Source organism: Ectorhizobium quercum, assembly GCF_026552795.1.
Taxonomy (GTDB): Bacteria; Pseudomonadota; Alphaproteobacteria; order Rhizobiales; family Rhizobiaceae; genus Ectorhizobium; species Ectorhizobium quercum.
Genome location: NZ_JANFPI010000010.1, coordinates 1 through 114,571, shown reverse-complemented (window position 1 = coordinate 114,571; position 114,571 = coordinate 1). Strand labels below are relative to the sequence as shown.

98 protein-coding genes and 1 pseudogene (1 of these 99 cut by a window edge) are annotated in these 114,571 nt (G+C 65.4%); 40 read left to right on the top strand and 59 right to left on the bottom strand.

All coding sequences use genetic code 11. The annotated features are described in order from the left end of the window. From allB to NOF55_RS21615, 5 genes are all read right to left on the bottom strand, one after another. On the bottom strand, positions 1-584 hold the start of the coding sequence (gene allB, locus NOF55_RS21635) for an allantoinase AllB (RefSeq protein WP_306413205.1). 793 nt of this gene lie to the left of the window's left edge; 584 of the gene's 1,377 nt are visible here — the first part of the coding sequence; it begins with the start codon at positions 582-584; its stop codon lies off the left edge, out of view. 17 nt (positions 585-601) lie between these two features. Then, a complete protein-coding gene (locus NOF55_RS21630; protein ID WP_306413204.1) occupies positions 602-1,525 on the bottom strand; it encodes an ABC transporter substrate-binding protein in 924 nt (307 codons plus the stop codon). Then, complete coding sequence (locus NOF55_RS21625) at positions 1,518-2,597, bottom strand: alpha-hydroxy acid oxidase (protein ID WP_306413203.1); 1,080 nt, start codon at positions 2,595-2,597, stop codon at positions 1,518-1,520. Before NOF55_RS21625 ends, NOF55_RS21630 begins: the two co-directional genes overlap by 8 nt. Further along, positions 2,594-4,159: an amino acid ABC transporter permease/ATP-binding protein gene (locus NOF55_RS21620; RefSeq protein ID WP_306413202.1), complete on the bottom strand. Its 1,566-nt coding sequence runs from the start codon at positions 4,157-4,159 to the stop codon at positions 2,594-2,596. Before NOF55_RS21620 ends, NOF55_RS21625 begins: the two co-directional genes overlap by 4 nt. A 214-nt stretch (positions 4,160-4,373) precedes the next feature. After that, positions 4,374-5,249 (bottom strand): transporter substrate-binding domain-containing protein, encoded by an 876-nt coding sequence (locus tag NOF55_RS21615; RefSeq protein ID WP_306413201.1) that lies wholly within the window; start codon positions 5,247-5,249, stop codon positions 4,374-4,376. 268 nt (positions 5,250-5,517) lie between these two features. Here NOF55_RS21615 and NOF55_RS21610 point away from each other — a divergent pair, with 268 nt between their 5' ends. Beyond that, entirely contained in the window at positions 5,518-6,237 is a 720-nt protein-coding gene (locus NOF55_RS21610; RefSeq protein ID WP_306413200.1) for a GntR family transcriptional regulator, read from the top strand. Positions 6,238-6,325: 88 nt separating this feature from the next. Further along, a complete protein-coding gene (locus tag NOF55_RS21605) occupies positions 6,326-7,438 on the top strand; it encodes a mandelate racemase/muconate lactonizing enzyme family protein (RefSeq protein WP_306413199.1) in 1,113 nt (370 codons plus the stop codon). 38 nt (positions 7,439-7,476) lie between these two features. On the opposite strand, the gene NOF55_RS21600 is transcribed toward NOF55_RS21605, so the two are convergent. The 3 genes from NOF55_RS21600 to NOF55_RS21590 all read right to left on the bottom strand — a co-directional run bounded on the left by NOF55_RS21600 (position 7,477) and on the right by NOF55_RS21590 (position 10,040). Further along, a complete protein-coding gene (locus tag NOF55_RS21600; protein ID WP_306413198.1) occupies positions 7,477-8,457 on the bottom strand; it encodes a D-2-hydroxyacid dehydrogenase in 981 nt (326 codons plus the stop codon). Between the two features lie 8 nt (positions 8,458-8,465). Continuing rightward, entirely contained in the window at positions 8,466-8,867 is a 402-nt protein-coding gene (locus NOF55_RS21595) for a RidA family protein (RefSeq protein WP_306413197.1), read from the bottom strand. 159 nt (positions 8,868-9,026) lie between these two features. Further along, the gene (locus tag NOF55_RS21590; RefSeq protein WP_306413196.1) at positions 9,027-10,040 is read right to left on the bottom strand and encodes a zinc-binding alcohol dehydrogenase family protein; all 1,014 of its coding nucleotides are present in this window, start codon (positions 10,038-10,040) and stop codon (positions 9,027-9,029) included. A gap of 104 nt (positions 10,041-10,144) precedes the next feature. On the opposite strand from NOF55_RS21590, the gene NOF55_RS21585 reads away from it, so the two are divergent. From NOF55_RS21585 to NOF55_RS21570, 4 genes are all read left to right on the top strand, one after another. Further along, on the top strand, positions 10,145-10,549 hold the full coding sequence (locus NOF55_RS21585) for a winged helix-turn-helix transcriptional regulator (protein ID WP_306413195.1): 405 nt from the start codon (positions 10,145-10,147) through the stop codon (positions 10,547-10,549). A 311-nt stretch (positions 10,550-10,860) separates the two neighbouring features. Beyond that, complete coding sequence (locus NOF55_RS21580; protein WP_306413194.1) at positions 10,861-11,625, top strand: ImuA family protein; 765 nt, start codon at positions 10,861-10,863, stop codon at positions 11,623-11,625. After that, positions 11,537-13,057, top strand: a complete 1,521-nt coding sequence (locus NOF55_RS21575; protein ID WP_306413193.1) for a Y-family DNA polymerase — start codon at positions 11,537-11,539, stop codon at positions 13,055-13,057. The genes NOF55_RS21580 and NOF55_RS21575 overlap by 89 nt, the downstream gene beginning before the upstream one ends. Next, positions 13,054-16,251, top strand: a complete 3,198-nt coding sequence (locus tag NOF55_RS21570) for an error-prone DNA polymerase (RefSeq protein ID WP_306413192.1) — start codon at positions 13,054-13,056, stop codon at positions 16,249-16,251. Before NOF55_RS21575 ends, NOF55_RS21570 begins: the two co-directional genes overlap by 4 nt. Here the strand turns inward: NOF55_RS21570 and NOF55_RS21565 are convergent. The 4 genes from NOF55_RS21565 to NOF55_RS21550 all read right to left on the bottom strand — a co-directional run bounded on the left by NOF55_RS21565 (position 16,223) and on the right by NOF55_RS21550 (position 19,517). After that, the gene (locus NOF55_RS21565) at positions 16,223-17,218 is read right to left on the bottom strand and encodes an arsenic resistance protein (RefSeq protein ID WP_306413191.1); all 996 of its coding nucleotides are present in this window, start codon (positions 17,216-17,218) and stop codon (positions 16,223-16,225) included. The genes NOF55_RS21570 and NOF55_RS21565 overlap by 29 nt on opposite strands. Continuing rightward, positions 17,215-17,595 carry an ArsR/SmtB family transcription factor gene (locus tag NOF55_RS21560; RefSeq protein WP_306413246.1) on the bottom strand — a complete coding sequence of 127 codons (381 nt, stop codon included), beginning with the start codon at positions 17,593-17,595 and terminating at the stop codon, positions 17,215-17,217. Before NOF55_RS21560 ends, NOF55_RS21565 begins: the two co-directional genes overlap by 4 nt. Before the next feature lie 132 nt (positions 17,596-17,727). Beyond that, on the bottom strand, positions 17,728-18,276 hold the full coding sequence (locus NOF55_RS21555) for a hypothetical protein (RefSeq protein WP_306413190.1): 549 nt from the start codon (positions 18,274-18,276) through the stop codon (positions 17,728-17,730). Further along, the gene (locus tag NOF55_RS21550) at positions 18,273-19,517 is read right to left on the bottom strand and encodes a DUF3500 domain-containing protein (protein WP_306413189.1); all 1,245 of its coding nucleotides are present in this window, start codon (positions 19,515-19,517) and stop codon (positions 18,273-18,275) included. The genes NOF55_RS21555 and NOF55_RS21550 overlap by 4 nt, the downstream gene beginning before the upstream one ends. A 282-nt stretch (positions 19,518-19,799) precedes the next feature. Between NOF55_RS21550 and NOF55_RS21545 the strand changes: the two genes are divergently transcribed. Then, positions 19,800-20,414 (top strand): O-methyltransferase, encoded by a 615-nt coding sequence (locus NOF55_RS21545; protein ID WP_306413245.1) that lies wholly within the window; start codon positions 19,800-19,802, stop codon positions 20,412-20,414. Positions 20,415-20,499: 85 nt separating this feature from the next. Next, positions 20,500-21,303 carry a formate dehydrogenase accessory sulfurtransferase FdhD gene (gene fdhD / locus NOF55_RS21540; protein ID WP_306413188.1) on the top strand — a complete coding sequence of 268 codons (804 nt, stop codon included), beginning with the start codon at positions 20,500-20,502 and terminating at the stop codon, positions 21,301-21,303. A 9-nt stretch (positions 21,304-21,312) separates the two neighbouring features. On the opposite strand, the gene fdhE is transcribed toward fdhD, so the two are convergent. Genes fdhE through fdnG form a run of 4 tightly spaced genes read right to left on the bottom strand, consistent with a single transcriptional unit; the run spans position 21,313 to position 26,847 of the window. After that, complete coding sequence (gene fdhE / locus NOF55_RS21535) at positions 21,313-22,221, bottom strand: formate dehydrogenase accessory protein FdhE (RefSeq protein WP_306413187.1); 909 nt, start codon at positions 22,219-22,221, stop codon at positions 21,313-21,315. Further along, complete coding sequence (locus NOF55_RS21530; RefSeq protein ID WP_306413186.1) at positions 22,218-22,874, bottom strand: formate dehydrogenase subunit gamma; 657 nt, start codon at positions 22,872-22,874, stop codon at positions 22,218-22,220. Before NOF55_RS21530 ends, fdhE begins: the two co-directional genes overlap by 4 nt. An 11-nt stretch (positions 22,875-22,885) precedes the next feature. After that, positions 22,886-23,770, bottom strand: coding sequence for a formate dehydrogenase subunit beta (gene fdxH, locus NOF55_RS21525; protein ID WP_306413185.1), 885 nt, complete (start codon positions 23,768-23,770; stop codon positions 22,886-22,888). Next, entirely contained in the window at positions 23,767-26,847 is a 3,081-nt protein-coding gene (gene fdnG / locus NOF55_RS21520) for a formate dehydrogenase-N subunit alpha (protein ID WP_503128514.1), read from the bottom strand. The genes fdxH and fdnG overlap by 4 nt, the downstream gene beginning before the upstream one ends. A gap of 564 nt (positions 26,848-27,411) precedes the next feature. Here fdnG and NOF55_RS21515 point away from each other — a divergent pair. From NOF55_RS21515 to NOF55_RS21485, 7 genes are read left to right on the top strand one after another with little or no spacing between them, the layout of a single operon-like run. Next, complete coding sequence (locus tag NOF55_RS21515) at positions 27,412-29,040, top strand: TIGR04028 family ABC transporter substrate-binding protein (RefSeq protein WP_306413184.1); 1,629 nt, start codon at positions 27,412-27,414, stop codon at positions 29,038-29,040. Positions 29,041-29,097: 57 nt separating this feature from the next. Next, on the top strand, positions 29,098-30,042 hold the full coding sequence (locus NOF55_RS21510; RefSeq protein WP_306413183.1) for an ABC transporter permease: 945 nt from the start codon (positions 29,098-29,100) through the stop codon (positions 30,040-30,042). Then, positions 30,039-30,923, top strand: coding sequence for an ABC transporter permease (locus NOF55_RS21505; protein WP_306413182.1), 885 nt, complete (start codon positions 30,039-30,041; stop codon positions 30,921-30,923). Before NOF55_RS21510 ends, NOF55_RS21505 begins: the two co-directional genes overlap by 4 nt. Next, the gene (locus NOF55_RS21500) at positions 30,920-32,560 is read left to right on the top strand and encodes a dipeptide ABC transporter ATP-binding protein (RefSeq protein ID WP_306413181.1); all 1,641 of its coding nucleotides are present in this window, start codon (positions 30,920-30,922) and stop codon (positions 32,558-32,560) included. The genes NOF55_RS21505 and NOF55_RS21500 overlap by 4 nt, the downstream gene beginning before the upstream one ends. Then, positions 32,557-33,594, top strand: coding sequence for a putative FMN-dependent luciferase-like monooxygenase (locus NOF55_RS21495; protein ID WP_306413180.1), 1,038 nt, complete (start codon positions 32,557-32,559; stop codon positions 33,592-33,594). The genes NOF55_RS21500 and NOF55_RS21495 overlap by 4 nt, the downstream gene beginning before the upstream one ends. Before the next feature lie 32 nt (positions 33,595-33,626). After that, positions 33,627-34,226 carry a CMD domain protein gene (locus NOF55_RS21490; RefSeq protein WP_306413179.1) on the top strand — a complete coding sequence of 200 codons (600 nt, stop codon included), beginning with the start codon at positions 33,627-33,629 and terminating at the stop codon, positions 34,224-34,226. Positions 34,227-34,236: 10 nt separating this feature from the next. Next, positions 34,237-34,839, top strand: coding sequence for an alkylhydroperoxidase domain protein (locus NOF55_RS21485; RefSeq protein ID WP_306413178.1), 603 nt, complete (start codon positions 34,237-34,239; stop codon positions 34,837-34,839). An 82-nt stretch (positions 34,840-34,921) separates the two neighbouring features. Here the strand turns inward: NOF55_RS21485 and NOF55_RS21480 are convergent, their stop codons facing one another. The 6 genes and pseudogenes from NOF55_RS21480 to NOF55_RS21455 form a co-directional block, all read right to left on the bottom strand. Continuing rightward, positions 34,922-36,106, bottom strand: coding sequence for a YeeE/YedE family protein (locus NOF55_RS21480; protein ID WP_306413177.1), 1,185 nt, complete (start codon positions 36,104-36,106; stop codon positions 34,922-34,924). Positions 36,107-36,213: 107 nt separating this feature from the next. After that, positions 36,214-37,143, bottom strand: a complete 930-nt coding sequence (locus tag NOF55_RS21475; RefSeq protein WP_306413176.1) for a sulfurtransferase — start codon at positions 37,141-37,143, stop codon at positions 36,214-36,216. A 255-nt stretch (positions 37,144-37,398) separates the two neighbouring features. Further along, on the bottom strand, positions 37,399-38,706 hold the full coding sequence (locus tag NOF55_RS21470) for an NtaA/DmoA family FMN-dependent monooxygenase (protein WP_306413175.1): 1,308 nt from the start codon (positions 38,704-38,706) through the stop codon (positions 37,399-37,401). After that, the gene (locus NOF55_RS21465) at positions 38,703-39,962 is read right to left on the bottom strand and encodes an acyl-CoA dehydrogenase family protein (protein ID WP_306413174.1); all 1,260 of its coding nucleotides are present in this window, start codon (positions 39,960-39,962) and stop codon (positions 38,703-38,705) included. Before NOF55_RS21465 ends, NOF55_RS21470 begins: the two co-directional genes overlap by 4 nt. Before the next feature lie 151 nt (positions 39,963-40,113). Next, positions 40,114-41,199: pseudogene (locus NOF55_RS21460) on the bottom strand (rhodanese-like domain-containing protein). A 16-nt stretch (positions 41,200-41,215) separates the two neighbouring features. Further along, positions 41,216-42,820, bottom strand: a complete 1,605-nt coding sequence (locus NOF55_RS21455; RefSeq protein WP_306413173.1) for an ABC transporter substrate-binding protein — start codon at positions 42,818-42,820, stop codon at positions 41,216-41,218. Positions 42,821-43,218: 398 nt separating this feature from the next. Between NOF55_RS21455 and NOF55_RS21450 the strand changes: the two genes are divergently transcribed. From NOF55_RS21450 to NOF55_RS21425, 6 genes are all read left to right on the top strand, one after another. Continuing rightward, positions 43,219-44,064, top strand: coding sequence for an NADPH-dependent oxidoreductase (locus tag NOF55_RS21450; RefSeq protein WP_306413172.1), 846 nt, complete (start codon positions 43,219-43,221; stop codon positions 44,062-44,064). A 238-nt stretch (positions 44,065-44,302) separates the two neighbouring features. Then, a complete protein-coding gene (locus NOF55_RS21445; RefSeq protein WP_306413171.1) occupies positions 44,303-45,358 on the top strand; it encodes an ABC transporter substrate-binding protein in 1,056 nt (351 codons plus the stop codon). A gap of 9 nt (positions 45,359-45,367) precedes the next feature. Further along, the gene (locus tag NOF55_RS21440) at positions 45,368-46,261 is read left to right on the top strand and encodes an NmrA family NAD(P)-binding protein (protein ID WP_306413170.1); all 894 of its coding nucleotides are present in this window, start codon (positions 45,368-45,370) and stop codon (positions 46,259-46,261) included. Then, the gene (locus NOF55_RS21435; protein ID WP_306413169.1) at positions 46,252-47,421 is read left to right on the top strand and encodes an LLM class flavin-dependent oxidoreductase; all 1,170 of its coding nucleotides are present in this window, start codon (positions 46,252-46,254) and stop codon (positions 47,419-47,421) included. The genes NOF55_RS21440 and NOF55_RS21435 overlap by 10 nt, the downstream gene beginning before the upstream one ends. Positions 47,422-47,561: 140 nt before the next feature. Then, positions 47,562-49,151 carry an ABC transporter substrate-binding protein gene (locus tag NOF55_RS21430; protein ID WP_306413168.1) on the top strand — a complete coding sequence of 530 codons (1,590 nt, stop codon included), beginning with the start codon at positions 47,562-47,564 and terminating at the stop codon, positions 49,149-49,151. 193 nt (positions 49,152-49,344) lie between these two features. Next, complete coding sequence (locus NOF55_RS21425) at positions 49,345-49,683, top strand: DUF3088 domain-containing protein (RefSeq protein ID WP_306413167.1); 339 nt, start codon at positions 49,345-49,347, stop codon at positions 49,681-49,683. 151 nt (positions 49,684-49,834) lie between these two features. Here the strand turns inward: NOF55_RS21425 and NOF55_RS21420 are convergent, their stop codons facing one another. From NOF55_RS21420 to NOF55_RS21390, 7 genes are all read right to left on the bottom strand, one after another. Further along, complete coding sequence (locus NOF55_RS21420; RefSeq protein ID WP_306413166.1) at positions 49,835-50,806, bottom strand: LysR substrate-binding domain-containing protein; 972 nt, start codon at positions 50,804-50,806, stop codon at positions 49,835-49,837. Between the two features lie 19 nt (positions 50,807-50,825). Continuing rightward, a complete protein-coding gene (locus tag NOF55_RS21415) occupies positions 50,826-52,064 on the bottom strand; it encodes an acyl-CoA dehydrogenase family protein (RefSeq protein WP_306413165.1) in 1,239 nt (412 codons plus the stop codon). Positions 52,065-52,140: 76 nt separating this feature from the next. Then, positions 52,141-53,196 carry an aldo/keto reductase gene (locus NOF55_RS21410; protein WP_306413164.1) on the bottom strand — a complete coding sequence of 352 codons (1,056 nt, stop codon included), beginning with the start codon at positions 53,194-53,196 and terminating at the stop codon, positions 52,141-52,143. 22 nt (positions 53,197-53,218) lie between these two features. Continuing rightward, positions 53,219-54,154, bottom strand: a complete 936-nt coding sequence (locus tag NOF55_RS21405; RefSeq protein ID WP_306413163.1) for an ABC transporter ATP-binding protein — start codon at positions 54,152-54,154, stop codon at positions 53,219-53,221. Next, positions 54,132-55,130: an ABC transporter ATP-binding protein gene (locus NOF55_RS21400; RefSeq protein ID WP_306413162.1), complete on the bottom strand. Its 999-nt coding sequence runs from the start codon at positions 55,128-55,130 to the stop codon at positions 54,132-54,134. Before NOF55_RS21400 ends, NOF55_RS21405 begins: the two co-directional genes overlap by 23 nt. After that, complete coding sequence (locus NOF55_RS21395; protein WP_306413161.1) at positions 55,127-56,140, bottom strand: ABC transporter permease; 1,014 nt, start codon at positions 56,138-56,140, stop codon at positions 55,127-55,129. Before NOF55_RS21395 ends, NOF55_RS21400 begins: the two co-directional genes overlap by 4 nt. Further along, positions 56,137-57,126: an ABC transporter permease gene (locus tag NOF55_RS21390; protein WP_306413160.1), complete on the bottom strand. Its 990-nt coding sequence runs from the start codon at positions 57,124-57,126 to the stop codon at positions 56,137-56,139. The genes NOF55_RS21395 and NOF55_RS21390 overlap by 4 nt, the downstream gene beginning before the upstream one ends. Before the next feature lie 273 nt (positions 57,127-57,399). On the opposite strand from NOF55_RS21390, the gene NOF55_RS21385 reads away from it, so the two are divergent. From NOF55_RS21385 to NOF55_RS21375, 3 genes are all read left to right on the top strand, one after another. Then, on the top strand, positions 57,400-59,004 hold the full coding sequence (locus tag NOF55_RS21385) for an ABC transporter substrate-binding protein (protein ID WP_306413159.1): 1,605 nt from the start codon (positions 57,400-57,402) through the stop codon (positions 59,002-59,004). A 125-nt stretch (positions 59,005-59,129) separates the two neighbouring features. Continuing rightward, the gene (locus tag NOF55_RS21380; protein ID WP_306413158.1) at positions 59,130-60,164 is read left to right on the top strand and encodes an ABC transporter substrate-binding protein; all 1,035 of its coding nucleotides are present in this window, start codon (positions 59,130-59,132) and stop codon (positions 60,162-60,164) included. Next, positions 60,161-61,351 (top strand): acyl-CoA dehydrogenase family protein, encoded by a 1,191-nt coding sequence (locus tag NOF55_RS21375; RefSeq protein ID WP_306413157.1) that lies wholly within the window; start codon positions 60,161-60,163, stop codon positions 61,349-61,351. The genes NOF55_RS21380 and NOF55_RS21375 overlap by 4 nt, the downstream gene beginning before the upstream one ends. 30 nt (positions 61,352-61,381) lie before the next feature. Here the strand turns inward: NOF55_RS21375 and NOF55_RS21370 are convergent, their stop codons facing one another. The 9 genes from NOF55_RS21370 to NOF55_RS21330 form a co-directional block, all read right to left on the bottom strand. After that, positions 61,382-62,398, bottom strand: coding sequence for an LLM class flavin-dependent oxidoreductase (locus tag NOF55_RS21370; RefSeq protein WP_306413156.1), 1,017 nt, complete (start codon positions 62,396-62,398; stop codon positions 61,382-61,384). Between the two features lie 22 nt (positions 62,399-62,420). Beyond that, on the bottom strand, positions 62,421-63,047 hold the full coding sequence (locus NOF55_RS21365; protein WP_306413155.1) for a GNAT family N-acetyltransferase: 627 nt from the start codon (positions 63,045-63,047) through the stop codon (positions 62,421-62,423). Between the two features lie 140 nt (positions 63,048-63,187). Further along, a complete protein-coding gene (locus NOF55_RS21360) occupies positions 63,188-64,129 on the bottom strand; it encodes an ABC transporter substrate-binding protein (RefSeq protein ID WP_306413154.1) in 942 nt (313 codons plus the stop codon). Positions 64,130-64,191: 62 nt separating this feature from the next. Continuing rightward, entirely contained in the window at positions 64,192-65,133 is a 942-nt protein-coding gene (locus NOF55_RS21355) for an ABC transporter substrate-binding protein (RefSeq protein WP_370869033.1), read from the bottom strand. A gap of 24 nt (positions 65,134-65,157) precedes the next feature. Further along, the gene (locus tag NOF55_RS21350; protein WP_306413153.1) at positions 65,158-66,960 is read right to left on the bottom strand and encodes an amino acid ABC transporter permease/ATP-binding protein; all 1,803 of its coding nucleotides are present in this window, start codon (positions 66,958-66,960) and stop codon (positions 65,158-65,160) included. Beyond that, the gene (locus tag NOF55_RS21345; RefSeq protein WP_306413152.1) at positions 66,957-67,502 is read right to left on the bottom strand and encodes a GNAT family N-acetyltransferase; all 546 of its coding nucleotides are present in this window, start codon (positions 67,500-67,502) and stop codon (positions 66,957-66,959) included. Before NOF55_RS21345 ends, NOF55_RS21350 begins: the two co-directional genes overlap by 4 nt. Before the next feature lie 43 nt (positions 67,503-67,545). Further along, positions 67,546-68,733 (bottom strand): M20 aminoacylase family protein, encoded by a 1,188-nt coding sequence (locus NOF55_RS21340; protein ID WP_306413151.1) that lies wholly within the window; start codon positions 68,731-68,733, stop codon positions 67,546-67,548. A gap of 60 nt (positions 68,734-68,793) precedes the next feature. Next, the gene (locus NOF55_RS21335) at positions 68,794-70,137 is read right to left on the bottom strand and encodes an LLM class flavin-dependent oxidoreductase (RefSeq protein WP_306413150.1); all 1,344 of its coding nucleotides are present in this window, start codon (positions 70,135-70,137) and stop codon (positions 68,794-68,796) included. A gap of 25 nt (positions 70,138-70,162) precedes the next feature. Continuing rightward, entirely contained in the window at positions 70,163-71,164 is a 1,002-nt protein-coding gene (locus NOF55_RS21330; protein WP_306413149.1) for an MsnO8 family LLM class oxidoreductase, read from the bottom strand. 339 nt (positions 71,165-71,503) lie between these two features. On the opposite strand from NOF55_RS21330, the gene ssuD reads away from it, so the two are divergent. The 5 genes from ssuD to NOF55_RS21305 all read left to right on the top strand — a co-directional run bounded on the left by ssuD (position 71,504) and on the right by NOF55_RS21305 (position 76,540). After that, entirely contained in the window at positions 71,504-72,676 is a 1,173-nt protein-coding gene (gene ssuD / locus NOF55_RS21325) for an FMNH2-dependent alkanesulfonate monooxygenase (protein ID WP_306413148.1), read from the top strand. 48 nt (positions 72,677-72,724) lie between these two features. Further along, a complete protein-coding gene (locus tag NOF55_RS21320; RefSeq protein ID WP_306413147.1) occupies positions 72,725-73,729 on the top strand; it encodes an ABC transporter substrate-binding protein in 1,005 nt (334 codons plus the stop codon). 3 nt (positions 73,730-73,732) lie between these two features. Then, entirely contained in the window at positions 73,733-74,572 is an 840-nt protein-coding gene (locus NOF55_RS21315) for an ABC transporter ATP-binding protein (protein ID WP_306413146.1), read from the top strand. Then, entirely contained in the window at positions 74,532-75,368 is an 837-nt protein-coding gene (locus NOF55_RS21310) for an ABC transporter permease (RefSeq protein WP_306413145.1), read from the top strand. The genes NOF55_RS21315 and NOF55_RS21310 overlap by 41 nt, the downstream gene beginning before the upstream one ends. Positions 75,369-75,466: 98 nt before the next feature. Further along, positions 75,467-76,540: an LLM class flavin-dependent oxidoreductase gene (locus tag NOF55_RS21305; RefSeq protein ID WP_306413144.1), complete on the top strand. Its 1,074-nt coding sequence runs from the start codon at positions 75,467-75,469 to the stop codon at positions 76,538-76,540. Positions 76,541-76,788: 248 nt separating this feature from the next. Here NOF55_RS21305 and NOF55_RS21300 read toward each other — a convergent pair whose 3' ends face one another. Both NOF55_RS21300 and NOF55_RS21295 read right to left on the bottom strand, forming a co-directional pair. Then, positions 76,789-77,448 (bottom strand): peroxiredoxin, encoded by a 660-nt coding sequence (locus tag NOF55_RS21300; protein ID WP_306413143.1) that lies wholly within the window; start codon positions 77,446-77,448, stop codon positions 76,789-76,791. A 238-nt stretch (positions 77,449-77,686) separates the two neighbouring features. Then, positions 77,687-79,126, bottom strand: a complete 1,440-nt coding sequence (locus NOF55_RS21295; RefSeq protein ID WP_306413142.1) for an FAD/NAD(P)-binding protein — start codon at positions 79,124-79,126, stop codon at positions 77,687-77,689. Positions 79,127-79,289: 163 nt separating this feature from the next. On the opposite strand from NOF55_RS21295, the gene NOF55_RS21290 reads away from it, so the two are divergent. Both NOF55_RS21290 and NOF55_RS21285 read left to right on the top strand, forming a co-directional pair. Further along, on the top strand, positions 79,290-79,832 hold the full coding sequence (locus NOF55_RS21290) for a flavin reductase family protein (protein ID WP_306413141.1): 543 nt from the start codon (positions 79,290-79,292) through the stop codon (positions 79,830-79,832). A gap of 73 nt (positions 79,833-79,905) precedes the next feature. Further along, on the top strand, positions 79,906-80,769 hold the full coding sequence (locus NOF55_RS21285) for an acyl-CoA dehydrogenase family protein (RefSeq protein WP_306413140.1): 864 nt from the start codon (positions 79,906-79,908) through the stop codon (positions 80,767-80,769). An 89-nt stretch (positions 80,770-80,858) separates the two neighbouring features. Here the strand turns inward: NOF55_RS21285 and amaB are convergent, their stop codons facing one another. After that, on the bottom strand, positions 80,859-82,400 hold the full coding sequence (gene amaB, locus NOF55_RS21280; RefSeq protein WP_306413139.1) for an L-piperidine-6-carboxylate dehydrogenase: 1,542 nt from the start codon (positions 82,398-82,400) through the stop codon (positions 80,859-80,861). A gap of 70 nt (positions 82,401-82,470) precedes the next feature. Beyond that, entirely contained in the window at positions 82,471-83,754 is a 1,284-nt protein-coding gene (locus NOF55_RS21275; RefSeq protein ID WP_306413138.1) for an NAD(P)/FAD-dependent oxidoreductase, read from the bottom strand. Between the two features lie 123 nt (positions 83,755-83,877). On the opposite strand from NOF55_RS21275, the gene NOF55_RS21270 reads away from it, so the two are divergent. Together NOF55_RS21270 and NOF55_RS21265 are read left to right on the top strand one after the other, a co-directional pair. Beyond that, positions 83,878-84,792 (top strand): LysR family transcriptional regulator, encoded by a 915-nt coding sequence (locus NOF55_RS21270; RefSeq protein WP_306413137.1) that lies wholly within the window; start codon positions 83,878-83,880, stop codon positions 84,790-84,792. A 59-nt stretch (positions 84,793-84,851) separates the two neighbouring features. Next, a complete protein-coding gene (locus tag NOF55_RS21265; RefSeq protein ID WP_306413136.1) occupies positions 84,852-85,088 on the top strand; it encodes an Lrp/AsnC ligand binding domain-containing protein in 237 nt (78 codons plus the stop codon). Between the two features lie 118 nt (positions 85,089-85,206). On the opposite strand, the gene purU is transcribed toward NOF55_RS21265, so the two are convergent. The 5 genes from purU to NOF55_RS21240 all read right to left on the bottom strand — a co-directional run bounded on the left by purU (position 85,207) and on the right by NOF55_RS21240 (position 90,564). Next, the gene (gene purU, locus NOF55_RS21260; RefSeq protein WP_306413135.1) at positions 85,207-86,091 is read right to left on the bottom strand and encodes a formyltetrahydrofolate deformylase; all 885 of its coding nucleotides are present in this window, start codon (positions 86,089-86,091) and stop codon (positions 85,207-85,209) included. Between the two features lie 107 nt (positions 86,092-86,198). Next, positions 86,199-87,506 carry a type III glutamate--ammonia ligase gene (glnT, locus tag NOF55_RS21255; RefSeq protein WP_306413134.1) on the bottom strand — a complete coding sequence of 436 codons (1,308 nt, stop codon included), beginning with the start codon at positions 87,504-87,506 and terminating at the stop codon, positions 86,199-86,201. An 89-nt stretch (positions 87,507-87,595) separates the two neighbouring features. After that, positions 87,596-88,924 carry an FMN-binding glutamate synthase family protein gene (locus tag NOF55_RS21250; protein WP_306413133.1) on the bottom strand — a complete coding sequence of 443 codons (1,329 nt, stop codon included), beginning with the start codon at positions 88,922-88,924 and terminating at the stop codon, positions 87,596-87,598. A 22-nt stretch (positions 88,925-88,946) separates the two neighbouring features. Further along, on the bottom strand, positions 88,947-89,633 hold the full coding sequence (locus tag NOF55_RS21245) for a GXGXG domain-containing protein (protein WP_306413132.1): 687 nt from the start codon (positions 89,631-89,633) through the stop codon (positions 88,947-88,949). 22 nt (positions 89,634-89,655) lie between these two features. Next, on the bottom strand, positions 89,656-90,564 hold the full coding sequence (locus NOF55_RS21240) for a class II glutamine amidotransferase (RefSeq protein WP_306413131.1): 909 nt from the start codon (positions 90,562-90,564) through the stop codon (positions 89,656-89,658). 305 nt (positions 90,565-90,869) lie between these two features. On the opposite strand from NOF55_RS21240, the gene NOF55_RS21235 reads away from it, so the two are divergent. Next, the gene (locus tag NOF55_RS21235; RefSeq protein ID WP_306413130.1) at positions 90,870-91,961 is read left to right on the top strand and encodes a glycoside hydrolase family 5 protein; all 1,092 of its coding nucleotides are present in this window, start codon (positions 90,870-90,872) and stop codon (positions 91,959-91,961) included. Here the strand turns inward: NOF55_RS21235 and NOF55_RS21230 are convergent. Both NOF55_RS21230 and NOF55_RS21225 read right to left on the bottom strand, forming a co-directional pair. Then, complete coding sequence (locus NOF55_RS21230) at positions 91,900-93,309, bottom strand: hypothetical protein (protein WP_306413129.1); 1,410 nt, start codon at positions 93,307-93,309, stop codon at positions 91,900-91,902. The two genes, NOF55_RS21235 and NOF55_RS21230, sit on opposite strands and share 62 nt — an antisense overlap. After that, complete coding sequence (locus NOF55_RS21225) at positions 93,309-95,336, bottom strand: GumC family protein (protein WP_306413128.1); 2,028 nt, start codon at positions 95,334-95,336, stop codon at positions 93,309-93,311. Before NOF55_RS21225 ends, NOF55_RS21230 begins: the two co-directional genes overlap by 1 nt. A gap of 267 nt (positions 95,337-95,603) precedes the next feature. Between NOF55_RS21225 and NOF55_RS21220 the strand changes: the two genes are divergently transcribed. The 4 genes from NOF55_RS21220 (at position 95,604) to NOF55_RS21205 (ending at position 101,335) form a co-directional block, all read left to right on the top strand. Further along, positions 95,604-96,809, top strand: a complete 1,206-nt coding sequence (locus NOF55_RS21220) for a glycosyltransferase family 4 protein (protein ID WP_370869032.1) — start codon at positions 95,604-95,606, stop codon at positions 96,807-96,809. Positions 96,810-96,814: 5 nt separating this feature from the next. Beyond that, the gene (locus NOF55_RS21215) at positions 96,815-97,903 is read left to right on the top strand and encodes a GumK N-terminal domain-containing glycosyltransferase (protein WP_306413241.1); all 1,089 of its coding nucleotides are present in this window, start codon (positions 96,815-96,817) and stop codon (positions 97,901-97,903) included. Between the two features lie 109 nt (positions 97,904-98,012). Next, a complete protein-coding gene (locus NOF55_RS21210) occupies positions 98,013-99,533 on the top strand; it encodes a lipopolysaccharide biosynthesis protein (protein ID WP_306413127.1) in 1,521 nt (506 codons plus the stop codon). Next, positions 99,533-101,335 carry an alpha/beta fold hydrolase gene (locus tag NOF55_RS21205; RefSeq protein WP_306413126.1) on the top strand — a complete coding sequence of 601 codons (1,803 nt, stop codon included), beginning with the start codon at positions 99,533-99,535 and terminating at the stop codon, positions 101,333-101,335. Before NOF55_RS21210 ends, NOF55_RS21205 begins: the two co-directional genes overlap by 1 nt. 9 nt (positions 101,336-101,344) lie before the next feature. Here NOF55_RS21205 and NOF55_RS21200 read toward each other — a convergent pair whose 3' ends face one another. The 7 genes from NOF55_RS21200 to epmA all read right to left on the bottom strand — a co-directional run bounded on the left by NOF55_RS21200 (position 101,345) and on the right by epmA (position 109,667). After that, positions 101,345-103,807 (bottom strand): glycoside hydrolase family 2 protein, encoded by a 2,463-nt coding sequence (locus tag NOF55_RS21200; protein ID WP_306413125.1) that lies wholly within the window; start codon positions 103,805-103,807, stop codon positions 101,345-101,347. 247 nt (positions 103,808-104,054) lie between these two features. Beyond that, positions 104,055-105,035, bottom strand: a complete 981-nt coding sequence (locus NOF55_RS21195) for a DUF1839 family protein (RefSeq protein WP_306413124.1) — start codon at positions 105,033-105,035, stop codon at positions 104,055-104,057. 4 nt (positions 105,036-105,039) lie between these two features. Then, a complete protein-coding gene (locus tag NOF55_RS21190; RefSeq protein WP_306413123.1) occupies positions 105,040-105,948 on the bottom strand; it encodes an amino acid--[acyl-carrier-protein] ligase in 909 nt (302 codons plus the stop codon). Between the two features lie 5 nt (positions 105,949-105,953). Further along, entirely contained in the window at positions 105,954-107,132 is a 1,179-nt protein-coding gene (locus NOF55_RS21185) for an acyl-CoA dehydrogenase family protein (protein WP_306413240.1), read from the bottom strand. Beyond that, complete coding sequence (locus NOF55_RS21180; RefSeq protein WP_306413122.1) at positions 107,132-107,383, bottom strand: acyl carrier protein; 252 nt, start codon at positions 107,381-107,383, stop codon at positions 107,132-107,134. The genes NOF55_RS21185 and NOF55_RS21180 overlap by 1 nt, the downstream gene beginning before the upstream one ends. A gap of 170 nt (positions 107,384-107,553) precedes the next feature. After that, complete coding sequence (locus NOF55_RS21175) at positions 107,554-108,606, bottom strand: lysine-2,3-aminomutase-like protein (protein ID WP_306413121.1); 1,053 nt, start codon at positions 108,604-108,606, stop codon at positions 107,554-107,556. Beyond that, positions 108,603-109,667, bottom strand: a complete 1,065-nt coding sequence (epmA, locus tag NOF55_RS21170; RefSeq protein WP_306413120.1) for an EF-P lysine aminoacylase EpmA — start codon at positions 109,665-109,667, stop codon at positions 108,603-108,605. The genes NOF55_RS21175 and epmA overlap by 4 nt, the downstream gene beginning before the upstream one ends. A gap of 192 nt (positions 109,668-109,859) precedes the next feature. On the opposite strand from epmA, the gene efp reads away from it, so the two are divergent. Then, the gene (gene efp, locus NOF55_RS21165) at positions 109,860-110,429 is read left to right on the top strand and encodes an elongation factor P (protein ID WP_306413119.1); all 570 of its coding nucleotides are present in this window, start codon (positions 109,860-109,862) and stop codon (positions 110,427-110,429) included. Positions 110,430-110,514: 85 nt separating this feature from the next. Here the strand turns inward: efp and NOF55_RS21160 are convergent, their stop codons facing one another. The 3 genes from NOF55_RS21160 to NOF55_RS21150 all read right to left on the bottom strand — a co-directional run bounded on the left by NOF55_RS21160 (position 110,515) and on the right by NOF55_RS21150 (position 113,865). Next, positions 110,515-111,936, bottom strand: a complete 1,422-nt coding sequence (locus NOF55_RS21160; protein ID WP_306413118.1) for an efflux transporter outer membrane subunit — start codon at positions 111,934-111,936, stop codon at positions 110,515-110,517. Positions 111,937-112,199: 263 nt separating this feature from the next. Next, complete coding sequence (locus tag NOF55_RS21155) at positions 112,200-112,805, bottom strand: TetR/AcrR family transcriptional regulator (protein ID WP_306413117.1); 606 nt, start codon at positions 112,803-112,805, stop codon at positions 112,200-112,202. Between the two features lie 94 nt (positions 112,806-112,899). After that, positions 112,900-113,865: a phosphoribosylaminoimidazolesuccinocarboxamide synthase gene (locus NOF55_RS21150; protein WP_306413116.1), complete on the bottom strand. Its 966-nt coding sequence runs from the start codon at positions 113,863-113,865 to the stop codon at positions 112,900-112,902. 198 nt (positions 113,866-114,063) lie between these two features. On the opposite strand from NOF55_RS21150, the gene NOF55_RS21145 reads away from it, so the two are divergent. Then, entirely contained in the window at positions 114,064-114,282 is a 219-nt protein-coding gene (locus NOF55_RS21145; protein ID WP_306413115.1) for a hypothetical protein, read from the top strand. The last annotated feature ends 289 nt before the right edge of the window (positions 114,283-114,571 follow it).

Genomic DNA, 114,571 nt, shown 5'->3' with positions numbered 1-114,571 from the left:
AGCAGGTCGTGGTTCTCCGCGTGCAGGCCGATCAGCCCGCCGAATTTTCCGACCACGCGCATGGCCTCGACCAATTCGGCATCGGTCAGGGCGGGGAGACCGGATGGATCGCTGGCGGCCCGGTCGCGTTGCGAACTGCACAGGAACCCCTTGAACGCCAGCGCTCCCGCTTCGCGCAGGCGCGGCAGTTCGTTGCAGTTCCTGCCGTCGAGCCCGCCCCACAGGCCGAAATCGACGACCGCCTGTCGCATCGCCATCGCCTTCTTCGCCTCGAACGCCTCGAGGGTGGTGGCGGGCGGATTGGAGTGCGGCATCTCGATGATCGTGGTCACGCCCCCCATTGCCGCGGAGCAGGTTCCGTCGAAGAGTTCCTCCTCGGGATAGGGGTTGGAACCGGTGAAGTGAACATGCGCGTCTATGGCCCCCGCCACGACGAGAAGCCCGGTCGCGTCGACGATCCGGCCCGCGTCCACGGCTTCGCCGGGAGACAGAAGTGCAGCGACCCGGCCACCGGCAATCCCGATGTCGAGCGGAGCGACGCCGTGTTCGGTGACGACCGTGCCGCCTTTGATGAGGGTGTCCATGTCATTCTCCATCGATGTCAGTCGAGAGGCCGGACAAGCTTCTCATAATCCGCCGGTGCGGACAGCCAGCCGGCCTCGACCAGCAATCGGCTGAACCGTTCGAAATCCTGCTGCGGAATGAATTGGTTCGGTGGCCAGAGACCGGCCTTCCGGTAAAGATCGATGGCCATCGCCATCGCGCCGCGCGGAAAAAATGGAAAACGGTGGCCGATCAGGGCGGCGATTTCCGTGCCGTCATGTTCGCAAATCCATGCGAAGGCGCGGTCCATCGCTTCGGCGAATGCCTTGAAATCGGCCCGGCGCCGGTCCACGACCTCCGGCAGGGCGATGTAGGCGCTCCACGGAACGCCGCCCGTCGCGGTGGCAAGGTCCTGAACGGCGAAAACCTCGCCCTTTGCCAGGGCGGGACCGGCCGCGTGCAGGTGCTGGATCGCGAAATCACCGTCGCCGGCCACGAATGCGGCCAGAGCTTCGCTTTCGGTCAGAGGTGCGGGTGACAGTCCGACCTTGCCGGCAAGCCCCTTTTCCTTCAGCAGCGACGAGAAGGTGAAGGTCGCGGTGCCGATATTGGCGATATCGACCACGGTGCGCCCGCGCAGGTCGTCCCAGGAGAATTCAGGCATCGGCTGGCGCGACAGGAGATACCAGGGATGGGTCCGCACGGCGGCACAGATGTTGACGAGATGGGCCGTTCCCTCTTCCAGCATCTTCATCGTCACCATCGGCCCGCCGATGGTGAGATCGGCTTCGCCCGACAGGACGGCCGGGATCTGGCCCCCGCGCACCGTATGTCCGCCGGTCGCCGTGCGAGTGAACAGAACCTCGAGGTTGGCTCCGGCGAAGAAGCCCTTGTCGGCGGCCACATAGTGGGGAAGGTAGTAGAGACGCTGTTCGCTCGGATCGCCTTCGTTGAGCTTCAGCAGGGCGCGAGCCTCAGACATCGCTTTTTCCATAGGGAAGGGGGGTGCCATCGGCGCGCGCCAACTGGTCCGGGCGCAGGTCTTCGATCCTGCCGGCGCCCATCCAGAGCGTCATGGCGGTCAATGAATCGATCAGGCCGGACAAGTACGACTCGACGCCCTTTTCCCCGGCGCCGGCCAGTGCCGTGAGAACCGGCCGCGAAACCACCGCCGCATCCGCGCCCAGAAGCCGGGCGATCAGCACATCGCTGCCATGCCGGATACCGCCATCGGCCAGCACCGCCGTGCCCTTCGAGGCGGCAGCCCTCATGCCAGGCAGGGCAAGCGGCGCCGGCAACCAGCGCGACGATTGCCGCAGGCCGATATTGGAAACCATGAGCGTACCGGCTCCGGCCTGTTCGCAAGCCGCGACATCGCCGGGATGGAGGACGCCCTTGACGACGAGGTGCAGGCCGCGCGCTTTCGCGCTGTCGGCGACCTCGGAAATGTCCCGGGCGGTCCAGTTGGGAAATGCCGGCAGCGGCATCGGGCCGGGGCGGTCGGAACCGATCGTCGTCCATCCCCTGTCCCGCAGCGCCTGACCGACATCGAAGCCGCCCGGCCGTAGGCCCTCGATGGGGTGCGCCGGCGCAAGCACCGTCAGCACGATGCCGACGGCCCCGGCATCGGCGGCATGTTCGACGAGGGAGCGCGCGCGTTCCACGGGGCCGGCAGCGCGCAATTGCAGGAGGACCCGGTCGTGCAAGGCGGTTATCCGGGCGAGAGGCGTAACGGTTTCTTCCGAAACGACGAGGGGCAGGCGCAGGCGCTTGCAGACCCGGGCGACGGGCGCAAGCCCCTCCGCATGGAACAGGCGGTCGCCGGCAAAGGCACCGACCACGACCGGAGCGGCAATCTCGACGCCGAAAAGCGTCGTCGCGAGGTCGACGCCACGGATATCCGACAGGACCCGTGGCACAAGGCAGAAGCGTCTGAAAGCGGCCTCGTTGGCATCCTCCGCGCCGCCGTCCACGGCGCGGCCGACAAGATAACGATAGAGGTCTTTGCCGATCGCGGCTTCCGCCTCGGCCTGATAGGGAAGCATGGACGTCATCTTTCCGTGTGGATCAGCTTTGCAGCCGGTTTGGGAGCGGTGGGCTCGGGCTCGATCTCCGGCCCGATCTCGCCGGCGGCCTCCTGGCGCAGATAGGCGGCGAAGGTCTGCGTTTGCGGGTTGTCGATGATCGAAGGCGGCCCCTGTTCGACGAGAACGCCGTGCTGGAGGAAGACGATCTGATCGGCGACGCTGCGTGCAAAGTCGACGTCATGGGTGCTGATGACCAGCGTCATGCCCATGTCCGCCAGTTTGCGGATGGTCGAATGCACCTCGCGCACCAGTTCCGGGTCGAGCGCCGAGGTCGGCTCGTCGAACAGGATGAGCTGCGGATTGCTGGCCAGCGCGCGGGCGATGGCGACGCGCTGCTGCTGGCCGCCGGAAAGCTCGTGCGGGAGCGAATGGTAGAACGCGGACAGGCCGACCTGATCGAGGGCGCGGCGCGCCTTGGCGCGGGCGACCGGCTTTGCGTCCTTCTGCACGATCACGGGAATGCTCATCACGTTCTCTTCCGCCGTCAGATGGTCGAAGAGCGCGAAATTCTGGAAGACGATGCCGATGCGGGCCGCCGCACGGTTGGCCGGCAACGCCCGGGCCGGCAGGGGGGCTCCGCTCGGCCCGCGCCCCATCCGCTCCCCGCCGACGCGGATATCGCCGCCGCTGACGGGCGCCAGCGCAAGGATGGATTTCAGGAGCGTGCTCTTGCCCGATCCGGACCGGCCGAGCAGCACCACGACCTCGCCGCGCCGCACCGTCAGCGAAAGACCTTTCAGGACTTCCTTGCCGTGATAGGCAACCCTGAGATCGATCACTTCCAGAAGCTTTTCGCGGGAATCGACGGTCGTCGGGGAAGCCGCGGATGCCGGCAGTTCGGCCACCGGACGCGGCTTGCGGTGCCGGGCGCGCCTGGCGCGGAAGTCCAGACCGACGCGCGTTTCCAGCCACCATTGGCCGACCGCCAGTACGCTCGCCAGGATGACATAGATGCCGCCGGACGCCATGAGCACCGGGATGAAAAGGAAGTTCTCCGAAACGATCGTCTGGCTGCGCATCGTCAGTTCGCTCACTCCGACCACCGAGGCAAGCGATGTCGACTTGAGCAGGCCGACCGATTCATTGCCGAGGGTCGGCATGATGGCGCGCAGCGCCTGCGGGATCACCACATGGATCATCTCGGCCGTGCGGGTGAAGCCGAAGGCCTGCGCGGCCGTGCGCTGGTCCCGGTTTGCGGAGATGATGCCGCCGCGTATGATCTCGGCGCAATAGGCGGTCTCGTTGATCGTCAGTGCGAGAAGCGCGCTGGCGAATGCCGACAGCATGATGCCGAACTGGGGCAGGACGTTGTAGAGCAGGATGAGCTGGAGCAGGACCGGCGTGCCGCGCAGCAGGTAGATGTATGCCTTGACCGGATAGCTGATGAGCCGGTGTTTGGACATGCTGGCGAGCGCGAGGAAAAACCCGATCACAATGCCTCCGAAGAGAGCCCCGACCATGAGCTGCACCGCGATGACCGCTCCCTGCCAGAGATAGGGAAGCGTCAGATAGTGGAGGAAGATGTCCATCGGAAAAGCCTGCGACTGTGAAAGACCCCGCGGCGCATTGTGAAAACCGGAGAATGCCCGGACCTTCCCGCAGCGACGCCACGCCGATTATGAAGCAAACGGCGGCCGTAATATACGGAAGCCGCCTACGGACCGTTCTGCAAATCGCAAGCGATCCGAAGAAGGGACAGTGCGTTCGGGCCGCGCCGGGAAATCCCGCGCGGCCCGTTCCCGGTCAGCCCAGGTTTTCGACGGGCCGCTCGGCGTCGCCGCCCTGGCCCCACTTTTCGAGCAGCTTCTTCTGCACGCCCGTGCCCTGGATGATCGCGATGCCCTCGGTAACGGCCGAGCGCAGTTCCGTATTGTCCTTGGCGATCGGATAGCCGTTACGGATCGGCAGGTCGACATCGAACGCGCGCTCGAGGCGCGGGTCGGCGGCGACCAGGCCCCTGGCGACCGCGGCCGACGTCAGGTGGATGTCGGCCCGGCCGGACTGGACGGCGAGGATCGCGTTGTCGGTGTTCTGGACGAGCAGCACATCGACCGCCGGCTTGTCGGCCTCCAGGCATTTCTTGGTCTGTTCCGGCGCGAGCGTCGTCGCTTCGAACGTGCCGGCGGCCGCCGAGATGGTCATGCCGCACAGATCGTCGAGCGATTGCAGGTTCTTCGGATTGCCCTTCGGCACGACGGAGCCGTCGATGACCTGATAGGACGACACGAAGGCGACCTGTTCAAGGCGGGCCGGGGTGACGTAGAGCGACGGACCCATGTCGATACGGCCGGACGTCAGCGAGGTGATCAGGACATTGAAGGCGCCGAGCTGAAACTTGTAGGTGAAGCCGAGACATGCGCCCAGACGGTCGAACATGTCCGGATCGAGACCTTCGAGCGTGTCCGGATCGTCGGCCTTCGGAGACTGGAAGCCCTTGTTGTAGCCACCGAGACCGATGGTGAGTTCCTTGCCGGTGAGCGACGGATACTTGGAGCGAAGCGCCTCGCAGGCCGGCATGGAGGCGAATTCGGCCGGAGTCGGGCTCGGCGTGTCCTCGGCGGAGGCCAAGGACGCGCCTGCGAGCAGCGCGGCCACGAATGTCGAGGTTAAGCGTTTCATCACGATGGATCCCCTGATCGCGCTGATTATCCATTTGTCTCGGCGGCGCAATGCGCGTCCGGTTGCGTCCCGACAGAGCATTCGATTTGCTCATCGTCATTTTGTATACTATTATACGAATGTCAAGCGTGATTGCCTGTCTATTGGACGAAATGCAGAAGTGCCGCTTAATTCAGCGAAATTTTTGTCCGATATCCGGTCGTCACTTGTATTTTTGGATATGATTTCAGGATATGTCCTGATGATGGAAGTGATGCGGAGATTGAAAGTGGCGGACCAACCCCTGAACGTGGAGCAGTGGCAACCGGAACGGCCGAGGACGCTGGTCGATCACGCCCTTGACGTGATCATGTCGGCGGCGGCGAGAGGCCTCATCCTGCCCGGCGAGCGTCTGACCGAAAAGGAACTGAGCGAATTGCTCAACATGAGCCGCGTGCCGATCCGCGAGGCGTTGCGGGTTCTGGAGAGCCAGGGGGTCGTCACCAACGAACCCTACAAGGGCATACGCCTGATGCAGATAGACAAGGCCACGCTCGACAATGTCCTCGACGTCCGGGCAACCCTGGAAAGCCACGCAGCCCGGCGCGCCATTGAAAAAGGCCACTATAAAGGGCGCCATCTCGCCCGGCTGGAAGCCGCGCTCAACGAACTGACCCTGATGCGCGACCGCAACGACGCCTACGGTTTTGCCAGTGCCGACACCCAGTTCCACCGGATCCTCTGCGAGCTTTCCGACAATCCCGTCCTGCTGACCCTCTGGCAGTCGATCGCGCGGCAGCTCACCGTCATCTTCGGTCTCTCCACCTTCGGCAAGAGCATGGACGAGATCATCGAGGAGCACCGCACACTTCTCACGATCTTTTCGAGCGGCCACATCGCGGCCACCGAGGCGGCGGTGCGCGAACATGCGCTGGACCAGCCGGCCGGGCTCGATTTCGCGGCGATCATCGAAGAACGGCGGGCCCGAAAGGCGGCCATGACCGGTTGATCCTGCGGCGAGTAAAATTTTTCTGCGCATAGATTGTATATAATAATACGATATGCGAATGTCGGGATCCGAATATGAGGGTACCCGCATGAAAATCACCGATGTTGAAACATTCTATCTGAAACTGCCGAACATCGAGAACCGGACGGACAGTTCGCAGGATACGCTTCTGATCCGCATCAGCACGGATGCCGGCATCGTCGGCTGGGGGGAGGTCGACGGATGCCCGTCCGTCGTGCAAGCGATCGTCGACGCGCCCTATTCGCATACGATGGTGACGGGCCTGAAGCGTTTGCTGATCGGCGAGAATCCTCTCGATACGGGCCGGTTGTGGTCTCTGATGCATCGGGCGACGATTTTCTACGGCCGCGCCGGTGCCACGCTCCAGGCGATGGCGGGGATCGACATCGCCCTTTGGGACATCAAGGGCAAGGCGCTCGGGCAGCCGATTTCGACCCTGCTCGGCGGCGCGTTCCGCGACAGGATGCGGGTCTACTCCTCGAACATGTTCCAGTTCACGATCGAGGCGACGGTGGAGCGCGCCAGGGTGGCAATCGACACCGGCCATACGGGCGTCAAGTTCGGTTGGGAACCGTTCGGCCGCGACGAGCGCACGGATATCGCCTATGTCGAGGCCGTCCGCAAGGCGATCGGCGACGACAACGACTTCATGCTCGATGTGGGCCATGCCTGGGACGCCAAGACCACGATCCGCCGTGCGTCGCTGTTCGAACCCTACCGCCTGTTCTGGATAGAGGAACCGCTGCATCCCGACAATTATGCCGGCTACGGACAGGTTTCGAAGGCCTGCTCGCAATATATCGCAGCCGGTGAGGAGGAGTGCAGCGTTGCCGGGTTCGAGCGCCTGATCGACGAAGGCGGCGTCGATGTCGTGCAGATCGACCTGACGCGCACCGGTTTCACCCAGGCCGTCCGGATTGCGGATTATGCCATGAGCCGTGGCCGCAAGGTCTGCAACCACAATTTCACCACCGACATCAATACGGCGGCCTCCCTGCACTTCCTCTGCGCGACCGAAAACGCGCTCGTCATGGAATATTGTGTGGAGCCGAACGAAATCGCCCGCAAGTTGGCGCGCAACCCGGTTCTGATCAGGGACGGCTACGCCCACCTGCCGACCGAGCCCGGCCTCGGCGTGGAACCGGACCCGGCGATCATCGAGAAATATCTCGTTCGCTGACCGGCGAAAGCGGCCGGCGGAACCCGCCGGCCGCCCGTTCAATATCCCCGGTCCGGCGACACGACGTTGAGCAGCGGATCGCCCGCCTGGAAACGGCGCAGGTTCTCCCCGAAAATGTCGAGGCATCTGTCGATATAGCCCGCATGGTCGTCCACGCTGCAATGGGGCGTCATGACAAGGTTCGGCATCGACCAGATCGCATCGCTTTCGGCCACCGGTTCCTCCGGAAACACGTCGAGCACCGCTCCGCCGAGGTGGCCGCTTTCGAGACGTGCCGCCAGCGCCCCGTAATCCAGCACCTTCGCCCTTCCGACGACGACGACACCGGCGCCCCGCGGCATGAGGTCGAACTGCTCGGCGCCGATACGGCCTTCCGTCGCCGGGGTCAGCGGCAGGGTCGAGACGAGGAAATCCGTTCCCGGCAGGACTGTGTCGAGGGCGTCGAGGGCGATGCATTCATCGACCGGAGCGTCCGTCTCGCCCCGGCTGGTGACGCCGATCACCCTGATGCCGCGCGCCCGCAGCAGGGGAACCGCCGCGCCGCCAATGGCGCCGACGCCGAGGATGGTCGCGACCTTGCCGTGCGCGACGGATTCGAACACCGGCTGCCATGTGCGCTGCACCTTGCGCGAGGTGAAGAAGGGAATGCGGTAATTCAGCATCAGAACCGACGTCAGAATGAATTCGGCGCCTTTTTCCGCGTGAACGCCCGATGCGTTGGTCAGGATCACACCTTCCGGCAAGGTCTTCAGATAGGCTTCCACGCCGGCGGATATGACCTGGACCCACTTCAGGCGGGGGGATGCCTTCCTGACGCGGCCGATATCGAATTTGTGATTGGTGAAGATGACGTCGGCGGCTCCGGCGAACCGTTCGAGCGCAAGAGGATCGTCGCAGACGGTGATTTCGGCTTCGACGCCGAGCGCCTTGCACCGGGTGGCCACGGCATCGCCGTCGATCCGAAGGGCAGGCTCCTGGGAGGGGGCGTTCGTGACGAGAACGCGAAGATTGGTGGACATGCCGATCCTCATGCCCCGCGCCGGATGGCGACGCCTTCGATCTCGATCAGCAGCGACGAAGGCTGAAGCGAGACGCCGACCGTCGAGCGGGTCGGATAGGGCTCGGAGAAATATTCCCGGTAGATGGCATTGAGTTCGGCAAAATCCTCCAGCCGGGTCAGGAAGACGGTGATCTTGATCACATCCCCCATCGAAAAGCCGGCATTCTCGACCAGGGAACGGACATTCCTCAGAGCCTGATGCGCCTGTTCGGCAAATCCCGGCCCGACGATCCGGGCCGTGTCGGGATTGATTCCGACCTGACCGGAAAGATAAAGGACGTTACCGCTCCTCAGGGCCGGGCTTAAAGGGGCCGGACCCAGAGGCTTCGATTCCGGAGGATGACCGGGGTAGTTGACGATCTGATGCATGCGGCTCTCCATTTTTGTATACGAAAATACAATTCATGGGCCACAGGGTCTTGAGATTGTCAAGTGAATTGGCCGCGCCGCACGCCCCGCCTGCCATCACTGGAGGCAGGCATGGGCAGAGACCGGATTGCCGACACCGGCCCGGTGCCGGCGGGGGCTTTAAAACGTCTCGAGCACGATCTTGCCCCTCGTTTTCCCGCTTTCCAGAAGGGCATGGGCCTTTTTGAGATTGGCCGCGTTGATCGGGCTGAGGGTGTCGGTCAGCGTCGTGCGGATTTTTCCCGTATCGATCAGGCGGGACAGTTCGTCGAGCAGCTTGCCCTGCTCGTCCATGTCCGGCGTCTGGAAGATCGGCCGCGTGAACATCAGCTCCCAGTGCGTGGAAACGGCCTTGCGCTTGAAAGGCATGACATCGAGGCTGTCGGGGTCGTCGATCAGGCCGAAGCGCCCCTGCGGCGCGATCAGCTCGACGATCTCCGTCAGATGGCGATGGGTCTCGGTGGTGGAGAAGACGAAGGCCGGTGCGCCGATGCCGAGGGCGGTGATCTGTTCGGCGATCGGCTTGCTGTGATCGACCACATGATGCGCGCCGAGGTCCTGCACCCAGGCCTGCGTTTCCGGCCGCGACGCGGTGGCGATGACCGTCACGTCCGTCAGGGCGCGGGCGAGCTGGATGGCGATCGAACCGACGCCGCCCGCGCCGCCGACGATGAGAACGGCATTGGCTGCGCCGGGCACGGGCCTGCGGATGTCGAGCCGGTCGAACAGCATTTCCCAGGCCGTGATCGCCGTGAGCGGCAGCGCCGCCGCCTCGGCGTTCGAGAGCGATTTCGGCTTGTGGCCGACGATGCGCTCGTCGACGAGATGGAACTGACTGTTGGCGCCGGGACGGGTGATCGAGCCGGCGTAGAACACCTCGTCGCCCGGCCTGAAGCCGCTGACGTCGGGGCCGGTTTCGACGACCGTGCCGACGGCATCCCAGCCGAGGATCTTCCATTCCCCCGCCGGCGGCGAGGCGCTGCGGCGAACCTTGGTGTCGACGGGATTGACGGAGATGGCCTTCACTTCGACCAGAATGTCCCGCCCCGTCGGGGCCGGCCGGCCCACGTCTATGTCGACCAGCGCATCGTCCCTGTCGATTGCGCCCGCCTGCCTGTATCCGATCGCTTTCATGTCTTCGCTCCCTGTTCTACGTTGATATGGGTGAAGGATCGTCTTATGCTTCCAAAAGTGCAATACGTACAATGAAAGCATATAGTATCAAAAAGGATACTGTCATGGCGAAGGCTCGTCACTCCCGTTTCGACTGTAGCCCCGGATGTTCGGTGGAGGCGGCGATCGGTCTCATCGACGGAAAATGGAAATCGGTGATCCTGTTCCATCTCCTGTCCGGCACGCTGCGGTTCAACGAAATTCGCCGCCATATCGCCAATGTCACGCCACGCATGCTCACCAACCAGTTGCGCGAGCTGGAGGCGGATGGGCTGATCGAGCGCAAGGTTTATGCGCAGGTGCCGCCGAAGGTGGAATACAGCCTTTCGCCGCTCGGGCGCAGCATGGAGCCGATCCTTCTGGCCCTGAAAACCTGGGGCGACACCAACATCGGATTGTACGGGAAACCGGAGGGCTTCGATCCGCGTGTGCCGGAACCTGCCGGGGCGGCCGGGCAGGCGGGCGCCTGACGGGAGGGGGCTGGGGTTTGTCCTTCGGGCACCGCGCCATCACAAACGCTTGGGGCGGATGATCGTTACGCTGTTCCAGACCGGCTGCGGCCACCCGTTTCCTGTGCGCGCCAAGAAAAAATCCCCGCTTTTTGACGCTGCCGCATCCCGTTGATCGGATTATTGGAATCGTCTCAATGCCTTGGCCCGTTCCGCTGCTCGCCGGCCTTCCCGGCGTGGCACCCCGATTGACTCTTTGGTGTGATAGGAACAAAAAGGGAACATAAAAGTGTAAATCCCACCGCAAACCCCGAAAGGGAACCGTTTTCCGAATGTCCGAGACTGCCGCCATGCCCGTCATCGCCGCGCTTCGGGAGCGCATCGGGCGCCTCGAAAACGGACCGGTGCGCGCCCGCCAGGTCCTGCCCTTCGGTATTCCCGAGATCGACAGAAAGCTTCCGGGGGGAGGGCTGGCGCTCGGCGCGCTGCACGAGGTGGCCGGCGGCGGCAATGCGGCCGTCGACGGGGCGGCGGCTGCGGTCTTCGCAGCCGGCATTGCTGCCCGCACCCGCGGCAAGGTGCTGTGGTGCGTGACCCGGCCGGATCTTTTCGCCCCGGCGCTGGCCCAGGCCGGTCTCGATGCCGGCCGGGTCATCCATGTGGAAGCCGGCGACGAAAAGATGCTTCTTGCCTGTTTCGAGGAAGGCTTGCGTCACGGCGGCATCGGCGCGGCTGTCGCCGAGGTCGCGCGCCTGTCGATGACGGCCTCGCGCCGGCTGCAACTCGCCGCCGAACGATCCGGCGCGGTCGGCATCGTCATCCGCCGATGGCGATGCCGGAGCGAGGCGGCGGCCTTCGGCCAGCCGACGGCCAGCTCGACGCGCTGGCGCATCTCGGTGCTGCCCTCGTCGCCGCTTCCCGTGCCGGGCATCGGGCGGGCACGCTGGCTGCTGGAACTGGTGCGGGCGCGGGCAGGGGAAAGTTTCGATCTGGAAGTGGAGGCATGTGATGATGAGGGTCGTATCGCTTTACCTGCCCCGATGGCCGACCGACCGCCTGCGACGGCAATCGGGCGACGCCATGCTGCCGGCCGATAAACCGCTGGTGCTCATCGGTCGCGATGGCCGCCGCCGTGCCGTGACGGCCATCGACGCCCAAGCGCAGGCCCTCGGCCTGTCGGTCGGCATGGCGCTCGCCAAGGCGCAGGCGCTGGTTCCCGGCCTTGTCGTCATGGACGCGGATAAACGGGGCGATGAGGCGGCGCTGGAACGGCTGGCGCTGTGGGCGCTGCGTTTCTCTCCCATCGTCATGGCCGATCCGCCGGACGGTCTGGTGATCGACACGACGGGCGCCGACCATCTGCATGGCGGAGAGGCCGTCATGCTCACCGCGATGGTCCAGCGGTTCGCCGCGGCCGGCATCGAGGCGAGGGCGGCGATTGCCGATACGCGCGGTGCGGCCCATGCCTTCGCCCGGTTCATCGACAAGGCCACGGTGGTCGTCCCCAGTGGCCAGACCGTGCCCCTGCTCCGGCGTTTGCCGCTTGCCGCGCTGCGCCTCGATGCGCGGACGGTCGCGGGTTTGCGGACGCTCGGCTTCGAGCGGATCGGCGACCTGCTCGACCAGCCCCGCGCGCCGCTCACGCTTCGTTTCGGCCCGGATATCGGCCGCCGGATCGATGAGGCGCTCGGCCAGTCGGCGGAACCGATCGAACCTGTCCGCTCCCCGGAGCTGCCGCAGGCGCGGCGCGTGTTCGGGGAGCCGATCGGGGCGCCGGAGACCATCGGCCGCTTTATCGGCAGGCTCGTCGCCGCGCTTTGTGCCGATCTGGAAACCAGGGGCCTCGGCGCGCGGCGGCTCGACCTCCTGTTCACGCGGGTTGACGCTTCCATGCAGGCCATGCGTGTCGGCCTGGCGCAACCGGTTCGCGACGCGCGGCGGCTGAACCGGCTTCTCTGCGACCGGATCGAAAAGGTGGATCCCGGTTTCGGGATCGAGACCATGACCCTCGTGGCGTCGGCCACGGAAGCCTTGGAACACCGGCAGACGATCTCCTCGCTGATCGAGGAGGCGGAGCCGGATGTTTCCGATCTGGTCGATGTGCTGGCCAACCGCGTCGGAGAGTGCCGCATTTATCGTTACGCGCCGGTCGCCAGCGATGTGCCGGAGCGCTCCGCCGTCCGCGTTCCGGCCCTGTCGCCGCAAACGGGGTCAGGCTGGAGCGGCGCATGGCCGCGGCCGCCGCGGCTTCTGCCCAGACCCGAACCCATCGAGACGATGGCGCTTCTGCCCGACCATCCGCCGGTGTTTTTCGTCTGGCGCGGGGTGCGCCGGCGCGTGCGCCATGCCGATGGTCCCGAACGCATCTTCGGCGAATGGTGGAAACGCGATGGGGAAAGGAACGCCGTTCGCGACTATTTCCGGGTCGAGGACGAAACCGGCGAGCGCTACTGGATCTTCCGCGCCGGCGACGGCGAGGATACGGCAACCGGTTCGCATGACTGGTTCCTGCACGGGGTCTTCGGATGAGCGATCCACGGTATGCCGAATTGCAGGTGACGAGCCATTTTTCCTTCCTGCGCGGCGCGTCGTCCTGCGAGGAACTGTTCGAGAAGGCGAAAGAACTGGGCATCGAGGCGCTGGCCGTCGTCGACAGGAATTCCCTGGCGGGCATCGTGCGGGCGCATCAGGCGGCAAAGGAGACCGGCGTCCGGCTGATCGTCGGCTGCCGGCTCGATCTCGCCGACGGCGCATCCGTTCTCGTCTATCCGGCCGACCGGCCCGCCTATGGCCGGCTCTGCCGTCTTCTTTCGCTCGGCAAGCGGCGGGGCGGCAAGGCGAAGTGCCATCTCGAATGGCCGGATCTCATGGCCTATGGTGAGGGACTGATCGCCGTCCTCGTGCCGGACGTGGCCGACGACATCTGCGCGCTTCGTCTCCGGCGGCTGCGCGCGTGTTTCGGCGACCGCGCCTACATGGCGCTGACGCTCCGCCGCCGTCCGAACGACCAGCTTCGCCTGCATGAACTGGCGGGCATGGCGGCGGCGGCGCAGGTTCCCGCCATCGTCACCAACGACGTTCTGTTTCATGCGCCGGAGCGGCGCATCCTTCAGGATGTCGTCACCGCCATTCGCCACAATGTTACCATCGACGCGCTTGGCCATCGCCGCGAACGCTTCGCCGACCGCTATCTGAAGCCGCCTGAAGAAATGCACCGGCTCTTCCTTCGCTACCCGGAAGCGCTGGCCCGCACCGTCGAGATCATGGACCGCTGCACTTTCAGTCTCGACGATCTGGCCTACCAGTATCCGGAGGAACGGCTCTATCCCGACCTGACCCCGCAACAAACGCTGGAAAAGCTGACCTGGGAGGGGGCGGCGAAACGTTACCCGCACGGTCTGCCGGATAAGGTGCGCACCAATCTCGAACATGAGCTGCGGCTGATCGAGAAGCTCGACTACGCGCCCTACTTCCTCACGGTGAACGCGATCGTCGCCTTTGCCCGGTCGGAACGGATTCTTTGCCAGGGCCGGGGATCGTCCGCCAATTCGGCCGTCTGCTATATGCTCGGGATCACCGCCATCGATCCCGAACACAACGACTTGCTGTTCGAGCGCTTCGTCTCCGAGGAGCGGCGCGAGCCGCCGGACATCGACGTGGATTTCGAGCACGAGCGGCGCGAGGAGGTGATCCAGTGGGTCTACGACACCTATGGCCGCGACCGCGCAGCGCTCTGCTCCACGGTGATCCGCTATCGCGCCCGGGGGGCGCTACGCGACGTCGGCAAGGCAATGGGCCTGCCCGAGGACCTGACCAGATCGCTGTCCTCGCAGGTCTGGGGCTGGTCCGAAAGCGTGGAGGCGCGGCATACCGAGGGCCTTGGCCTCAACATGGACGACCGCCGCCTGCGGCTGACGCTGGAGCTTGCCGGCCAACTCGTCGGCACGCCGAGGCATTTGAGCCAGCATCCGGGCGGCTTCGTGCTGACCCGGGACCGCCTGGATGAACTGGTGCCGATCGAGCCTGCGGCGATGGCCGACCGTCAGGTCATCGAGTGGGACAAGGACGACATCGACATCCTGAAATTCATGAAGGTCGACGTCCTGGCGCTCGGCATGCTGACCTGCATGCGGCGCGCCTTCGATCTGCTGTCGGAGCACAAGGGGGAGGATCTGGACCTTTTCGGCATCCCGCCGGACGATCCATCCACCTATGCGATGATAAAGCGGGCCGATACGCTCGGCACTTTCCAGATCGAGAGCCGCGCGCAGATGAGCATGTTGCCGCGACTGAAGCCGGAGACCTTATACGATCTGGTCATTCAGGTTGCCATCGTCCGGCCTGGGCCTATTCAGGGCGACATGGTGCATCCCTATCTCCGCCGGCGCGAAGGCAAGGAGAAGGTCGATTATCCGACGCCGGAGCTTGCAGCGATCCTTCGAAAGACGCTCGGCGTGCCGCTGTTTCAGGAACAGGCGATGAAGGTCGCGATCACCTGTGCCGGCTTCACTCCCGGCGAGGCCGACCAGCTTCGCCGGGCGATGGCGACGTTCAAGCATACCGGCACCATCTCGTCGTTCGGCCGGAAGCTGATCGACGGAATGGTCGGCAATGGCTACGAAGCGGAGTTCGCCGAGAAGATATTCAAGCAATTGGAGGGGTTTGGAAGCTACGGCTTCCCGGAAAGCCATGCCGCCAGCTTCGCCCTGGTCGCCTATGCTTCCTCCTGGGTGAAATGCTGGCATCCGGACGTCTTCTGCGCCGCATTGCTCAACAGCCAGCCGATGGGCTTCTATGCGCCGGCGCAAATCGTCCGCGATGCGCAGCAGCATGGCGTCGAGGTCCGGCCCGTCTGCGTCAATGCCTCCCGGTGGGATTGCACGCTGGAGCCCTGCGACGGCAAGGATGGCCGCCATGCCGTGCGGCTCGGGCTGCGCATGGTCAGGGGACTGGCGAACGGCGATGCGGCCCGGCTGGTCGCGGCCCGGGCCGATCATCCTTATGCGTGCGTCGACGATCTCTGGCAGCGGGCGGCTCTCCCGGTCGGGGCGCTGGTCGCGCTGGCCAGGGCGGATGCCTTCTTTCCTTCGCTCCGTCTGGCGCGGCGCGAGGCCCTCTGGGCGATCAAGGCGCTGCGCGACGAACCCCTGCCGCTCTTCGCCGCCGCGGCGGCGCGGGAGACCGGGCCGATTGCCGAGCAGGCCGAGCCTGCCGTCGCTCTCCGGTCGATGCCGGCCGGAGGCGAGGTGGTCGAGGATTACGGCCATGTCGGGCTGACGCTGCGCCAGCATCCCCTTTCCTTCCTGCGGGCGGATCTTGCCCGCCGGCGCATCGTGACCTGTGCCGAGGCCGTTGCCGCGCGCGACCGGCGGTGGGTCGAGACCGCCGGTCTCGTTCTCGTGCGCCAGCGTCCCGGTTCGGCCAAAGGTGTCGTCTTCCTGACCGTCGAGGACGAGACCGGCATTGCCAATATCGTCGTCTGGCCGCGAATGCTGGAGCGATATCGCCGCACCGTGCTTGGCGCGGGCATGATCGGCGTCAAGGGTCGTATCCAGCGGGAAGGCGATGTCGTTCATATCGTGGCCCGCGAGCTTGTCGACCTGACGCACGAACTTGCCAGCGTGGGTGCGCGCGAGGCCGGCCTTGCCGGTTCGCAGGAAAGGAGCGGGGAGGTTCCTCTCCCCCTCGACAGGATCAGGGTGAAAGCCCGGGAGTTCCGCTGACGTTCGATCGGGATGCCGGCAGCAGCTTTCGGGGGACGAGCCAGAGGAGCGCCAGCATTCCGAAGAGTTCGATCAGCGACTGGAAGACGATGACGATGGCCGCCATTTCCCAGGTGGCGGGCAGGGCGAGGGCGAAGGGCAGGACGACGAAGGAGTTGCGGGTCGTCAGCGTGAACACGAGCGTTCGCGCCTGCGGAACCGGCAGTTTGAACGCCTTGCCGATCAGCAGGCCGCAGATCACGCCTCCGATCAGGAAGGCGACGCAGGCGATGAAGATCTTGCCCATCACCGGCAGCGACTCCGCCACCGCCTCGACCTGCGAGGCGGCGATCAGGAACAGCACGACCGCCAGAAGCGGAACCGGAAACCAGCCGATCCTTTCGACCAGCGCGGCGCGGGCCGGCCTTTCCCCGGCCCATCGCTCGGTCAGCCACGCGAGGGCGAGCGGCAGGACGATGACCACGGCGAACACCGTGACCATGCGACCGGCCGAGACGATCTCGGCGAAGCCCTCGCCCATGAACAGCCAGAGATAGACCGGCAGGAGCAGCATCTGGACGACCAGCAGCGCCGGCGTGATGGCGATGGCGCGGCGAAGATCGCCGCCGGCCTGATGGGCGAAGGTGATGAACCAGTCGGTGCAAGGCACGAGCAGGACCAGCAGCAGCCCCAGCCGGATCGCCGGATCATCCGGGACAAGCATCAGGACGCCCCATACCAGCACCGGCAGCACGACGAAATTTCCGATCAGGGCGGCGAAGATGAACGATCCGTCCCTGAATGCGGCTGGAAGCTGGTCGAGCCGGACCTGCGTGAAGGTCGCATAGAGCAGCAGCGCCAGCCCCGGCCAGAGCAGCAGTTCGAACACCGGCGCCAGACCGGGCACGGCGCTGCCGGTCGCCAGACCGAGGAGAATGGCGGCGAGATAGACCCATACCTGATTGCGTTCCAGATTGTCTCTTGTCATCGGTCCTGTCCGCCGGCTGCGGTGTGAATGTCGGTCGGACGCCCCTCGCATCTGGCGAACAGGGCGATGGCCTGATCGCACCAAGCGCAATGGCCCTGACAGCAGTCGTGCATCAGGAAGGCGACGAGGTCGGACAGCGCCGGGAAAAGGGCGCTGTAGATGATCGACCGCCCCGCGCGGCGGCTTTCGACCAGGCCGGCATGTTCGAGGTGGCTGAGGTGAAACGACACGCGCGAAGGCGGCGCTCCGCCGAGCGCCTCGGCAATGACGCCGGCAGCCATGCCGTCCGCCCCGGCAACCACGAGCAGCCGGACGATCCGGAGCCGGGTTTCCTGAGAGATCGCCGCGAAGGCGGCAAGAGCCGATTTTTCGTCCATCATGTTTCAATACTTCAATGAATATTGAAATTTGATAACCGGAAAACCGGCTGCCTTCAAGTCCCGGGAAACCGTCGCGTCCGCTCCGGGGTGAGTTCCGGGTGAATGCTCGGCGGCGGCGAGGGGCCGCCTTCAATGCACCGGGCGTTCCGTCACGAAATCCAGCCGCCAGGAAGACTGGTCCGGGCTGCGATGCTGGCGAAGGATGCGGATGCCGGGATCGCGCGGGGCAAGCGCATTGACCATGTAGACGGCGATGCCGCCCTGATGCCGGTTTTCGAAGGTCAGGCTGCGGGGGCCGCTGGCGGGCGGCAGATCCGCCGCGAAATCCAGCAGGATGGCGGCCTCGCCTTCCTTCACCTGGCCGATATCGGCGAATTGGGCGCGGGTCAGCCGCAGAGGCAGGGTGCTGCCGTCGGCTTCCAGCGACAGGTCCGTCTGGATGGCGGCGGCATATCCGTCCCATTCCGCCTGCGACAGGGTTCCGTCGCTGTCGCGGTCGATGCGTGCGATGACGGCATCGGCCACCTCGGCGCCGGGCGTCAGACGCAGATGCAGTTCCACCCGCTCCCGCGCCACGGCGACCGTCGCGGCCTGGAGATATTCGTCCAGCCGGTGCGCCCGAGCGGGAACGGCCAGCGCAAGCAGGACCGCGGCAAGCAGGAGCCGCTGCGCGGTCATGGTGCGGTGAACCCCTGTCCGTAATCGTTCGTCGGGTCGCGATAGACGGTGTGGACGTGCATGGTCGGATCGCCTCCGACACCCTGCGGCGAGAATTCGATGATCAGCTTCGGCCCCTGAATGCGGTAGTAGGACGAGCCGTTCCGTCCCGGTTCATGCGTGGTCGGGCCGCTCCAGGCGAACCACGTCTCGGCGAGCCCCGCCTCGATTTCGGCCATGCGCGGTGCGGCATAATCCGCATTGACGATCCCCGCCCATTCGCGGATCAGGTCCAGCAGCATGGCTTGCTGTTGAGCCGTCATTTCCGAGGCCTGCAATCCCTCGGGCACGATCGTCTCGCCGCTGTGGCCGGGGCCGAAGACCAGATCGCGAACGGCATAGTCGAGGATCGCCTTGCCGCGCTGCTCCCCGTCGAGTGCGCCGAGCAGCGCGAAGGCCTTGTCGTTCTCTCCCGCCAGAGCCCGCACGGTTTTGCCGTCCGGATCGGTATAGACGGCGGGTTGCGCGCCGGTCAGCGTCGGCGTGATCACGCCTTGCGCACCCTTGACGACCACGTTCAGGCCGAGGTGATGCGCGCCGAATTGCAGCATCCACGCCTCGGTCGTGCCCGGGGTGCCGAACAGGCCGAGCGTATAGTGGTCGGTTCCCGAGGCGTAATTGGTGCCGCCTTCGTGCAGGACCTGGTCGGAGCCCATGATCTCGATGACCTTCCGGTAGCCCTCGGGGCTGAGCACCGTTTCCAGAAGGTGCAGCGCTGCGGCGCGCTGTTCCCCGGTCATCTCGCCGAGAGGAAGGCCGGGACGGGGGACGTCGCTGGCCGGATAGTTGGACCAGACCGCCGCGCCGTATTGCTCGCCCACGAAGCCGGGCATGGGCCTGCCGCCGCCCGGCCTGTTGCCTTGCCGGTCGCCGGTTCCCCGCTCGCCGCGGGCGCTTTCGGAGCGTTCTCCGCGGGGCGGCCGTCCGCCGGGCGCATCCGGCCCGCCGGGGCCGCCCAGACCGCCCTGCCGCGCGAATTGTGCGGCGGCCGGTCTGGTCGTCGGGTCGAAGGGGAACTGCACCCTGGCGCGCTGCGCCTCCTCCAGCGTTGCGAGAAAGGCGTCCGCGGCCTCGACGATTGCATGTGTCCGGCCTGCGGCCATCTGCTGCTCCACCGCATCAGCGGGCGTTTGCGCCACGGCAGGCGCAAGGCCTGCCAGCGTCAGGAATAGCACCGAGGCGAAAAGCGCGCTGCGACCCATGATCTTCATTCTCCCCGACGGTGCGAGTCCGCCTTGCTGCGTCAGCGGCAGGCCTTTTCCGCTGTCTTCGGCCAGAGAGGACTGGCCGGAACGCGAGGTCGGCAGGCTTCGGCGGATCGGGCGGCATCCTCTTGATTTCGATATATCGAGACATATCTTTTGCCGGATCAAATTTCAACGGATACAGATCTCTTTCGCATGGAGCGTGGAGCGCAGCCGATGACCGATCAAAGCCCTGTAAGCGCCACTGCCGGAGCAGCGGGTCCGGTCGGGGAGCACGCTCTGGACGAGAAGGTCCGTGCCGTGCTGAACCTTTACCATGCCCGGATGGAGGAAGAGTGGGGCATGCCGCGGGAAGCGCCGGGCGGGCGCGACGGCGGGCAGGATATGCGCATGCGCGCCATCGGCCCGGATACGGGACGGTTCCTCAATACGCTGGCGCGCGGGTTGCGCGCGCCGACCATTCTGGAGATCGGCACGTCCTTCGGCTATTCCAGCATCTGGCTGGCAGAGGCGGCGCGCGCTGCGGGCGGACGGCTGGTCAGCATGGAACTGCATGGCTACAAATCCGCCCATGCGCGGGAGATGGCCGGGCGGGCGGGTCTGGCCGGTCAGGTGGCGTTCCGGGTCGGCAATGCGCTTGAACTGATCGGCAGCATGGAAGAGAGGCCCGATCTGGTGTTTCTGGATTGCTGGAAAGACCTCTATGCGCCCTGCCTCGAAGTCCTGCTGCCGAAGCTTCGCCCGGGCGCGGTGATCGTCGCCGACAACATCCTGCGCCCCGGGGGCCCGGAGATACAGCGCTACGTGCAGGCCGTTCGCGCGGTGCCGGGCATGGCCAGCGTGCTTCTGCCCATCGGCACGGGAATGGAGATCAGCAGGCTGCCGGCGGAATGATGCCTCCGCGCTGCGGCTTCATTGCGGGCAAAGGCTGAAATGCGATATTATCGGCGCGAAGAGTGCGGCGGAACACGGACGGGCAATGACACAACGAACGGGAAGTGAGGCGGGCCTCGTCTATGTTCAGGCGGCCGACAGCCGGTCTGTCTGTCTCGCCGACGAGGTCCCGGTCGCCCTGACCTATAACGGCACGACGCAGGCCGTGATGATGGCGAGCCCGCTCGACCTCGAGGATTTCCTGATCGGCTTTTCCATCACCGAGGGCCTGATCGCTCAGCCGGCTGAAATCGAATCGCTCGAGATCGTCGAGCATGACGACGGTTACGAAGCCCGGGCGTGGCTGGCTACCCAGACGGCGGCCCGCTTCACGGCGCGACGGCGGGCCATGCTCGGGCCGGTCGGATGCGGGTTGTGCGGCATCGATTCGATCGAGCAGGCGGTGCGCGCCGTGCCTGCGGCTTCCGCCTCGCAGACGATCAGGATCGCCGTGTCGACGCCGGCACGGGCGCTGGAGGAGATGCGCGGGCATCAGGTCCTGCACGGTAAGACCCGCGCGACCCATGCGGCCGGCTTCTGGCGCGAAGGGCAGGGCATCGTCTGCATTCGCGAGGATGTCGGGCGTCACAACGCGCTCGACAAGCTGGTCGGGGCATTGCTGCGAAGCGGTACGGAGATTGGCGGCGGCGCCATCGTGATGACCTCGCGGCTGTCGGTGGATCTGGTCCAGAAAGCGGCGATGGTCGGCGCTCCCGTGATCGTCGCTCCATCCGCGCCCACCGCGCTTGCGGTCCGGCAGGCGGAACAGGCCGGCATCACGCTCGTCGCGCGTCAGGGCGACCGGGTCGGCGTCTATACCCACCCGCAGCGTGTCGCCGACGAAGGCTGAGCCGGGCGCTCAGCCTGGCAGGGCAAAGGGATTGAAGCCGGTGCGCCGGTAGCCTTCCTCCTCGACGGCTGCGTCGAGGGGGAGGGTCGCCAGATCGTCGGCAACCACGTCGGCGGCGTGGTCGCGGTCGAGCGAAACCACTTTCAGATAGCCCTTGCAATGGCCGCAGCATTCGGCGCGGACTGATGCTTCCGCCGTCTCGAAGCTCAGATATTCCAGCTTGCCGGCGTCGCCGCAATTGGAGCACTTGGCCCGCACCATGTGCCAGTCCGTCTCGCAGAGCGCGCAATGCAGATAGCGCAGGCCCTGCCGTGCGCCTGTCAGGATGACGCTTGCCACCGGCGCGATGCCGCAGACCGGGCATTGCGCATGCTCGGCCGCGGCGTCATCGCCGGTCGAGGGCAGTATGGCTCCTGCCGCGAGCGCGCGGAGCCAGATCGAGAACGCGGCCCAGACGAAGGGCGCCACCTCTGCGGGTACCTCCGCGAAGCGGCCGCCGGCCAGCGCCGCGGCCGCCTGCCGGCGGGCTTCGCCGCTCATCTCCGCAACGTGGTCGAGATGCGGGCGAACCGTTTCGGTGACGCGGGCGCGCAGACCGTCCACGAGGGCATCGAGCAGCGGCAGCCACAGGCCGCCTTCGGCCTCGGCAACCGGATCGATTGGAAGGGCCCGCGCCTCGTGCGCCGGCACCAGCGCCGATGCCGCGTCCTGCACGTCCGTGATATCCGCCGCGAAGCCGAGATAGGCGGCCAGTTCGCTCGTCTCACCAAGCTGGCGGAGGCGCGCGGCGCGGCGGGCATAATAGGCTTGGGCGAGATCCGGCAGGATCACGGGATCGAAATGCACGGCCGGCGGCAGCGTGGAGAAATCCCCCCTTTGGCGCGGATCGGCGCCGGCGGCCTGTCCTTTGCGGCTCATGGCTTCGGGTCCGTTTTCGCCGCAGCTTCCCGGGCCGCCAGTTCGTCATACCAGCGGTCGTGATGCTGGCGCACCCAGGCGCGCGAGACATAGCCCGTCACCATGCCGGTGATCGAGCCGCGCACCCACAGCGCCAGGTAGATATGGCCGAGGATGAGCAGGATGAGGCCGATGCCGGAGACCGAATGCGCGAGGATGGCCAGCCGCAGGACCCAGATGGGGAACAGATGGGCGAAATAGGCCCGCCACATGATGAGGCCGGAGACCAGGAGCACGAGGATCGAGGCCATGATCAGCCAGAACAGCACCTTCTGGCCGGCATTGTATTTGCCGATCTGCAATTTCTGGCCGTGGCGGTTCAGGATGACGTCCTTGACGTTGCGGAACCAGATCAGGTCCGTTTTGGCGAAGAGATTATATTTGGCGAAGCGCACCAGCATGAAGCAGAGCGCCAGAAATACGATGATGCCGAGGAAGGGATGCAGGATGCGCGCAAGCTGCGGCGATCCGAGCAGGTTGCTCAGCCAGCTCAGCGACGGATAGAACCAGGACAATCCCGACATCGCCGTGAAGAAGAAGCAGATGACGAGGAACCAGTGGCAGAGCCGCTCGGGGAACTTCGTGCGCAGGATCGTGTCGTTCTTCTTAGCCATGCGCGCCTCCCTCACGATGCCGTTTCATTGTCGGACACCTCTTCTTCGGTGCTGTTCGGGCCGACGCCGACGAAGTGGGCGACCATGCCGGCCACCGCTGCCGCCGTCGCCACCGCCGCGGCGGGCTTCAGCACGTCCTTCCATCCCTCGACGACCGGGCTGATGGTCGGCTCCTTGGGCAGGCCGGCATAGCGTTCCGGATCGTCGAGATGGTGGAGAACGTACATCACATGCGTGCCGCCGACGCCCTGGGGATCGTACAGGCCGGCATTTTCGAAGCCGCGCTCGTTCAGTTCCGCGACCCGTTCGGCGGCCAGCGTCTTCATGGTCTCCTTGGAGCCGAAGCTGATCGCGCCCGTCGGACAGGTCTTGACGCAGGCGGGCTCCTGACCGACCGCGACGCGATCCGAACAGAGCGTGCATTTGTAGGCGCGATTGTCCTTCTTGGAGATGCGCGGCACGTTGAACGGACAGCCGGCCACGCAGTAGCCGCAGCCGATGCAATGGTCGGACTGGAAATCGACGATGCCGTTCTCGTACTGCACGATGGCGCCGGGCGCCGGGCAGGCCTTGAGACAGCCCGGATCCTCGCAATGCATGCAGCCGTCCTTGCGGATCAGCCATTCCAGCTTGCCGGCCTCGTCCTCATGCTCGGTGAAACGCATCAGCGTCCAGCTTTCCGGCGCGAGGTCGCGCGGATTGTCGTAGACGCCGACATTGTCCTCGACTTCGCCGCGCAGGTCGTTCCATTCGTTGCAGGCGACCTGGCAGGCCTTGCAGCCGATGCAGGTGGTGACGTCGATCAGCTTGGCGACCTCGACCTGATGGCTGCGGATCTGCGGCGCGGGCGTCAGGTCGCTGGTGGCGGAGCGGCGGATGATGTTCTGAAGATTCATGACAGGGCGGCCTCCAGCTTTTCGACATTGACGAGGAAGGCCTTGAATTCCGGCGTCTGCGAATTGGCGTCCCCCACGCCGGGCGAGAGCGTGTTGGCCAGATAGCCCTTGCGGGTTTCGCCTTCGAAGCCCCAGTGGCAGGGAATGCCGATCTGGTCGACGTCCTGGCCGGCGACCCTGAGAGGCCGCATGCGCTTGGTCACGACTGCCTTGGCGGTGATGTAGCCGCGCTTGGTCGTCACCTTGACCGTGTCGCCGTGGCCGATGCCCTTCGAGGCGGCCAGCTTCTCGCCGATCTCGATGAACTGTTCCGGCTGGAGCATGGCGTTGAGGTGCGAGTGCTTGGTCCAGTGGCGGAACAGCTCGGTCACGGAATAGGTCGTCGCGACATAGGGATATTCGGTGCGGTTGCCCATGCGCTGCGCATCGTTCTGGAAGATGCGGGCGGTCGGGTTGTGCGTGACCGTGCTGTGCAGCGGGTTCTTGGCGATCGGGCTTTCCACCGGCTCGTAATGCTCGGGGAACGGGCCGTCATTCATGCCGTTGACCGAAAACAGCCGGCCGAGACCTTCCGGCAGCATGATGAAGGGTGCGGCCGGCGCGCCGGGCGGAATATTGGCCGGGAAATCCGGCACGTCGGCGCCGGTCCACTTGGCGCCGTCCCAGTGGAGGATGCGGCGATGGGGGTCCCAGGGCTCGCCCATCTCGTCCATCGAGGCGCGGTTGTAGAGGATGCGCCGGTTCGCGGGCCATGCCCATGCCCATCCGGGCGTGTTGCCGAGGCCCGTATCGGTATTGTCGCGGTTGGCCATCTGGTTGCCGGCCTCGGTCCAGGAGCCGGCGAAGATCCAGCAATAGCTCGCCGTCGAGCCGTCGTCGCGCAATTGCGCGAAGGACGAAAGCAGCTCGCCCTTGCGCGCGACCACATTGCCCGCATCGTCGTGGAGGTCTTCCAGCGCGTAGCCGTTGGCTTCGCGGGCCATCTCCTCGGGATGCGGATTGTAGGGGTCGTGATAGGTATGCTCGTCCCAGCTCATGTGCAGGACCTGCTCGGGACAGGCGCCGCCCTCTTCCGCGTAGAGCCGGCGAAGCTCCATCATGATGCCGCCGAGGATCGACGGATCGTGGCGGGCCTCGCCCGGAGGCTCCTGCCCGGCGAAATGCCATTGCAGCCAGCGGCCGGAATTGACGATGGCGCCGTTTTCCTCGGCGAAGCAGTTCGAGGGCAGACGGAAGACCTCCGTCATGATCTCCTCGGTCTTGACGTCGTTGAAGAGTCCCTCGTTGCGCCAGAAGTTGGAGGTCTCCGTGACGAGGGGATCGATGATCACGAGGAACTTGAGTTTGGAAAGCGAAGCCGAGGTCTTGTTCTTGTCCGGCATGGCGGCCAGCGGGTTGAAGCCCTGGGCGATATAGCCGTTGACCTTGCCCTCGTACATCATGTCGAAATAGGCCAGCATGTCATAGCTGCGGTCCCATTTCGGCAGCAGGTCGAAGGCGAAATCGTTCTCCTTCGTGGCATGCGGGCCGTAGAGGTTCTTCATCAGGGAGACGAAGAACTTCGGCGTGTTCTTCCAGTAGTTGACCTGGCCGGGCAGGACGTCGCCGGGGGTGGTTTCCGCCAGATATTGCTGTATCGTCTGCTGGCGGTCGCTCGGCAGGTTCAGGTAGCCGGGAAGGCGCAGCGACAGGAGGCCGAGGTCGGTATAGCCCTGAATGTTGGAATGGCCACGCAAGGCGTTCACGCCGCCGCCGGCCATGCCGATATTGCCGAGCAGGAGCTGGATCATCGCCGAGCCGCGGATGATCTGCGCGCCGCCGGTGTGGTGGGTCCAGCCCAGCGCGTAAAGCCAGGTCAGCGTCTTGTCCTTCGCCGAGCAGGAGCCGATGATGTCCGCGATCTGGAGGAAATCGGCCTGCCTGACGCCGGTGATTTCCTCGACCATCTCGGGCGTGTAGCGCTCGACGTGTTTCCTGAGGAGGTTGAGGACGCAGCGCGGATGGGTCATGGTCGGGTCGCGCAGCGCATTGCCGCTTTCGTCCAGCTCGTAGGCCCACGAGCTTTTGTCGTAGCTCAGCGTGTCCGCATCGAAGCCGGAGAACAGCCCGTCGTCGAAACCGTAGTCCGCCCGCACGATCAGCGGGGCGTTGGTATAGGCCCGCACATAGTCGTGCTGGATCCTGTCGTTCTGTAACAGCCAGTTGACGACGCCCATCAGGAAGGCGGTGTCCGAACCGGCGCGGATCGGCGAGAAGATATCCGCCACCGAGGCCGTGCGGTTGAAGCGCGGATCGATGACGATCACCTTGGCCTTGTTCTTGATCTTGGCCTCGATGACCCATTTGAAGCCGACGGGGTGGGCCTCCGCCGGATTGCCGCCCATGACGATGACGACATTGGCGTTCTTGATGTCGACCCAATGGTTGGTCATGGCGCCTCGGCCGAAGCTCGGCGCCAGCGCCGAGACGGTCGGCGCGTGACAGAGGCGGGCCTGACAGTCGAGGCCGAGCATGCCGAGCGAGCGCGCGAACTTGAAGTCGAGGACGCCGGTTTCGTTCGACGCCGCCGAGGAGGCGAGCATGCCGGACGTCAGCCAGCGGTTGACCAGTTCGCCCTTTTCGTTGCGCTCGATGAAATTGGCGTCGCGGTCGTCCTTGAGAAGACGCGCGATCCGCTTCGTGGCCTCGTCCCAGCCGATGCGCACCCATTCCTTCGATCCGGGAGCGCGGTACTCTGGGTAAAGGAGGCGGTTCTTCGAGTGGATCATGTCCAGAAGCCCCGCCCCCTTGGGACAGAGCGATCCCCGGCTGACGGGGTGGTCGGGATCCCCCTCGATATGGAAGATCGTGGGCTTGGCATTTTTGGCGCCGTCGCCGAGCGAATACATCAGGATCCCGCAACCGACCGAGCAATAGGTGCAGTTGTTGCGCGTTTCCCTGGCACGCAGCAGTTTGTAGGGCCGTGGACCGTCGGCCAGGGCCGGTGTCGGGGCCAATCCCATCGCCGTTGCCGTCAGCCCGGCTCCTCCGGCGCCCAGAAGTTTGAGAAACTGCCGCCGGCCGATCTGCATCGTCATGTCGTTCATATTGCCCGTCTGTTCACCAGAAGTCTTTTGCGTTCAACCGCCAGGCTGAGCTCGTCATCGTTCGCCATACAGGCGGGACGGGTTTCCTGCAATCGGCAGGGCCCTGAATCCGTTCAATTTCGTGCGAGACCTTTGCGTGTTTGTGCGGCGCAACATATGATCGGAACTTGGTAAAAATCAATCCCGGTTCCGCCGTTCCATTCTTCGGCATTCCTTGGGAAAAGGCGTCATCTTGACCGGCGGGCGGGCCTGCATCCTGCAAGTGCGGGACAGGCTCGTCCCTGCCGGGATGGCGGGATCGCCTCCGGAAAGGCTTTTCCAAATCATTCCAACGATTTGTCGATTATCAATTCGTGCCGCCGCGGCGGGACTGCCCCGGCGGGGCCGCCCGGAACCGCCGGGGGATGACTTTTTGCATTGCAACCGCGAATGAGATGGAAGTTTTTCGATTGGATCGTAAAATAGAATACTAAATCAATATGAAATATTGCCTGTATCGCGCAAAACGATACCCTTTCCCGAGATCGCGCCACATGAACATCCAGGGAAAATGAAATGACGTTTCACCGCAAACTTCTCGGTATCGGCTTCGCGCTCGCTGCCGCCGTCAGCCTGCCGGCCATCGGCGCGGCGGTCGACACGCCCGTCAAGGGGGGCACGCTGGTCTATCTGGAGCAGCAGGCCCACACCAATCTCTATCCCCCGGCGGGCGGTTTCTATCCGAACGGCGGCGTGCTGAACCAGATCACCGACAAGCTGACCTACCAGAATCCTGAAACGCTCGAAATCGAGCCGTGGATCGCCGAATCCTGGACGGTCAACGACGACGCGACGGAATACACCTTCAAGATCCGCCCGGGCGTGACCTTCTCCGACGGCACGCCGCTCGATGCCGATGCCGTGGCGAAGAACTTCGACACCTACGGCCTCGGCAACAAGGAGCTGAGGCAGCCGGTTTCCGAGGTGGTGAACAATTATGACCGCAGCGAGGTCATCGACCCGCTGACCGTGAAGTTCTATTTTAAAAAGCCTTCGCCGGGCTTCCTTCAGGGCACGTCGGTGATCGGCTCCGGCCTCGTTTCGCTGAAGACGCTGGAACTGCCCTTCGACCAGCTCGGCGACGCCACCAAGATCATCGGGTCCGGCCCGTTCGTCGTCGAGGCCGAAACGCTCGGCAAGACGCTCGATCTGAAGGCCCGCGAGGATTATGACTGGGGTCCGGCAAAGCTGGAGCATCAGGGCCGTCCGCATCTCGATGGCATCAAGTACATCATCACCGGCGAGGATTCGGTGCGCATCGGCGCACTGCTCGCCGGACAGGCCGATTTCATCCGCCAGATCCAGGCCTATGACGAGCCGCAGGTCGAGACGCAGGGCTTCACCATCTATGCGCCGGGCACGCGCGGCGTGAACAACTCGGTCGTCTTCCGCCCGGACAACCCGCTCGTTGCCGACGTTCGCGTCCGCAAGGCCCTGTCGCTCGCCGTGAACCGCGACGAGATCGTCTCGACGCTGTTTTCGAAGAACTATCCGCCGGCGACCTCGATCATCGCTTCCACAGCCATCGGCTATGTCGACCAGTCCGACAAGCTCGCCTTCGATCTCGATAAGGCCAAGGCGCTGCTCGACGAGGCGGGCTTCACGCCCGGCGCCGACGGCCTTCGCGAGAAGGACGGCCAGAAGCTGATCCTAACGGCTTACGAATCGCTGCCGCAGCCGCAGAACCGCGCCACGCTCCAGCTCGTTGCCCAGCAATGGGAGAAGGTCGGCGTGAAGCTCAACGTTCTGGCCGGCGATGCCGGCAGCCGCGCGGTCGACGATCTCGACCCGCTGAAGACGCCGGTCGCGCCGGCGATGGTCGGCCGTGCCGATCCGGACGTAATCAAGAGCCAGTACTATCCGCAGAACCGTGACGTGCTGCGCCAGAAGGGCGGTGCCAGCGACAAGGTGCAGACTTTCGTCGACGAGAAGCTCAACGCCATCCTCGACGAGATCGCCTCGCAGCCCGACCCCGAGAAGCGTCTCGCCGCCGTCGCCGAATCCCAGGCCTACGTCCTCGATCAGGCCTATGCGATCCCGATCTTCGAGGAGCCACAGGCCTTCGCCGGCGCGCCTTACGTGAAGGGTGTCGCCTTCGAGGCGGTCGGCCGCCCGAGCTTCTACGGTGTCTGGCTCGACAAGTAGGACCGCGACACGGGTGGCGGGGTCCGCTCCGCCACCGTTCCCGACGGAGATTGAACGATGACGCGATATGTCTTCAGCCGCATCGGGCAGGCCCTTCTGGTGCTGTGGGCGGCGTTCACGCTGTCCTTCGTGCTTTTGCAGGCCATGCCGGGCGATGCGGTGCTGATCAAGTTCCTCAATCCGGAATACGGGCTGAGCCCCGAGCAGATTGCGGAAATCCGTGCGGCCTACGCCGTCGATTCCTCCATCTTCGTGCAGTATTTGCAGACGCTGGTGAACTTCCTCAAGGGCGATTTCGGCTATTCGGTGCAGGCTGGCGTGCCGGTGTCCGCGCAGCTTGCCGCCAACCTGCCGGCAACGCTGAAGCTTGCTTCGCTGGCCTTCCTGGCGGCGGTGGCGCTCGCGGTGCTGATCGCCTTCCTCTCGTCGCTGTCGCCGTTCGCGTGGCTGCGCAACGCCATCCAGTCGATTCCGTCCCTGCTTATCTCGATCCCGGTCTTCTGGCTGGGGATCATGCTGATCCAGCTTTTCTCCTTCCGGCTGAAGCTCGTGTCCGTCATCAATCCGGGGCCGTGGGAAAGCCTGGTCCTGCCGGTCGCGACGCTTGCCGTGCCGATCGCAGCACCGCTGGCGCAGATCCTCATCCGCAACATCGACGAAATCCGCACGCGTCCCTTCGTCTCCGTCGCCATCGCCAAGGGCGCGACGCAGGCGCGGGTGCTCTGGCGGCACGTGGCGCGCAATGCCATGCTGCCGGCGCTGACCATCGCCGGCGTGCTGTTCGGCGAATTGCTGGCGGGCGCGGTCGTCACCGAAACGGTCTTCGGGCTGAACGGCATCGGCGGACTGACGGAAAGGGCGGTCGGCAATCAGGATCTCGCCGTGCTTCAGGCCATCGTGGTGATTTCCGCCGCAGCCTTTGTCATCATCAACCTCGCCGTCGATCTCGCCTATCCGCTTCTCGACCCGCGTCTGAGAGCAGGAAACGGAGCCAAGTCATGACCAGCGTCGAAACGCTTTCCTCCCTTTCCACGGACGACGCGGCGGATGTCGAGGCCACCCGCCGCTCCGGTCCGGCCCGCCGGCTGAGACGCGTTCCGCCCGGTCTGGTTCTAGCCTGGATCGTGATCGCGACGGCGCTTCTGTGGGCCGTCGCGCCGGGGCTGTTCACGGGTCACGATCCGCTTCAGGGTGTGCCCGGCGGCCAGCTCAAGGCCCCCTCGGCGCTCAACCTGCTCGGCACGGATTCGCTCGGGCGCGATCTCTATGCGCGTATCGTCTACGGCTCCGTCCATTCCCTTTCCGGCGCGCTCGCCGCCGTCGGCGTCGGCCTCGTCGTCGGCACGTCGCTCGGTCTTTTCGCCGGCGCCATCGGCGGGCGCACCGATGCCGTGATCATGCGCTTCGTGGACGTGCTTCTTTCCATTCCGACGCTGCTTCTGTCGCTTTCGATCATCATCCTGCTCGGCTTCGGCACGGTGAATGCAGCGATCGCGGTCGGCGCGACGGCGATTGCCGGTTTCGCCCGGCTGATGCGCTCCGAAGTGGTGCGCGTGCGCCGCGCCGAATTCGTGGAAGCGGCCTTCGGCAGCGGCGGCACCTTTCTCAAGGTGCTGTGGCGGCACATCCTGCCCAATTCGCTGACCTCGGTCGTCGCCTATACCGCGGTGCAGTTCGGCTGGGCGATCCTGCAAATCTCCACGCTCGGCTTCCTCGGCTACGGCGCGCCGCCACCGACGCCGGAATGGGGCCTGCTGATCGCCGAAGGCCGCAATTATCTCGCCACCGCCTGGTGGCTCACCGCCGCCCCCGGCTTCGTGGTCGTCGCCGTGGTGCTTTCCGCCAACCGCATCAGCCAGTCGATCGGGAGACCCGGACGATGACCGACACGCCCGTTCTCGATATCCGCGACCTCAAGGTCTCCTACGGCGACGGCGAAAGCCGCACCCGCGTCGTCCACGACGTCTCCTTCTCGGTCCGGCCGGGCGAGGTCGTGGCGCTGGTCGGCGAAAGCGGCTCGGGCAAGACCTCGACCGCGCAGGCCGTCATCGGCCTTCTCTCCGGCAACGGCCGCATCGACGGCGGTTCGATCAAGCTCAACGGCGAGGAAATCTCGCGCTGGAACGAGAGGCGCCTGCGGGCGATCCGCGGCGCGGTGGTCAGCCTCATTCCGCAGGACCCGTCCAGCTCGCTCAACCCGGTGCTGAGCATCGGCGCACAGGTGCGCGAGATCCTCGAAATCCACGGCCGCCTGAGCCGGGCGGAGGCCGACCGGCGCGTCGTCGAGCTGCTCACCCATGTCGGGCTTTCGCAGCCGGAACTGCGGGCGCGGCAATATCCGCATGAACTTTCCGGCGGCATGAAGCAGCGCGTGCTGATCGCCATCGCCATTGCCTTGAAGCCGGCGCTGATCATCGCCGACGAGCCGACCTCGGCGCTCGACGTGACGGTGCAGCGCCGCATCCTCGACCTGATCGACGACCTGCGCCGCGAATACGGCACTTCGGTCCTGCTCGTCACCCACGATCTCGGCGTCGCCGCCGACCGGGCCGACAGGCTGGTCGTGTTGCAGGGCGGGCGCATTCAGGAACAGGGGGCGACGGCGGAGGTCCTTGCCCACCCGAAGAGCGCCTATACGCGCAAGCTGCTGTCCGATGCGCCGTCGCTGGGTCCGGCGGCTTCCCGTCCGCCGGTCGAGGCGGGGCGCCCGGCACTCGTCACGGTCGGCGCGCTGGCCCAGGATTTCTCCCTGCCGGGCGGCGGTAGCTTTCGGGCGGTGGACGGCGTTTCCTTCACCGTCGCGCGCGGCACGACGCATGCCATCGTCGGCGAAAGCGGTTCCGGCAAGACGACGACCATCCGCATCATCGCCGGTTTCCAGAAGCCGACGGGCGGGGAGATCCGCGTCGGCGGGTTCGACGTGACGGCGCTGAAATCCGCTTCGCTTCGCCAGTTCCGGCGCAAGGTGCAGCTCGTCTACCAGAACCCGTGGGGCTCGCTCGATCCGAAGCAGACGATCTTCTCCATCGTCGAGGAACCGCTGTTGAACTTCGATCCGCTGCCGAAGGAAGAGCGTGCCGCGCGCGTGCGCGCCATCGTCGAGCGCGTCGGCCTGCCGGCCTCGATGCTGGGGCGGCGTCCGCATGCGCTTTCGGGCGGCCAGCGGCAGCGCGTTGCGATCGCCCGCGCGCTGGTGCTGGAGCCGGAGGTCGTGGTGCTGGACGAAGCCGTCTCCGCCCTCGACGTGACGGTTCAGGCGCAGATCCTGGCGCTGCTCGCGCAATTGCAGCGCGATCTCGGCCTCACCTATCTTTTCGTTTCGCACGATCTCGCCGTCGTCCGGCAGATCGCCGATACCGTCTCAGTCCTGCACAACGGCCGCCAGGTCGATTACGGCCCGGTCGAGCAGGTCTTCACCCATCCCGCCAGCGACTACACGAGGGAACTTATAGAAGCCATTCCCGGCCGCAAGTTCCCGCACAGCACACTCCAACGACAAGCAGCAGGATCATTGACATGACCGAGCAGACCACACCCAAACGGCTGGGCTTCTTCACCCGGCTTCTCGACGAGGCGGACGCTGGCGGGCGTTACCGTCTGGCCGAGGAACAGATCGTCCATGCCGAAGCCAACGGCTTCGACAGCGCCTGGATCGCCCAGCACCACTTCCACGCCGACGAGGGAGGCCTGCCGTCCCCGGCCGTCTTCCTGGCCCATGTCGCGGCCCGCACCTCGACCATCCGCCTCGGCACCGGCGTCATCACGCTGCCGATGGAAAATCCGCTGCGCGTGGCCGAGGACACGGCCGTCGCCGATCTTCTCTCCGATGGCCGTCTCGAAGTCGGCTTCGGCACCGGCGGCACGCGCGAGAGCTTCGAGGCCTTCGGCATCGCCGCCGACAAGCGCGGCGAGGTTTACGGACAATATCTGGATATCGTCCGCAAGGCGTGGCGCGGCGACGATCTCGGCGCGGGCAACCGGCTCTATCCGGACGCACCGCATCTGCTCGACCGTGTATGGCTCGCCACTTTCTCGGTCTTCGGCGCGAAGCTGGCCGGCGAGACCGGCGACGGGCTGATGCTGTCGCGCACCCAGCCGCGCCCCGCCGACCGGCCGGATGCGACGCTGGACGAGATCCAGAACCCGCTGATCGACGCCTATCTGGCTGCCCTGCCGAAGGGCCGGGCGCCGCGCATCCTCGGCTCGCGCACGCTCTTCGTTGCCGAGGACCGCAAGGAAGCCCTGCGGCTTGCCGAAATCGGCCTCAACCGCGTGGCGAAACGCTTCGCCGCCGCCGGCCACCGCTTCGCCAGCGACAGGCTGGAAGACCGGATCCGCGCGCTGGATACCCATGTCGGCACGCCGGACGACGTGATCGCCTCGCTGAAGGCCGATACGGCGCTCGCCCGCTCCACCGACATCGTGTTCCAGGTCCATTCGGTCGATCCGCCGCACGACGCCATCCTGCGCTCCATCGAGCTGATCGCGGCGGAAGTCGCCCCGGCGCTCGGCTGGTCGCGCAAGACCGAACCCAGGCTTGCCGCCGCCCAGTAAGGGCGGCGTGCATTTCCCATGAAAGCACGTAAATGACAGAGACTCCTCCCGATATCATCGATCATCTGGCGGGAATCGTTCCGGGTTCGAAAGGCGAGCGCCTGCGCGCCCGCCGCCCGGTGACGAAGGAAGGGGCGCAGGCCAGCTGGCTTGCGCTCTTCGCCCCGGCGGATAGCAGCCAGTTCCCGCTCGCCGAACGCTTCGCCGTCGCCGCTTTCGTCGCGGCGCTGCACGGCCAGCCTGAGATCGCCGCTTTCTATGCCGGCAGGCTTGCGGGCGAGGACAACGGCGCGGCGCTTGCCGAGGCCGTGAAGGCCGCCGCCATTGCCGGCGCGGGCAGGGGGCCTTACGGCCGCTATCCCGCCGGTCCCCTGTCCGCCGAGGACGAGGACGGCCCGGTTTTCACCGTCGGGGAAGCCGAAAGGGCCGTGCTCGGCACCCGCCTTGCGGCGGCGCTGGAACACGCGCATCTGCTGGTCTTCCACCTGCGCGATGCGAAACCGCAGGCGCTCGGCCGGCTGATCGGGGCGGGCTGGTCCACGACCGGCATCGTCTCCCTCTCCCAGCTCGTCGCCTTTCTCGCTTTCCAGATCCGCATCGTCGCGGGCCTGAAGGTTCTGAACGCGGCGTGAGGAGGAAACCATGACCGACACGATCATCGAACCCAAGGTGGAAAACGCCCCCGACGTCTTCACGCAGGACCAGATCGGCTGGACGCCCTGGCTGACGCCGCTGGCCGAAAGCGAGCTGACGGAGCGGCATTACGAGGCGCTGGTCGACAAGGCGCGTGCCAAATCGCCCTACTTCGCCCTGCTGGTGCGCGATCCGGACATTCTCGAAGCGCGCACGAGGACCGACAAGGACATCTTCTACAACACGGCGGACGGCCTGCTGCGCGCCGAGCGCGAACTGGCCGCCACCGCGACCTCGCGCTACAACGGCTGCATCTTCTGCGCCTCCGTCCATGCCCGTTTCGCCTCGCACCATTCGCCGCACAAGGCCGAGGTGCAGAAGCTGCTGGACGAGGGCGTTTCCGTCGATCTCGGCGAACGCTGGAACGCCATCGTCGCGGCCTCGGTGGCGCTGACGGCGACGCCGCCCGCCTTCGGGCCGGAGCATGTGGAGCGCCTGAAGGCTGCGGGCCTTTCCGACGACGAGATCTACGACGTCGTTCACGGCGCGTCCTTCTTCAACTGGGCGAACCGGCTGATGCTGACGCTCGGCGAGCCGACGCCGGCCGGTTGAAGCTTGTTGCGAACGGGATAGGCCCGGGCGCCGGTATTTCGGTGCCCGGGCCTTTTCTTTTGCGCGGCAAAGGTGCTGCCGCTCAGAGCCAGCCGCGACGCAACAGGGCCAGGCCGGCAAAGGCACCGAGCGACGAGAAGACCAGGAACACCCAGCCGGAAACGGCGCCGGCGTGAATGCCGGACAGGAGGACGCCGACCGTGCAGCCAAGCGCCGTCATGGCGCCCCAGCCCATCAGGATGCCGCCGGCCAGCCGGCGCGCCAACCCCTTCGCATCGGGCCAGACCGGCCGGAATTGTCCGGCGGAAAGCGCGCTGGCGAAGCTGCCGGCAATCAGGCCGATGACGAAAAGACCGTTGGGAGACAGGATGGTGGTCTTCACGGCGGATACGCAGCCGCGCAGCGTGTCGAGACCGCCGAGCGTCTCCGGAATGATGCCGGCCGGCGTCGCGGCGGTGCGCACGAGACTGCCGAGTTCCGCCGTCACGCCGATCGGCGCTATCCGCAGATAGGCGAAGGCGCCGATGGCCGCGACGAGAATGCCGGTGAGCACCGGCGGCCAGCGGTGGACGAAGAGCGCCTGCAATGCGCCAGCGAGCGGCGTCGGCTGAGCGCCGGTCTCCGGCCCGGTCGCGGGGCGCCGGCCGAGCCACAAGGTGGCGACCGTCAGGGCCGCGACGGCGGCAAGACCGGCAAGGAGGGCGCCGCCATGTCCGAGAAAGCGCGGCAGCCACAGTGGCGGATCGTCGAACACGGTCAGTGTGAACAGGCCGTTCCAGGTCACGAATCCGGCGAGAAAGCCGAGCGCGGCGCCGAGAAGGGCGACGATGGAGCCGAAGGCGCCTTCGCCGATCCGGTAGAAGTGCCCGGACAGGCACGATCCCGAAAGCGCCATGCCGAAGCCGAAGGCCGCGGATGCGGCCGCCAGCACGAACCCGACGGGGCCGACATGGGCATTGGGCGGCAACCGGTCCGGCTGCGGCACGGGCACCCATGCCATGACGATCACGGTATAGAAAATGATGCCGAACCCGAGCGCGGCAAGAATGGACAGCACGCCGTCCGGCTTGCGCTGTTCCACGAGGTCCCTGAAATTGCACAGGAAGCAGAACCGCCCCCTTTGCAGGACGATGCCGAAAGCCGTACCGAGAAGGAGGGAGAGGGAGAGCGCCCGCCCGGCGCTGTCTGAGGAAAGCGCTGCGGACCACGCCGCAAGCGATGCGATCAAAACCAGTGAAATGGCCGAACGGCCGAAGGAAAAGGCCATGCAACAGTCTCGTCTTGCCCTGGAAATGCCGACGAGCGGGCCAGGGAGAAAGGCCCGCTCGTCATTGTCCGGCGCCGCACCCCGCGCGCCGGGTGGCTCGTCGTCTTCTACTTGCCGGTCCAGATCGTGCCCGACGGGTTGCTGACCGGAACGCCGACCGCATTGCCGTATTCGGTCCAGGAACCGTCATAGTTGCGGACGTCGTAGCCGAGGATCTTCTTCAGCGCGAACCAGGTGTGGCTGGAGCGTTCGCCGATGCGGCAATAGGTGATGATCGGTTCGCTGCCGTCGACGCCCTTGTCGGCGTAGATCTTCCTGATGTCCTCGGCGCTCTTGAAGGTGCCGTCCTCATTGACGATGGTGCCCCAGGGAACGTTCACCGCGCCGGGAATGTGGCCGGCGCGCACCGCCAGTTCCTTCACACCGTCCGGCGCGAAGATCTTGCCGGAATATTCGTCGGCGGAGCGGATGTCGACCAGCTTGATGTCGTGCTTGCCTTCGGCGACAGCCAGAACGTCGGTGAAGCGGGCGCGGATCGTGGTGTCGCGCTCCGGCAGGGTCAGGGCCGTTTCCGCCTGTTCCCTGGCCGTCGTGTCGAGCGGCAGGCCCTGGGCCTCCCAAAGCTTGCGGCCGCCATCCAGAAGCTTCACCTGGTCGCCGAGGCCGTAGGTCTCGAAAATCCAGGCGCCCCATGCGGCAAACCAGTTGTTGTTGTCGCCGTAGAGAACGATGGTCGTGTCATCGTCCACGCCGGCGCCGCGCAGCAGTTTTTCGAAATCGTCCTTCGTGGCGATGTCGCGGCGTTCCCTGTCCACCAGGTCGGTGTGCCAGTTGATGTTGACGGCGCCCGGAATGTGGCCGCGCTCGTAAACGCCGGTATCGACGCTCACCTCGAACACGCGAACCTTCGGATTGTCCAGGTTCTGCTGGAGCCAGTCGGCATCGACGAGCGCTTCGGATGCGGATGCCTGTCCGGCAAGCAGCAGCGCGGCGACCGCGGTCGTGGAGAACGCAGCGATTTTCTTCAGTCCCGGCATGTGAAACCTCCTCGTGGAATTCATTCTCTGATCTTTGACGCTCAGAGCATGACCAATCGAGGCAGGCGGATGAAGCGATATTATTCTATAGTTCCGGTCTATTCGGCATATTGCTGGCGGAAAGCGGTCGTTCCGGGCAAAACACGCATTGCGGGTGAAAATAGCCGCAAAACGGTATCACGTGGCCGATTCATCGGTGCGAAACAACTCTCACGGGAACGTGAGCGGCCGTGATCGAAGAACCGTTCGCTCCCGTCACACGGGATAGGGCAGGCCATACCGATCGCGGATCGTCCTGCCGTCGTATTCGCGGGGATAGACGCCGCGGTCCTGAAGGATCGGGACGACCTTTTCCACGAATTCGACGATGTCGTCCGGCGCCCGCGGCGGCTGGAGCGTGTAGCCATCCACGGTTCCGTCCTGCCAGAGGTCGATGATGCCGTCGGCGACCTCTTCCGGCGTGCCGAGAAGCAGGCGGTGATGGCCTTCCGAGCGGCGGACGACCTGCCGGGCGGTCAGCGTCTCGTGCGCCAGCAGTTCGGAAAGGCCAAGCCCCATGCCGACCGCCCATTGCCGGTTCTGGTCGGGAACGAAGCGTTCGGCGTCGAGCACGGCATCCGGGTCGAAGGTCGCCGGATCGAGGCCGTTCTCGCGGATGAACCGGGCGATCAGCCCGTCCTCAGAACCGGTGCCGGAGAAAAGCTCGTGCTTGCGCAGCGCCTCCTCGCGCGTTTCCCCGAGGATGACGACGAGGCCCGGTACGATGCGGATGCCGGATGGATCGCGGCCGAAGGAGACGGCGCGGTCGCGCACCTTCCGTCCGAAGGCGCGGCCGGCGGGGCGCGAGAGGATGTTGCAGTAGATGATCTCGCCATGCCGGGCGGCAAGGTCGATGCCGCCTTCCGAAGCGCCGGCCTGGGCGATGACCGGATGGCCCTGTGGGCCACGCGGCACGTTGAGCGGGCCGCGAACGTGGAAATAGGTGCCGTCATGGTCAATGGAATGCGCGGAGGAGGCGTCCCAGAACTGGTCTTCGGGCACGTCGCCCTCGCGGCGCGGGTCCCAGCTTGCCCAGAGCTTCTTGGCGACGTCGAGGAACTCGGTCGCCCGGGCGTAGCGCTCGCTGCGCGGGGGCAGCGGATCGTTGCCGAAGTTCGCCGCCACGTTCGGATTGAACGACGACACGACGTTGACGATCAGGCGGCCGCCCGAGACGATATCGATCGACTGCGTGCGGCGCGCCAGATTGTAGGGCGAGTTATAGGTCGACGAGATGGTGGCGACGACGCCGATATCGGGCACCTGCGCGGTCAGGCTGGCCGCGAGGATCAGCGGGTCGATCGTGTGGAAAGGCCGGCTGTGCGGGTCTGTGAGCAGGGCGGGATGATCGGAGAAGAAGACGGCATCGAAACGGCCCCTGTGCGCAAGTTCGCTCAGGCGCCGGTAATAGGCCGGATCGTTGATGTCGTGACGGGTGCCGCTGCGGTATTTCCAGGCATGCGGAAGATAGCCCGTGGTGTTGAGACCCACGTTCAGGTTCAGCCGTCTTTTCGTCTCGGTCATGAGGAGGTCGTTTCCTTTTGCGGAACGGGCACGATGCCCACTCCGCCCTGCTGCGATGGCGCGGTGCCGTTGACCGCGAAGTCGCCGACGATGCGGTCATGGTAGATTCGCGGGTTGTGGGAGGAGATGGTGCGGGCGTTGCGCCAGTGCCGGTCGAGCCCGTTGACGCGCCGGGCAGCGGATGCGCCGAGCGCGTCGAAGAGGACGGTGGTGGCGTCGAGAACCAGCGACGTCACTACGGTAACGGCCTGGCTGATCTCCAGTTCCGCATTGCGGGTGGCGAAGGCGATGACCTCCTCGTCGCCGCCGGCATTGGCGTCGTAGGCGCGCTGGAGGGATTCGGCCACCTTGAGGACGACGGCCCCGGCGGAATAGGCCGCGCCGCGCACCCGGCCGACGATCTGGAGGACCTGCGGATCGGCGGAGGAGCGCACCCCGTTGCCGCGGCCGTAGCCGCGCCGCCGCGCCGCCACGTGGCGGGCCAGATCGCCCGCCGCCGCCCGGCCGATGCCGGCCAGCGTGGCGAGGTGATAGAGCTGGAAATAGGGGCCGGAATAATTGAAGCGCGCGGGATGGGGCTTCACCCACTCGCCGGCGATGGCGACTTCGCGGAACCGGGCCGTGCCGCTGGCCGTCAGTGCCTGGCCGAAGCCGTCCCAGTCGTCGAGGATTTCCACGCCCTCGGCGCGGGTCGGCACCAGCGCGCCGGTGAGGTTGCCGTCGCCGTCCACCGCCGCAAGCGTGATCCAGTCGGCGTAGAGCGATCCGGTCGTGTAATATTTCTCGCCGTTCAGGCGCCAGCCGTCGCCTTGGCGGATCAATTGCGTCGAATGGGTTCCGAGCGTCGCTTCGCCCGCCTCGGAATAGCCGCTGCCGATGGTTTCGCCGCGCGCGAGGCGGGCAAGCCAGGCATCCCGCCAGGCATGGTGCTCGGCGGGCGTGTTCAGCAGATCCTCGATGAAGCCGAGATGGGCGCGGTAGGCATTGGCGAGATTGGGGTCGGCTTCTCCCAGTTCGATGATGAGGCCGAAAAGCTCCGGCAGGGTGAGGCCGCCACCGCCCGCTTCCGCGGGCAGGCGCAGTTTTCCGAAGCCCGCCTCCCGCAGTGCCGCGTAGGCGTCGAAGGGCAAATCGCGATTGACGTCGCGGGCGATGGCGCCGTCGCGGATGGAGGCGAAGACGGGCCGGAAACGGCTGGCGATGCTGTCGAAGCGCGCGCTCGGCGGCGCGCCCCAGGCCTGGGCGATGTCGGTCATGGTCGTGTTCCTGAGGCGCGTCGGCATCCGGTGACGCCCGCGCCGGTTCGAGGGGGAAGTTAGCAGCCGGTCTTGCGGCCGCGAGGCAGAAATTCTTTGCCGGGCGAGAAGAAAAACTTGTTCGCCCGGACTGGCCCGGGCGGCTTTGGTCTCAGGCCGCCTCTCTGGCGCCGGCCCTGAAATCGTGCAGCAGAATGGCGATTTCGAAGTTGCGGCGTTTCAGCCAGTGCGCGACGGTCCGTGCCCTGATGCCCAGAGTGTCGTCGATGAGCACGACGCGCGCACCCCTGACGGCGATGGTGCGGTAGGCGACGCCCAGCAATTGGCCGCCTTCGGACGAAATCGATCCCGGCAGATGGCCGGCCTCGAATTCTTCCGGCGTGCGCACGTCGAGAAGATAGGTCGTGCGGTCGGGATCCTTCGCCCAGAGTTCCGCCGTTGTCCGGTCGATGAAGGCGGTATCGTCGTCCGCGGCAAGCCGGGCGATGTGCCTTTCGGCGAACGTCAGGGCGGCGTCGCCGGGTTCGTCGTAGACGGCGGTGCGCCCGGTTTCGAGTTCGAAGCCCGCATTCGTCCAGCCGCGCGTGCCGTCGTCCAGATAGGCGACGGAATTCGGCACGCCGGCGTCGATCAGGGTCTGCGCCCCGAGGATGGCGCGTGGCAGGCCGGCGCAGGAGACGACGACCCGGGTTTCGGCGTCCGGCACGATATCCCCGAAGCGCAGGAGGAGTTCGGCTCCGGGCACGCCGATGGCGCCGGGAACGTGGCCTTTCTCGTATTCCGGCAGGGTGCGGCTGTCGAGGACGACGACCTTCTCGCCTGCGTCGCGCCATGCTTTCAGCGTTTCCGCCGATACGACGGGCGTTCCCTTTTCCGCGCGGATCGCCGTCACGAAGGGCACGCCCGGTATGTCGAAGGTCGGCAGGTCGTTGCCGCCGTCGGCGATCCAGGCAGGAATACCGCCCTCAAGCTAGCGGATATCGCTCCAGCCATCGGCCGAAAGCTGCTCTGCCAGCGCTTTCGCCGTGCCCTTGCCGTCATCGACCAGAACCGTGCGCACCGCCCGGCGTGGGACGAACCGGTCGAGTTCCGCCGGGACGCGCTCCGCCGGCAGGTTGGTGGCGAAAAGCGGCGATGCGTAGCCCACCTCTTCCGCCGGGCGGATGTCGAGGACGGCAAGCTCCCTGCCGTCGCCCAGCCATTCGATGAAAGTCTGCCTGTCGATCACGTTGCTCATGCTTGCTTCCTCGTGCTTACGATGCGCTGGTATCGATCCACAGGTCGCCGAAGCTCCAGTTCAGCCCCTGGGCGCCGGTAACGTGGTTGCGAACCTTCCTGTGGTAGACGATCTGGCTGCCGGCGGCGACGAGATCGACCGAGGCGACCTCGTCGTGGATGAGGTGCTGGAACTTGCTCCACAACTCCCAGCGCTTCTTCTCGTCGGGCTCGATGGCGGCGGCTTCCAGAAGCGCGTCGGCGTCCGGGTTGGAATAGTTGGCGGCGTTGGAGAAGGGCAGGCCGATCTGGAAGTTCCTGCTCCAGTAGGCGCGCTGGATGCCGAGCGAGGGATCGAAGGTGTTGGAGAGCGATTCCACCACCAGATCGAAGGCGCGGTCGGTATAGACCGTCTTCAGGAAGGTCGGCAGGTCGTACTTGTTGATCTCGACGCCGATGCCGATCTTTTCGAGCTGGTTGCGGATCACGTCGGCATAGCCCGGCGTCAGATAGGCATTGTAGGTGAGGCGCAGCCTGAACCGCTTGCCGTCGGCCTGACGCGGATAGCCGGCCTCGTCGAGCAGCCTTTCGGCCTCCGCGACGTCATGGGGATGGGCCTTGACCGCCGGATCGTACCATTTTGGCAGCGCGGTCGAGACCGGGCTCGGCGACACCTGCGCATAACCGAACAGCGCGACATCGACGATTTCCTGAAGATCGATGGCCTTGGCGATGGCGAGGCGAACCGGCTTCTGCCGCAGGATTTCGTTGTCGTAATTGAAGAAGAGCTGCTGTTGCGGCCCCGCATAGGCGTAGGTCGTCGTGTCGACCACCAGATTGGGGTTCTGTTTCAGGCGTTCGAGATCGGCCAGCGGCACCGGACCCTCGCCGATGTCGACCTCTCCGGTTTCGAGCGCCACGGCGCGGGCGGCCGGATCGGTGATGATGCGCAGGATGATGCGGTCGAGATAGGGCTTGCCCGCGTCCCAGTAGTCGGGATTGCGGTCGAAGATCAGGTGGCTGCCGGGTGTCCATTCGGTGAGCCTGAACGGCCCCGTGCCGATGGCGGTCTGGAGCGTCTGGCCGTCGCCGGGCTTCAGCTTTTCGAAGATATGCTTCGGAACGATGGGCGATTCCGAACTCGACTGGGCGGCGATCAGGAACGGCGCCGGCTTGGAGAGCACGATGACGGCGGTCAGCGGATCGGGCGTTTCGACGGCGGTGACGTTCTGGTAGGTGATGCGGCCGCGCGGATGCGCCTCCTTGAGACGCAGGATGGAGAAGGCGACGTCTTCGGAGGTGAAGGGCGTGCCGTCATGCCATTTGACGTTCGGGCGCAGCCTGAACGTATAGCGCAGGTGGTCGTCGGAGACCGACCATCCGGTTGCCAGCAGCGGTTTCGGCGTCAGGTCGAAATCGAAGGTCAGCAGGCCCTCGACGATCTTCGGGCCGATGGCCTGGCCGGTGCCCGACGAGGTGTTGATCGCAAAGAGCGCATTGCCGGGGTCGACGCGGTAGAGGAGTTTCAGCGTTCCGCCCCTGACCGGCTCGGCGGCTGCGGCCGCGGATCGGGCGAACGGCAGGATGCTTCCGGCGGTCGCAAGAAGCAGAAGCGTATTGAACTGGCGGCGATTGAACCTCATCGGCGGCTCCCTGTCTGGCATGGGATAGGAATGAAACGCTGCGAAGCATCCGGCCGAGTTCCGCAGTTCGGAAGAATGAAATTCTTTTCGATGCGGAAAGAATTGCTGTCTTTGAGAAAAAGGTTTTAATCTTCTGCTCGGGAAGAAACGCCGGTGCCGGCTTCGGCCGGTTTGGCGGCGTTCATTTTCCGGCGATTGCGGAGCTGACGACTTGCAGGAAAATTCGGCCGGGACATGTGTGCCGAAGGAGGGGGAATGTTCTTTCCCGCACGGCGTTCGAATTGGCAGGGTGTTTCTCGGCGCGTCGGGACGCGGTGTTATAACGTCCGGCCCGGCAATGTTGTGTTTTTCCCGTCGCCCGGAAAGACTGATCCAGAAACCCTGACAAGGAGCCCCATATGACCGTGCATCCTTCTTCCGTCACCGCTGCCGGCACCCCGCGCGAACGTCTCGAAACGCGGTATGGCGGCGCCGTTCCCGTTCTTCCGCCACAGTGGAATGCGACGCTGGACGTGCTTCTCGATCATCGCACGTCGCGCAACTACCTGCCGGACAGGCTGCCGGAGGGAACGGTCGAGCTTCTGGTGGCGGCGGCGCAGTCGGCGCCGACGTCGTCCAATCTTCAGGCCTGGAGCGTCGTCGCGGTCGAGGACCCGGAGCGCAAGGCGCGGCTTGCCGGCTATACGGGCGGCAATGCCCATATTCTCGATGCGCCGCTCTTCCTGATCTGGCTGGTCGACCTGAAGCGCCTGCGCGACATCGCCCGCGACGCCGGCAACCGGGGCGAGGGGCTGGATTATCTGGAAAGCTTCTTGCTCGGCGCCATCGATGCGGCGCTCGCCGCCCAGAATGCGGTGGTCGCCGGCGATTCGCTGGGGCTCGGTTCCTGCTATATCGGCGGCATCCGCAACCGGCCGGAGGATGTGGCCCGCGAACTGGGCCTGCCGCCGGAAACGGTCGCCGTCTTCGGCCTGACGGTCGGTTATCCTGACCCGGTGGTGAAGGCGGACGTGAAGCCGCGCCTGCCGCAATCGGCGGTGCTTTTCCACGAGCGTTACGGCGAAACGACGAAGGCCGATCTCGATGCCTATGACGAACGCCTGAAGGTTTTCCAGCAGCGGCAGACCCTGCCGCAGTCGGGCTGGACCGGCCCCGTGGCGAAGCGTGTCGAAAACGCTGCCGCCCTCAAGGGCCGCGCCGAACTGGCGGCGACGCTGCGCCGGCTGGGTTTCCCGATCAGGTAAGCGGCTGGATTGTCGATGGCGAAAAGGCCCGCGGAAGCGATCCCGCGGGCTTTTTTTAATTCCCGTCGCCGCGGCGTGTTGCGGTTTGCGTGGGCGGCGTGTGAAAGACAATTCTAGCGGCGGCCCCGAAGAGGTGATTTCCATCCGTTATCGCACCGCTATTAGTACATAATAGCTATAGACAATCAGTGTTTTGGCCTAGCATGGCAGCGACCGTCATTCCAGGTACAGGACGCCCATGACCGATGCCGCCCTCCGCAACCGGACGAAACCAGACGCCGTATGGTATACGCGTTGCCCGGCGCCGACGCCGCTTTCCATCGCGGCCCAGTTGGGTTGGGTGGAGGAAACGTTCGTCCGGCATGGCATTGCGGTGTCCTCCATCCGCGATTCCCTCGATCCGGCGATCCGCCAGAGCCATTTCGATCACCGCCTCGACTGGTCCTTCCGGCAAGGCGGTAATATTCCGCCGATATGGGCGCGGTCCGGCGGGCGCAAGACGCGGCTGATCGGGTTGACGAGAACCGACGAGTTCCAGGCCGTCATCACCCTTCCCGAAACCGGCATCGCTAGCGGCGCGGACCTTGCCGGGCGAAAGATCGGCCTTCCCCGCCGTCCCGGGGAAATCATCGACTTCCAGCGCGCCACCTCGCTCAAGGGCATCGTTTCGGCGCTGACGGTTTCGGGCCTTGCCGTTGCCGATGTCGATCTGGTCGATCTCGTGTCGGACGAGCCTGTCCTGTCCGGTCCCGACGACGGGCGCCTGCACGGGCTGCGCCGTCGCCTGCCCTATGGCGAGGAGATCGCCGCCCTGCATCGCGGCCTGATCGACGCCTTCTTCGTCAAGGGGGCGGAAGGCGTGACGGTCGCTAACCTGATCGGCGCGCGCATCGTCGTCTCGACCGGCTTCCATCCCGATCCGGCCATCCGCATCAATAACGGCACGCCGCGCCCGCTGACGGTGGACGCCACCTTCGCCGACGAGCGTCCCGATCTGGTCGCCGAACTCGTCGTTGCCGTGCAGCGGGTCGAGGAATGGGCGCGGGACAATCCGGACGAGGCGGTCCGTTTCGTCGCCCGCGAGATCGGCGCCAGCGAAGAGGCCGTGCGCGCCGCCAACGGCGCCGATCTGCACCGCCATCTGACGCTGGATCTCGATCCGGCCGAGATCGGCGCCATCGCCCATTTCAGGGACTTCCTCCTCGAATGGGGGTTCATTCCCGCCCACTTCAACGTCGACGACTGGGTGGATGCCCGACCGCTCGCACTGGCGCGCAACCACCTGGCGCATTGAGGAGAGTTCATGTCCGGCATCACTATCGTGACGGGAGCAACCGGCAGGCTCGGCCAGCGCGTCGTCCGCCGCCTTCTGGAGAGGAAGGAGCGCGTTCGCGTTCTGACCCGCCGTCCGCAGGACGCGGCCCGCCTGTGGGGCGACCGAGTCGAGCTGGCTGCCGGGGATTTCGCCGAGCCGTCCCGCCTGCCGGCGGTCTTTTCCGGTGCGGAACGGCTGTTCCTGCTGTCGCCGATCGGCGAGCGTCTGGCCGCCTACCAGAACGGGGCCATCGATGCCGCCGTCGCCGCCGGCATCGGGCGGATCGTCAAGATATCCGGCTCGGACTGGACGATCGAAAACGCCGACCGTTCCGTGTCCGGTGCGGCGCATGCCGAGGTCGAGGCCCATCTGAAGCGCAGCGGCGTGCCCCATGTCGCGATCCGCCCCAACGCGTGGATGCAGGTTTCGCTGGCGCCCGTCGTCGCTGCGGCGGCCCGCGGTGAGCATCTGCCGGTGCGTTACGGCGGTGCTGCGGTGTCCTACATCGACGCGGAAGATATTGCCGAGGTTGCCGTCCACGCTCTGCTTGCCGAAAAGCTCATTGACGGACCGCTGGTCCTGACCGGCGGGGAGGCCCTCACCGCCGTCGATATCGCGCGTATCGCGGCAGGGGTGCTGAAGCGTCCTCTGGCGCTGTCCGAAACCGCACATGCCGGGGTGCCGCCGCATCTGGCGGCTTTCGAGCGGCGGGCCATTGCGGAATTCATCGAGCTTATGGTCGAGGGACTGGCGGCATCCGTGACGGATACGGTGAAGCGGTTGACCGGCAGGCCGCCGCGCAGCGCCGAGCGCTTCCTGGCGAACCAGTTCGCCTCCGCTTCGCCTCTGAAAGTTTCGACAGGAGAAAAGACATGGCATTGACCGCACCGCAGGCCACCGGCCCGGAACTCAAGGGACCGCTCGATTTCGAGGATAGCCCGCTGAGCCGCGCATCGAAACAGCCGCTGATGCTCGGCCTGTTTCTCAACCTTCAGGACATCAACTTCTCCAGCGTGCCGACCAGCAACAGCTGGACCTTCGACTACAATGCCGAACTGGTGAAGAAGGCCGACGAACTGGGATTCGAGATCGCCTTCAGCCGCACGCAATGGCTGCCCAAGGGCGGATATGACGGGTCGGCCTCGCTCGACAGCTTCATCGCGCTCGGCGCCATGTCGGCCATCACGAAAAACATCCTGCTGATCTCGACGATCCACGTTCTCTACGGCCCGCTGCACCCGCTGCATCTAGCCAAATACGGCGCGACGCTCGACCATATCTCCAGGGGCCGCTGGGGCATCAACATCGTCACCGGGCACCGGGCCGTCGAGCACGAGATGTTCGGCTGGCAGCGCATCGACCACGACAAGCGCTACGACATGACGTCCGAACTGTTCGACGTCCTGCACCGCCTCTGGACGGAGACGGAGAACTTCTCCTATGAGGGCAAGCTCAATCCCTGGTCGATCAATAACGGCTGGATCACGCCGAAGCCGCTGTTCGGCCGGCCGAACCTCGTGACGGCAACCGGCTCGCCGGCCGGTTTCGATTTCGCCGCCCGTCATTCGGACCTGGTTTTCGTGACCTCCCCCGGCGGCGCGCATATCGACAGCGCGCTGGAAACGCTTCCCGACCATATCGCGACGCTCAAGAATCGCGCCGCCGCCTATGGCCGTCAGGTCAAGGCGATCATCAACCCGATCGTCGTTTCCCGCGACACGGAGAAGGAGGCGCTTGCCTATGCCGATGCGATCGAGGCCGGCAAGCCGCAGCCCGGCACGCGCGCCTTCGCCACCAACAACTACGACAGCGACGCCCATGCCTGGCGCGGCCGTGGTGACGCCCGTCACAAGCAGGGCCGCAATCTCGGCGGCAATATCGAGATCATCGGCTCTCCCGAACAGGTCGTCGACCAGCTTGTCGGCCTGAAGAAGGCCGGGATCGACGGGGTTCAGCTCAATTTCTACGATTTCCGCGCGGATCTGGACTATTTCGCCGAGCGAATCCTGCCGCTCCTGAAGGAGGCCGACCTCCGGCTCTGACCGGATCATTGCCCGAACGAAGGAAGAAAGACCTGCGGCCGCATGGTCGCGGGAGGGACGATCATTGCTTTTTCAAGGACATGCCCGCGGCCCTCGCCACCGATCCGGTGAGTGTCGCCCATAAAGAAGAGGAAACACTTATGGATCTGACAAGACGTAAAACCCTGCTGCTCGGCGCGGCACTCGGCGGCACCGCCTTCCTGCCGTCCCTTGCCTTTTCCGCCGGGGAAGGCCCGCAAAAGGGCGGCGTCGCCACCTTCGTCGCGGTCGGGGAGCCGACGACGCTGGTGCCGCTGCTCGAATCCAACACCCGCACGCGGGAAATCTCCACCAAGATCCTCGAAGGTCTGGTGCGGTTCGATGCCGAATTCAAGCCCGAGCCGGTGCTGGCGACGTCATGGTCTCTCTCCGAGGACGGGCTTCGCCATACGTTCAAGCTGCGTGAAGGTGTGAAATGGCACGATGGCAAGCCCTTCACCTCCGAAGACGTGAAGTTCTCGCTCCTCGCCTTCAAGAAAGTCGGTCCGCGCGGCCGCATCACCTTCGCCAATGTCGAGGATGTCGAGACGCCCGACCCGCTGACGGCGGTCGTCGTGCTGTCGAAACCGACACCCTACCTGCTGCGCGCATTGACCGGCGGCGAGACGCCCATTCTGGCCGCACACACCTACCCGTCGGACAATTACGGCGAAAGCCCGAACGGCAATGCGCCGGTCGGCACCGGTCCCTTCGTCTTCGAGGAATGGCAGCGCGGCAGCTATGTGAAGCTGAAGCGTAATCCTGATTACTGGCAGGAGGGGCTGCCGCATCTCGACGGCTATGTCGCCCGTTTCCTCGGCGATGCCGCCGCGGCCTCCATCGCGCTGGAGACCGGCGAGGCCGACTACAGCTTCGCCGTGGCGTTCGCCGATCTCGACCGCCTGCGCCAGAACCCGGACCTGGAGGTGGACGTCTATACCGACACCTATCTCAACAATGCCCAGGTTTTCGAATTCAACCTTGAAAACCCGATTCTGGCCAAGCAGGAGGTCCGCCACGCGCTGGCGCATGCGATCGACCGCCAGTTCATCATCGACAACGTCTTTTACGGCACGGCGAAAGCGGCCGGCTCCAATATCCCCGCGGTCTTTGCCGCCTATAACGACGAGGAACCGTTCCAATACGCGTTCGATCTCGACAAGGCCAACGAACTGCTCGACAAGGCAGGCCATCCGAAGGGCGCGGACGGAACGCGCTTCCCGCTCAGGCTCACCTTCATTCCGGGCGATACCTTCCGCAAGACCTCGGAATACATCAAGTCCTCCTTCGGCAAGCTGGGTGTCCGGGTCGATATTCTCGAAGGCGATCTCGCCACCTTCATCCGGCGCGTCTATACCGAGCGCGGTTTCGACATCAACCTGAACGGCATCAGCCGCCTGTTCGATCCGACCGCGGGCGTCCAGCGCCTCTATTGGTCCGACGGCATCAAAAACATCGCGCCCTATGTCAACGCCGCCCATTACGACAATCCGAAGGTGGACGATCTCTTCCGCGCCGCGGCCGTGGAAGTGGACGAGGAAAAGCGCGCCGCCCTGTTCAGGGACATCCAGAAGATCACCGGCGCGGAATTGCCCAATTTCTCGGTGGTGGCGCTGCCGAGCGTGGTCGTGCGCAACAGGCGTATCGAGAGGGTGGTGACGACCGCGGATGTCGGCTCCGGCGATCTGGCGACGGCGTGGAAGAAGAGCTGACCGGCCTTTCCCGGCTGTCATGCGAAGGCTCCGGCGCGGGAACCGCCGGGGCCTTTCGCGTTTCTGTTTCCGACCGCCTTCGTGACGAAATTATTCTTGGCGGATCGCGAAAAATAGTTGTCTGGCGAGAGGCGTTGCCACCGGGCAAGGTCTTTTGCGTGAGAGATCGCTTCACGATATCATGTTGGAGATCATGGCCAAGGATACGCTTTTTCTGATCGCCCCCGGCTTCGAGGATCCGAAGCATCCGGGCGTCCGTTTCGTCTGCCCCTATTGCAACCAGGTCGAGGGATTGCTGGCGAGCTTTCCCGAACTTGCCGCGCGGCTCGATATTCACCGCGTGGGCTTCCCGCGCCCGCGCGAGGCGGTGATTGCCGCCGTCGGCGAGGAAAATCAGGGGCTTCCGCTTCTGGTGTTCGCCGGCGATGCCCCGGAAGATGCCGCGTGGCACGGAGAGACGCGTTTCGTGCAGGACACGAAGCGGATTCTCGAACTTCTGGCCGAGCGTCACGGTTTTCCGCTGCTGCACTGAACATAACCGGAATCCGGGCCTGTTCCGATCCGAACGGCCGGTGCGTGTCCAGTCACGTGCGGCCCAGGTCCGGGCGCGGCGCCACGCTCGCGCCCGGACTGCACCAGAGCCGGGAAGCACATCCTCGATGTCTTCATCCATTCCGGGGGTGTCAGGCTGCTGCGCCGATCTTTCTGTCGCGGTCGCGCAGGAGGGTGAGAAGGAAATCGATTTCCGGCTGGCGCCGCCGCTCGGGGCTGGTCACGAGGTGATAGCGGCTCGCGGTCGGCTGCGGGGTGCCGAAGGGAGCCACCAGACGTCCGCTGTGCAGTTCGCCGAGCACGAGGGATTGCCTGAGCAGGGAAATGCCGTGGCCGGCCAGCGTCGCCTCGATCAGGACGGGCTGGTTGGAGAAGCGCGGGCCGGTGCGGGCCGGCCTGACGCCGATGGCGCAGGCGCGCAGCCAATTCGTCCATTCGAAGGCGGGGTCGTCGCCGCCGTCGCGCAGGGTCTCGACAGATGCGTCCCGCAGCCGCTCCGGCGCGCCGTAAAGGCCGTGGCGCCCGGCAAAGTCCGGCGTGCAGACCGCGATGGCGGCATCGTCGAACAGCGTTTCGCAGACGAAGCCGGCCACCGGTTCGGAAATGGCGACGATGGCGCCATCGGCATCGAAGCGCGCGGGATCGAAACGGCCTCCCTCCAGCGTCGAAATCGACAGTTCGACATCGGCAAGACCCTGCCGCAATCGTCCCAGCCGCGGCGCGAGCAGGCGAGCGGCGAAGGACGAATCGGCGACGAGGCTAAGGGTCGGCCTCGCGCCGACGCGGATCAGGCCGGAAATGCTTTCGACCATCGATTCGAAGGCGTCGGCCAGGCCGGGATAAAGGGCCGCTCCGGCCTCGGTCAGCGCCAGTTCGCCGCGCTGGCGGCTGAACAGCGTCTGGCCGAGATGGGTTTCGAGAATGCGCACCTGCTGGCCGATGGCTGCGGTCGAGACATGCAGTTCTTCCGCCGCGCGGGCGAAGCTCGCGTGCCGCGCCGTGACCACGAAAGCGCGCAGCGCGGTCAGCGGCGGCAGGCGCGAAAGCGTCGGCAGGCGGGGCTGGCCGCGGTTTCGCGCGGAAGTCAGGACATCCGTTCTCATGGCCGCGCCACCATCATCGTCAGAACACCCGGCCTTCCCGGAGATGGGTCGTGGTGCCGTTGAGATAGTAGTCGCCGATCACCCGCGCCTTGTGCAGCAGCGGATTGTGGTTGTAGACCGTGCGGATGTTGCGCCAGTGGCGGTCGAGATTGAGCGCGCGCGACGTGGTGGAGGCGCCGCCCAGTTCGTAGATGTTGGTCGCCACGTTCAGCGCAAGCTGCGAGGTGACGATCTGCGTGCGGGCCGTCGTCAGGGCGCTTTCGATCAGCGCCGCATCGATGGCCTCGGCATCGCCGGTTGCGAAGGCGTCGGCGGTCCGGTCGAGGGCGCGGGCCGCCTCGCGGATCAGCGTCACCACCGCGAAGGCCCCGGCGGACAGTTCTCCGACGAATTTCTGCACGAAGGGGTCCTGATTGGCGGTTTCGGCGCTGGAATGGGCAGTGGTGCGCGCCTGCTTCAGCACGTAGTCGATGCCCTCCTTCACCGCGCCCTGCACGGCGCCGGCGGCAGACGCGGCGAGATGAAGCTGCCGCAGCGTGGAAGTATGGCGGCCGATCTCCGAATTCAGGCGGCGGCTCGTCAGCTCGTGCGGCAGGACCTCGACATTGTCGAGGATGACGCCTCCGCTCGCGGTCAGGCGCTGGCCCATGCCGTCCCAGTCGTCGAGGATGGTGATGCCGTCGCGGTCGGCCGGGATCAGCACGCTCACCGGATCGCCATTGTCGTCCAGCGCGCTGAAAGTGGCGAAATCGGCAAACGCCGTGCCGGTGGCGTACCACTTGCGGCCGTTCAACCGGTAGCGGTCGCCGTCGCGGGAAAGCCGCGTGGTGATGTCGCCCGGCCGTTTCGTGCCCTGCTCGGTGTGGGCGCCGGCGAAGAGCTTGCCGGCCAGAACGCTTTCGAGATGACGGCGGTCCTCAAGCTCGATGGGAGCGAGCGCCAGGGTCTCGGTGAAGTTGAAGTGGCTGCGCAGCCCGTGGGGAATGTTGCTGTCGGCTTCGCCGAGGATCAGCAGCAGCTCGATATAGTCGGAAATCGTGCCGCCCGGACCGCCTTTCGAGGCGGGAATGCGCAGCGTGCCGAGCTTGGCCTCCTTGATCTTCCGGTAGATCTCCAGCGGCAATTCGCCCGTCAGGTCGCGCGCTGCGGCGTCCTTCGCTGCATCCGCTGCAATTTCGCGCGCGCGGACGAAAATCTCCTCGCGGCTCGGAACGGCGGTTCGGTCTGCGGTGGCGGTCTGGGCGACGGGGCTCGACATGACAGGGTTTTCCTCAAGACTATCGGTTGGGCCACCGGCGGCACGAAGAGCGCTGCCGGCGGCCGGATCGTTCGGGTTACGCCACCGCGCGCACGGCAGCGCCGGGCTGCGGCGCCGGGGCGGCATGGCGCGGCACGCGGCCTTCGACCGGGTGGCTCGGATCGTTGAATCCGGGGGTCGAGGGATGGCCGGTGGTGACGAGGCTGTCGACCAGCGCTTCGTCCTCGGCGTCCAGGCGGATATCGAGGGCACGGACATAGCTGTCCCAGTGCGCCTCGGTGCGCGGGCCGGTGATCGCGGCGGTCACGAGCTGGTTGTTCAGCACCCAGGCGAGCGCGAAGTCGGCGGCGGAAATGCCTTTCTTCGCCGCATGGGCGGCGACCTTCTGGGCGATCTCGACCGATTCCGGGCGCCATTCGGTTTCCAGAATGCGCTTGTCGCCGCGGCCGGCGCGGGTGTCGGCGGCCGGCTGTTCGCCCGGCTGGTACTTGGCCGTCAGCACGCCGCGGGCGAGCGGCGAATAGGAGACGACGCCGAGGCCGTAATGGTGGGCGGCGGGAAGCTGCTCGGCTTCGGCCGTGCGGTTGACGATATTGTAGAGCGGCTGGCTGGCGATGGGGCGGTCGATGCCGAGCTGGTCGGCCAGTTGCGCGACCTCGGCGATGCGCCAGCCGCGGAAATTCGACACGCCGAAGTAGCGCAGCTTGCCGGCGCGGATCAGATCGGCGATGGCGCGCACCGGCTCTTCCAGCGGCGCGTCGAAGACGGCGCGGTGGAAGTAGAGGATGTCGATATAATCCGTGTTGAGACGGCGCAGCGAGTTCTCGACCGTCTCGATCACCCACTTGCGCGAATGGCCGCCGAGGTTCGGGCCCTTGGTGTGGGAGTTCACGAACTTGGTGGCCAGCACCCAGTGGTCGCGGGTCGCCTTGATGCCGCGGCCGACGACTTCCTCCGACTTGCCGTTGTGGTAGACATCGGCCGTGTCGATGAAGTTGATGCCCTGCTCGCGGGCCTTGTCGATGATGCGGAAGGCCACGTCGTCGGGCGTCGGGCCGCCGAACATCATCGTTCCGAGATTGAGCGGCGACACCTTCAGCGCGCTGCGTCCGAGATAGCGGTATTCGACCATTGCTGTTGACTCCCTTGAATTTTCAGTTGGCGTGATGGCAGGCCACGACGTGGCTCTCGCCGAAATGTCGATACTCCGGCGCCTTCTCGCGACAGAGATCGGTCGCCAGCGGGCAGCGCGTATGGAAGCGACAGCCCGACGGCGGATTGTGGGGGCTGGGCAGATCGCCCGAGATCGGCGCGGCCTGCTTGCGCCGCGCCGGGTCCGGCACGGCGGCCAGCAGCGCGCGTGTATAGGGGTGCTTCGGCGCGGCCCAGAGGTCCGCGGTCGGCGCGCTCTCGACGATCTTGCCGAGATACATGACGAGCACGCGGTCCGAGAAATAGCGTACCACGGACAGGTCGTGCGACACGAAGAGATAGGACAGCGAAAGCCGGTTCTTCATCTCCACCAGCAGGTTGAGGATCTGCGCCTGGATGGAGAGGTCGAGCGCCGAGACCGGTTCGTCGCAGACCACCAGTTCCGGTTCGAGGATCAGCGCCCGGGCAATGCCGATGCGCTGGCGCTGGCCGCCGGAGAATTCGTGCGGGTAGCGGTCGAGCGCGTCCGGCGGCAGGCCCACCTGCGCGACGATCTGCTCGACGATCCGGCGGCGGCTCCTGTCGTCGCCGACGCCATGCACCTTGAGCGGCGCGGTCAGGATGGTCCTGACCGTCTGGCGCGGGTTGAGCGAGGCGAACGGGTCCTGGAAGATCATCTGGATGCGGCGGCGGATGCCGCGCAGATCCTTCGCCGGCATGGCGGTCACGTCGTCGCCCCGGAAGGTGATCCGGCCGGACGAGGGCTCGACGAGGCGCATCAGCGACTTGCCGAGCGAGGACTTGCCGCAGCCGGACTCGCCCACGAGTGCCACGGTCTCGCCCGCCTTGATCTCCAGCGACACGTCGTCGACGGCGCGAACCGTGCCGCGGCCGCCGGCATAGTGGGTGGAAAGATTATGCACCGACAAGAGCGTCACGGGAAACCTCACCGGAATGGGGAACGACGAAGGGGCAGGCCGCGTAGCGGCCCTCGGAAATCGGCCTAAGCGGTGGAACCGACTGGGCGCAGGAGGCGCGGGCCTGCGGACAGCGCGGGCGGAACGAACAGCCCTTTTCACCGGCCGAGGAGACGATGGAGCCGGGAATTTCGACCAGCGGCCCGTCGCGGTAATGCAGGCCGGCCCCGGCGCGCGGCGAGGCGGCAAGCAGACCGCGCGTATAGGGGTGGTAGGGGTGCTCGAACACCGGTTCGGGAAGGCCTTCCTCCACCTTGCGGCCGGCATACATGACCATCACGCGGTCTGCCCATTGCGCCACGATGCCGAGATCGTGCGTGATGAGCACGACGGCCATGTTCAGGTCGCGGCGCAGATTGTCGAGAAGCTGGAGGATCTGCGCCTGGATCGTCACGTCGAGCGCGGTGGTCGCCTCGTCTGCGATCAGCAGCTTCGGATTGCAGGCGACGCCGATGGCGATCATCACGCGCTGGCGCATGCCGCCCGAAAGCTGGTGCGGATAATCGTCGACGCGCCGGCCGGCTTCGGGAATGTTGACCAGTTCGAGCAGTTCGATGGCGCGCCTGCGGGCCTGATGCCGGTCGATCCTCTCATGGATGCGCAGGACCTCGACGATCTGTTCGCCGACGGTCAGGACCGGGTTGAGCGAAGTCATCGGCTCCTGGAAGATCATGCCGATATCGCGGCCGCGGATCGCGCGCCATTCGCGTTCGGAGAGTTTCAGGAGGCTGCGGCCGTCGAGCAGGATTTCGCCGCCCTTCTTCGCATGTGACGGCAGGAGGCCGATCAGGCCGAGCGCGGTCAGCGACTTGCCGGAGCCGCTTTCCCCGACGATGGCCAGCATCTCGCCGGGATGGACATCGAAGCTGACGCCCTTGACCGGTTGCGCCGCGCCGAAGGCGACGGAAAAGTCGCGGACTTCAATGAGGGCACTCATCGGCGTTCCTCCGAGAAGCGGGGATTTAGGGCGTCGTTCAGGCCGTCCGAAATGAGGTTCAGCGAGATGACGGTGAAGACGATGGCAAGGCCCGGAAGCGCCGTCAGATACCAGGCGGTGCGGATGACGTCGCGGCCGGAGCCGATCATGGAGCCCCAGGAGACGCGATTGGGATCGCCGAGACCCATGAAGGACAGGGCGGCTTCCATCAGGATCGCGCCGGCGACCATGACGGAGGAGGTGACGATGATCGGGGGCAGGGCGTTCGGCAAGATTTCCGCGAAGACGATGCGCGCATGGCCGTAACCGAGGCTGCGGGCGGCGAGCACGTAGTCCTTTTCTCGGATGGCGCGGAACTCGGCCCGGGTCAGGCGCGCGACCATCGGCCAGGTGATGATGCCGATGGCGGCCGTCACGGTGGTGACGGTGGGCTGGGCGATCGCGACGAGCACGACGAGCAGCACGAAATTCGGGAGCGTCTGGAAGATCTCGATCACCTTGACGAGGATGTCGTCGACGATGCCGCCGAAATAGCCGGCGAAGGCGCCGATGACGATGCCGATGGTCAGGCCGAGCACGGTGGCCGCGATGCCGACCGTCAGCGATATGCGGGCACCATGCACGATGCCGGCCAGCACGTCGCGGCCCATCGAATCGGTGCCGAGCGGATAGTCCGGGTTCTGGCCGGGCCAGAGGAAAGGGCGGCTTACCATTTCCAGCGGGTCGCCGGGATAGAGCAGCGGCGCGATCAGTGCCGTCACGATGACGGTGGCGAGGAAGAGCAGGCCGACGATGGCATTCGGGTTGGCGAGGAAGATCTTCACCTCGCGGCGCAGGCCGCGCTTGCGCACGCCATCGGTGCGGGCCGTCAGCGCATCGGGCGCGTGGACGTAGGGCCACTCCTTCTCCGCGTCGGGTTCTATCGCGCCGTCGGTGCGGGCGGTGATGTCCTTCTCTTCCGTTCTGGTGAGAGGAGGATGGGCGAAAGCGGTCGGATTGGACGTGTTCATCGGCTTTCTCCGATACGGGGGTCGAGCCAGGCCTGAAGCAGATCGACTGCGGCATTGACGAAGATCACCACCAGCGACGAGAGCAGCAGGATGCCGAGGAGCACGCTGAAATCGCGCGCCATCACCGCCTCGAAGGCGAGGCGGCCGAGGCCCGGCCAGCTGAAGACGGTTTCCACGACGACGGCGCCGCCGAGCAGGCCGCCGACATGCATGCCGGCCATCGTGGTGATGGGAATGAGCGCATTGCGCAGGATGTGGCGCAGGGTGAGTCGCAGCGGCGAAACGCCCTTGGCGCGCGCCGTGCGCACGTAATCCTGCGACTTCACCTCCAGCATCGCCGCGCGGGTCAGGCGGGCGTAGATGGCGAGATAGTAAAGCGCGAGGGAGAGGGCGGGCAGGATGATGTAGCGCGCCCGGTCGAGGAAGGCGTCGAAGCCCGTCAGTGAACTGCCGATGGTGGAATCGCCGCCGGACGGCAGCCAGCCGAGCTTCACCGAGAAGGTGAGGATCAGCATCAGGCCGATCCAGAAGCCCGGCACGGAATAGAAGATCAGCGAGCCGATGGAGATGATGCGATCGGGCAGCCTGCCGGAGAACAGTGCCATGATCGAGCCGAGGAAGACGCCGACCAAAATGGCGATGCCGAGCGCGGCGCCCATCAGCGCCAGGGTGCCCGGCAGGCGCTGGCCGATCAGCTCGGAGACGGGCATGCCGTAGCGCGGCGAATAGCCCAGGCTGAAATGGGCGAGGTTGTTCAGATAATTGTACAATTGCTGGAAGACGGGCAGGTCCAGCCCGAACCGCGACCGGATTTCCGCCATCGTTTCCACCGTCGCCGAACCGGCTTCGGCGGCCAGAACGTCGGCGGCGTCGCCCGGGGCGAGCTGCAACAGGAAGAAATTCAGTATGACGATGCCCAGCACCGTCGGTATCGCCTGAATGACGACGCGTCGCGCTCGCGACAAAATCCTTTTCGAGTTCGACATCGGCTCCGGCCACAGGTTGCGGGAAGGGGCGCCCGGCTCGTGCCAGCGCATTACTAGTTGACTATTTTTATAGAATTTGTCAAACGATAAGGGAATTTTTTTCCGAAAAATGCGAAATAATACAGGGATTTAGGAATATAATATTGTTATTGTGCCTAAATTTGGATATTTGATCTATTTTAGCGAATAACGAGGGTAGGAATTCCTAAGCCTGCGAGGATTTGAAGGAATTGCCGGGCCTGTCCCGGTGCGGAACAGAGAAAGGGAGTTTTCATGACTGCATTCCATACGACCCGCCGCGGCTTCCTGATGGCGTCGGTCGCTTTTGGAGCCGTTTCGGCCACGGGGCTGCGGGTGTCTTCGGCAACGCCGGCTCGCGGCGGCACGGCGACGCTGCTGATCGCATCCGAGCCGCCGGTGCTGACGACGATCGCCCATACCGCCTATAATTCGGTCTATGTCTCGTCCAAGGTGACGGAAGGTCTGCTGACCTACGATTTCGACCTCAACCCGCAGCCGCTTCTGGCGACCGCATGGGACATCAGCCCGGACGGCTTGCGCTACACCTTCACGCTGCGTCCGAACGTCAAGTGGCATGACGGCAAGCCGTTCACCTCCGCCGACGTCGCCTTTTCCATCCATACGCTGAAGGAGGTCCATCCGCGCGGGCGCAACACCTTCCTCAGCCTGACGGATGTCGAGACGCCGGACGAGTTGACGGCGGTTCTGGTGCTGTCGAAGCCGGCGCCCTACCTGATCACGGCCCTTGCGTCGGCGGAATCGCCCATCGTGCCGAAGCACATCTACGAGGGAACGAAGGTCACGGAAAACCCGACGAACCTCGCGCCGGTCGGCACCGGTCCCTTCCGGTTCAAGGAATGGGTGCGTGGCAGCCACATCGTCTATGAGCGAAACGAGGATTACTGGGATGCGCCGCGCCCCTATCTGGACAGCCTGATCGTTCGCTTCATTCCCGATTCCGCAGCCCGTTCGATCGCCATCGAAACCGGCGAAATCGACCTCGCGCCCTCCACGCCGGTTCCCTACAGCGATCTCGACCGTTTCAAGGCGCTGCCGCATATCGGCTTCGAAGAGCGCGGCTACCAGTACAACAACGGCGTCAGCCGCATCGAGTTCAACCTCGAACGGGATTTCTTCAAGGACGTGCGTGTGCGGCGGGCCTTCGCCCATGTCATCGACAGGAACGTGATCTTCAATACGGTCAATTACGGCTACGGCGCGCCGATTCCCGGCCCGATAAACCCGAAACTGACCAAATGGTATGTCGGCGACCTGAAGACCTACCTGATCGATCTCAAGGCGGCGGAAGCGCTGCTGGACGAGGCGGGTTACGAGCGCGGCTCCGATGGCATTCGGTTCAGGCTCAATCTCGACTACGTGCCGAGCGGCGAGGCCTATCCGCGCGGCGCCGACTACATCCGCCAGGCGCTCGCCAAGGTCGGCATCGAGGTGACGGTGCGCACCCAGGATTTCGCGACCTACACCAAGCGGATCTACACCGATCGCGATTTCGACTTCGCCTATGAGGGCATGAGCAACCTCTTCGATCCGACGGTCGGCGTGCAGCGTCTCTACTGGTCGAAGAATTTCAAGCCGGGCGTGCCCTTCTCCAACGGCGCCGCCTACAAAAACGACAAGGTGGATGCGCTGTTCGAGGCGTCGGCCATCGAACTCGACGATGCAAAGCGCGTGGCGCAGTGGAAGGAGATCCAGGAGATCCTTGTGGAGGATCTTCCGGCCATCGATATCGTCGCCGCGCCGGAAATCACCATCTACAACAAACGCATCGCCGATCACACCGTTACGGCGGAAGGCATCGGCGGCAGTCTGGCGCACGCCTATCTGGTGGCCTCCTGACCGCCGGCATTGACACCCGGCCGTCCTTGACGGCCCGAGCGAATGCCGGTCGGGGTCCTCCCGGACCGGCGCCCGTATCCGACGATGCGACCGATGCGCCGCATGTTTTTGCGAGGATGACAGGAATGGTCACGCCGCTTTCCGAAATCTGGTATACCCGCTGCCCGGTGCCGACGCCGGTGGGTCTGGCCGCCCAGCTCGGCTATCTCGAGCAGACCTTCGCCGAGGCCGGGGTCGCCCTGAAATCGATCATCGATTCACCCGACCGCGCGATCCGGGAGAGCCATTTCAACCATACGCTGGAGTGGTCGTTCCGCCACGGCGGCAACGTGCCGCCGATCCGCGCCCGCTCGGAAGGGCGCGACACGCGGCTGGTCGGCATCACCTGGACCGACGAGTTCCAGGCGATCATCACCTTGCCGGAGAGCGGCATACGCTCGCTGGTGGATCTGGCCGGGCGCCGCTTCGGCGTGCCGTGCCGTCCTGAAGGCATCGTGGATTTCATGCGCGCCACCGCGCTCAAGGGGCTGGTGTCGGCCCTGTCGCTCGAAGGGTTGAGCGTCAGTGACGTCGAACTGACGGATATCGTGCAGAAGCAGTCGGTGCTCGACACGCAGGAGGGGCCGTCCCTCTTCGGATTGAAGCGTCGCCAGGCCTATGGTGACGAGGTCGCGGCCCTGCTGCGCGGCGAGGTCGATGCCGTCTTCGTCAAGGGTACGGCGGGGATCGCCGCCGCCAACCTGATCGGTGCGGTTCAGGTCGCCGAGTTCGGCTTCCATCCCGATCCGAACATTCGCATCAATTCCGGTTCGCCGCGCGTTCTGACGGTGGATGCCCGTCTGGCCGAAGAGCGTCCCGATCTGGTCGAGCGGCTGGTGGCGGTCATCCGCAAGGCATCGCAATGGGCGGAACAGCATCCCGACGAGACACGCCGTTTCATCGCCCGCGAGTCCGGCGCGACGGAAGAACAGGTCCTTGCCGCCAACGGCCCGGAGGTTCACCGCCATCTTGGTATCGGGCTCGATCCGGACCTCGTGGCCGCCGTCGGCCACTACAAGGACTTCCTGCACGACTGGGGCTTTCTGGAGCGGAACTTCGACATCGATGCCTGGGTCGACCGCCGGCCCTACGATGCCATCGACCGGAGGGCGGTGGCATGAGCCCGGCGTCGTCAGCAGTCAGGATCGCCGTCAGCGAGCCGTCCGGCGATCCCGTCGCGCTCGCGCGGACGCTCGCCGCCGGATTTGCCGAAACGGCGCCGCATTTCGACCGGACCGGCGAATTCGCCTTCGCCAATTTCGAAGCCCTTTTCGGGGCCGGCCTTCTCGGTGCCGTCACTGCCCGGGAAGAGGGCGGCCTCGGCGGCCGTCTGGCGCTGGCGCAGCGGATCGTCTCGGAGATCGCGGCCGGTGATCCTTCCACGGCGCTCGTTCTGGCGATGCACTACGCCATTCACGGCGCCATTCGGCGTGGCGGTTGGCCGCCGGTGCTGGCCGCACGCGTTCTCGCCGCCAACCGCGAGGGGTCCGCGCTTATCAACAATGCGCAGGCGGAACCGGGCGTCGGCTCCCCGGCGCATGGCGGCCTGCCGGAAACCGTGGCGCGCATCGACGGCGATCACTGGGTCGTCGACGGACGCAAGAGCTTCGTCACCGGATTGCCGGGACTTAAATGGGCCGTCGTTCTCGCCTTGACGACCGAGGCGGCACCACGGCTGGTGCAGCTTCTCGTTCCGCTCGACGCGCCGGGCGTCGGCAGCGCCAAGGCCTGGGAAGCGACCGGCATGTATGCCACCGCCAGCGACGACCTGGTGCTCGAGGGCGTGCGGGTGCCCCTCGGCGATCTGATCGCCGAGCAGCCGGCCAGCGAGCCGCTGCGCCGCGACGAGGCGACCGGCAGTTCCTTCTTCACGCTGCTGGCGGCCGTGTACCACGGCGTCGCGGTTTCGGCGCGTGACGACCTCGTCCGGCATCTGACCAGCCATGTCCCCGCCAGTCTCGGCGCGCCGCTTTCGACGATCCCGCGCCTTCAGGAAGGACTGGGGCAGATCGAGGTGCTTCTGGCGACCAACGAGAGGCTCCTGAAATCCGTGGCCGGCGACATCGATGACGGCGTGGCCACGGTTGCCGATGCGCTTGCCGTTCGCCATGTCGTGATCGACAATGCCGTCGCCGTGACGGATCTGGCGCTCGATCTCGGCGGCAACCGCGGTTTGCGCCGCGATTACAATCTGGAGCGTCATCATCGTGACGCCATCACCGCTCGGGCGCATGCGCCGCAGAGCCACATGATCCGGTCCATTCTGGGGCGGGCGGCGATCGCCCGGCTGTCTGCGGCGCAGTCGTGACGAAAGGCCGGGAGCTTGCTCCCGGCCTCCTCATCCGTTGGCCACCGACCGGGCCGAGCTTCCCTTTTTCAGCAGCGTGGAGAAATCGGTGATGATCTGCGCGTAATCTTCGGCCTCGAATTCGTAGGGCAGTTCCAGACGGAATTCGGATACGAGGGGCAGGACGGGATCGCGCGCAAGCGTTTCGAGGATTTCGTCCGTCGTGCCGACGATATCCGGCAGGAACAGCGTGCGGCGGGGGCCGTGCGGCTGGCGCGTGCGCTCCGTGCGCGAGGCAACGAAATCGGCGTAGCGGCGGCGGGTTGCAGGATCGGCGCTGTCGGTCGGCAGGATGACACGGCCGAGGCCGACGCGCGCGGGCCTTTCATGGCGCCATTCCGCCCTGAACCGCGCGATGAGCGCGCGTTGCGCCGTCAGGAAGTCGTCCGTGCCTTCGCCGGTGATGATGTTGCCGCTCAGCAGGTTGAAGCCCGCCTTGCCTGCCCAGGCCGCGGAGCGCAGGGAGCCGCCGCCGTACCACAGCCGGTTCGTCAGTCCCTTCGCGACGGGGCGCAGGCGCGGAACTTGCGCGCCCGCGGCATTGCCGGCCACGGCCTCGTCGGCAAGCGGCTTGCCCGACAGGGCCCGCGCCAGCTTTTCCGCGCGGGCATGGCTGAAATCGAGGCCTTCGACCGGATCGATCAGATCGCCGATCAGGTGGGCGAAGGGCGGCGGGCCGGCGGAAACGCCGACATTGAGGCGGCCATGCGAGAGGATATCCACCGTGGCCAGATCCTCGGCCAGACGGAAGGGGTTCTCGTAGCCGAGCTGGATGACGGCGGTTCCCAGACCGATGGTCCGGGTTCTTTGCGTCGCGGCGGCGAGGAATGTCGCTGCCGAGGAAATGCCGCGCTCCAGATGGCGCTGGCGCACCCAGGCACTGTCATAGCCGAGGCGCTCGCCGAGTTCGAAAAGTCCGAGCGTATCTTCCAGGCCGCGGGCGGGATCGTCGTCCTCGTAATTTCCCGGAACGAGGAAGGCGATATGGTTCAGATGTGACAGGGGCATGGTTTTTCCGATTCCGGTGGGGTTATTCCGCCGCCCGGTGAAGGGCGAGACGAGCGGCGATCTTTTCGGCCTGCGCGGCCTTGATGGCGCTTGTCCTTGCCGTCGCCTCATCGAAGGAAGCCGCGGGCGGCAGAACGGGCGTCGAGCCGGTCTCTCCCGCCCGGGCGCCGATATATTTCTCGAACGGCAGGGAGCGGTAGAAGGCCGGATCGGCGGTCACGTCGAAGAGGGGGCGATAGCCGATGGCGATATAGAGGCCGACGGCCTCCGGCTGGCGGAAACCCGTCGTCAGATAGGCGCGGGTGTAGCCGAGCGCGGCCGCGTTCTCTTCGAGCGCCTGCATGACCTTGCGGGCCAGCCCCTGCCGGCGCTGGTCGTCGCGCGTCCAGATGCGCTTGATTTCGACGGTTTCGTCGTCATGGCTCATGAAGGCGCCGCCGGCCACGGTTTCCCCGCCGCGGCGGATCAGCAGGAAATTGCCGAGCGGCGGCGAGAAGGCGTGCGCGGGGTAGCGGCCGATTTCGGCCCGCGCGCCGCCGGGGCGGCTGGCGGCACCATAACGCCCGTCATATTCGAGGATCAGGCCTTCGAGCAGCGGCTCTGCCTCCGGCGCGAGCGGAGAAGACTGGATGATGGCGATTTCGGTCATGCGGCTTTTCCTCCTCGTTGCGATCCTGCCGGCGCGGTTCGGCGCTTCGCGGAAGCGCCGAACCGATCTATCTCTTTGTTTTCGCGCATTTCCGGACGCGAGACCGCTGCGCGCTCTTGCGGAAAATGCGCCATGTCTCTTCAGAACTTCGGCAGGCCGGGCGGATTGGTTTCCGATTTCGGCAGCGCTTCCTCGGCGAGCTGCCAGCGGTCGAGGATCTTCCGGTAGGTGCCGTCCGCGATCAGGCCGTTGGTGGCCACGGTCAACGCATGGGCGAGGCCGGACCCCTTGCGCGTGGTGATCGCCACGTCGGAGCGTTCCGGCCAGCCCGCAGAGAGCGTGCCGACGCGCTTGATGTCCTTGTCCCGGGCGGCGATGAAGACGAGCTGGGCATGCGGCTGGACGATCACGTCCACGCGGCCGGAACGCAGCGCCACCAGCCGGGCGGCCTCGTCGTCGTGATATTGCAGGTCGATGGGCTTGAGGCCGGCAGCCTCGTTGAGCTTGTTCCATTCGAGCAGGATGCGTTCCTGGTTGGTGCCGGCGCCGACCGTGACGCTCAGGCCGGCGACGTCCTTCGGCTCGCTGATTTCCGTGATCGGGCTGTCGGCCTTGACGAAGAAGCCGTGCAGGCCCTGGCGATAGGTGGAGAAATCGAACTTCTCCTTGCGTTCCTCGGTGACGCCGACATTGGAGATCACCGCATCGTATTTGCCGGAGGTCAGCCCGAGCGGCCAGTCGGCCCAGGCGATGGGGACGAGTTCCAGTTCCAGCCCGAGGCTTTCGGCGATGGCGGAGGCGTAATCCGGATCGGCGCCGACGACGGTCCTGGCATCGGTGGCATAGGTGTTGAGCGGCGGGCCGCCCGGCGCCGTGGCGACGGTCAGCTTGCCCGGCGTCACGAATGTGTAGTCGGCCGGAAGGGCGGTGATCGCTTCCGGGTTGCTGTCCACATGGATGCGGCCCGCCTGCTCCGGCGAGAGGTCGAAGCCGGTATCCTCGGCCTCAGCCGGACCCAGGCCGGAGAGGACCGCGATGATGCCGGCAGCGGCAAGGCCGGCGGCTCTGGTGAAGATGGTCATACCCTGAAATCCGTTTCTCGAATGAAAGGGCGGCGTCCTGCGACCCCGCCCCGTTTGGCCGGTTACTGCTTCGGCAGGCCGGGCGGGTTGGTGCGGGATTCGGTGATGGCCTCGGCCGTCAGGTTCCAGCGTTCGAGCGTCCTGGCGTAATTGCCGTTCTTGATCTGGGCGTTGAGCGCGGCGGTGATCGCCTCCGCCAGACCCGAATCCTTTTTGGTGGCGACGGCGATTTCGGCCGTCTCCGGCCAGCCGCCGGAGAAGGTGCCGACCAGCCGGGTGTTCTTCTGGTGCGCGGCCTTGTAGGCGGAGGTGGCGTTCGGGCCGAGATAGGCGTCGGCGCGGCCGGACAGGAGGGCGGTGTCGAGCACGGCCTCGTCGTCGTAATACTGGATTTCGGTGTCGGCGAGGCCCTTGGCCTTGTTCGCCTCGACCCAGCGCACCAGAATCTGCTCCTGGTTGGTGCCGGCGGACACGATGACCTTCAGGCCGGCGACATCCTCAGGCTTGGCGATGCTCGTCACCTTGGAATCGAGCGGCACGTAGAAGCCGAGCAGGTCGTTGCGGTAGCTCGAGAAATCGAACTTCTCCTTGCGCTCTTCCGTCACCGTCACATTGTGGATCACGGCGTCGAAACGGCCGGAGGTGAGGCCGAGCGGCCAGTCGGCCCAGGCGACCGGAATGAGCTGGAGTTCGAGGCCGAGGCTGTCGGCGACGAGCTGGGCGAGGTCCGGTTCGCCGCCCACGGGCGTCTTGGTGTCGGTGGCGTAGGTCGCGAAGGGCAGGCGGCCGGGAACGGATGCCACCGTCAGCTTGCCGGGGGTGTTGAACTTGAAGTCCTTCGGAATCAGCGCGATCGCCTCCTCGACCTTCTCGGCGCGGACGCGGCCCGCCTGTTCCGGGGAAAGGTCGGTCTCCTCGGCGAAGGCTGCGCCGGCGAAAAGGCCGGTGAGGGAGAGAATGCCGCCGAGGGTGGCGCTCAGCAACCGGGATTTCATTGTCGTCATATGAGTGTTTCCTGTTTCTTTTGGTTAAAGGACTTTGGCGAGGAATGCGGCGGTGCGCGGATGATCCGGCCGGTTGAAGACCTTCTCCGGCGTGCCGGTTTCCAGAATGCGGCCGCCTTCCATGAAGACGATGGTATCGGCCACTTCGCGGGCGAAACCGATCTCGTGGGTCACGATGATCAGCGTCGTGCCGGAGCGGGCGAGTTCCTTGATGACGTCCAGCACCTCGTTGACGAGTTCCGGATCGAGGGCCGATGTCGGCTCGTCGAAGAGCAGGACCTTGGGCTTGAGGGCGAGCGCCCGGGCAATTGCGACGCGCTGTTGCTGACCGCCGGAAAGCTGGCGGGGATAGGCGCGCGCCTTGTCGGCGAGGCCGACGCGGGCGAGAAGCTCAAGCGCTTCGGCCTGCGCCTTGTCGCGCGACAGGCCGCGCACGGTGATCGGCGCCTCGACGATGTTTTCCAGCGCCGTCAGGTGCGGGAAGAGGTTGAAGTTCTGGAACACCATGCCGACTTCGACGCGGCGCCTGAGGATGTCCTTTTCCTTCAGCTCGTAGAGCGTGTCGCGATCCTGGCGATAGCCGATCAGCTCGCCGTCGATGGCGATGAAGCCGTCATCGACGCGTTCGAGATGGTTGATCGAGCGCAGCAGGGTGGACTTGCCCGAGCCGGACTGGCCGAGAATGGCGGTCACGCTGCCGGCGGGGATCGTCAGCGTCACGTCGTCGAGCACCTGCAACTGGCCGAAACGCTTCGAGACGCCGTGGATCGTCACCTCGCCGCCGTGGATGCGGATCGGGGCGGACGGCGTCGGCGCGGCGGGAAGTGGTGCCGGGACATCCTCCTCCTGCGCGGGGGCGGCGATCGCGGCGGAGGCCGGGGCCTGCGGGCGCAGGAAGCGGTAGAGGCCGGTGAACACGGAGGGCGGCGGATTGCGCAGCGCGCCGCGCGAGAAATGCCGCTCGACATGATGCTGGACGATGGACAGCGCCGTCAGGATGATGAGGTACCAGACGGTCGCGACCATCAGCAGCGGAATGACTTCCAGATTGCGGCGATAGATGATCTGGATCGTATAGAAGAGTTCCGGCAGGGCGAGGATGTAGACCTGCGACGTGCCCTTGGCGAGACCGATGATGTCGTTGAAGGCAGTCGGCAGGATCGAGCGCATGGCCTGCGGCAGCACGATGCGCGAGGCCTGGCGGCTGCGGGGCAGGCCGAGGGCGGCGGCGGCCTCAAGCTGGCCCTGATCGACGGAGAGGATGCCGCCGCGGACGATTTCCGAGGCGAACGCCGCCTGGTTGAGCGTCAGCCCCAGCACGGCGGCGGCGAAGGGCGTGATCACCTGCGTCGTGTTCCAGGTGATGAAGTTGATGCCGGTATAGGGCACGCCGACCGTGATCGTCTCGTAGAGATAGCCAAGATTGTTGAGGATGAGCAGCAGCACGATCAGCGGGATCGAGCGGAAGATCCAGATGAAGGTCCAGGCGACCGCCACCAGCAGCGGCGAGCGCGAGACGCGGGCCAGTGCGATCAGCGTGCCGAGCGTGAAGCCGAACACCGCGCCGAGAAGCGTGAGCAGAAGCGTGCGGCCGAGACCGACGAGCACCGGTTCGGCGAAGAACCATTCGGCGAAGACATCCCAGCCCCAGCGCGGATTGCCGAGCACGGAATGAAGCGTCGCGGCGATGAGGATGAGGGAAAAGACCGTTCCGACGGTGCGGGCGGGATAGCGGGCCGGAACGATACGGTAGTGCGAATAGTCGCCTTTCGCGCGCGGCGGCGCTGACTCGATGCCGTCGTTGCGGAAATCGGTGGCGAGGGTCATGGATGGAAGCTCCCCTGATAGTCGGCGGCGTTTTCCGCGAAGGCGGGGTTCGGCGCCGCAGCGAGATTCTTTTCGAACGGCAGCGTGCGCTTCAGCGTTTCCGGGTCGACGCTCGTGTCGAACAGCGCCGTGTAGCCGTGGGTGAGGTAGAGGCCGACGGCCTCCGGCTGGCGGAAGCCGGTGGTGAGATAGACGCGCGAATAACCCTGCCTCAGCGCCTGATCCTCAAGCTCGACCAGAACCCGGCGGGCGAGGCCTTGCCGGCGGAAGCGGGCATCGGTCCAGATGCGCTTGAATTCGGCGGTGTCGGCGCTGTGGCGCATGAAGGCGCCGCCGGCGATCGCCCGGCTGTCGCGGATGAGCAGCAGGAAATTGCCGTGCGGCGGCGCGAAGGCTTCCGGAGGATACCGGGTCATTTCAGCCCTGGCGCCCTCGGGGTTGAAGAAGGTGCCGTAGCGGCTGTCGTATTCGTTCAGCAATTCGTCGAGCAGCGGCTGTGCCCTTGGGTCGTCGGTGGTGGTGTAGACGAAGCTGTCGCTCATGGCGGGGCGTTCCCATTGGTTATCGGGTTCGGGGGTTATCGGTTCAGGACAGGAAGGTTTCCGCGAGTTTCACCCACAGCCGGGCGGCGGGCTCGATGATGGCATCGTTGAAACGGTAGTGCGGGCTGTGCAGCGGAGCGCCCTCGCCGTTGCCGACAAAGATGTAGCTGCCGGGGCGGGCCTCCAGCATATAGGCGAAATCCTCGCTGGCCGTGCGGGGGCGGAAGCCCTCCTCGATGGCGTCGGGCGGAAAGCTTTCCAGCGCCACCCGGCGGACGAAATCCGTTTCGGACGCATGGTTGACGACGGGCGGGAAGCCGCGCAGGAACTCGATTTCGGCAACCGCGCCGAAACTTTCCGCCTGCGCGCGTGCAAGCGCATGGATGCGCTCCTCCAGCCGCGTCCTGACCGCCGGGGAGAAGGCGCGCAGGGTGAGCTGAAGCTCGACGCTTTCGGGAATGACGTTCGATGCCGTTCCGCCGTGAATCGAGCCGACCGTGACGACCGCCATGTCGAGGGGATCGACATTGCGGGAAACGATGCTTTGCAGCGCGGTGACGAAACTGGCGGAGGCGAGCACGGGATCGACTGCCTCGTGCGGCTGTGCGCCGTGGCCGCCCTTGCCGCGAATGCGGATGCTGGCCTTGTCGACGGAGGCCATTGCCGGACCTTCGACGAAGCCGAAGGCGCCAGTAGGCACGCCGGGCCAGTTATGCAGCCCGAACACGGCATCGACGGGAAAGCGTTCGAACAGCCCGTCGCCGATCATGGCTTTCGCGCCCGCGCCGATTTCCTCGGCAGGCTGGAAGATCAGCGTCAGCGTGCCGTCGAACCGGCCGGATTCGGCGAGATAGCGCGCCGCCGCAAGCAGGATGGCAGTGTGGCCGTCATGGCCGCACGCGTGCATCACGCCCTCGTTGCGCGAGGCGAAGGGCAGGTCGGTTTCCTCGCGGATCGGCAGGGCGTCGAAATCCGCCCGCAGGCCGAGCCGCTTGTTACCGGTGCCACGTTTGAGCGTGGCAACGATACCGGTTCGGCCGAAGCCTTCCTGCACCGTATAGCCGCAGGACAGCAGGAAGCGGGCGATGACGCCTGCCGTCCGCGTTTCCTTGAAGGCCAGTTCGGGCTGGCTGTGGAGGTCATGCCTGAGGGCGACGATCTCGCTGATGAAGGCACGGATGCCCCGGGCGGCGGCATCGTCACGATGGCCGCCGTCTGTGCGGATATTCATGTTTCGTGTCTCCTCCTGCCCCGCCGTGGCTTGGAAACGGCGGGGGCGGGGTGAAGCGCCTCAGGCGCGGGCCTTTTCCTCGGTCGCAGCCGGGGCGGCGTAGCGGCTTTCCCGGAAGGGCAGCCCGAGGTTCTCGCGCAGGGTCGCGCCCTTCAGTTCGCCGTCGAAATAGCCGCGTTCCCTGAGGATCGGCACGACGAGATCGACGAAATCGTCCAGACCTTCGGCGATCACCGGGAAGCCGAGGATGAAGCCGTCCGCCGCACCTGCCTCGATCCAGCGGATCAATTCGTCGGCGATCGTGTCCGGCGTGCCGATGAAGTTGGAGCGCGGGGAGGCGACGTCCAGCGCCGCCTCGCGCAGCGTCTGGTTCTTTTCCTTCGCCTTGCGCTTGATACGGTCCGTGGTCGACTGGAAGGAATTCTTGCCGATATCGCCGAGTTCCGGGAAGGGCGCGTCGAGATCGTATCGGGTGAAGTCGTGATGGTCGAAGAAGCGGCCGAGATAGGCCAGCGCATCCTCGATGGTGATGAGGTCGCGGATGATGCGGTATTTCTCCTCCGCTTCCTCCTGCGTGCGGCCGACGATGGGACCGATGCCGGGGAAGATCTTCACTTCGTCGGCAGACCGGCCCTGGGCCACCGCCGCCTGCTTGACGCGGGTCAGGAACGCCTTGTTCTCCTCCAGCGTCACCGAATTGGTGAAGACCGCGTCCGCATGGCGGCCGGCCAGCCCGATGCCGGCATCCGAGGAGCCGGCCTGGAAGACGACCGGCTGGCCCTGCGCCGATCGCTGGATGTTGAGCGGGCCTTCGACCTGGAAGAAGCGGCCCTTGTGATCCAGCCGGTGCAGCTTCTCCCTGTCGAAGAACCTGCCGCTTTCGCGGTCGCGGACGAAGGCGTCGTCGTCCCAGCTGTCCCAGAGGCCCTTGACGATATCGAGATACTCCTGGGCGATCTCGTAGCGCAGCGCGTGTTCGGGATGCGCGCGGCTGTAGTTCCTGGCGGTGCCTTCCAGCGGCGTCGTCACCGCGTTCCAGCCCGCGCGGCCGCCGCTCAGCAGGTCGAGCGAGGCGAACTGGCGGGCCACCGTGAAGGGATCGCTGTAGGAGGTCGACACGGTGCCCGCCAGCCCGATCCTCGACGTGACCGATGCCAGTGCCGAAAGCACGGTCAGCGGCTCGAAGCGGTTGAGGAAGTGGGGGATGGACTTCTCGTTGATGTAGAGACCGTCGGCCACGAAGGCGAAGGCGATCCCGGCCGCTTCCGCCTTCAGCGCGGTGTCCCTGTAGAAGTTGAAATTGACGCTCGCATCCACGGGGCTGGAGGGATGGCGCCAGGAGTGCATGTGGCCTCCGGGACCCTGCAACATGATGCCGAAGGCGATCTTTCTTTTCTCGGACATGGGTCGTCTCCTTGGTGGGCCGCGCTCAGGCAGCAGCCGGAATGGGGGTGCGGGCAAGCAGTTCGACGGCGGCGAGCCGTTCTTCCGCTGCGACCGGCGGCGGCTCGATGATGAATTCCTCGATGCCGTGGGCGAGCGAAAGCGCGGACAACTCGGCATGGATGGTCTCGGCCGTCCCGGCCAGAACGTTCGGCCGGCGTTCCTCGATCCGGTAGTTGTCGTCGCCGGCCTGGCGGGCGAACTCTTCCGCCTGCTCGCGGCGGCCGAGGCTGAAGGAGGTGCCGTTGCTGAGGAAGACCTTGTAGATTTTGAGTTCGGTGACCTGCGCGTTGGCATGGCCGGCATTTTCCGAGGCGAAGGCGGAAAGGGCGAGAATGGGCGCGCGGCCGCTTTCCTTGCGATAGGTTTCGAGCGATGCCTTCAGGTTTTCCGTATCGCCGTTCAGATGGCCGGCATGAACGTAGTCCCAGCCGTGGCCGGCGGCGAGCCGGGCGCTGGCCGGGCTGGCGCCGAGCAGGAATTTCTCCGTGCCGGCCGGCGGCCTCGGTGTGGCGGAAAGTCCCGCGAAGGGCGAGTTCGCCGGTGCGGGACCGGACAGAAAGGTCTCGAGCGCGGCAAGCCGTTCCTCGAAGCCCGGCTTGCGGTCGGGATCGTAGGCCGCCTGCAAGGCCGAGGTGGCGAGCGGCAGGCCGCCTGGCGTCTTGCCGACCCCGAGGTCGACGCGGCCCGGCGCCAGCGAAGCGAGGACGTTGAAGACCTCCGCCACCTTGTAGGGGCTGTAGTGCTGCAGCATGACGCCGCCGGAGCCGACGCGGATGCGGGACGTGTTCGCCAGAATCCAGGAAACGAGCACTTCCGGCGCGGCGCTCGCCAGTTCGGTGGAGTTGTGGTGCTCCGCCACCCAGAAGCGGTGATAGCCCAGTTCCTCGGCGCGCCGGGCGAGGCGCACGGTCTGCTTTAGCGCTTCCGCCGCGTCCTCGCCTGCCCGTATCGGGCTCTTGTCCAGAAGGCTCAACCGGTATGTCATGCTGTCACTCCGACTATTTCCGTTGCACGTCCATTGTCGTCATTATCTATGTTTTAGGGGGAATAATAAGGAACGGATTTTTCGGTGTGTCGTGTGCGGGGAAAATTATTGCCCGCGCAAAGGCGGCTGTCTGCGGCCGTTTCCGTCCGGTTCCCGCGCTGGCCGCAGGCTTCGGCATACGGGCCTGTCCGCGGGCATGTTCGTGCGAAGGGAACGGCTGCGTCGCTACGCCGGCAGAATTAGGCTCAACATCGCGTTGGGCACTCCGGCGGGGAAAATTATTCCTTCTTGGAGCGGGATGGCAACTTTAAGATTTTCCATAGAAGAAAAGGGAAATCCATGTCTGCCACCGGCCAAGACCAACCGCTGAATTTTTTCTGGTTCATTCCGACGCATGGCGACGGGACGTATCTGGGGACCGACAGGCTGAGCCGCCGGCCCGAGTTCCGCTATTTCAAGCAGGTTGCGATTGCCGCCGACGAGCTGGGCTTCGGCGGCGTTCTCCTGCCGACCGGTCAGTCCTGCGAGGATTCCTGGATCACGGCCACCGGCCTTGCGACGGTGACGGAGAAACTGAAGTTTCTCGTGGCGCTTCGTCCCGGGGTGACGTCGCCCACCTTTGCCGCCCGCCAGACGGCGGCGCTCGACCGGCTGAGCAACGGCCGGCTGCTGCTGAACGTCGTCGTCGGTGGCAATCCGGCCGAGCTTGCCGGCGACGGCATCTTCCTCGGCCATGACGAACGCTACGAGCAGGCCAGCGAGTTCCTCGCCATCTGGAAACGGCTTCTGACCGGCGAGACCGTCGATTTCGACGGCAAGTATTATACGCTCAAGGGCGCGCGTTCCGACTTCCCGCCGGTCGGGCAGCCGCATCCGCCACTTTACTTCGGCGGCTCTTCCGAGGCGGGGCAGGCGCTGGCGGCGGACGCCGTCGATCTCTACCTGACCTGGGGCGAGCCGCTCGATCAGGTCAGGGAGAAGATCGAGTCCGTTCGCGCCCGGGCGGCGAAGGCGGGCCGCAAGGTGCGTTTCGGCATGCGGATCCATTTCATCGTCCGCGAGCGGGAGGAAGACGCCTGGCGCGCCGCCGACGACCTGATCGCCAACATCTCGGACGAGCAGATCGAGCGCAGCTACCGCCGTTTTCTTCAGGAGATGGATTCGGTCGGTCAGCGGCGTCAGGCAGCGCTTCACGGTGGACGCCGGGACAAGCTTATCGTCGCGCCCAACCTGTGGGCAGGCGTCGGGCTGGTGCGCACCGGCGTGGGAACCGCGCTGGTGGGAACGCCGGCGCAGGTGGCCGAACGGCTGCGGGAATATCAGGCGCTCGGCATCGATACGATCGTCGGGTCCGGCTATCCGCATCTGGAGGAGGCCTATCGCGTCGGCGAACTGCTGTTCCCGCTGCTGGGCATCGATCCGAACCGCCGTCAGGGTCTGCGCGACACAGTGGCCAACGAATTCGCCGTCGGCGATTACGGCGGCTCCAGGCTCACCGGCGCGGCCGGCTGAACCTGTTTTCCGCAAATTCAACGTTTTATCGATTTGAGAGGTTTGTCCATGCTGAAATCCATGAAGTTCGCCGTGGCGGCCGCGCTTGCGCTGGGAACGCTCGCGCCGGCGGGCGGCGCTTCCGCCGAAGGGCTGATCCGTATCTCGGAACAGTTCGGCACCATCTACCTGCCGCTTCACGTCATCCGTGACCAGAACCTGATCGAGAAGCACGCCAAGGCGCTCGGGCTGGACGAGGTCAAGGTCGAATGGGCGAAGCTCAGCGGCGGGTCGGCGATCAACGACGCGCTGCTGTCCGGCTCGATCGATATCGCCGCCGCTGGCATCGGGCCGTTCCTGACGCTGTGGGACCGCACCGACGGCGCGGTCAAGATCGTTGCCGGGCTGGCCAACCAGCCGAACTATCTCATCACGAACAATCCGAATGTGAAGACGCTCGCGGATTTCACCACGTCGGACAAGATCGCCCTTCCGGCGGTCGGCGTCTCGGTGCAGGCGCGCATTCTCCAGATCGCGGCCGAGAAGGAATTCGGCGTCGGCAACCATAACAAGCTCGACGACATCACGATCACGCTGCCGCATCCGGATGCGACGACCGCACTCCTGTCCGGCTCGACGGAAATCACCGGCCACCTTTCCAACACGCCGTTCCAGGAACAGGCGCTGAAGGACCCGAAGATTCACAAGGTCTTCTCGTCCTTCGACGTTCTCGGCGGCCCCGTCACCCCGACCTACCTCTATGCGACGACGGCCTGGCGCGAGGCCAATCCGAAAACGTATCAGGCCTTCTTCGAGGCGGTGAAGGAAGCCAGCGCCTGGATCGAGGCGAACAAGAAGGAAGCGGCGGAAACCTATATCCGCATCGAGAATTCCAGGCTTGAGCCGGCATTCGTCCAGTCGCTGATCGAATCGCCGGAAAGCAAGTTCACCATCGTTCCGGCGGGCTCCTACACCTTCGCCGAATTCCTGAGCCGCACGGGGGCGATCAAGAAGCCCGTCGAAAGCTGGAAGGATTACACCTTCGAGGAACTGCACGGCGAGAACGGTAGCTGAGCGATGAGCGCCATCGGATCCCTGCCATCCCCGGTCTTCGAAGTCGAACGGCTCGTGCTGGACTACCAGACGCCGAAGGGCATCGTGCGTGCCGTGGAGGACGTTTCCTTCCGGGTCGGAAAGGGAGAGCGGCTGGTGCTGCTCGGCCCTTCCGGGTGCGGCAAATCCTCCATCCTGAAGGCGGTCGCGGGCTTCATCGAGCCGGCCGCGGGACACATCCGCATACAGGGCAAGGAGGTGAAGGGGCCGGGGCCGGATCGCATCGTGGTCTTTCAGGAATTCGACCAGCTCCTGCCGTGGAAGACGGTGCGCCGCAATGTCGAGTTCCCCCTGCGTATCGCGGGCAGGCTCTCCAAGGCGGAAATCCGCGAGCGCAGCGAGAGGGTGCTCAGGAAGGTCGGGCTGGAGCGGGTTCTCGACAGCTATCCGCATACGCTTTCGGGCGGGATGAAGCAGCGCGCGGCGATCGCCCGCGCGCTGGTGACGGATGCGGACGTGCTGCTGATGGACGAGCCGTTCGCGGCGCTCGACGCGCTGACCCGGACCCAGCTTCAGGGCGAGCTGCTCGATCTGGCCGAGGAGATCGGCTTCACGCTGCTTTTCGTGACGCATTCGATCGAGGAGGCGATCCTGATCGGCACGCGGCTGCATCTGCTGTCGCCGCATCCGGGACGCACGATCACCACCATCGACACCAGCGATTTCAACCGGAAGGATGTCGGTAGCGCCCGCCTGGAGCGGCTCTCGCGCGAGGTTCACGATCTTCTCTTCAATCCGACGGCCAGCAAGGAGACGGATAATCATGTCAGAGCAGTCCCTGACCGGCGTGCCGCACACATCTAGCCGGTTCGCCAGCCTGTCGTCTGCGGTCGGGGGAAGCGCGGTGGTGCGAAAGACCCTCGTCCTGCTAATGCTGGCCGTGATCTGGGAGGCGGCGGCGCGCTACGGCGGCAAGCCGATCCTGTTTCCCAGCTTTCTCGCCACCATGTCGGCATTGTGGGAGGGGCTGACGCAGGAAAACCTGCTGCTGGCGTCGCTCTCCTCGCTGTCGGTGCTGGTGAAGGGATATGTCATCGCCGTCGCGCTGGCCTTCGTCCTCGTGTCGCTTGCGGTCGCCAGCCGCTTCGTGCGCGAGCTTTTGCAGACGCTGATCTCGATGTTCAATCCCCTGCCGGCGATCGCGCTTCTGCCGCTCGCCATGCTGTGGTTCGGCCTCGGCGAGAAAAGCCTGTTGCTGGTTCTCGTTCATGCGGTTCTGTGGCCGTTCGCGCTCGCCGCGCTCAGCGGTTTCGAGAGCGTGCCGGAAACGCAGCGGCTCGTGGGGCGCAATTACGGCCTGCGTGGACCGTCCTACGTCGTCCGCATCCTGATTCCCGCCGCACTTCCCTCGATCATCTACGGGATGAAGATCGCCTGGGCGTTCGCCTGGCGCACGCTGATCGCGGCGGAACTCGTCTTCGGCGTCTCGTCCTCCTCCGGCGGGCTGGGATGGTACATCTTCCGCAACCGCAACGAACTCTTCACAGACAAGGTCTTCGCCGGACTGGCGATGGTCATCATCATCGGGCTGGCCATCGAAAGCATCCTGTTTCGCGCGCTCGAGCATCTGACCGTCCGCCGGTGGGGGATGCAGCGGTAAGCCCTTTCAACACGGCGGGGCTCGCGATCGTTGCGATGCGGAGGGCGCTTTTGCAGGCGCGCCGCCCGCGCGCCTTTAGACAATGATGGAACCGAAAGATGAGCAACAGTCCGGAATTTCTCTGGTACATTCCCAATCAGGTCGTGGCGGGTCATCGCGGCGACGTGCCGGTTGCCGATCACAACAGTCTGGAAACGCTGACGAACCAGGCCCGGGCGCTTGAGGAGCATGGCTGGAAGGGCGCGCTGATCGGGACCGGCTGGGGCCGTCCGGACACCTTCACCGTCGCCGCCGCGCTGGCGGCACGCACGACCCGCTTCGAGGCACTGATCGCCATCCGTCCGGGCTACTGGCAACCGGCGCAGTTCGCGTCGGCGGCCGCAACGCTCGATCACCTGACGGACGGGCGCGTGCGGATCAACATCGTTTCCGGCAAGGACAACCTTGCGGCCTATGGCGACAGCGAGGGCGATCAGGCCGCGCGCTATGACCGCACCCGGGAGTTCATGCGGCTCGTCCGCAGGCTGTGGACCGAGGAGAACGTCACCTTCCAAGGCGAACATTTCCAGGTCAGCGGATCGACGGTCCAGCCGCGTATCCGGGTTCGCGGCGACCGGCTGCATCCCAGACTGTACTTCGGCGGTGCCTCCGAGGCGGCTGAAAAGGTGGCGGCGACCGAGGCCGATGTCCAGCTTTTCTGGGGAGAGCCGCTCGCGGGCGTGCAGGCGCGCGTCGAACGGCTCAAGGATCTGAGCCGCAGGCTCGATCGCGACCTGCCGCCCTTGCAGTACGGACTTCGCGTCACCACGCTCGTTCGCGACACCACGGAACAGGCCTGGGCCGACGCCGAGGCGAGGGTTGCGGAGATGGCCAAGGGTGCGAGCGGAAACTGGCACGATCATCGTGAGGGCGTGGCTGTCGGCCAGCAGCGCCTGCTCGATCTGCACAGGCAGGGCGACGTGCTGGACGACAATCTCTACACCGCGCCGGGCAGGTTCGGCGGCGGCGGTGCCGGCACCACCTGGCTGGTCGGCTCCGCGCAGGATGTCGCCCGTTCGCTGCAAAAGTACCGCGATCTCGGCATCACGCATTTCGTGCTGTCGGATACGCCCTACCTGCGGGAGATCGAGAGACAGGGCGAACAATTGCTGCCGCTGCTGCGGGGAGAATGATTCCGCTTTTCTGCCTCGACGGGGCATTGCCCCGCTAGAGACTTTTCGCTTTTCTTCGAATCGCGAAAATTCTCTAACTATTTGTTTTTACGCATTTCCGGACGCAAAACCGCTTCGCACTTTTGCTGGAAATGCTCTAACGATGTCCTGGCGCAAAAAAAAGCGCCCACCCCGGGGAGGATCATCGGGGCGGGCGCATTCAAACCGATCCGGCGGGAGGAGATGCCGGAACGGAAATCTATTCGGGATCAGGCCGCCGGCTTGTCCTTCTTCTCGCCGTCCTCGAGCTTCACGAGGCGCAGATAGGGCTTCAGCGTCTTGAAGCCCTGCGGGAAGCGGGCCTTGGCGTCCTCGTCGGAGACGGCGGGAACGATGATGACCTCATCGCCCTTCTTCCAGTTCACCGGCGTGGAAACCTTTTCCTTGTCGGTGAGTTGCAGGCTGTCGATGACGCGCAGGATTTCCTCGAAATTGCGGCCGGCGCTCGGGGGATAGGTCAGCGTCAGGCGGATCTTCTTGTTCGGGTCGACGATGAAGACGGAGCGCACGGTCACGGCGGCATCCGCATCCGGGTGGATCATGCCGTAAAGCAGTGCGACCTTCTTGTCGGCGTCGGCAAGAAGCGGGAAGTTCAGCGCCTGTCCCTGCGTTTCCGCGATGTCGGCGGACCATTTCTCATGGCTGTCGAGCGGATCGACGGACAGGCCGAGAACCTTCACGTTCCGCTTTTCCCATTCCGGCTTCAGGCGGGCCACTTCGCCGAGTTCGGTGGTGCAGACCGGCGTGAAGTTCTTCGGGTGGCTGAAAAGCACGCCCCACGAATTGCCGAGCCATTCATGGAAATGAATCGGACCTTCCGTGCTGTCCTGAGTGAAATCGGGGGCAATCTGTCCAAGCTGCAACGACATGGTTCTTCCTCTCAAAATTCCTGATGCCGGGCTTTTCTCCATGCCCGGCGACCTTGCGGATTTGAGGGTATTGGACACCCGGACGCCGTTTCCTGCGAGAACAGGAATTTCAAAATTCGCGATTTATCCGGGATCGTTTTCCCAATTTATCGATTATCGCGAATCACATTCCGAGCGGATGGAGGTCTTTGCTGAATCCTCCGGCAGTCGCGATAGGGTGGCGCCGGTCGGAGGACGATCAGGATTGCAGAACGGCGTGGGAGGGGGCGAGCGTTGCGTCGATCTGCCGGGCGATATGGGCGGCCTGAACGACGATTTCCGGCGCGCCGGTGATTTCTCCGAACGTCGCCCGTGTCGGCGGCCCGATGACGAACAGGTCGCGGCACGCCCGTCCGTCGGAGGCTATGGCGCGGCTGTCCTGATCGCAGGCGATGCCGAGGCCAAGCGCCGCCGGAACGATATGGCCTGCCATTCTGAGCGATTCGAGCCAGGGCTGCGTGTGGAAGTGCCGCGACTGGTCCGAACCGGTTGCGATGGCCACCCGGTCGAAGGTCTGGTGCAGGATGCGCCCGCCATGCCTGAGGCGCAGGCCGATCTCCAGCCCGCTTCGGCGGCTGCGGGCGCTCTCGACCCGGCCCGTCAGCATTTCGAGCCGGCCTTCCTGCCGGAGCTTGCGCAGGAGCGTTTCGTTCTGCGGCGGCATGCGGAAACGGCTGACCTCGTAGCGGCGACCCAGATGCCGGAGAAAACGCGCTCTTTCCGCATCGGGCAGGTCGCGCCAGATCGCCTGCCCCTGTTTCCGCAGCGTGTCGAACACGCATTGCCAGGGCTTTCCCGCCGCCCGCGCCTTTTCCAGCGTCTCGCGGACCGCGGCAAGCAGCGCGGTGGCGGAGCGGGAAGGCGGCGACAGGAAATCGCCGAAAGGCTCGGTCGGCGTGTCGGAATGCCGTTCGGGCAACAGTCCGCTGCGGCACAGCAGCGTGATCGGCCCCTTGTGTCCCTGCTGGTCGAGGGCGGCCAGATAATCGAGTGCCGTCAGTCCCGCGCCGACGATCAGGACCCGGTCATGGATTGCGACGCTGCCGGTTCGGTTGGGGTCGGTCAATATGCGCTCGTCCTGGCCGATCAAGGGGGAAAGAGGGGCGGGAGCCGTTGCCGGAGGGTGGCCGATGGCGATGACCAGCGTATCGGCAAAGTGGTTCGTGCCTGTGTCGGTGCGGATGTGCCACCCGCCCGCCACGCGTGCGACATCCGCGATGCGCTCACGACAGTGCAGGATCGTTCCGTCGTCCAGAAAGGGCTGCATGGCCTCTCCCATGAAGTCGGCGAAATCGGCGCGGCTTGCATAGATATCGCCCGTTTCGCTCATCGCTTCGGGATCGCGTGCAAGGTGGCCGCGCTGTTCCATGAAGCGGAGGAAGGCGTCCGGCTGTTCCGGCAGGACGCGCATCTTATGAGCGGCTGCGTTGAGGCGCAGGGCGGGGTTGGCGGTGTCGTATGCCAGACCTGCGCCGAGCCTGTGGCGCGGCTCGTAGACGACAAGATCGCCCGGCCTGACATGGCCGCCGAGTGCCAGGCAGCGCGCCACCGACGCGCCGGAAAAGCCGCCGCCGACGATGACGACCCGATGCCGGCCGGCTGCCGGCTCCACATATCCGGTCTCGGCTTTCGGGAGCATCGGGGGTCCTTTCAAAGCACAGGTCGGAAGGATGGAGACGATGACGTCTGGCGTATTTTTCTACGGAAAATATGGAAAATGAAATCAGATGTCTATGGTTCCGGGTGTTCGCTCAATAAAATTGCGTTCAATCAAAATGTCCATCATCTCACGGAGTTCATTCATGACGGCCCTGCATGGCGTTCAGGCCCTCCAGTCGATTGTGCCTCAGGGCGAGACTATCGAGGTGACAACCGATTCCGAAGCGCTGAAGCTGGCCCTGCGGCAGCTTGCCGGCGGCGTGTCCGTCATCGCTGCGGGCGAGGGTAATGAGCGCACGGGGGCGACCGTGACCTCGGCGACGGCGCTTTCGGTCGAGCCGCCCCGCATGCTGGTCCTGCTCAACAGAACGTCCAGCACCTGGCCGGTGATCGAGCGTTTCGGTCATTTCAGCGTCAATATTCTCGGCCGCGAGCATGAGGACATCGCCAATCGGTTCGCGGGACGCGGCGGATTGAAGGGCCCGGACCGATATCAGGGCGCCGAATGGACGACCCTTTCGAGTGGTGCGCCCGTTCTGGCGGGCGGGCTCGCTTCGGTAGACTGTGTGCTGGAAGAAGGGATCGAACGTCACAGCCACGTGATCGTCATCGGCCGCGCCGTGGCCATCCGCTCGCGAGCGGGCGCGTCGCTCGCCTATCGCGATGGTCGTTACGCGGTCGTCTGACGCGCTTCTTCCGCTGCCACGGTTGCCGCCCGCATTTTCGAAGACCCGTTCTATCGGACTGGAGGAGAGAAAAATGGGTGGACTGCTGCATTCTGAAGACAGATTTATCCGTTCCGTCGTTCGTCAGATCGGATCGGAGGAGGACGCGCTGGAGGTTGCTGACCGGCTGGTGAGGAATACGGACCGTGCGGACGATGCCGCTCGGTTCGAGGCGGTTTCGCGATCCGGGCTGCTGGCCATCGCCACGCCCGCCGCTTTCGGCGGCGCCGACGTCACCAACGCCACGCTGGCCGAGATCGTGCGGCGCTTCGCGGCGGAAGACCCGCCGGAGGCGCATCGGCTCGTTTCGCATTTCGTCGCCAGCGAGATCATCCGAAATGCCGGCGGCGATGCCTACGCCGTTTTCCAGCGGGTGGCGGCCGGCGCGCGCCTGATCGCCGTTCTGGAGGAAGCCGGGGGCGGCACGGTGCCGCTTCCTGCCCGGCATGCGGGCGGGCAGGGGACGGATGCCGATGGTGCGGACATCGACGTCTGGTTCGTGATCCTGCGGCGTGAGTCCTCCGGTTTGCCGCTGGTGCGCATGGTGCGCGACCGCCGGACGGGCGACGACCTGCTCGACGGATCGTTCCTTGACATCGACACGAGCGCGCTGCCGCTGGTTAAGGTGCTGTCGCAGCTTCTCAAGGCCGGTGTCTTCCTCGGTGAGCTTGAGCGGCTGAAGCAGCGTGGCGACGCCGCCAGGGGCGAACGGACGGTCATGATCGTGTCCGAGACGATTTCGGCCCTCGTCCAGCGTGTCGGGGCGGCGCTCGATCTGGCGCAGGTCTCGCCATCGGACCGGACGATTACGGAAGCCGCGCGTCTGGCGGAGGTGCTCGACCACGTCAGGCAACGGTGCGCGCGCAGCCCCGGTGCCGATTTCGACCTCTCCTCATAGCAGGGAGAGGCAGGTGAAGGGGCGTTCAGGCCCGTCTCGCCGTCTTCACCGGGGCGTTTCCGGCCGGAAACGCCCCGGATCTGTCCGGTCTATGCGATATCGAACTTGACACCCTGGGCGAGCGGCAGCGTCGAACCGTAATTGACGGTGTTCGTCGCCCGTCGCATGTAGCCTTTCCATGCGTCGGAACCGCTCTCGCGGCCGCCGCCGGTTTCCTTCTCGCCACCGAACGCGCCGCCGATTTCGGCGCCGGACGGGCCGATATTGACGTTGGCGATGCCGCAATCGGAACCGCGGGCCGAGACGAAGGCTTCCGCCTCGCGCATGTCGTTGGTGAAGATCGACGACGACAGGCCCTGCGGCACGGCGTTGTTCAGGGCAAGCGCCGTGTCGAAGTCGGAATATTTGATGACATAGAGGATCGGCGCGAAGGTTTCCTCCACCACCGGACCCGTCTGTTCCGGCATTTCCACGATGGCCGGACGGACGTAGAAGGCGCTCGTGGCCTCTTCCGCCAGCAGGCGCTCGCCGCCGGTGACGGTGCCTCCGGCCTGCTTGGCCGCGGCAAGCGCCTTTTGCATGCCGTTGAAGGCGGCCTCGTCGATCAGCGGGCCGACCAGCGTGCCGGCTTCCAGCGGGCTGCCGACCGGAACGGAGGCGTAGGCCTTCTTCAGGCGCGGGACGAGGGTGTCGTAGACGGTTTCATGGACGAATAAGCGGCGCAGCGAGGTGCAGCGCTGGCCGGCGGTGCCCATCGCCGCGAAGGCGACGCCGCGCAGCGTCAGGTCGAGATTGGCCGTGGGGGTGACGATGGCGGCGTTGTTGCCGCCGAGTTCGAGGATGGCGCGGGCGAAGCGGGCCGCCAGCTTCGGGCCGACGGCGCGGCCCATGCGGGTGGAGCCGGTGGCGGAAACGAGCGGAACCTTCGGATGGTCGACCAGGGCCTCGCCGACGGGGGCGCCGCCGATCAGCAGGGTCGAGAGGTTGGCCGGGGCGGTGTTGCCGGCCTCGATGTAGCGCTTCAGGGCCTTTTCGAAGATGGCCTGCGAGGCGATGGCGGTCAGCGGGGTCTTTTCCGACGGTTTCCAGACGATGGAATTGCCGCAGACGAGGGCGAGCGCCGCGTTCCACGACCAGACGGCGACCGGGAAGTTGAAGGCGGAGATGATGCCGGTGACGCCGAGCGGATGCCAGGTTTCCATCATGCGGTGATCGGCGCGCTCGGTGGCGATGGTCAGCCCGTAGAGCTGGCGGGACAGGCCGACGGCGAAATCGCAGATGTCGATCATTTCCTGCACTTCGCCGAGACCTTCGGAAACGATCTTGCCGGCCTCGATGGAGACGAGGCGTCCGAGATCGTCCTTGGCGGCGCGCAGTTCCTCGCCGAGCAGGCGGACCAGTTCGCCGCGCCGCGGGGCGGGCACCAGGCGCCATTCGAGAAAGGCCTTGTGCGTTGCCTCGATGGCCGTTGCGGCTTCGTCCGGCCCGACTTCCTGAACCGATCCGATCTTCTCGCCGCTGACGGGCGAGCGAACCGAAAGCGTGCCCTCCTGCCATACGGCAGCAGGAACACCAAGCCCGGCAAGTATCTTCCCGGCTTCACCGCCAAGATCAATGGTCGTCAAAGTCATCGTCGTCCTTCCGGAGTTTTGTCGTTGTACATTGAATATGGGTTCTAGGTCAGGCGCACGCTTCCGTCCATCAGAAACGGGCGCCGGCGAAATGCGCGACCTGCGCGCCGGCCTCGTACCAGGCCTCCTTGACCGGACGGAAGGCGGGGATCCGGACCTCCGTCAACGGCAGCGGCAGATCGGCTTCCGCGATCCGGCCGAGAACATGGTCTGCAAGCGTCTTGCCGAAAATCGTGCCCGGAGCAATGCCCCGGCCGTTATAGGCCGAGAAGCCGACCGCCTGCGGGCCGAACTTGTGGAAGCGGGGCAGGGCGTCGTCGGACATGCCGATCCAGCCGAACCATTCCGCTTCGAATTCGACGGCGCCGAGCTGGGGAAAGAGCTTCTTCAGCGCGCGCCGCGACCAGTCGCGGTGAACGGCGCGGCCCGTGTTGCGCAGCGCGCCGACGCTGCCGAACACCAGGCGTCCGGCCCGGTCCATGCGGAAGGAGGAGAGGATTTCCCTCGTGTCCCAGCAGCCTTCGTGGCCGGGCAGGATCGTTTCGAGCTGCGCCGGGGCAAGGGGCTTCGTGGCAAAGTTGAAATAGGGCAGGTAGACCTGTTCCTTGCGGATCGTCTCGAACGGGCCGGTGGAATAGGCATCGGTGGAAAAGACCAGCCAGGGGGCCGTCACCGAGCCCCGCGCCGTCCTCACCGTCCATTGGCCGTTTTCATAGGCAAGCCCTGTCGCGGCGCTGCCGGTATGGATCGAAGCCCCGGCGGCGATCGCGGCCTGTGCAAGGCCGCGGGCATAGGCGAGCGGCTGCAACGTGCCGGCGCGCGGATCATGCAGCGAGCCGGAATAGGCCGTCGAGCCGACGCGCCTTGCGGTCTCTTCCGCCGACAGCACCGTGACCGGTGCGCCGCGCGCCGACCATTGCCGCTGGCGCTCCTCGATCTCCTTCAGGCCGCTCTCGCCGACCGCCAGATGCAGGGTGCCGGCCGTTTCCAGCTCGCAGCCGATGCCGTGCTTCTGGATCAGGCCGCGCACGTAGAGCGGGGCGTCGCCGAGCAGGTCGAGAAGGCGTTCGCCGTAGATCGGGCCGAGCACGTCCGGCAATTCCTGCGGCATGGTCCACATGCCGCCGTTGATGAGGCCGACATTGCGGCCTGCGCCACCGTATCCCACATCGACAGCCTCGACGAGCACGACCTTCCTGCCGGCCTCGGCCAGGTGGAGGGCGGCGGAAAGGCCGGTATAGCCGGCGCCGACGATGGCGACGTCGGCGGTCGATGCGGCGTCGAGCACCGGCGTGGAGGGGGCTGCGGGAGCGGTCTTTTCCCAAAGTCCGTGGGACAGCGGATTGTTCAGCATGGCGGTTCGGTCCGGATGGCGGCACGGAGGACGGTCATTCCGTGTGCGTGATGGTTTTCCTCTTTACAGCGGCTTAACGGGTGTGAATATCGCTGAATGATCAAGAGTTCATTCCGGGAGAGAATGACCATGCTGCCGGCCCGACGATTCCTGCCCTCGCTTTCATTGCTTTCCGCCTTCGAGGCGGCGGCGCGCACCGGCTCCGTCACGGCTGCGGCGCGGGAGCTTCAACTGACCCAGAGCGCCGTCAGCCGGCAGATCCGTTTGCTCGAAGAGCAACTCGGCGCCGATCTTTTCCTGCGCGAGCGCCAGACGATCCGGCTGACGCTGGCCGGCGAAAGCTATGTCCGGGATATCCGCGAGGCGCTGAAGCGGATTTCGTCGGCCTCGCTCAACCTGCGCGCCAATCCCGAAGGCGGATCTCTGAACATCGCGGTGCTGCCCACCTTCGGCACGCGCTGGCTGGCGCCGCGTCTCGCATCCTTTCTGGTCGCCAGCCCGGGCGTCACGGTCAATCTCGTCACGCGGCTCCAGCCGTTCGATTTCCGTCTGGAGACCATCGACGCGGCGATCCATTTCGGCATGCCGCACTGGCCGGGTGCCGAACTGACCCTGCTGATGAAGGAGACGGTGATGCCCGTTTGCAGTCCTGCCTTCAGGGAAAGGCACGGCCTGGGCGAACCCGCAGCACTTCTCGCCGCGCCGCTTCTGCACATGACGACGAGGCCGGATGCCTGGGAAAACTGGCTGACGGCAAACGGCGTGCCCTTCGAAAGCGTGCACGGCATGCTGTTCGACCAGTTCTCCATCATGGCCGAAGCGGCGGCGAGCGGGCTCGGTGCGGCGTTGATCCCGACGATCCTGATCGAGACGGAACTGGCCGCCGGCACCCTGGTGCCGGCCGGGGCGGCCATCGACAATGCCGGCTGCTATTATCTGGCCTTCACGCAGGAGCGGGCGGATTACCGGCCGCTTGACGCTTTCCGCCGCTGGATCGTGGAACAGGCGCGCGCGGGGTTGCCGCCCGTTGCCGAATGACGGCATATTGGCCCCAACCGGACGGCGCGGAGCGCCGCCCTTCGAAACAGGATTTTGCGATGAAACCGATCTTCCTTCAGCTTCAATGCGCGCCCGGCAAGACCTACGAGGTGGCAGACGCGATCTACAAGAGCGAAATTGCCTCCGAGCTTTATTCGACCAGCGGCGAGTTCGACCTGCTTCTGAAGATCTATCTGAGCGAAGATCAGGACGCCGGCAAGTTCATCAACGAGAACATCGCCACGATCCCCGGCATCGTCCGAACGCTGACGACGATCACGTTCACCGCGTTCTGAAGACGGGCGTGCCGTCCGTTTCGCCGATTATTCCTCTCCCGGCCCTTCGCTCAGGCTTCGGGCGTTCGTCGTTCGAAACGATTCACTGGATCGTTTCGCCGGCTTCGCCGACCACTCCTCACCCCATTCTTTCGGAGGCGTAGGAGCCCGGCGAGGCCGGGAAGACCACGGTGCGGTTGCCGTTGATGAAGGTGCGGTGGTGGATGTGGGCGTGGATGGCGCGGGCCAGCACCTGGCTCTCGACGTCGCGGCCGAGCGAGACGTAGTCGTCCGGCGACTGGGCGTGGGTGACGCGCGCCGTGTCCTGCTCGATGATCGGGCCCTCGTCGAGATCGGCGGTGACGTAATGCGCCGTCGCGCCGATCAGCTTCACGCCGCGCTCGTAGGCCTGCTTGTAGGGGTTGGCGCCCTTGAAGCTCGGCAGGAACGAATGGTGGATGTTGATGATCTTTCCCGACATCTTCCGGCACAGCGTGTCGGAGAGGATCTGCATGTAGCGGGCCAGAACCACCAGTTCCGTGCCGGACTGCTCGACGAGGTCGAGAAGCTGCGCCTCGGCCTGCGGCTTGTTCTCCTTCGTCACCTTGATGTGGTGGAAGGGGATGTCGTGGTTCACGACGAGCTTCTGGTAGTCGAAATGGTTGGAGACGACGCCGACGATGTCGATGGGCAGGGCGCCGATGCGCCAGCGGTAGAGAAGGTCGTTGAGGCAATGGCCGAAGCGGGAGACCATGAGCAGCACCTTCATGGGCCTGTCGGCATCGTAGATCTCGTAGGCCATGCCGAAAGTGTCGGCCACCGGCTTGAAGCCGTCATGGAGGTCCTGCATGGGAATGCCCTCTTCCGAGCGGAAGGAGACGCGCATGAAGAACTTGCCGGTTTCGAAATCGTCGAACTGCGAGCTGTCGGCGATGTTGCAGCCGCGCCCCGCCAGATAGCCGGAGATGGCCGCGACGATGCCGCGGGCGGATTGGCAGGTGACGGTGAGCACGTAGGTCTTCATGGTCTTCATTCCTCATTGCGGAGTGCTGATACTCCCGGGCGACGCTCCTCTAGCGCAAAGAAAAGGCGTCGGACAAGTCCGGCGCCCGGATTCCGGCGCATCGTGCCTCAGACATCGATGGTCGTCTTGTGTTCCCACGTCGAGAAATGGGCGGTGTAGGCGTTCCATTCATCGTGCTTGAGCTTGATGTAGGCTTTGGAGAAATCCTGCCCGAGCGCGCTGCGAAGGTCCGCGTCGGCCTCGTAGGCGCGGATCGCGTCGAGAAGGTTGAGGGGCAGTTTCGGGGCGTCGGTGACGGTGTGGCCCTGCGCGTACATGTCGATGTCGTTGTGGGGGCCGGGATCGGCGTTTGTCTTCATGCCGGAGAGGCCCGCGGCGATGATGATGGCCTGGAGGAGATAGGGATTGACCGCGCCGTCGGGCAGGCGCAGCTCGAAACGGCCGGGGCCGGGCACGCGCACCATGTGGGTGCGGTTGTTGCCGGTCCATGTGACGGTGTTGGGCGACCATGTGGCGCCCGAGAGCGTGCGCGGGGCGTTGATGCGCTTGTAGGAATTGACGGTGGGGTTGGTGATGGCGGCCAGCGCCGTCGCGTGCTTCATGATGCCGCCGAGGAAGGTCTTGCCCTTGGCGGAAAGGCCGAAGGGCATGGCGTCGTCGGCGAAGGCGTTGACCTTGCCGTCGAGGTCCCAGACGGAGATGTGCGCATGGCAGCCGTTGCCGGTCAGGCCCTTGAAGGGCTTGGGCATGAAGGTGGCGCGCAGCCCGTGCTTCTCGGCGATGGACTTGACCATGAACTTGAAGAAGGAATGCCTGTCGGCGGTGATGAGGGCGTCGTCGAACTCCCAGTTCATCTCGAACTGGCCGTTGGCGTCCTCATGGTCGTTCTGGTAGGGCTTCCAGTCGAGATCGAGCATGGCGTCGCAGATCTCGGCGATGACGTCGTAGCGGCGCATCAGCGCCTGCTGGTCGTAGCAGGGCTTCTCGGCCACGTCCCTGAGGTCGGAGATTTCCGCGCCGTCGGCGGAGATGAGGAAGAATTCCGGCTCGACGCCGGTCCTGACGCGCAGGCCGGCCTCCGCCGCCTCGGCGACGAGCTTCTTCAGCACCACGCGCGGGGCCTGGCCGACGGGCTCGCCCTCCATGAAGAGGTCGGCGGCGACCCAGGCGACGTCCTTCTTCCACGGCAGCTGGATGACGGAGGACGCATCGGGAATGGCGAACAGGTCGGGATGGGCCGGGGTCAGGTCGAGCCAGGTGGCGAAACCGGCGAAGCCCGCGCCCTCCTGCTGCATGCCGGCGATCGCCGCGGCCGGAACCAGCTTGGCGCGCTGTGCGCCGAACAGGTCCGTGTAGCTGATCATGAAGTATTTGACGTCCTTTTCGCGGGCGAAGGTTTCGAGGTCGAGTGTCACTGTCGTTCCCCTTTTGGATTATTGGGACAGTTATGTTTGAACGGGCCGGAGCCTGCGGCGGTCCCGCGGGCTCCGGCCGGGCGCATGGGTCAGAACGGCGTGTGGCCGGGGATCCAGCTCGTGCCGGCCAGCGGCACGCGGGCCATCGCGGCGGCCTCGATGGTCAGCGCCACCAGGTCTTCCGGCTCCAGATTGTGAACGTGGTTGTGGCCGCAGGCCCGCGCGATGGTCTGGGCTTCCAGCGTCATCACCTTGAGATAGTTGGCCAGGCGGCGGCCGGCGACGACCGGGTCGAGGCGCGCGGCCAGTTCCGGGTCCTGCGTGGTGATGCCGGCCGGGTCCTTGCCCTCGTGCCAGTCGTCATAGGCGCCGGCGGTGGTGCCAAGCTTCCGGTACTCGTCTTCCCAGTGGGGATCGTTGTCGCCGATGGCGACCATCGCCGCCGTGCCGATGGAGACGGCATCGGCCCCCAGCGCCAGAGCCTTGGCGACGTCGGCGCCCGAGCGGATGCCGCCGGAGACGACGAGCTGCACCTTGCGGTGCATGCCGAGGTCCTGCAACGCCTGCACCGCCGGGCGGATGCAGGCGAGCGTCGGCATGCCGACATGCTCGATGAACACGTCCTGCGTGGCCGCGGTGCCGCCCTGCATGCCGTCGAGGACCACGACATCGGCGCCGGCCTTCACGGCCAGCGCCGTGTCGTAATAGGGCCGCGCGCCCCCGACCTTGATGTAGATCGGCTTTTCCCAGTCGGTGATCTCGCGCAGTTCGCCGATCTTGATCTCCAGGTCGTCCGGGCCGGTCCAGTCGGGATGGCGGCAGGCCGAGCGCTGGTCGATGCCCTTGGGAAGCGTGCGCATCTCGGCGACGCGGTCGGAGATCTTCTGGCCGAGCAGCATGCCGCCGCCGCCGGGCTTCGCCCCCTGGCCGATCACCACCTCGATGGCGTCGGCGCGGCGCAGGTCCTTCGGGTTCATGCCGTAGCGCGAGGGAAGATACTGGTAGACCAGCGTCTGTGAATGGCCGCGCTCCTCGTCGGTCATGCCGCCGTCGCCGGTGGTGGTCGAGGTGCCGGCCAGCGTCGCGCCGCGTCCGAGCGCTTCCTTGGCCGGGCCGGAGAGCGCCCCGAAACTCATGCCGGCGATGGTGATCGGGATCTTCAGCTCGATCGGCTTCTTCGCAAACCGGCTGCCGAGCGTGACGGAGGTGTCGCAGCGCTCGCGATAGCCTTCCAGCGGATAGCGCGACATCGACGCCCCGAGGAACAGGAGGTCGTCGAAGTGGGGCACCTTGCGCTTGGTGCCGCCACCGCGGATGTCGTAGATGCCGGTCGCCGCCGCCCGGCGGATCTCCGCCAGCGTGTAGTCGTCGAAGGTCGCGGACTTGCGCGGCGGGGTATAGGGATTGTGGTAGCTCATCTGTCTGGCCCTTGCGCTGGATTTAGTAGGCGTCGGCGTTGTCGATGTTGAAGTTGTAGAGCTTGCGGGCCGAGCCGTAGCGCTTGAACTCCTCGGGCCTGACGTCGGTGATGCCGGCCTTGTCGAGAAGCTCGGCGAGCCTGGCGAGATGCTTGGGCTTCATTTCCTTCTCGATGCAATCGGCGCCGAGGCTCTTGACCTTGCCGCGCACGAAGAGCTTCGCCTCGTAGAGGCTGTCGCCCAGCGCATCGCCCGCATCGCCCAGCACCACCAGGGAGCCGGACTGGCCCATGAAGGCCGACATATGGCCGATATTGCCGTGGACGACGATGTCGATGCCCTTCATCGAGATGCCGCAGCGCGAGGCGGCGTTGCCCTTGATGACCAGCAGGCCGCCGCGTCCGGTCGCGCCGGCATATTGCGAGGCGTCGCCCTCGACGACGACCGTGCCGCTCATCATGTTCTCGGCCACGCCCGGGCCGGCAGAGCCGTGAACCGTGACCGAGCCGCCGTCGTTCATGCCGGCGCAGTAATAGCCGACCGAACCGTGGACCTCGACGGCGACCGGCTGGTCGATGCCGACGGCCACCGCATGTGCGCCGCGCGGGTTGAGAACCTCGAAGGCAAGGTCGTTGCGGCCGTCGCCGATGGAATGGAGCGCCTGATTCAGCTCGCGCAACGGCTGGGTGGAAAGATCGAATGTGGGCATGGGAGAATATCCTTGATCGAGATTACGCGGCCTGGCCGTGGTCCCAGAAATAGACGGTCGCCGGTTCCGGCTCCCATACGCGCGCGGTCTCGATGCCCGGAAGGTTGACCAGCGCCCGGTATTCCGAGCCGAAGGCCACGTATCGGTCCGTCTCGGCCATCACCGCCGGCTTGCAGGCGATCGGATCGCGCAACACGCCGAAACCCGACTTCGTGCCGACCACGAAGGTGAAGAAGCCGTCCAGATCGTCGATGGCAAGGCCGAGCGCGCCGCCGAGGTCGGCGCCCTTGCGCATCTCCGCCGTCAGATAGGCGGCGGCCACTTCCGAGTCGTTCTCGGTGGCGAATGTCATGCCCGCCTTCTTCAGTTCCCGGCGCAGGTTGTTGTGGTTCGACAGCGAGCCGTTGTGGACCAGGCACTGGTCCGAACCCGTCGAGAAGGGATGCGCGCCGAGCGTCGTCACCGCGCTTTCCGTCGCCATGCGCGTATGGCCGATGCCATGCGTGCCGCTCATCCGCGCAATGTCGAAGCGCGCCACCACGTCCTTTGGCAGGCCTGTTTCCTTGTAGATCTCGATGGTTTCGCCGCTCGACATCATCCGCAGTTCCGGGCGCAGGTCGGCCAGCGCCGCCTTTGCCGCTTCCAGCAGGTCCGCATCCACCACGATCACCGCATGGGTGTCCTTCACCGTCACCGACGCCGGGGAGCCGAGCGCGTCCGAAAGCGCGGCTTCCAGACCGGTGAAGTCCGCTTCCGGCTGGGCCGACTGCACCGTCACCTTCGCCTTGCCCGCCTCGACCCCGCCATAGATGGCGATGCCTGCGGAATCCGGCCCGCGATCCGTCATCGTCACCAGCATTTCCGAAAGAAGCGCCCCCAGCTCTCCCTCAAGCGAAGGGTCCTTCAAAAACAATCCAACTATCCCGCACATCATCGATCTCCGGCATTTTGCACCTGCACAACGACTAGCAGGCTTTCCTGACGCAATCAATAATAGGAAAATAAAATTCATAAAAGGAAATAATCTCCGGTGCCCGGCAGAAAGATGGATTGCGGGTGCGCATTCGTTCGATATTGCCTTTGGCAGTAACCTTGCCGTAGCGTTTGCAGGCGATAAGGGAAGCTGGCCCCGAAGCGGATTTCCGTGCTTTCCGGGGAACTGCGCGAGAATGTTTTGCCATTTCCAGCCGAAACGGTTCGGTTGCGAAGCCGGTCCTCAAATTTGCGGATGATCCGATGAGCGTTATCGATGCCTTTCCTGTCCGCCTTGCCGCCGTCCTCGCGCGACTGAAGCGCCCGCTTCTGGCCTCGCTTGCCGTTCTGGCCTGCCTGCAACCGGCGGCGGCCGCAGCCGCTCCCTGCTTGCGGGGCATCAATCTGGCCGGGGCGGAGTTCGGCGACGAGGGAAGCGAATATGGCCGCGATTACATCTATCCTTCCGAAGAGACGATCAGCCATTTCGCCGAACTGGGCTTCACCTCGGTCCGGCTGCCGTTCAAGTGGGAGCGATTGCAGCCGGCGCTTAACGCGCCCTTCGACGAGACAGAACTCGGGCGGCTGAGGGAAACGGTGGAGACGATCCGCAAGCACGGCATGGGCGTCGTGCTCGATCCGCATAATTACGCGCGCTATCACGGCGAGATCGTCGGCACGGAATCGGTTCCCGACGAGGCTTTCGCTGCTTTCTGGGCCGATCTGGCCGCGATTTTCGCGAACGATCAGGGGGTGAGCTACGGGTTGATGAACGAACCCTACGACGTTGCGGCAAGCCGGTGGCTTGAAAGCGCGAATGCGGCTATCGCCGCGATCCGTGCGGCGGGGGCGGATAATCTCGTCCTCGTGCCGGGAACGGCATGGACCGGCGCGCATAGCTGGCGTTCCGACGATTATGGCGGGGCGAACGCCACCGCGATGGCCGGCGTAAAGGACCCGGCCGGGAACTTCGCCTATGAGGTCCATCAGTATCTCGACAGCGATTTTTCCGGCACGAAAGGGACGTGCGAGCGCGGGGCGGACGCCATCGCCGCGCTCGAGGATTTCACGCTCTGGCTGCGCGAACGCGGCGCGCGCGGCTATCTCGGCGAATTCGGGGCTCCGGCCGATCCGGAATGCGTAAAGGGCCTTTCCGGCATGGTGAAGGTTCTGGAAGACAACCGCGATGTGTGGACCGGCTGGGCCTATTGGGCGGCGGGCGACTGGTGGCCGCCGGAGGAGGAACTCAACATCCAGCCGCGCGACGGCAAGGATCGCCCGCAGCTCGAAGCACTCATGCCCGCGTTGGAAGACCGGTCGGAGACGGCTCTGGCCTGTCCGTCGCTGGAGCGCTGACGCCGCCGCCGCGCGGTGCGAAGATGCGGTCGGGAAGCAGGAAGCGCATGAGCTTCGAGCGCGTGTCCGGCAGGTCGACATGGGTGGCGGTGCCGAGGATGAACCACAAAAGCGCGCCGGTCTTGATCGAGTAGAACGAATTGCTGATCAGCATCAGAAGCAGGAGGTAGATCAGCACCATCGTCAGGTAGGTCCATGCCTTCGGATCCCGGATCGGGGCGAAGACCAGCGCGCCCCACAGGGCTATGAAACCGCCGATGCCGAACTTCGTCAGCGTATAGGCAAGGCCCGAATCCGCCGTGAACTGGTCGGTTGTCTCCAGGCCGAGCACGACGTCGAGCGACAGGGCCGTGAGGATATGGGCCGTGACCGCCATGCGTCCGCCGAGGCTGTTGTCGCCGCCCTGCGTTCCGGTGGCGATGCCGTAGGCGGCCACCAGCGCCAGCATCATGAAGGGCATGACGAACCAGAGGAGGCGGGGGGTGAACCGCAGGAACGGCAAGAGCGCGGTGATCAGTGCGCAGGTATAGAGCCCGAAGCGGGCATCGCCGAGGGCAATGACGATCAGCGCGCCGACCATGACCGGAATGCGCAGGCGCATGCCGGTGCGAAACAGCGCCCAGCTATAGGCGATCACGCCGAAATTGCCGGTGGAGACCGGTTCGAGAAAGATCGAGGCGACGCGGTGCTGGCCGAGAAAGGGCAGGATGGTGCGCGGTTCCGGGCGCAGGCCGCTGATGAAGAAGCCGCGCGTGTTGCCGAACGTCTCGTGCAGGTTCAGCGAACCGCGCGACAGATAGTAACCGAGCACGTTGAAGTAATCGAGGAAGAGTTCCGGCGCCAGATATTCGAACAGGCCGAACGCCACCACGATGGCGACGGAGACCGCGACGAGCGTATCGGCAAGCGGCAGGTTGCGGGCCTTCGCGCCCATGAAATAGAAGGCGACCGGCACGATGATGTCGCGCACCGCCTTGGCGTCCGTCTCGCCGCGAAAGGTGAAGAGCAGCACCATGTAGGCGACGAAGATGCCGAGGAAGAGATAGATGCCGGCTTTCCTGTCGAATGCGGCCGCAAAGGCGCACACGATCAGGATCAGTTCGCACAGCATCACGTAGCTTTCCCATGTCTGCGTGATGCGGGTGTTGACGAAGCAGAGAAGGAAATTGAACGTCAGGCCGCCGATGACGGCGGTGACGATCAGGAGACGGTTGATCAGCCGGAGCAGGCTGGTGGGATTTTCGCCCTGTGGCGGTTCGATGGACGGCGCGGCGGCGGAAGATTGTCGCAGGACGGCCGCCGCGGACCGGCGGCCCTTCGACGCGTCGCCCCGGGCAAGGGCCGTCATCAGACGTCTCCGCCGATGACGATCTGGCCGGCCAGCTTGTCCTTCCACGGTTCGAGCACCTGGAAAAGTTCCTCGGTTTCCCTGGGCTTGCCGGTCGTCCCGTCGGTGACGACGACGATGGCGTCGCTTTTGCCGATCAGGTCCGGCAGCAGGCCGACCGCGTCGGTGCCGCAGGCGTCGATCAGGACGAAATCGGCGCGCGGCGTGCGCAGGCGGCTGTAGCGGCTCTCGTCGCTGGGCAGGTGCCGATAGACCAGACGGTCGGACAGCAGAAGATCGTCCTCGCCGTTGTCGTCATCGAGACGGAGCGCCAGCATGCCGCGCGCCGAGGGATGTTGCGACCTGCCGCGGCGGGCGAAGCTTTCGCCGGCCTTCAGCAGGTCCCCCGGCGCCAGCGCGACCTGCTGGCGAAGATCGGCAAGGGTTTCGGCGATGGCGCCGACCAGATCGATGCCCGGCCGCCGGTCGCCCGGCGAAACGAAGAGGAGGGTCGCGGGACGGCTGTCTGCGAAGGCGTTCAGCAGGAAATGCACGGAGCGCAGTATTCCCAGTTCGTGCTTGCGGCTGTACTCGGCTTCCGTCGTCGCGTTGGAACGGCGCCTGAAGCGCCGGGCAAGACCGGCAAGAACGCCTTCACGGTCCGGAAGGGGAGCGGGCAGGCGGGCGATGAGCGGGATTTGCGGTTCGGCGACCTTTGCCGCCGGCCGTGGCGTGAAGAAACCGCCCAGCATTTCACGCAGCACGGCGAGACCGCTGCCGAGGGCGACGCCGAACAGGGCCGCGGCAATCAGGACGATCTTCTTCAGCCCCGAAGGGGCGGAGGCGGGAGGAACCGCCTCGGAGATGATGTGGGAATTGTTGGTGTTGACGCCCTGGGTCTGGCCGAGTTCCTCGGCCCGGTTCAGGAAGGTCTTGTAGATTGTCCTGATCGCTTCCGCCTCGCTTTCGAGCTGGCGCATCTGCGTCAGGGCGGCGCTGCTGTCGTAGCTGGTGCGGGTCAGTCTCGAAAGCTGTTCGGATGCGGCCCGGGTGTTGGTCGCGGCGCGCTCGTAGCTGGCGCGCATGCTTTCCCGAAGACGTCCGATTTCCGCATCGAGCGATTGTCGCACGCCGGCGATCTGGGAACGGATCGCCCGCATCTGCGGATGGCTGGCGCCGAGGCCGGATGCAAGTTCCGCCTCGCGTTCCAGAAGCTGGGTGTAGCGGGAGCGCAGAAGCTCGATGCTCTGCGACTGGGCGACCTCGGGAATGGCGCCGGCCTCGATGGCGGCCAGCGTCAGGTTGCGGACCTGGTCGTAGCGGGCCTTCTCCTGCTCCTCGGCAAGACGGGCCTGGGTGAGCTGTTCGTTGATTCCCGCCACCTGCTGGTCGATCAGCAATCCGCGTTCGCCGGTGGTGACGAGGCCGTTGCGCTCCTTGAACTCCTCGACCGCCACATCGGCCTTCAGCACGCGCTCGCGCAGTTCGCTTGCCTGCGACTGGAAGCTCTCGCTGGCGCGCCGCGTCGCCTCGGACCGGGAATCGGCGATCGTCTTGAGGTAGGTCCGGGCCACTTCGTTGGCGATCAGGGCGGCGCGAACCGGGTCGGGGTGTTCGGCGGTGATCGACAGGACGAAGGACTGTCCGGCGCGCTCGACACGCAGATGTTTCAGGAGGGCCGCCGAAATCCCGGCCATGCGGATATCCGCGCCGGCCCCGGCCGGGACCTTCGCCGCCTTGAGGAGATAGGGATCGTCCTCCAGCGACAGCGAGTCCACCACCGTCGTCAGCACGTCCCGCGACTGGACGATGTAGGCCTGGCTATCGAGGCTGAGCTGTTCCGGGGGAGACGTGCCGGACAGGAAAAGATCGCGGCGGTCGGCCATCAGGCCCTGGGGATCGAGAAGGATATCCGCGGTGGCGCGGTAAAGCGGAACGACGGTGGACAGATAGAGCGCGGCCAGCACGATGCAGGCGAGGACCGACAGGACGATGTAATGCACGCGGCGCCTGATGATCCCGGGAATTTGAAAGATGTCGATGTCCATCAATCCGTCCAAATGCGACTCTTTGAAACCTGGCGTCCGACGAAACCGGAATGCGCGGTTCCGGCTCTCTCCGGCGGCAGGTGTCCGATGCCCCCGCAGGCCTTTGCCGCAATCTCGCAGAACATGATTAACGAGAGCTAAAGGTCATGCCCGGCCCGCCTCGTCCGGCGGTGCGCTAAGAGGTTCTTAAAGACTGCCGATCTAGTGTCGTTTCGTATGCCGGAAAACGGCGTGCCTCAGAGATGAATTCTGACTTCACGGTGCATCTTGACGATCGTTTTCAGAGAGAAAAGTCATGAAATACCGCTGGACCATGACGAGCCGGCGGGCCGTCTGGTCGTCCATGTCGTGCGCCAGTTCTATCCGAACAGGGGCGGGCTCGAGGATGTGGTGATGAATCTCGGCCTGGCGATGCAGCGGCGCGGCTTTCGCGTCCGGGTTGTCACGCTGGATCGGCTGTTCACCGAGCCCGACAGGCTTCTGCCCGCGCACGAGATCCGCGACGGCATCGAGATCGTCCGCATTCCGTGGCGCGGTTCGACCCGCTATCCCGTCGCGCTCGACGTATTCCGCCATCTGGCCGACGCCGACCTCATCCATGTCCACGCGATCGATTTCTTCTTCGATGCGCTGGCGCTGGGCCGGTTCCTGCACCGCAAGCCGATGGTCGCGACGACCCACGGCGGCTTCTTCCACACCGCCAGACATGCTTTCGTAAAAAAGGTCTGGTTCCAGACGCTGACACGGATGTCGGCGCGGGCCTACAAGGTGATCGTCGGATGCAGCCGGTCCGATACGGCGCTCTTTTCCTCCATCGCGCCGAACCGCACGGTTCTGATCGAGAACGGCGCCGATACTGCCAAATTCGCCGGCAGCAGCAGTGCCGTGCCGGTCAAGCGCATCGTGACCATCGGCCGCTTTTCGGTCAACAAGCGTATCGACCGCCTGCTCGACGCGCTGAAGGTGCTCGTGGCCGGGGATGGCGACTGGCGTCTGGAGATCGTCGGCGTTCCGGGCGGTCTCACGGCCGCCGATCTCGAAGGGATGATCGCCGCGCGCGGGCTTAGGCGACAGGTGCGCATTCACTGCGATCTCGAGAACGCCGCCATCGCCGGGCTTCTGGGGGAATGCTCCCTTTTCGCCTCGGCCTCCGAATATGAAGGGTTCGGCCTTGTGGCCGTCGAGGCGATGAGCGCCGGTCTGGTGCCCGTCCTCAACACCAACGAAGCCTACAGGTTGCTCGGCGAACGCCATTCGCGGCTGGTGCTTGCCGATTTCGCCAGCCCGGAACAGGCCGCCCGGGCGATCACGCAGGCCTACGATGCATTATGCGCCGACGACAGCCTGCGTCCGGGGCTGGTCGCGGATGCACAGCACTATTCCTGGAACAGCGTCGCGGACCGGTACCAGGCCGTCTATGAAGAGGTGGCCGGCGCGGCCCCGGCGGTCGCTGCCGGGAGGGCGCGTCCTTGAAGAACGTGCTTTTCGTCACCGGCCAGCATTTTGCCGGGTCCGCGCGCAAGGTGGATCTGCATTTCCTGGCGGACTCGCTCAATGCGCAGGGCGACCGGACCGACTTCCTGTCGCTGCGGCTCAGCCAGCTCAGCCGCTTTTCCCACGATGGACGCTGGACCTATGCGCGGTCGCGCACCGTGAACCGCTGGGTGCGCCTCGATGATCTGCGCGACGAATTCATCTGGGTCAATCTCGTCCATCCCTTCGCGACGCGCTCGGCCGCCCTCAACCGCCTGACCGGCCTCATCTTCCGTCATTACGCCGCGCTCCTGCCGCGCGCCGTGCGCGACCGTCTGCCGGCTTACACCCATATTCTGGTCGAAAGCGGGATCGCCACGCTGCTGACGCCGTTGCTGCGCCGTCTCGCCCCGCAGGCGAAGCTGATCTACCATGCTGCCGACCAGTTCGAGACGATCGGCGCGCACCCCTGCTTTCGCGATGCCTGGGAAAAATCCGCCCGCCAATTCGACCTGATTCACATTCTGGCGGAAACGCAGCGGGCTGACATGCCGGAGGGTGTGCCGGTGCTGTTCCTGCCGCACGGCGTTGCCGCCGAGGTTTTCGATGGGGCGGTCGATACGCCTTATACTGCCGGCAACAATGCGGTCAGCGTCGGCGACATGCTGTTCGATGCCGAGGTGCTCAAGACGCTGGCCCACGGCAACCCCGACTGGACCTTTCATCTGTTCGGCAAGAAATCCCGGCTCGACGAGACCCTGCCGAATGTCGTGACCCACGGCGAGGTGCCGTTCACCAGCGTCGCCAGCTATATCCGCCATGCCGATATCGGGATCGCGCCCTACCGGAACGCTCCGGGAGCGGATTATCTCAGCCAGTCCAGCCTGAAGATGATCCAGTACACCTATTGCCGTCTTCCGATCGTCGCGCCGATCTTCGCTGCGGCGGGGCGGCCGCATGTGCTGGCCTACGAGCCCGACAACCAGGCTTCCATTCTGGCGGCCTTCAACGCGGCGAAGATCTACGACCGGCTGAGCATCGATACCAGCCAGGCCGTGACATGGCAGGAAATGGCCGTGCGCCTTTTCGTCTGAGCGGACGCATTTTAATGACCCGCACAGGCATTTCTTAAATGCGATCCGTTAGCTTTCAGGACAATGCGAGCGGCCGTTCTGCGGCACGTATGTTTCCCGCGGAGTGTCGATGAGCAACAATATCATGGCCAATTCGGTTCTCAATGCGGCGTCGGGCCTGACGCTGCTCGTGACCGGCTTTGCCTGTTCCATCGTTGCGGCACGGCTTCTGGGGCCGGAGGCAAGCGGAACGATCGCCTTCTCGCTCTGGCTCGCCACGACGGGCTCGCTGATCGCCGAACTCGGCACGGGCGTCCTGCTGATGCGCATTCTGCCGCAGCTCAAGGTGCAGGGGGCCGACGATGCCCGTCGCCTCGGCTTCGCCGCCTATCTCATGCGGCCGGTCGTGGCGGCGACGCTTCTCATCCTCGCCGTCTACGGGGCCGCCTTCGCCGGACTGGAACAGGGCCACTGGGTGGAGATGGCGCCCGTGGTCGTCGCCATCACCGGCGCGCTCTTCCTCATCCAGTCCATCGGCTCCTACTCCAAGAACTTCCTGATCGGCGAACAGCGGGTCGGCGATTTCTTTCGCCTGACGGTGATCGCCTCGCTGCTCCAGCTCGTGGCCGTGGTGGCCGGCGCACTTCTCTACGGCACGCCCGGGGCGCTTGGCGGCTATCTGGCCGGACAGGTGGTTCTGTTTGCCTACAGCCTGCGTATTCTGTTCGCGCGGGTCGATCCCTGCGGCCTGCAACGCCGCGAACTCGCATCCTCCTCGTTCCTGCTGTCGCTCGAATATATCGTGACGTCGATCTTCCTGACGCGGTTCGAGCTGCTGTTCCTCCAGAAATTTCACAGCGCGGAGTCGGTCGGCTTCTACGCCGTGGCGCTTTCGCTGGCCAACCTTGCGCTGCAACTGCCCGTGCAGCTGACCGGAAGCCTGCTGCCCTATTATGCCGAGAAGCTGGAAAGTTCGGGAAAGGCCCGGCTTCCGGTCGAAGTCTTCGAGGGTGTGGTGCGCAGCCTTTCCTATATCACCCTGCCGATGAGCTTCGGCCTGGCGGCCATCGCGCCGGAACTGGTCGTCGTGGTGTTCGGCCCGCAATTCGGCCCGGCAGGCCCCATCGTGGCCGTGCTGGCGCTTTTCACGCCCGTCTTCGTCTTTTCGCAGATCTGCACGCAATACCTGTTTTCTCAAGGCCAGATCCGCCAGCGCCTGCTGATCGACTTCGGCGCGGCGGCTTTGATGGCCGGCGGCTGCCTGCTGCTCGTGCCGGGCCTCGAGGGCACCGGCGCCGCCATCGCGCGCGGGCTGGTTTTCCTCGCCATGTGCCTCGCCATGACGCGGCTGATGAAATTCGATGGCTCCATGCACGGGCTTTTCCGCTCGCTCCTGCCGGTGACGGCGGCCGCCGCCCTCTGCGGCGCGGCGGCCTACGGCGTGGCCGCCATCGTTGGCGGCGCGGGCGGGCTGGTGCTCGCCATCAGTGCCGGCGCCGCCGTTTACGTGCCGGCGCTGCGCCTTTGCTGCGCGGTGCCGCGCGAGGATGCCGACGTGATCCTGCGTATCGCCGGCCGGCTGCCGCGGCGCGGGCGCAGGCTGGTGGGCGCCGTCACGGGCTTCGTGACGCCGCAGGCAAGGGAGGCCTGATGACGATGGCGAGCGTGGTTCTGCCGATGTCCGGGACGGTCGATGACGGGGACCTGCGGGATATTCACGGCCGGGCGCATGCGGCCCGGCCGGTGGCCTTCTGCGGAATGGCGGGAATCTTTACGCCGGCGCCGGCGGCGGGCGGAATCGCTGTCCTGTTCGTCAGCCCGTGGGGGCTCGAAGACCTGTGCGTGCGCAAGTTCTGGCGGGTGATCGCCGGGCATCTGGCCGAACGCAATGTCGCCTCGCTCCGCTTCGACCTGCCCGGAACGGGCGACTCGCTTGATCCCGCCTCCTGCGGATGCGGGTTGAGGCTCTGGGAGGATGCCGTGGTGCAGGCGGCGGGCGAACTGATGCTGCGGTCCGGCGCGGCCCGGATCGTGCTGGTGGGGCAAGGTCTCGGGGCGGCGCTCGCCGTCCGGGTGTCGGCGAGGCTCGACGCGCTGGGGGGCATGGCGTTGCTCGCGCCTGTCGTTTCGGGGCGCTTCTATCTGCGGGAAGTGTCCGCGATGGCGCGCATGGTGGACGACAGCCTGGGCCTTGCCGAAGACCAGCGGCGGACGGAAGGCGTTTCCATTGCCGGCTTCACCATGCCGGAGGCGATTGCCGCCGATGTGAAGCGGCTCGACCTGATGGCGGTGAATGCCTTGCCTGCCGTGCCATGCCTCGTGGCCGGGCGGGCGCCCCGCCCCGCCGACGGCGCGCTTGCCGACCGTTTCACAACGCTCGGCGTTTCCGTCGAGCGACTGGCGTTCGAGGGCTACGAGGCGCTGACGGCGAACCCGTCCGTCTCGATAATTCCCGAGAACATCGCCGTCCGGCTGGCGGACTGGATTGTCGGGCTGGCGCCGGGCTCCGCTACCGCTGCCGTCAAGGCGCCGTTGCCGGGCGGCGTTCTGGAGGGCGGAACCTTTATCGAGGAGCCGGTGCGGTTCGGCAGGGAAATGCCGCTTTATGGAGTGTTGTGCGCCCCGGCCGGTCCGCGGGCCGGGGCAACCGTGCTGTTTCTGTCGACCGGCTACGACCGTCATGCGGGCTGGGGCCGGGCGACGGTCACGATGGCACGGCAACTGGCGGCGCGGGGGATCGCGTCGCTGCGCTTCGACGGCGCCAATGTCGCCGACAGCCCTCCCGTGCCCGACGCGCCGCAGCAGGTTCTCTATGGTGCGGGGCAGGAGGAGGACGTCGCGGCAGCGCTCGATTTCCTGATGCAGCGGGAGTTGGGGCCGGTGGTTCTCGGGGGACGTTGCAGCGGGGCCTATCTGTCCTTCCGTGCGGCGGTTGCCGATCCGCGCGTTTCCGGGGCGGTCATCGTCAATCCCTACACGTTTCACTGGCAGCCGGGACGCGATGTCGACGCGGCGCTGCAAACCGGGGCGCGGGCGCTTTCGGATTACGGCCAGCGCGCCCTGCAATGGGCGACGGTGCGGCGGCTGTTCAAGGGCGAGATAGACGTGCGCCGGGCATTCGCCAATATCGTCAAGGCCGCGTCGCGCAAGGCGCTGGCGCCGTTCATGCTGTCTCTACGCCATTATACGCAGGAGGGGCGGCACGTCCATACCGCCTTCCGGGCGCTCCGGAAGCGGTCGAGCGAGGTCACGCTCGTCTACAGCGAGAACGATGTGGGCTGGGAGCACTTTTCCAGCTATTTCGGGAAGCGCGGCGAACGGCTGAAGGACTACCCCGATGTGCGGCTTGTCGTGATTTCGAACGCCGATCACAATCTGACGCCGCCGCATGCCCGCAAGGCGTATCTGGATGCGGTGGAGCAGATGGCGCTCCGGTTCGCCTCACGAGGCTGACGGCTTTCTTCAGAAGCGGGCAGATGAGCCGGAAAGCGCGCGCACTTCGCCCGCCGGCAGGGCCGTTGCGTCGGTGCCGGGACGGGCGACCAACTCGATGATCTTCTCCTTGCCGGGAAGAAGATGGAACCAGTCGTCCGCCGGCCGGAAGCCTTCCGCGAAGACATGCACCGATTGCTGCAAGCGGTCGGCGGTCAGCGACAGCGACCAGCCGTCATCGTCACGCCGGAGCGAAACCGCGATGTCGTCCTCATGCAGCGCTTTCGACCGGCCCAGCGGGAAATGGACGGCCTCGGCGATTGTCGCGCTGGCCTTTTCGAGACGGGCGATGACGACATCGTGCGAGGGCGGGCCGAAACGGTAGGCGTAATTGGTATCGAAGAAGGCGCCGAAGAGGCCCGTGGCGGGAAGCTCGACGGTTTCGCGGGCGCCGAGGGTCAGGTCGCGGCGGCCTGCAACGACCGGCTGGCGGCCATCGCGAAGGGCGGCGATTTCCAGCGAAAGATCGAGCGTTTCGGCGCTGTCATTGAGGACGTGGACGGCAAGACCGTTGACGCCTTCGTCGGAGAACAGCACCTGCACGGGGCGGAAGGCGCGCTTCAGGGCATACCAGACCGGCTTGGGTTCGCCGGTGGAATCGATCACGCCCCAGCCGGGACCGGGGAGAAGGTCCTGAAGCGTCCAGACCAGCGCGCCGTTGCAGGACGAGCCCCGGCGGCGCCATTCGGCGAAGGTTTCGGTCATCACCTCGCAGGTCGTGGCGCGGGAGAGGTCGAGATAGCGGGCGGGGTTCTCGCGGCGCAGGCGGGCCGGGTCCTCGCCGTAAAGCGCCTTCAGGTAATGGTCGCGGGTGTCCTCGAAATCCCAGCTTGCGCCCCGGTCCCGCGGGGTCCGGGCCTTCCAGTCCGGGTGGTGGACGGCGCGAACGGGCAGGTAGGCGTCGAGTGTCGCCTGCTGCGGCACGTTGGCGAAGGTGAGGCATTCGGCGGCGAAGCGGACGTTCGCCCGACGCGCGTCGGAGAGCGGGCGCTCGTAGGCGCCGACACCATAGTAATGCCCGATCCCTTCGTCGACGAAGAAGGGCTGTGCGCCACCGGAGGGTGAGTTTTCGACATAAGCCACGTCCGGGCGGTGTCCGGCGACGAGTGCGGGCAGGATCTCCGTGGTCAGCGGCGTCTTCCAGACGCTTTCGGGCAGGCCGAGCATCGCACCCTGCTGGTACATCTCGCTGCCGCCCGAGAGGACGGCGAGCGAGGGCGAGGCGGCGGTGGCCGAAAGAAAGGCCGAAACCTCGGCGCGGACATGGGCGACGAAGCCTTCGTCCTTCGCCGGATAGTCGAAATTGGCGAACATCAGATCCTGCCAGACCATGATGCCGAGTTCGTCGCAGAGCGCGAAGAAGTCCGGGCTCTCATAGGTCATGGTGCCGGCGATGCGGATCATGTTCATGCCGGCTTCCGCCGCAAGGCGCAGCCACGGCTCGTAAGAGGCGCGGTCGCCGGGCAAGCGCAGGATATCGGCGGTGGTCCAGACCGCGCCTCGGCAGAAGATGCGCTCGCCGTTGACGCGGATGGAAAAATCCTTGCCATCATCGCCACGTTCGGCCTCGATGCGGCGGAAGCCGGTGCGGGTGATCGGTACGGTTTCGCCGTTGGCGACGAGGGTGACATCGTAGAGGGCCGGTTCGCCGTGGGTGGCCGGCCACCAGGGTTTCACGCCGGGGAGGGTGAGGCGAGCCGTCGAGCGCCCGTCTTCGGCGCCCTCGAAGGGGGCAGTCCGGCCGGCACAGGCGAGTGCGATGCCGGCGAGTGCGATGCCGGCGGGGGGGCTGGCGCAGGAGACGGCAAGCAATCCGTCTCCGGTTTCCGAAAGCGTGGCGGAGATCGTCAGGTCTTGCAGCGAGAAGGCATCGGGGCGGATGAGCCGGACCGGACGCCACGGGCCGACGGCATGGATCTCCGGGCACCAGCCGGGCATATAGCCGAGCGTCGTGGTGCGGACGAGGCGCAGGCCCTGTTCCGTCATCATCCGCGGCCGCCAGCGGGCGCGGGGGCCTTTCCGTTGCAGATGGGGCCGAAGGGCGCGGAAGGCGATGGCGAGTTCGTCGGTGCCGGTGAGCGTCACAGGCAGGTCGAAGGGCTCGTACATGTTTTCCGACGTATGGAGTTTTGCACCATTCAGCCAGACTTCGGCAACGGTGGCGAGGCCCTCGAAGCGGAGGATGGCGGGGCCGGGCGTTTCCGAAAGCGTCAGGCGATACCAGGCGTCTCGGTGGTCGAGCGGTTCGGGGCGGGCAGGGTCGAAGCGGCCGGCATCGTGAAGGGCGCCGGCGACGGTACCGGGGACTTGTGCGGGCAGCGCTTCGGCTGCGGCGGGAATTTCGGCGGGGGAGGCATAGGCGTTCGCGTCGCTCAGGATGAGCGACCAGCCCGCGTCCAGCATTTTCACGCAATCCGGCCGATGGAAATCCATGAGCACTCTCCCGCCTGCGAATCAGATGGCCGATTTTCCGCGGCGATTGCTAAGAAAGCCTTGTGCGGGGGGCCTTTCCCCATGCGGTGGATAATCGCATGGGGAATGAAATGGTGCGGCTTTCCTTCTTTCCGCGGGGGAGAAGGGACAGGAACCGCGAGCCTGGCATCGTGCGCGATTGCCTCGGTCCTCACGTGGGGAGATGGCCGGCAGGCCAGAGGGGGTATTGACGCCGGCATCCGCCGGTTCAGCCGAGCTTGCGTTCGAGGCCAGCCATCAGCCTTTCCCAGCTTTCGATGGCGGGGTCGAGCGCGGTGCGCAGCGGGTCGAATTTCCTGCGGGTGACGGCGCGGGCGAGCTGGAACTGCACGCTCTTGGCGTTTTCCGAGATTTTTCGGGCAGCCTCGGCTTCCGCCGCGTAGTCGGGCGAGAGCCAGTCGAGATGGCTCGAAAGAAGCTCGAAATTCGCGCCGGTCTGGCGCAGCGTGTTGAAGGCGTATTTGTGGAAGAAGCCGAAGGGCCGTTCGGCAAGCGCCTCCACCTGCGAGGGGAAGACCTGCGCGAAGGCGGCGAGCGGGTTTTCCTGCGGGCGGCGGGCGAAGTGCATTTTCAGCAGCTCTGCCGCGCGCTTGCGCTGACGGTCCAGTGACGGCGTCTTGCCGGGAAATTTGGCGAATTCCGTATAGGGCAGGAAGGGCGGGTCGTTTTCCGTCAGGTGGTGCTGGAACAGGCCGTCGAAATCCTCGCCTTCCAGATGGAAGTAGCCGCCGTTGTGGAAATAATCGAGCCGCTTGGCCGTAACGTCGAGACGGTTGATCGCCACCGTGGTCTTGCCGTGTTCCAGCCGGTAGGCCACGCCTTGGGTGTCGGGCATGTAGAAGCTGTCCATCTCCACGAGGCAGAGGCGGCCGCGGGCGACCTGCACCGCGACATGATCCTCCACCCTGTCGAAGATCGCCAGTTCCGTGACGCGGATGCCGTAGAGGGTTTCGAGGTCTTCCAGCGGCACCTTGAAAAAGGTGAACTGGTCGCCCTCGAAATCCTGCGTCAGCGTGAAGCCGAGCATGGCTTCGGGCGCGGCGCCGAAGCTTGCCAGAACCTCGATCCACAGGTCGACGTAGCAATTGGTTTCCGGCCACATGCGTTCTGCCGAGTGAAGCGCGTGGGGCTGGTAGTTCGCCGCGTCGAGCCGGGGAAAGACCGCGGACATCCTGAAGGCCGAGGTCATGGCGTCAGCCCCAGAGAACCGTGCGGACATTGTCCGGCCAGTCCTTCGTGTCGAGGCCGTGGGCGGCGAAAAGGGCGAGCGCGATGCGCTCCAGGCCGAAGCCGACGCAGGCGGTGTGGGCGACCGAGCCATCTTCAAGGGCGAGGCCCCATTTCGCGCCGAAGGCGTCCTGATGGTAGTTGAAGCTCATGCAGGCGGTCTTCTTCACGTCAGAGGTGACGGGAATCAGCAGTTCGAACTTGAGGCTCTGGTCGCGCTGGTTGTTGGCGAGCAGCTTGCCGGCGCGGCCGAAGAACGGGTCGTTGGCAATGTCGATCTCGACGGAGAGGCCGACATCCTGCATCATCTTCACGCCGCGATCCATCCACAGCTGGCGAAATTCCGTGACCTTTGCTTCCGTGCCCATGCAGACATATTCGCGCATGCGGAAAAGCTGCTGGCGGGCCGGGTCGTTGGACGGTTCGTGGCGGAAGCACCAGGATTGCAGGTCGTAGAGACCGCCGCCGGCCGGCAGGGCGCCGCGCTTGGCCACTGTCGGATAGAGCGGATAGCAGGCCGCCGGCGTCAGCACGATCTCGGTTGCCTTCTGGCCCTCGGTCCAGTCGCCGCCTTCCTCCATGCACTTCAGCAGGCTGATATGGTCCAGCTCGCAGCCGCAGAAGGAATGGACGGTGCCGGCGAGCTGAGGGAAGCTCTTCATGTAGCCGCTCTTTTCGAAGAAGGCGCGGTTCATGCCCGGCGGGAAGCGAATGGCTTCCGCGCCGTCCTCGCCGCCGGTGCGGTCGATCAGCCGTTCGAAGGCGGCGATGACGCCCTCGAATTCGCCGGAGCGGCCGTAAAGGCCCTCGACGCCGGTTTCGATCAGCAGGCCGGCATCGAACAGCCGGTCGAGAAAGGAGACTTGCATGTCCATGTGGTTCACCCCAGAAGGCTCGTGTCCTGCCTGTTGACCAGAAGCATGGTGGACTGGTTCATCAGGATGCGTTCGTTGGAAATCTGCAACTGTGCCGAATAGGCGTCGCGCAGATGGCGTCCGACGCTGTAGGGCGTGCCGTTCTTGTAGCCCATGATGCCGTTGATCAGCAGCGTCTGGCCGATGATGTCGATGATCGCCGTGGAGGTCGCGAGCTTCGTGTTGTTCATCGCGATCAGGAAACCCATCGTCAGGCTGTCGGGATTGCGGCGGATGTCCTCGTACTGGCGGATGCCGTGGGCGATATCCGTGCGGATCGCCTGAAGCCTGCCGGAGATTTCGGCAAGGCGCAGCGCGCCGGGCGGCGTCTGGCCCGGCGTCTTACGGGCGGCCGCTCGCACGAAGCTCTGGGCACGGTTCACCGCATCCACCGCGATGCCGTACCACAGCGCACTCCACAGAAGATGGGCCATCGCCAGCATGGAATGGGCGGCGATCTCCGCGAAGGGCTCGGGAATGATCTGCGCAGCCGGCGCCTCGCCCTTGAAGACGAAGCCTTCCGAACAGGTGCCGCGCATGCCGAGCGTATCCCAGTCATTGGTCTTTTCCAGCGTGTACTGGTCGTTGAGGAAGACCGTCATCACCTGATCGGAGGAGGCGGCGTCCCTGTGGGCGCGCGAGGTGATGAGGATCGCATCGCAATAGAGGCCGTAGGAAATGACCGTCGCGTTCTTTTCCAGCCGGCAGACGCCGTTCTCCACCTCGACGGCGCAGATCGAGTTGCGCAGGTCGCCGCCGATGCCGCCTTCGGTAGTCGCCGAACCGAGCAGAAGCTGCTCGTGGACGATGCGGCGCATGAAGTCCCGGTGCCATGCGGCGTTCATGCCATGCTCGACCAGGCTGGACAGCTTGATGTGGTGCATGGCGAAGATCATGGCCGACGAGCCGCAGTTCTGGCCGAGGATCGAGCAGAGTTCAGCGATTTCCGCGATCGGTGCCTCTTCGCCGCCCAGTTCGGCCGGAACCTGAATGCCCAGCAGCCCCTCATCCTTGAGGGCCTGCATGGTCTCGGCCGGGAAGCGCGCCTGCGCGTCGACGTCTGCGGCGTGTTGCGCGGCGACGGCGGCGACGCGGGCGATCCGCTCGCGCAACGACGCCGGCGGCGTCTTGACGTGGGCGTTCATCATGCGGCCTCTTGCGCCTGGAGAATCGCCGCAACCGTCTTCTCGATGGTGGCGATGCTGGCGAAGGACTTGCGGTTCAGCAGATTGTCCGGAAACTCGATGTCGAAGGCTTCCTCGATGCCCAGCATGAGCTGGACGGAAGCGAAAGAGGACAGGCCCGCCGCGTAAAGATCGGCGTCGTCGGCGAGGCTCTCGACCGGGGCCGGAAGACCGCCGAGTTTCGTCAGCAGATTGCGGATGGTTTCGTTCATGCCATTGACTCCCTCGGTTCCATGCGGAAGCCATTTCCGTGCGGAGAGGCCCCGTTGGGAGCGAGCAATAGCAGCGAAAGGATAAAGCACCTCTAAGTGGTTTAGTTAAGAAGTCTTTATCCTGGGTCCCGGTTTTGTCATTGGTCAATAATCGCAGGGCCGGGGGCTTTTCATGCGACCGGAGGCCACACATGCGCGTTGCCCCGGAAATCCGAAACGGACCAGCATCCGTCTGCGGCGGGGCGAACCGCGTCGGGGCCGAGGGGCGCCTTGCCGTGTCCGCCGGGAATGTCGAGTACATAGGCGGGCTGGCAGAGGCCGGACAGGCGGCCGCGCAGCGCTGCGACGATCCGCTGGCCCTCGCCGATGTCGAGGCGGAAATGGCTCGTGCCCGGCGCGAGGTCGGGATGATGCAGGTAATAGGGCTTGATGCGCGTCTCGACGAAAGCGCGCATCAGCTCACCCAGCACTGCGGGATCGTCGTTCACGCCTTTCAGCAGCACGCTCTGGCTGATCATGGCAATGCCGGCATCGACGAGCCGGGCGCAGGCGGCGCGGGCCTGCGGCGTCAGTTCGCGCGGGTGGTTGGCATGAAGCGCCACCCACAGCGTCTTGCCGCTTTCCTTCAGCGCCGCGATCAGTTCCGCATCGATGCTCTCGGGGCTGGCCACCGGAACGCGGGTGTGGAAGCGGACGATCTTCACATGCTCGATGACGGCCAGACGGCGCATGATCTCCGCCAGCCGCCGCGACGAGAGAATGAGAGGATCGCCGCCGGTGAGGATGACTTCCCATATCTGCGGATGGGCGGCGATATAGGCAAAGGCGGCATCCATCTCGGCGGGGGCAAGCGTGCCGTCGCCGTCGGGACCGACCATTTCCCGGCGGAAACAGAAGCGGCAATAGACCGGACAGACATGCACGGCCTTGAAGAGAACGCGGTCCGGATAGCGATGCACGATCCCCTTGACCGGCGTGTGTGCATGATCGCCGATCGGGTCGTCCCGTTCTTCGGCAAGCGTGACGAGTTCGGCGGCGGAGGGCAGGAACTGCCGGGCGATGGGGTCGTCGGGATCGGCCCTGTCGATCAGCGCTGCAATCGCCGGCGTGACGGCGACGGCGTAGCGGGCCGCGACCTGCCGCACTTCGGCCAGAGCGGCATCCCCGATCAGGCCGGCTTCCGCAAGATCCGCGGGCGTCTTCAGGCTGCGTCCGCCGCTCACGGCCCGAACTCCGCGACCGGCGCCCACATCACCTGGTCGATGCGGGTGGCGCCTGTGGCGAGCATCGTGAGGCGATCGAAGCCGAGGGCTGCGCCGCTTGCCTGCGGCATATGGGAAAGGGCGGCGAGAAAATCCTCGTCGATCGGGTAGGTTTCGCCGTAGATGCGCTGCTTCTCGGCCATTTCGTGTTCGAAGCGGCGGCGCTGCTCGGCGGGGTCCGTCAACTCGCCGAAGGCATTGGCAAGCTCGACACCGCAGGCGTAAAGCTCGAAACGTTCGGCCACGCGGGCGTCCCGGGCGGAAGGGCGGGCAAGAGCCGCTTCCGAAACCGGATATTCATCGAGGATCGTGAGGCGGCCGGCGCCGAGGAAGGGTTCGATCCTTTCCACCAGCACGCGGCTGTAGAGATCGGCCCAGGTATCGTCTTTTGCGTGGCGGATGCCGGCCTTTTCCAGTTCGGCGGCCAGGTGGCCGCGGTCGGTCCCGCCATCGGGTGCGACCGATGCCAGCAGGTCGATCCCGGCGAAGCGCCCGAAGGCTTCGGCAACGCCGAGCCGTTCCGGCTCGGCGAAGGGATCGGCCTCCATGCCCCGGAAGCGGAAGGTCTTCGTGCCGGTCGCCTCGGCGGCGGCGGCAACGATCCAGGCGCAGTCGCGCATCAGTTCCTCATAGGGCGCACCCGCGCGATACCATTCCAGCATGGTGAATTCCGGGTGGTGCAGCGGGCCGCGCTCGCGGTTGCGCCAGACATGGGCGAAGCAGGCGATCTTTTTCTCGCCCGCCGCCAGCAGCTTCTTGGCCGCGAACTCCGGCGAGGTGTGCAGATAGGCGGGGTGGCCGATGCCGTCATTGCCGACGATTTCGGTCGCGAAGGCGTGAAGATGGGTTTCATTGCCGGGGGACACCTGAAGGGCAGGCGTGTCGACCTCGATGAAGCCGCGTTCCGTAAACCCGGCGCGCAGGGCCGACTGGATGCGGTTCCGCCCGAGGAGGAACGGCCGGCGATCCGCATGAACGGCGGGATGCCACCAGGGAGAGGGTTTCGGCGTCACGGTTTTCATGTCAGGTTCTTCTCTTCTTCCCTGCTGCCTGCGACCCTCGGAACGACGGTCGATTTCGCCGCAAGCCGCGCGGGGACTGGCATTCCGCGCGAATTTAGGGTAGTTCCGCGCCGGAAAAGAATTTTGCGTCACCCCGGAGCCGCTGCCCGGCAGTCCTCTACGACGCGTATCACGCCGTTACAAGGAAGTATTATGGTCAAGGTCATCGCCTCATCCGTCCGCAAGGGCAACGTTATCGACGTGGACGGTAAGCTCTACGTGGTTCTCACCGCCCAGAATTTCCACCCCGGCAAGGGCACGCCGGTCACGCAGGTCGACATGCGCCGGATCGCCGACGGCGTCAAGGTTTCGGAACGCTGGCGCACGACGGAACAGGTCGAGCGCGCCTTCGTCGAGGATCTGAACTTCCAGTTCCTCTACGAAGATGGCGAAGGCTTCCATTTCATGAACCCGGAAAACTACGATCAGGTCGTGGTCGATGTCGAGACGATGGGCGAGCAGAAAGCCTATCTTCAGGAAGGCATGACCTGCGTTCTTTCCATCCATGAGGGGATTCCGCTGGCCGTCGAGCTGCCGCGTCACGTCACGCTGGAGATCACCGAGACCGAGCCGGTCGTGAAGGGCCAGACGGCCTCGTCCTCCTACAAGCCCGCCATGCTCTCGAACGGCATCCGGACGTCCGTTCCGCCGCACGTCACTGCCGGTACCCGCGTCGTGATCGCCACGGAAGACAATTCCTACGTCGAGCGCGCCAAGGATTGACGGTTCCGGCCGGAAACGGCGGGAATGAAAAACCCCCGGAGCCTCGCGGCGCCGGGGGTTTTTGTTGTCCGTCGAACCGGAACGATCAGGGCTTCGTCGTGGTCGCGACCCGGACGGGACCGGTCGCGGCATAACCGCCGCCCATCGCGACGTTGAGGGCGACGTAATCGCTGGCGAGCTGCTGCACGGCTGTCGCCAGGCTCGCCTGCGCGGTCGAGACCGAGCGCTGCGCGTCGAGTACGTCGAGCAGCGAGGACGCGCCGTCGCGGTAGCTGGCGGTGGAGAGGCGCAGCGCCTCCTCGTAGGACTGCACGGTCCTGCGAAGGGCGGTCACGGTCTCGGCGTCGCGCTTGATCGACGCCAGCGCATCGGCCACGTCCTGCACCGCGCCGAGCACGGTTTCCTTCCACGCCAGATAGGCGTTGCGCGCGTTCGATTCGGCAGTGGTCAGGTTCGCCTTCAGGGCGCCGCCGGTGAAGATCGGCAGGTTGAGAGTGGGCCCGAAGGACCAGGTCGTCAGCCAGCCGTTCGTGCCGCTCATGTTTCTGAGCGTCGGCGAAATGGAACCGCCGAGCGTGATGGACGGGTAGAAGTCCGCCTCGGCGACGCCGATCTGGGCGACGGCCGCCGCCAGATCCCGTTCCGCGGCGCGGATGTCGGGACGGTTGCGGATGAGATCGGCGGGAACGCCTGCCTTGGTCGAGAAGCGCGCGACCGGCTGGCGGCCGCCCTTCTGCAATTCGGCGATCAGCGTTTCGGCCGGCAGGCCGAGCAGCGTCGCAAGGTTGTGGGCGGAGATGCGGAAACCCTTGTCGAAGCCGGGAATGTCGGCGAGCGTCGAGTTCACCAGACCTTCGGACTGGACGACATCGAGCCGCGAGGCGGCGCCGGCTTCGAGCTGGAGCTTGGTGAGATCGAGCGTTTCGCGACGCGAGGTCAGGTTCTTGCGGGCGATGGCCAGGCGTTCCTGGTAATAGCGCACGTCGATATAGGCGTTGACGACGTTGGACAGATAGGTCAGCCGGGCGACGTCGGCGGTGGCGTAGGCGCTGTCGAGCGAGGCGAGTGCACCTTCCTTGGCGCGGCGGTACTGGCCAAAGAGATCGAGCAGCCAGGAGGCTGAAAGGCCGCCGCTGGCCGAGGACAGGGTGGAGGTCTGGGTGCGCAATTCGCCGCCCTGGCCGCTGAGCGTTTCGGAGGCGTCTGCGGCGAGCTGCGGCAGCGAGCCGGCGCCCGCGCTGATCACGTTGGCTTCGGCTGCGGTGATGCGCTCGATCGCCTGGAGAACGGTGAGGTTCTGGGAAAGGCCCTGCTCGACATAGGCGTCGAGCCGCCTGTCGTTGAATGCGGGCCACCAGGCTTTTGCCGTGACGTCACCAGCGCTTCCGCTGCCGCCTTCGTTGAACTTCTGCGGCAGATCGATCTGCGGAGGGGTGTGGTTCGGTCCACTGACACAGCTCGAAAGCAGAAGCAGAACGAGGGGTGCTGCCGAACGAAAAGAAACCATAGTGTTGATCCGCATCCTGTTTCCGAAAGTCCTTTTCCGCCTGCCCGAGCCCGACGACGGCCTGCGAAGCAGTGCTTCGCGGTCGGCCGGCAGGCTAGCAGCAGGGAGTTTAAGTCGATAGGCTAAATTCTTCATTAACTATAATTCTGCCCAGGCTGTGTTGCTCAGGCTACACTGCGGTCTGATTGTAACGGCGCGCCACGTCCGGGATCGTGCGGACGGCTAACCGTGATTCCCGATTAAGTGACGTAATTTAAGAAACATTACCTGGCAAGCGGATTTGTTAGGGAACGGTTTACGAATTCGATCACTTCGTCACAGCGTGTCCTGAGTTCGTCCGCCTTATAGCGGGCGAGAAACACGGGATGCAGCACGCAGGCGAAGCAGGCGCTGATGCAGCGTGCGGTTTTTTCCACATCTTCGCAGAAATAGACGCCTTCATCGGCGCCGAGGCGGACCATGTCGACGAATCGGCTTTCGAGCAATTCCTTGTAGCGCCGGCCGCAGGCCATTTCGTTGCCGGACGTCATCAGCACGATTTCGAACAGGCAGGGGCTCTGCCGAAGGCTGCGCAGATGGGACTCCATCAGGCGGCGGACGAAGTGCCCCAGCCTCTCCAGCGTCGGCAGGCTCGTGTCGATTCCCTCGAGCGTGCCGACCAGCGTCTCGACATGGCGTTCGGCGATGGCCTCGGCCAATGCCGTCTTCGAGCGGAAATGCTTGAAGACATTCGCCGGCGACATGTCGAGTGCCGACGCGATGTCGGCGATCGTCGTTCCGGAAAAACCGTTTTCGCGGAAGACGGATTCCGCCATGTCGAGCACGTCCTGTCGCGTTTCTTCCGCCTTGCGTCTTGCCCGTCTTGCCAATGCTCCATGCTCCCTTAACGCTTCGCCGTCCCTGATCGATGGCGAAGCCAGCCCGATCCGATTTGTCGGATGACCGGCGGGGTTTATCAAGTCCTCATGACGGTTTTCCGTCACTTCCGCCGAAATAGGGAGCCAGATTGGCCCGGATGCGGTCCTTCGGCGTGGCGTAGCTGTCATCCGGGACGAATGTCCGCCCGGTAATCATCTCGAAGGCGCGAATATAGACGTTCGAGGTCTGCTCGATCAGCGCGCCTGGAATTTCCGGAATGTCGTCCTTGTAGGGATCGCAACGGTCGGCAACCCAGGCGCGGACGAAATCCTTGTCGAAGCTTTCCGGGCGCGTGCCCTTTTCGAAGCTGTCCGGGTAGGTGGCGGCGATCCAGTAGCGGCTGCTGTCCGGCGTGTGGATCTCATCCGCCAGAATGATTTTGCCGCTTTCGTCGGTGCCGAATTCATATTTGGTATCGACCAGAATGAGGCCGCGTTCGCGGGCACGCTCCTGGCCGCGGGCAAAGAGCGCCAGCGCGTAGCGCGACAGCGTGTCCCATTGCTCCTGCGTCAGAAGGCCGGTTTCGACGATCTCCCGGGGCGACAGCGGTTCGTCGTGGCCTCCGTCGAAGGCCTTGCTGGTCGGCGTGATGATCGGGGCGGGCAGTTTCTCGTTGTCGCGCAGGCCGTCCGGAAAGGTGATGCCGTACATTTCCCGCACGCCCTTCCTGTATTGCGTGAGGATCGACGTGCCGGTCGTGCCGGCGAGATAGCCGCGCACGACGATCTCGACGGGAAGGATGTCGAGCCGCTTGCCGATGACGACGTTCGGGTCCGGATAGGAGACGACGTGGTTCGGGCAGATATCGGCGGTTTCCTCGAACCAGTAGCGCGCCGTCTGGGTGAGAACCTGCCCCTTATAGGGAATGCAAGTCAGGATACGGTCGAAGGCGCTCAGCCGGTCGGTGGAAATGATGATCCGCTCGCCATTCGGCAGGTCGTAGTTCTCGCGGACCTTGCCCCGGTAATAGGAGGGCAGTTCCGGAAAATGGGCTTCGGAAAGAATACGCACGAATCATGATCTCCGTTGTCTGGGAGCGCCGGGGAGGGGCCGTCCCGATCCGTTCATCGGGGCCTGGTTCTTCTTATCCTCGCACAGGCAGGGGGCGCAAGCGGAGAGAGGCGCTCGGAAAACAGCCGTTGCCGTGGGCCTTATGGCCGGATATCAAGGAGGTTCAAAGGACGCACATCTTTCAGGAGAACCCCATTCATGTCTTCCAAGCCCCTGAACCACGTCATTCCCGTTCCCGAGCATACCGAGGAAATGGGGCCGCTGACGGAAGGTCTCCTTCCGATCGTCATCGCCCTGCTCGTTCTCGTCGGCTGGATCGCGGCCTTTTTCGTCTTCGGCTATCCGGGCCTGATCGTGCCGGCCTTGACTTTGGTGGTCCTGCTTGGCGGGTTGATCATTTGGGTTTCGCGGGGGTGATCCGGCGTCTTCAAGAACGGTGATTTTCGAAAAGCCCCGGCGCACCGGGGCTTTTTTCGTTTTCGGGCGCTCCTTTTGGGTTTATTTTTGTTTGATTTGTTAAATTTATTGTTCTGGATCAATTGCTTGTGTGATTTTTTGTATGAAAGTGCGATTCAGTTATTGACGTTTGAGTGTGGAGGGTTCTATAAGCAGCGTCGTTGACGAGGGCGGCTTCGCTGCTGGCGACCTTCTCGTTTGCTCTTGAGACTGGCGGCGATATTTGGCCTTAAGGGTTTGATTTTGCTGG

Bases quoted from the DNA above. Each gene is read 5' to 3' on its own strand.
- NOF55_RS21490 (WP_306413179.1), top strand. From the start codon at position 33,627: ATGACAGAGACTCCTCCCGATATCATCGATCATCTGGCGGGAATCGTT.
- NOF55_RS21340 (WP_306413151.1), bottom strand. From the start codon at position 68,733: ATGAATATCCGCACAGACGGCGGCCATCGTGACGATGCCGCCGCCCGG.
- NOF55_RS21290 (WP_306413141.1), top strand. From the start codon at position 79,290: ATGACGGCCCTGCATGGCGTTCAGGCCCTCCAGTCGATTGTGCCTCAG.
- NOF55_RS21410 (WP_306413164.1), bottom strand. From the start codon at position 53,196: ATGGTCGAATACCGCTATCTCGGACGCAGCGCGCTGAAGGTGTCGCCG.
- NOF55_RS21550 (WP_306413189.1), bottom strand. From the start codon at position 19,517: ATGGGTCGCAGCGCGCTTTTCGCCTCGGTGCTATTCCTGACGCTGGCA.
- NOF55_RS21305 (WP_306413144.1), top strand. From the start codon at position 75,467: ATGAGCAACAGTCCGGAATTTCTCTGGTACATTCCCAATCAGGTCGTG.
- efp (WP_306413119.1), top strand. From the start codon at position 109,860: ATGGTCAAGGTCATCGCCTCATCCGTCCGCAAGGGCAACGTTATCGAC.
- NOF55_RS21575 (WP_306413193.1), top strand. From the start codon at position 11,537: ATGATGAGGGTCGTATCGCTTTACCTGCCCCGATGGCCGACCGACCGC.
- NOF55_RS21190 (WP_306413123.1), bottom strand. From the start codon at position 105,948: ATGGACATGCAAGTCTCCTTTCTCGACCGGCTGTTCGATGCCGGCCTG.
- NOF55_RS21485 (WP_306413178.1), top strand. From the start codon at position 34,237: ATGACCGACACGATCATCGAACCCAAGGTGGAAAACGCCCCCGACGTC.
- NOF55_RS21270 (WP_306413137.1), top strand. From the start codon at position 83,878: ATGACCATGCTGCCGGCCCGACGATTCCTGCCCTCGCTTTCATTGCTT.
- NOF55_RS21435 (WP_306413169.1), top strand. From the start codon at position 46,252: ATGGCATTGACCGCACCGCAGGCCACCGGCCCGGAACTCAAGGGACCG.
- NOF55_RS21375 (WP_306413157.1), top strand. From the start codon at position 60,161: ATGAGCCCGGCGTCGTCAGCAGTCAGGATCGCCGTCAGCGAGCCGTCC.
- NOF55_RS21350 (WP_306413153.1), bottom strand. From the start codon at position 66,960: ATGACCCTCGCCACCGATTTCCGCAACGACGGCATCGAGTCAGCGCCG.
- NOF55_RS21300 (WP_306413143.1), bottom strand. From the start codon at position 77,448: ATGTCGTTGCAGCTTGGACAGATTGCCCCCGATTTCACTCAGGACAGC.
- NOF55_RS21530 (WP_306413186.1), bottom strand. From the start codon at position 22,874: ATGGCTAAGAAGAACGACACGATCCTGCGCACGAAGTTCCCCGAGCGG.
- NOF55_RS21505 (WP_306413182.1), top strand. From the start codon at position 30,039: ATGACCAGCGTCGAAACGCTTTCCTCCCTTTCCACGGACGACGCGGCG.
- NOF55_RS21425 (WP_306413167.1), top strand. From the start codon at position 49,345: ATGGCCAAGGATACGCTTTTTCTGATCGCCCCCGGCTTCGAGGATCCG.
- NOF55_RS21355 (WP_370869033.1), bottom strand. From the start codon at position 65,133: ATGACGACAATGAAATCCCGGTTGCTGAGCGCCACCCTCGGCGGCATT.
- NOF55_RS21230 (WP_306413129.1), bottom strand. From the start codon at position 93,309: ATGACGGCCCTTGCCCGGGGCGACGCGTCGAAGGGCCGCCGGTCCGCG.
- NOF55_RS21200 (WP_306413125.1), bottom strand. From the start codon at position 103,807: ATGGATTTCCATCGGCCGGATTGCGTGAAAATGCTGGACGCGGGCTGG.
- NOF55_RS21430 (WP_306413168.1), top strand. From the start codon at position 47,562: ATGGATCTGACAAGACGTAAAACCCTGCTGCTCGGCGCGGCACTCGGC.
- NOF55_RS21400 (WP_306413162.1), bottom strand. From the start codon at position 55,130: ATGAGTGCCCTCATTGAAGTCCGCGACTTTTCCGTCGCCTTCGGCGCG.
- NOF55_RS21180 (WP_306413122.1), bottom strand. From the start codon at position 107,383: ATGAACGAAACCATCCGCAATCTGCTGACGAAACTCGGCGGTCTTCCG.
- NOF55_RS21320 (WP_306413147.1), top strand. From the start codon at position 72,725: ATGCTGAAATCCATGAAGTTCGCCGTGGCGGCCGCGCTTGCGCTGGGA.
- NOF55_RS21450 (WP_306413172.1), top strand. From the start codon at position 43,219: ATGACCGTGCATCCTTCTTCCGTCACCGCTGCCGGCACCCCGCGCGAA.
- NOF55_RS21275 (WP_306413138.1), bottom strand. From the start codon at position 83,754: ATGCTGAACAATCCGCTGTCCCACGGACTTTGGGAAAAGACCGCTCCC.
- NOF55_RS21515 (WP_306413184.1), top strand. From the start codon at position 27,412: ATGACGTTTCACCGCAAACTTCTCGGTATCGGCTTCGCGCTCGCTGCC.
- NOF55_RS21360 (WP_306413154.1), bottom strand. From the start codon at position 64,129: ATGACCATCTTCACCAGAGCCGCCGGCCTTGCCGCTGCCGGCATCATC.
- NOF55_RS21250 (WP_306413133.1), bottom strand. From the start codon at position 88,924: ATGAGCTACCACAATCCCTATACCCCGCCGCGCAAGTCCGCGACCTTC.
- NOF55_RS21565 (WP_306413191.1), bottom strand. From the start codon at position 17,218: ATGACAAGAGACAATCTGGAACGCAATCAGGTATGGGTCTATCTCGCC.
- NOF55_RS21235 (WP_306413130.1), top strand. From the start codon at position 90,870: ATGAGCGTTATCGATGCCTTTCCTGTCCGCCTTGCCGCCGTCCTCGCG.
- fdnG (WP_503128514.1), bottom strand. From the start codon at position 26,847: ATGACGATGCAGATCGGCCGGCGGCAGTTTCTCAAACTTCTGGGCGCC.
- fdxH (WP_306413185.1), bottom strand. From the start codon at position 23,770: ATGAATCTTCAGAACATCATCCGCCGCTCCGCCACCAGCGACCTGACG.
- NOF55_RS21595 (WP_306413197.1), bottom strand. From the start codon at position 8,867: ATGCATCAGATCGTCAACTACCCCGGTCATCCTCCGGAATCGAAGCCT.
- NOF55_RS21440 (WP_306413170.1), top strand. From the start codon at position 45,368: ATGTCCGGCATCACTATCGTGACGGGAGCAACCGGCAGGCTCGGCCAG.
- NOF55_RS21560 (WP_306413246.1), bottom strand. From the start codon at position 17,595: ATGGACGAAAAATCGGCTCTTGCCGCCTTCGCGGCGATCTCTCAGGAA.
- NOF55_RS21160 (WP_306413118.1), bottom strand. From the start codon at position 111,936: ATGGTTTCTTTTCGTTCGGCAGCACCCCTCGTTCTGCTTCTGCTTTCG.
- NOF55_RS21295 (WP_306413142.1), bottom strand. From the start codon at position 79,126: ATGCTCCCGAAAGCCGAGACCGGATATGTGGAGCCGGCAGCCGGCCGG.
- NOF55_RS21420 (WP_306413166.1), bottom strand. From the start codon at position 50,806: ATGAGAACGGATGTCCTGACTTCCGCGCGAAACCGCGGCCAGCCCCGC.
- NOF55_RS21225 (WP_306413128.1), bottom strand. From the start codon at position 95,336: ATGGACATCGACATCTTTCAAATTCCCGGGATCATCAGGCGCCGCGTG.
- NOF55_RS21470 (WP_306413175.1), bottom strand. From the start codon at position 38,706: ATGACCGAGACGAAAAGACGGCTGAACCTGAACGTGGGTCTCAACACC.
- NOF55_RS21615 (WP_306413201.1), bottom strand. From the start codon at position 5,249: ATGAAACGCTTAACCTCGACATTCGTGGCCGCGCTGCTCGCAGGCGCG.
- NOF55_RS21580 (WP_306413194.1), top strand. From the start codon at position 10,861: ATGTCCGAGACTGCCGCCATGCCCGTCATCGCCGCGCTTCGGGAGCGC.
- amaB (WP_306413139.1), bottom strand. From the start codon at position 82,400: ATGACTTTGACGACCATTGATCTTGGCGGTGAAGCCGGGAAGATACTT.
- fdhE (WP_306413187.1), bottom strand. From the start codon at position 22,221: ATGAGCCGCAAAGGACAGGCCGCCGGCGCCGATCCGCGCCAAAGGGGG.
- NOF55_RS21285 (WP_306413140.1), top strand. From the start codon at position 79,906: ATGGGTGGACTGCTGCATTCTGAAGACAGATTTATCCGTTCCGTCGTT.
- NOF55_RS21265 (WP_306413136.1), top strand. From the start codon at position 84,852: ATGAAACCGATCTTCCTTCAGCTTCAATGCGCGCCCGGCAAGACCTAC.
- NOF55_RS21600 (WP_306413198.1), bottom strand. From the start codon at position 8,457: ATGTCCACCAATCTTCGCGTTCTCGTCACGAACGCCCCCTCCCAGGAG.
- NOF55_RS21385 (WP_306413159.1), top strand. From the start codon at position 57,400: ATGACTGCATTCCATACGACCCGCCGCGGCTTCCTGATGGCGTCGGTC.
- NOF55_RS21445 (WP_306413171.1), top strand. From the start codon at position 44,303: ATGACCGATGCCGCCCTCCGCAACCGGACGAAACCAGACGCCGTATGG.
- NOF55_RS21585 (WP_306413195.1), top strand. From the start codon at position 10,145: ATGGCGAAGGCTCGTCACTCCCGTTTCGACTGTAGCCCCGGATGTTCG.
- NOF55_RS21240 (WP_306413131.1), bottom strand. From the start codon at position 90,564: ATGTGCGGGATAGTTGGATTGTTTTTGAAGGACCCTTCGCTTGAGGGA.
- NOF55_RS21495 (WP_306413180.1), top strand. From the start codon at position 32,557: ATGACCGAGCAGACCACACCCAAACGGCTGGGCTTCTTCACCCGGCTT.
- NOF55_RS21145 (WP_306413115.1), top strand. From the start codon at position 114,064: ATGTCTTCCAAGCCCCTGAACCACGTCATTCCCGTTCCCGAGCATACC.
- NOF55_RS21315 (WP_306413146.1), top strand. From the start codon at position 73,733: ATGAGCGCCATCGGATCCCTGCCATCCCCGGTCTTCGAAGTCGAACGG.
- NOF55_RS21570 (WP_306413192.1), top strand. From the start codon at position 13,054: ATGAGCGATCCACGGTATGCCGAATTGCAGGTGACGAGCCATTTTTCC.
- NOF55_RS21500 (WP_306413181.1), top strand. From the start codon at position 30,920: ATGACCGACACGCCCGTTCTCGATATCCGCGACCTCAAGGTCTCCTAC.
- NOF55_RS21590 (WP_306413196.1), bottom strand. From the start codon at position 10,040: ATGAAAGCGATCGGATACAGGCAGGCGGGCGCAATCGACAGGGACGAT.
- NOF55_RS21195 (WP_306413124.1), bottom strand. From the start codon at position 105,035: ATGACCTCGGCCTTCAGGATGTCCGCGGTCTTTCCCCGGCTCGACGCG.
- NOF55_RS21415 (WP_306413165.1), bottom strand. From the start codon at position 52,064: ATGTCGAGCCCCGTCGCCCAGACCGCCACCGCAGACCGAACCGCCGTT.
- NOF55_RS21380 (WP_306413158.1), top strand. From the start codon at position 59,130: ATGGTCACGCCGCTTTCCGAAATCTGGTATACCCGCTGCCCGGTGCCG.
- NOF55_RS21390 (WP_306413160.1), bottom strand. From the start codon at position 57,126: ATGTCGAACTCGAAAAGGATTTTGTCGCGAGCGCGACGCGTCGTCATT.
- NOF55_RS21510 (WP_306413183.1), top strand. From the start codon at position 29,098: ATGACGCGATATGTCTTCAGCCGCATCGGGCAGGCCCTTCTGGTGCTG.
- NOF55_RS21555 (WP_306413190.1), bottom strand. From the start codon at position 18,276: ATGACCGCGCAGCGGCTCCTGCTTGCCGCGGTCCTGCTTGCGCTGGCC.
- NOF55_RS21185 (WP_306413240.1), bottom strand. From the start codon at position 107,132: ATGAACGCCCACGTCAAGACGCCGCCGGCGTCGTTGCGCGAGCGGATC.
- NOF55_RS21480 (WP_306413177.1), bottom strand. From the start codon at position 36,106: ATGGCCTTTTCCTTCGGCCGTTCGGCCATTTCACTGGTTTTGATCGCA.
- NOF55_RS21330 (WP_306413149.1), bottom strand. From the start codon at position 71,164: ATGACATACCGGTTGAGCCTTCTGGACAAGAGCCCGATACGGGCAGGC.
- fdhD (WP_306413188.1), top strand. From the start codon at position 20,500: ATGACACAACGAACGGGAAGTGAGGCGGGCCTCGTCTATGTTCAGGCG.
- NOF55_RS21310 (WP_306413145.1), top strand. From the start codon at position 74,532: ATGTCAGAGCAGTCCCTGACCGGCGTGCCGCACACATCTAGCCGGTTC.
- NOF55_RS21245 (WP_306413132.1), bottom strand. From the start codon at position 89,633: ATGCCCACATTCGATCTTTCCACCCAGCCGTTGCGCGAGCTGAATCAG.
- NOF55_RS21475 (WP_306413176.1), bottom strand. From the start codon at position 37,143: ATGCCGGGACTGAAGAAAATCGCTGCGTTCTCCACGACCGCGGTCGCC.
- NOF55_RS21210 (WP_306413127.1), top strand. From the start codon at position 98,013: ATGAGCAACAATATCATGGCCAATTCGGTTCTCAATGCGGCGTCGGGC.
- epmA (WP_306413120.1), bottom strand. From the start codon at position 109,667: ATGAAAACCGTGACGCCGAAACCCTCTCCCTGGTGGCATCCCGCCGTT.
- NOF55_RS21630 (WP_306413204.1), bottom strand. From the start codon at position 1,525: ATGTCTGAGGCTCGCGCCCTGCTGAAGCTCAACGAAGGCGATCCGAGC.
- NOF55_RS21345 (WP_306413152.1), bottom strand. From the start codon at position 67,502: ATGAGCGACAGCTTCGTCTACACCACCACCGACGACCCAAGGGCACAG.
- NOF55_RS21370 (WP_306413156.1), bottom strand. From the start codon at position 62,398: ATGCCCCTGTCACATCTGAACCATATCGCCTTCCTCGTTCCGGGAAAT.
- NOF55_RS21455 (WP_306413173.1), bottom strand. From the start codon at position 42,820: ATGAGGTTCAATCGCCGCCAGTTCAATACGCTTCTGCTTCTTGCGACC.
- ssuD (WP_306413148.1), top strand. From the start codon at position 71,504: ATGTCTGCCACCGGCCAAGACCAACCGCTGAATTTTTTCTGGTTCATT.
- NOF55_RS21335 (WP_306413150.1), bottom strand. From the start codon at position 70,137: ATGTCCGAGAAAAGAAAGATCGCCTTCGGCATCATGTTGCAGGGTCCC.
- NOF55_RS21465 (WP_306413174.1), bottom strand. From the start codon at position 39,962: ATGACCGACATCGCCCAGGCCTGGGGCGCGCCGCCGAGCGCGCGCTTC.
- NOF55_RS21395 (WP_306413161.1), bottom strand. From the start codon at position 56,140: ATGAACACGTCCAATCCGACCGCTTTCGCCCATCCTCCTCTCACCAGA.
- purU (WP_306413135.1), bottom strand. From the start codon at position 86,091: ATGAAGACCTACGTGCTCACCGTCACCTGCCAATCCGCCCGCGGCATC.
- NOF55_RS21365 (WP_306413155.1), bottom strand. From the start codon at position 63,047: ATGACCGAAATCGCCATCATCCAGTCTTCTCCGCTCGCGCCGGAGGCA.
- NOF55_RS21625 (WP_306413203.1), bottom strand. From the start codon at position 2,597: ATGACGTCCATGCTTCCCTATCAGGCCGAGGCGGAAGCCGCGATCGGC.
- NOF55_RS21605 (WP_306413199.1), top strand. From the start codon at position 6,326: ATGAAAATCACCGATGTTGAAACATTCTATCTGAAACTGCCGAACATC.
- NOF55_RS21205 (WP_306413126.1), top strand. From the start codon at position 99,533: ATGACGATGGCGAGCGTGGTTCTGCCGATGTCCGGGACGGTCGATGAC.
- NOF55_RS21620 (WP_306413202.1), bottom strand. From the start codon at position 4,159: ATGGACATCTTCCTCCACTATCTGACGCTTCCCTATCTCTGGCAGGGA.